We start from the raw sequence: 114,122 nt of genomic DNA on the forward strand, positions 1-114,122 counted from the left end.
CCGTGACCTCCTCGGCGGACGCGGAGGAGAGCAAGCCGGCACCGGACATCCTGGTCGCCGCCCTGGACCAGTCCGGCCTCGCCGCCGAGCGGGTGGTGTTCGTCGGCGACTCGGTCTGGGACGTCGCGGCGGCCGGCAAGCTCGACATCCCGTGCATCGGCCTGGCCTGCGGCGGCACCAGCCGGGCCGAGCTGGCCGGAGCCGGTGCGGTCGCGGTCTACGACGACCCGGCCGCGCTGCTCGACGGCCTCGGCGACAGCGCCATCGCCAAACTCACCTGAGCCGGGAAGGGTGCCCTGCTCACCTCCGGCCCGCCGCCGGCCGTCCGGAGATTTGGGGCAGCAGGCTTAGCCTGCCCGGGTTCGGGGCACTGCTGACCACTCCGCCCCACTTTCGACGGGGGCGGGAAGGGTGGTGCCGTGGAACCGGTGGATGTCGCGTTCGCCCTGCTGGGCGTCGGCGCGTTGTTGGCGGGGATCCTGCCACGCGTGCTGGAACGCCGGCCGCTGTCCATGCCGATCGCCTTCCTCGGGCTGGGCATGCTGGTCTTCCTGCTCCCCACCGGGCTGCCCTCGCCGGACCCGCTGCGTTGGCCCGAGCTGACCACCCACCTCACCGAGGTTGGTGTGATCGTGGCGCTGATGGGCGCCGGCCTGAAGATCGACCGGCCGCTCAGCTGGGCCCGCTGGTCGTCCACCTGGCGGCTGCTGGCCGTGGCCATGCCGGTGTGCATCGCGGCGGTGGCGCTGCTCGGCTGGTGGTGGGCCGGCCTGGTGCCGGCGGCGGCGCTGCTGCTGGGCGCCGCGCTCGCCCCGACCGACCCGGTGCTCGCCTCCGATGTGCAGGTGGGCGAGCCGACCGACGTGGAGGACTCCGAGGACGAGGTCCGCTTCGCCCTGACCTCGGAGGCGGGGCTCAACGACGGCCTGGCGTTCCCCTTCGTGTACGCGGCCATCGCGATCGCCACCACCAGCCTCGCGCCGCGGGACTGGCTGGCCCACTGGGTCACCGTCGACGTGGTCTGGAAGCTCGGCGTCGGGGTGGGCGGCGGCCTGCTGGTCGGCTGGCTGCTCGGCAAGCTCTTCTTCCGCGCGCCGAGCGAGCTGCGGCTGGCCCGGCACGCCGAGGGCTTCCTCGCGCTGGCCGCGACCTTCCTGGCGTACGGGCTGGTGGAGGTGGTCGGCGGGTACGGCTTCCTGGCCGTCTTCGTGGCCGCCCGGGCGATCCGCGCCGCGGAACGGACCCACGAGTTCCATTCGGTGCTGCACGACTTCGCCGAGCAGGTCGAGCGGCTGCTCACCGTGCTGTTGCTGCTGCTGCTCGGGGGCGCGGTGATCGGCGGGCTGCTCGCCCCGCTGACCTGGCCGGCGGCCCTGGTGGGGCTGGCCCTGGTCTTCGTGATCCGGCCGGTGTCCGGTTGGCTGTCGCTGCGCGGCGCCCCGGGCCGCCCGGCCGAGCACTGGGTGATCGCGCTGTTCGGCATCCGCGGCGTCGGCTCCTTCTACTACCTGGCGTACGCGACCAGCCGGACGGACTTCCCGCAGGCCGAGCTGCTCTGGGCAACCGTCGGCCTGGTGGTGGTCGTCTCCGTGGTGGTGCACGGCATCGCGGCCACCCCGGTCATGCAGCTGCTGGACCGGGCAGGCGAGCGGACCCGCGACGCCTCAGCGCGGGGCCGGACGGATGAACCCGCGCTCGGCGGCGTCCGGGGCTGACCGGGGCGCGGGCACCTGGCTGGCGGGCAGCTCCAGGCGTGCCCGCACGGTGGTCACCCCGTCGGCGACGCGCACGTCCACCAGGTCGCTGAGCCGGTGCACCAGCAGCAGGCCCCGGCCCCGGACGCTCGCCACCGCCGGGGGGATCCGGCCGGCGAGCGGGTCGTCGAGCTCCCCGGGCCCACTCACCTCGCAGACCACCTCGCCGGCGGCGGCCCAGCACCGGGCGGTGGCCGGGCCGGTGCCGTGGGTCAGCGCGTTGGACGCCAACTCGGTGACGCTGATCCGCAGGTCCTCGACCCGCTCTCCGCCGAGCCCGGCGGCCTGCGCCACCGCGGCCACCGCGGTCCGCAGCGCCGCGAGCCCGGCCGCGTCGACCGGCAGGGTCACCGCGTCGCCGGGGGGCGGGGGCAGCGGCCGGTCCAGCCGGGCCAGCACCGCCCGGGGTGGCCGGTAGCCGGCGCTGGGTCGCGGCACTCGCCCGCGCCACAGCCAGGGGTGGGTGTGTTCGGCGTCGGCGAGCGCCCCGGCGGGCAGCCGGGACCGGTCGAACAGGCAGCGCGCGGTGAGCGGCTCGTCGGCCAGCGCGAGGTTGACCATCGCCTCGTGTGCCACGCAGTGCGGGTACGCGGCCGGCCGCCGGCCGGGCCAGAGCCATTCCCCGACGACCCGGACCCGACGGCCGGGGAACCGCCGGACCAGGTCGCGGAGCACGGTCGGGATGATCGTCGCCGGGTTACGGCCGACGACCGCCGGGTCGGCGAGTTCCACCCCGTCGAGCGGGTCGAGCAGGGCCCGGAGCAGCGGGAGCCGGTGACCGGGCACGACGACCAGCACCGGCTCGCCGGCGGACCGGCCGGCGAGGACGAACCCGCGGACCGCGTCGACGTAGTCGCCGTCGTGGTCGTAGAAGAGCGCGTCGTGGCGCAGCCCCCCGCCCGGGAACGGCGACCCGGTGGCCCGGATCATGCCGCGCCCGGCCGACCGCCGGCGCCGTTCACCTCGCTACACCTCCGGCTCGAACCATACCCGTGGGTAACGGAGCGCCTGCGCCCAGTGGCGCCGATCAGCCACGGCCGGCGAGCAGCCGCGCGGCCACCGCCCGGCCCAGGTCCCGGCCGGAGCGCCAGGCGCTCTGCACCCGGGGCCGGCCGAACGCGTCCCCGGCCAGGCCGATGCCGTCGTCGTCCAGGTGATAGGTCCCGTTCCCGCCGGCGGTCGGCTTGGCGTACGTCCAGCGGTGCACGTGCGTCAGCTCGGCCGGCTCGCGCAGGCCGAGCAGGTCACGAACGGCCCGCTCGATCGCCGGACCGGCGGCGGCGGGTTGGCGCAGGTGGCCGGCGGCGAACTCCGGGGTGGTGTGCGCGACCAGCACCGGCGCCCCGTCGCCGCGCCGATCGCCGTCGTCGCAGACCAGGCCGAGCACCGGGTGCCCGTTGACGAAGGCGCCGCCGAAGTCCGGCCAGCGGCGGGCCGGGAAGCGCAGCACGCCGGCCAGCGCCGACGACCAGCGCTGCGCGGCCACCGCCCGGGTGGCCACCGCCAGCGCCGGGTCGAGCAGCAGGGCCGCCTGCGGGCCGGGCATCGCCAGCACCACCGCCTCGGCGGCCCGCCCGTCCACCCGGGGGCCCGGTTCGACCGTCATGACCAACCGGTTGTGCGCCACCGTGAGGCCGCCGGCCAGGTGCTCGACCAGGGAGCGCAGGCCCCGCGGGGCCGCCCAGCGGGTCGGGCCGGCGGTCTCGCGCCGCCCGTCCGGCCCGTACGCGACGAAGGTGTCGGTCCACTCCCGGACCAGTCCGGCGGCGCGCCAACCCTGGACCACGGTGGCGAAGCCGGGGTCGTCGACGGTGAAGTAGGCGGCCCCCAGGTCCGCCGGGCGGCCGTCGAAGCGCCTGCTGGCCATCCGTCCCCCGGTGACCCGGGCCCGTTCCCGGACCTCCACCGGGAGGCCGGCCCGGACCAGCTCGGTGGCGCATGCCACGCCGGCGATGCCCGCGCCGACCACCACCACACCCGACCGGTCCGCAGCCACCCGTTGATCGTATGGGTCGGCCGGCATGAAGGGCGCGCGGCCCGGGTAGTGGTACACCTGTTCGAGGAGAGGTGATCATCATGGCCGAGCAGAGCAACGGCAGGCGGGGCGACGTCAACCCGGACGCCGCGGTCAAGGACCCCGACGAGTGGGTCACCGGTGACGAGCCGCCGACCGCCGCCCAGGAGTCGTACCTGCACACCCTGGCCCGCGAGGCGGGCGAGGAGGTGCCCGAGGGCCTGACCAAGGCGGAGGCGTCCCGCCGGATCGACGAGCTCCAGGCGGAGACCGGGCGCGGCCGGTGAGTCAGCGCGGGGGCAGGCGGTGCAGCTCGACCCGGTCGAGCCGCCCCGCCGCCACCCGCGCGGTCAGGTAGGTCGCGTACGGCTGGGCCCGCCGGTCGGTGGGTGAGCCGGGGTTGAGCAGGCGCAGCCCGTTCGGGGCGACGCTGTCCCACGGGATGTGGGAGTGCCCGAAGACCAGCAGGTCAACGTCGGGGAACCGGGCCGCGCACCGGGCCTCCCGCCCGGTCTTCGGCCCGGTCTCGTGCACCACCGCCACCCGCAGCCCGGCCAGCTCGACCCGGGCCACCTCGGGCAGCCGGGCCCGCAGCTGTGGCCCGTCGTTGTTGCCGTACACCCCGACCAGCCGGCGGGCCCGGGCCGCCAGCGCGTCGAGCAGCGACACGTCCACCCAGTCGCCCGCGTGCAGCACCACGTCGGCGGCCTCGATCGCCGTCCAGAGCGGCGCGGGCAGGTCCCGTGCCCGCTTCGGCACGTGCGTGTCGGCGACGATGAGCAGCTCCATTCTCCGATCCTCCCCGCTGCGGCCGGGCCCCCACCGGGGACACCCCGGGCGGCGAGCCGGGGCGCTTAGGATCGTGCGGGTGGGGCAGGCGGTGCGGGAGCGCGGGCGGTCGGTCGGCGGCCTGCTGCGGGAGTGGCGGGAGCGGCGGCGGCTCAGCCAGCTCGCGCTCGCGCACGAGGCGGAGATCTCGCCCCGCCACCTGAGCTTCGTGGAGACCGGCCGCGCCCGGCCGAGTCGGGAGATGGTGCTGCGGCTCGCCGAGCACCTAAACGTGCCGCTGCGGGACCGCAACCACCTGCTGCTCGCGGCCGGGTACGCCCCGGCCTACCCGCAGGCGGCGCTGGACTCTCCCGAGCTGCGCCGGGTCCGTGCGGCCGTACGCCTGGTGCTGCGCGCCCACGAGCCGTGGCCGGCGGTGGCGGTGGACCGGCTCTGGCGCCTGGTGGACGCCAACGCCGCGGTGCCGGTGCTGACCGCCGGGGCGGCGCCGCACCTGCTCCGCCCGCCGGTGAACGCGCTGCGCCTGACCCTGCATCCGGAGGGCCTGGCGCCCCGGGTGGTGAACCTCGGCCAGTGGCGGACGCACGTGCTGGGTCGGCTGCGTCGGCAGGCCGCGCTCACCGCGGACGCCGACCTGGCCGCGCTCCACGACGAGCTGAGCGGCTATCCGGGCGGGACGCCCGGGCCGGCTCCGGCGGAGCCGGCGCCGGGTGACGTGGTGGTGCCGCTGCGGTTGCGCCATGGCGGCGGGGAGCTGCACCTGCTCAGCACGGTCTCCACCTTCGGCACCCCGCTGGACGTCACCGTGGCGGAGCTGTCCATCGAGACGTTCCTCCCCGCCGACGAGGCGACCGCCGAGGCGCTGCGCGGGGCGGTCGGCTGAGCCCGGTCAGGCACCCTGGCCCTGGTTCTGCATCAAACCGCCGTCCACGAAGTACGTCGATCCGGTCACGTAGTTGGCGTCGTCGCTGGCCAGGAAGACCGCCACCTTGGCGATCTCCTCCGGCTGCGCGGCCCGCTTCCAGGGGATGCTCTGCACCTGCTCCTCCAGGTACTTCGGGTCGTCGATGGCCCGCTGGTTGAACGGGGTGAGCACCATGCCCGGGCCGATGTTGTTGACGTTCATGTGCATGGGCGCGACCTCCAGGGCGAGGCTCTTGGCGAACTCCAACATCGCGCCCTTGCTGGTGTCGTAGTCCGCGCCGCCGGCTCGGGCCACCTCCTGGTGGATGGAGGTGATGTTGATGATCTTTCCGCCGCCGCCCTGGTCCCGGCGGTGCCGGACGAAGCGGCGGGAGCAGAAGAACGCCCCGTAGACGTTCGTGCGGATGCACCGGTCCCAGGTCTCGGTGTCCAGGTCCGCCACCGGGATGCCGGAGGCGTCGACCCCGGCGTCGTTCATCAGGATGTCCAGCCGGTCGAACTCGGCGAGCGCCTCGTCGAACATCGCCTCGACCTGGTGTTCCACGCTGATGTCGCCCTGCACCACCACGGCCCGCCGGCCGGCCTTCTCGATCTCGGCCTTCGTGTGGTTCGCCCCGGCGTGGTCGTGCAGGTAGTGCACCACCACGTCGGCGCCCTCCCGGCCGAACTCGATGGCGGTGGCCTGGCCGATGCCCGAGTCGGAGCCGGTGATGAGCGCGGTCCTGCCCGCCAGCCGTCCGGTCATGTGCGTGCTCCCTCCATGGTGGCCGTACCGGCCGGCACGGTCAGTCGGGTGGTGTCGGCGCCGAGCCGTTCGGCGGCCTCGGTGAGGTGACCGGCCGCGTTGATCAGGCCGATGTGCGAGAAGGCCTGCGGGAAGTTGCCGAGCTGCTCGCCGGTGTCCTGGTCGATCTGCTCGGCGTACAGGCCGAGGTCGTTGACCCGGGCGGCGAGCCGCTCGAAGAGCCGCCGCGCCCGGTCCAGCTCGTTGGCCTCGGCCAGGCAGCCCACCAGCCAGAACGAACAGATCACGAAGCCCGCCGGGTCGGTGTTCCACCGGCGCAGCAGCCCGTCGCGGGACAGCCCGCGCTCCACGGCGTCGACGGTGGACCGCATCCGGGGGTCGCCGGCCGGCAGGAACCCGACCAACGGCATGATCAGCACCGAGGCGTCCAGCTGGTCGGAGTCGAAGGCCCCGGTGTACGCCCCGAGCCGGTCGTTCCAGCCCCGGGTGAGCACCGCCTCACGCACCTCGTCCCGGGCCGCCGCCCAGCGGGTCACGTCCCCGGCGTCGCCGATCCGGGTCCCGAACCGGACGGCCCGGTCCAGCGCCGTCCAGCACTGGACCTTGGACGAGACGTAGTGCCGCTCGGCGTCGCGCGCCTCCCACATCCCGGCGTCCGGCCGGCGCCAGTCCAGCACCGCCTGGTCGGCCAGGCCGTGCAGCAGGTTTTGGACGTCGGGCGACATCGGGTCGAGGTAGTGCCGCATCAACCAGGCGGCGTCGAGGATCTCGCCGAGCACGTCGCTCTGCCGCTGCCGCCAGGCGTCGTTGCCGACGAAGACCGGCCGGCTCCGCGCGTACCCGGCGAGGTGGTCGAGGGGGTGTTCGGTGAGGTCCCGCTCGCCCTCCACGCCGTACATGATCGGCACCTGGTTGTCGTCGATCCGGCCCATCGCCCGGGCCACCCAGGCGAACTGCCGGTTCGCCTCGTCCGGGCAGGCGGCCCGCCAGAGCGCCTGGAGGGTGAGGCTGAAGTCGCGTACCCAGACGAAGCGGTAGTCGTAGTTGCGGTCGCCGCCCAGCTCCTCGGGGAGCGAGGTGGTGGGCGCGGCGACGACCGAACCACTCGGCCCGTAGGTCATCCCCTGAACCACCAGCGCGCTGCGCCGCACCTGCTCCCGGTAGAGCCCGCGGTACTCGTGCAGGCCGGCCCAGGACCGCCAGCCGGCCACCGCGTCGGCCACCACCCGGTCGGCGTCGGGCAGCCGCGGCCGGCCGCCGTCGTAGGTCGGCGCGAAGCCGAGGGTGAAGTGGTGGGTGCTGCCGGCGCGGGCCGTGAAGCGACCGGACGCCATCCCGTCACCGCAGCTCATCGGGACGTTGGCGCGCAGCTCCAGCCGGGTGGCGCCGGCGGTCGCGCCGATCACCCCGTCGGTCTCGCTGAGGTAGGCGCCCACTCGGCCGTACTCGAAGCGGGGCCGGTACTCGACCCGCATCGGCACCTCGCCGGAGAGCCCTTCGACCACCCGGGCGAGGACGCGCGGCGAGCGCAGGCCGATCTCGTGCCCGCGCGCCCCCGGCTCGAGCGCCAGGGCGTCGGTGACGGCCACCGCCCCGGTCGAGGTGGTGAAGACGGTACGCAGCACCAGCGTGTCGTCCAGGTAGCAGCGCTCGCTGGTGAAGTCGGACTCGGGCCGGACGCCCCAGTGCCCGGCGCCGTCGTCGAGCAGCCGCCCGAAGACCGACGGGCCGTCGAAGCGGGCCGGGCACCACCAGTTCACCGCGCCGGCGCGGTCCACCAGCGCGGCACTGCGTCCGTCCGCGAGGAACCCGTGTTCGCTGATCCGTCCCGCCGTCACGCCCGTGCCTACCCGGCCGGCCCGGGTGACATGCCACGCCGGGCGGCGCACATCCCCCGGCTCGGACGAGTTACCGGGGGGCGGCGGTGGGAACGCGGCGGTCTGACGAAGGAGGAATGCTCATGACCAGACCCTCGACTCCGTCCGCGGCCTGGCGACCCGGGATGCCGGGCGGCGACAACCTCCCGTCCGGTCCGGGCGGTCGTCCGGCCGCGCCGAGCGGGGACGGGCACGGGCCGCAGGCGGGCCCGCCGACCGTCACGATCGGCTCGTATCCGGACTATCCGTCCGCGCAGCGGGTGGTCGACTATCTGGCGGACAACCGGTTCCCGGTGGAACGAACCTCGATCGTCGGGACCAACCTCACCCTGGTGGAGACGGTCATGGGCCGGATGACCACCGGCCGGGCCGCCCTGGTGGGCGCGGGCACGGGCGCCTGGTTCGGGCTCTTCATCGGCCTGCTCTTCGGCATCTTCACCGCCGGGAGCTGGCTCGCGGTGATCCTGGCCGGATTGGTGATCGGCGCGATCTGGGGTGCCGTGTTCGGCGCGGTCGCCCACGCGATGACCGGGGGGCAGCGGGACTTCACCTCGGCCAGTTCGCTACGAGCCAGCCAGTACGCGGTGACCGTGGAGGCCGACGTGGCCGAACAGGCCCGGCAGCTGCTGGGTCGGATGCACCTCACCCCGACCGGCGCGACCGCCCGGTAGCCGACCGCAGCTATGAAAGAGGGCCCGCGCGGGCCCTCTTTTCCTGCTGCCGCCCCGGCATCGAGCCGTCAGCCCCGGTAGGCCAGCTCCCCCGCCTGGATCGGCACGTCGAGGCGGTTCTCGGGCGGGGCGAGCGGGCAGGCCCAGCGGTCGTCGTAGGCGCAGCTCGGGTTGTAGAGGTAGTTGGCATCGAGTCGCACCCGGCCGCCGGGCAGCATGGTCAGGCCGCGCCCGAAGGTCCCCTTCACCGTGTCGGTCAGGTAGCGCCCGCCGCCGTACGCCTCGACGCCGCAGGTGGCATCGCGCAGCGGCACGAACAGCCCGCCCCCGTACGCCTCGATCCACCACAGGGTGAGCGGCCCCCAGGCCGTGTCGGCGACCGCCACCCGGCGGTAGCGCACCACTCCGTCCGGGCCGCCGGTGTCGATGCTCTCGGTGCCCGAGGCGGGCCGCAGCGGCGCCTCCACCACGGCCTCCGGGTTCGGGGGGTGGTAGCGCAGGCCGGTGAATGCGGCCCGGTCGGCAGCGGGCAGCGGGCTCTGCGGGTGCCCGCGGAACATCTCGTCGCGGGCCGCCCGGAACCCGGCCAGGTCGAGGTCCGACAGGTACAGCCGGGTCGTCCGCTCGCGCCAGTCGAGCAGGTCGAGATCGTCCACGCCCCGACCCTAGCCGTGCGGCTGCTGTCGCTCGTCCCGCGGTCGGATGATCCCGTGCAGTAGCAGGCCGATGAGGCGGCTGGCGAGTTCCCGCTGCTGCTCCTCGCCGGCGATCATGGTGATACCGCCGAGGCCCATGAGCACCTCGTAGGGGTCGACGCCGGGACGCGTGGTGCCGGCGGTCGCGCCTGCGTCGAGCAGCGTCGCGATCGCGGCACGGAGCAGCGCGCGGGTCTGCATCCGGTCCTCGTCCGAGAGCAGGACCGGTCGCAGCACGTCCGCCATCCCGCGTTTGGCCGCCATGAAGTCGACGAACTCCTCCATCCAGGCGGACAGCGCCGCGTCGGGTGGCATCGTGTCGAGCAACCGCTTGGCGGCCGCGCAGAGCCGGGTGACCTCGCTGCGGTACACCGCCTCCACGAGGGTCTCGCGGGTGGGGAAGCGCCGGTACAGCGTGCCGATCCCGACGCCGGCCTGCTGGGCGATCGCCTTCAGTGACGCCTGGGTGCCCTCTCGCGCGAAGGCCTCCGCGGCAACCGCGAGCAGCCGCTCCTGGTTGTGCTGCGCGTCCGCCCGCAGGGCTCGCTCGGTCACGCCTCTCCTCGCTGCGTTGACATGTGATCCGGATCTCTGGCTAAGCGGAGCACGCTCCGCTTACCGTGATTACCGGAGCCGGGTCCGCTTGTGAGCGTAGCAACCGGCGAGCCCTTCCTGCCGTGAGAGGAAAGACCATGCGTGAATGAGTGACCACCCCCTTCGGGGCCACCTCGACCGCCGCCGAGGTCATTGCCGGCGTCGACCTGACGGGACGCCGTGCGGTGGTGACCGGCGGGTCGTCCGGCCTCGGTGTCGAGACCGCCCGGGCCCTGGCGGGTGCCGGTGCGGCGGTCACCCTGGCGGTGCGCGACGTGGCGGCCGGCGCACGGGTCGCCCGTCACGTGACCGCGACGACCGGCAACGAACAGGTGCGGGTTGCGCCGTTGGACCTGGCCGATCAAGGGTCCGTCGCGGCATTCGTCTCGGCCTGGTCCGGACCGCTGCACATGCTGGTCAACAACGCCGGGATCATGGCCACCCCACTGCTGCGCACGGCGCAGGGCTGGGAGATGCAGTTCGCGACCAACCACCTGGGCCACTTCGCCCTGGCCAACGGCATGCACCGGGCCCTGGCCGCAGCCGGTGGCGCGCGGATTGTCGCGGTCAGTTCCGTGGGGCACGTCAACGGCGACGTCGACGTCGACGACCTCAACTTCGAGCGCCGGCCGTACGATCCCTGGCTCGCGTACGGGCAGTCGAAGACGGCCAACATCCTGTTCGCGGTCGAGGCCGCAACGCGGTGGGCCGACGACGGCATCACGGCGAACGCGCTGAACCCCGGCCGGATCATCGGAACGAACCTGGGCCGCCACATCGGCGACATCGGCAACGCGCCGGCGTCCTTCGATCCCACCAGCACCGATGTGTCCTGGAAGACCATCGAACAGGGCGCTGCGACGTCCGTCCTGCTCGCCGGGTCGCCGTTGGCCGACGCCGTCACCGGACGCTACTTCGAGGACTGCCAGGAGGCCGGCCCGCACCGGCCCGGCGTACGACGCGGCGTCGCCGACTACGCGCTCGCCCCCGAGGCCGCAGCCCGGCTCTGGCAGGTCTCCGCCGATCTGATCGCTACCGCGCTCGGCTGAGCCCCCAAGGGTCACCACGGCGACGCCCAGGGCAGACCCCGCATCCCCAATTCGAGCGCACTGGGCACCTGCTGCCTGACCAGGTGTTATCAACAACTACGACCGCATCGCTGAGGTGGATAGTCGACCGGAGTCAGGAGGCAGACATGCCTGGCCGCCTGCAGGACACCGTCGCTCTGGTGACCGGCGCCAGTAGCGGCATCGGCGAGGCGACCGCCCGTAGCCTTGCCGCCGAGGGTGCCGCCGTCGTGGTGGTTGCTCGCCGCCGCGAACGGATCGAGGAGCTGGCCGGCAAGATTCGCACCGAGGGTGGCGCGGCGCTCGCGGTGGAAGCCGACATCACAGAGCAAGAGCAGGGGATCGCCGCCGTCGAGCGGGCGGTGTCCGAGCTGGGCCGCCTGGACATTCTGGTGAACAACGCCGGGTTGGGCCTCCTCGGACCGGTCCTCGGTACGCCGACCGAGGAGTGGGACCGCATGCTGGCAGTGAACCTCCAGGGGTTGCTCTACGTCACCCACGCAGCACTTCCGCACCTGCTCCGCGCCGCCGAGGATTCGCCCCGTCGGGTCGCGGACATGGTCAACATCAGCTCCACCGGCGGGCGCGTGGCCCGGCCCGGTCAGGCGGTGTACAGCCTGACGAAGTTCGGCGTCAACGCGTTCTCCGAATCGCTGCGCCAGGAGGTCCTGCGGAAGCGTCTACGCGTGAGTGTGATCGAACCCGGAACCGTCAGCACCGAGTTCGCCTCGCGCTCTCGCGACGAGGTCAGGGAGCAGATCGACCAGCAGATCGCTGGGCTGGAGCTGCTGCGCCCCGAAGACATCGCCGAGGCGATCACCTTCGTCGTCACCCGGGAGCGCCGGGTCTCCGTCAACGAGATCCTCGTCCGCGCCAGCGACCAGACCTGGTAGTTCCGACCGCGCAGGGTTCCCGGCAATCAGATCCGTGGGGCGGGAAGCTCGGGGGCGCGACCCCGGGCGCGCCAAGCGTCCGAGCCGGCGATTCCGGCCAGTACCGCTGCGGCGGCGCCACCGGCAGCCAGGGGTGGCGCGTGCCACGTGGCCGGGATCAGGAGGCCCAGGGCGAGGAGGCCGGTCAGCCTCGATCGGGAGATCCGGCCGAAGACCTGCAGCTCGAAGGGCGCCCGCCCGGCCAGGAACAGCGCGGGCCCGCCAAGGATGGCGACGAGCCACCGCGGATCCGGCCGGCCGGCCGGCTCGCTGATGTACAGCTCGAAGCCGACACCTGCCAGGACCACACCGGCGATCATGAGCAGGTGACTCCCGGCGACTCCCACGGACTGCCGGACCGGGTTCCTGGCGCGGGTGATGGCCGGCGCCAGGGTGAGCCCGGCCCGGTAGAGATAGATCCGCCAGAGCAGCACGGTGGCGACGAAGGCCAGACCGAACCCGGCTGCATGCGGGATGCCGAAGTCGCTGTTGCTCAGGGCTCTGCCGGACAGGAATATCGCGGCACCCAATGCGATCAACAAGAACTGCTCCAACCGCTCGGCCAGGTGCTCACCAGCGATCGCTACGCCGTATCGCAGCCAGCCGACCACCAGCCCGCCGTATTCGAGGGCCAGCGCGAGGGCCCAGAGCGCGGCGCGGAGATCGTCGTCGTCCACCAGCGCCCCCGCCATCCACGGCACTATGCTCACGACCCCGGAGAGCAGGGTCGGGGTGGCGATCCACCGCGGTCGGACGACCACAAGAAGCAGCTGGCGGCCCATATTGGCCGCTATGTAGGTGCTGGCGAAGACGAAAACCCGCTGCCCGAACCCCTGCACCGCGACGGCCATCACCACGGCGCCAGCCATCGATATGAACACCACGGTCTGGATCAGCAGTGAATCCGGGGGCCGAACGCTGGTGGTGGCGACCGTCGACACCCACATGAACCAGAGCGCCAGGAACAGCAGGACGGTCTCCACCGTCTCGCCGAGCCGGAGCGGGCGCCCAGTGTTGAGCTCGTTGATCAGCCGCATCCCGAGCTGATCGAGCGCGAACACGAAGACAAGATCGAAGAAAAGCTCCAGGAGACTTGCCCGCCGCCAGATGCTCTCCGTGCGCCGCCCGCTACCCGGCTCACCCATCCGCCATCAGCCCGGCGCAGGGTCCCCACATGGTCACGGCGTTCCCCGCGTAGCCCTGATCACGCCACGCGCACCACGGTCAGCGCGCCTCGTCACGCCTCACCGGCCGCACCCGGCCGGCGAGAACGCGACCTTTCAAATTCGAACCTCGTCTGCTTCGCGCCTGGATGTCGCGCCGATCACTCGAAGGCCGGGAGGCTTGTTTAAATTTTAAGTAGTGCTACTCTCGTACCCGTGACCGAGAGCCTGACCCCCGAGCGGATGGCCGCCTGGCGCGCGTACATCGAGGCGAGCCAGCGGCTGTTCACGCAGCTCGAGGACGACCTGCGCACGGCGAGCGAGCTGAGCTTCGCCGACTACCACGTGCTGGTGCTGCTCTCCGAGGCACCGGGGCAGCGGCTGCGGATGGGCGAGCTGGCCAGCCGACTGGTCTTCTCGCCGAGCCGGCTGACGTACCAGATCACCTCGATGCAGAAGCGCGGGCTGGTGGCCAAGGAGTCCTGCCCGGAGGACCGCCGCGGCAGCGAGGCGGTCCTCACCGCCGCCGGCCTGCTCACGCTGCGCGAGGCCGCGCCGCACCACCTGCGATCCGTGCGCACCCACCTGATGGACGACCTCGACGACGCCGAGATCGCCTGCCTCACCCGGGTCTTCGAGCGGCTCGGCCGGCGCCTGCGCGCCGACCGCGACGCGTCGTCCACCCCGGCCGACAAGTAAGGAGCCCGAGATGCCCGCCATCACCGTCGACGACGTCCTCGTCCTGCCCCGCCTGCCGGAGCTCGCCGAGTCCACCACCTTCCGCCCGGTCCGCCGGCTGACCACCGCGCCGAGCGGCTACGAGGGCGAGGGCTTCCCGGTCCGCCGGGCCTTCGCCGGGGTCCCGATGACCGAGCTGGACCCGTTCATCCACCTCGACCAGATGGGAGAGGTGGACTACGCGCCGGGCGAGCCGAAGGGCACCCCGTGGCACCCGCACCGGGGCTTCGAGACCGTGACCTACATGATCGACGGGATCATGGACCACCAGGACTCGCAGGGTGGCGGCGGCAGCATCACCGACGGCGACACCCAGTGGATGACGGCCGGACGTGGCCTGCTGCACATCGAGGCGCCGCCGGAGCACCTGGTGACGAGCGGCGGCCTGTTCCACGGCCTCCAGCTCTGGGTCAACCTGCCCAAGGTGGCGAAGATGAACCCGCCGCGGTACCAGGACATCCGCGGCCGGGAGTCGGCGCTGCTGACCACACCGGACGGCGGCGCGCTGATCCGGGTGATCGCCGGTGAGGTCGCCGGGCACCGCGGCCCGGGCTCGACGCACACCCCGATCACCATCGCCCACGTGACGCTGCAGCCCGGCGCCGAGCTGAGCCTGCCCTGGCGGCCGGACTTCAACGCGCTGGTCTACGTGCTGGCCGGGCGGGGCACCGTCGGCACCGACCGCCGGCCGATCCACCTCGGTCAGCTCGCGGTGCACGGCCCGGGCGACGCGCTGCGGGTCACCGCCGATCCTCAGCAGGACTCGAACACCCCGGCCCTGGAGCTGTACATCATGGGTGGGCAGCCGATCCGGGAGCCGGTGGCGCACTACGGCCCGTTCGTGATGAACACCCGGGCCGAGCTGATCCAGGCGGTCGAGGACTACCAGGCCGGCCGACTCGGCGTGATCCCGGCCGAGCGGCTGCCGCACACCGGTGGTGAGGGCGCCCGCGCCTGACCGCGTGCCGGACGGGCGTCCCGGGTCTCCCCGGGGCGCCCGCCGGCGGGTCAGGAGACGGCAAAGATGCCGGCAACGCCGAGGATCACCATCACCAAGACCGCCACCAGCGCACCCCGCTCCCCCTCGACCGCCTGGTCGCGGTACTCGGTCACGGTGTTCGTCGTCTCGGCGGGCATGGTGTTGCCTCCTCAGTGCTCGGGATCCAGGGGTGCGGTGGGGCCCTCGGGAGAGCCGGCCGACCAGGGGCGGTCGACGTGCGGGGCAGTCTCGGGGGTCCTACCGTGAGGACGTGGTCGACCTCGGGGAGGCTGGAACGTGGCGATGCGGGACTGGTTCCTCACCGCACAGGAACGCGCCAACCCGGGGTCTGATTTACCCGTCTGGGCGACGGGAAACCTCGCCGAGCCGTTGATTCACGGAGCGGCGTACTTCGACCGGCTGGTGCGCGAGGTGGAAGCGCTGCGGGCGGGCGACCACCTGTTCTTCACCGACTGGCGGGGCGACCCCGACCAGCGGATGCGCCCCGACGGCCCGACCGTGGTGCAACTCTTCGCCCAGGCTGCCCAGCGCGGCGTGATCGTCAAGGGCCTGATCTGGCGTTCCCACCTCGACGCGCTCTCCTACAGCGAGGCGGAGAACCGCGACCTCAGCGAGGCGCTCTGCGCGGCCGGCGCCGAGGTGCTGCTGGACCAGCGGGTCCGCCGCGGCGGCTCGCACCACCAGAAGCTGGTGTTGCTGCGCCACCCGGACGACCCGGCGCGCGACGTCGCGTTCGCCGGCGGGATCGACCTGTGCCACAGCCGCCGGGACGACGCCGCGCACCGGGGCGACCCCCAACCGGTGACCATGTCCCCGAAGTACGGGCCGCGTCCACCGTGGCACGACGTCCAGCTCGCGCTGCGCGGCCCGGTGGTCGGCGCGCTGGACACCACGTTCCGGGAGCGCTGGACCGACCCGACGCCGCTGGACTCGGAGAACCCGCTGGCCTACCTGCGGGACCGGCTGCGCGGCGCCGACCTGAGCCCGGACCCGCTGCCCGACCAGCCCGCCGATCCCCCGCCCTGCGGCACCCACCAGATCCAGGTGCTGCGCACCTATCCGGCGGTACGGCCGCGCTACCCGTTCGCCCCGAACGGGGAACGGACGGTGGCGCGCGGCTACACCAAGGCCGTCCGCCGGGCCCGCCGGCTGATCTACCTGGAGGACCAGTACCTCTGGTCGACGGAGGTGGCGAACCTGTTCGCGCAGGCACTGCGCGAACAGCCCGAGCTGCATCTCGTCGCGGTGGTGCCCCGCCACCCGGACGTGGACGGCCGGCTGGCGCTGCCACCGAACATGGTGGGCCGGGAACAAGCGCTTTCGCTCTGCCACCGGGCCGCCCCCGACCGGGTGCACGTCTTCGACCTGGAGAACCACGAGGGCACCCCGGTCTACGTGCACGCGAAGGTCTGCGTGGTGGACGACATGTGGGCCAGCGTCGGCAGCGACAACTTCAACCGCCGCTCCTGGACGCACGACAGCGAGCTGTCCTGCGCGGTGCTGGACGAGACCCGGGACGAGCGCAGCCCGACGGACCCGCCCGGCCTGGGCGACGGCGCCCGGGTGTTCGCCCGGGACCTGCGGCTGCGCCTGTGGCGGGAGCACCTGGACCGGGACCCGGACGGCGGGGACGATGGGGATCTGCTCGACCCCGTGGACGCGGTCGCCGCGATCGCGGCGGCGGCCGAGGCGCTGGAGCGCTGGCACGCGTCGGGGCGGCACGGGCCCCGGCCGCCGGGGCGGCTGCGACCGCACCGGCCGGAACGGCTGCCCTGGCTCACCCGGCTCTGGGCGCTGCCCGCGTACCGGCTCGTCTACGACCCGGACGGCAGGCCGCTGCGCGCCCGCCGGGCCGGCACCTGGTGAGCCTGCGCGGCCGGGACGTCGACCGGCATCGGCTCGTCGAACGGGTTCGGCCGGGCCGGGTACGCGAAGGACACCCGGGGCGAGTAGAAGCCCGAGCAGACGACCAGCGGGTTGGCCGGGCGTAGCGGGTAGACCGGGTGCTCCGGGGCGAGGAACTCCACCGACTCGATCTCGAACGGCGATACCGGCTCGGCCACGTACGGGTAGTCGACGATGAGCAGTTCACCGTCGCGCGCCGTGACGTACCGGTGGTGGCCGCTGTGCACCTCCGTGCCGGTGTGCCCGACGCGGGCCACGACGCGGATGACGACCCGCCCGTCCAGCCGGGTCTCCGCGGTGAGCCGCCCGCCCCGCAGGTCCAGGACGGTCTCGCCGGCCACCGCCGGGGCACCCCGGGCGGCCACGTACTGCCGGACCCGGGTGCTGGACGCGACGTAGTCGGTCCACCAGCCGCCGGGGCCGTCTCCGTCGGGCGGCTCCATGCCCTGCAGCGACACCCCGAGGAAGGTGCAGGAGTAGGCGCCGAACCCGGAGGTCTGGCTGTCGTCGTCGACCACGTACTGGCAGAGGAAGACCTGTCCGTCGGGGCGGGCGCGCAGGCCGGCCGGAACGAACGCCGCGACCGCGTCGGGTTCCGCCGGGAGCCAGCTGAACAGCAGGGTCCGGGCGTTGACGACGAGTTGCGGAGCGGCGGGATCGAGCACGATGCCTCCGAAGACGTGTACACCGGACGCTACGGGCGGTCCCGCACGCGGGACAACGACGGAAAGTCGACATTCTGAGCCGGTTGTCGGGTTTCATATTGACCGGTCGGCGGCGCCGGCTCACTGAGCGGATGGTACGGCCGGGCCCGTCCGGCCCATCGAATACGAGAGGTTTTGCGGCAGATTCGCGCTCTTGATGCCCTAACGCCGCTTAAGTACATCGTACTTTCGGCTAGATTTCTCGGGGCTGATCGGGTTAAGGTGGCTTCCGAACGGACTACCAGAAGCTAAACCGAAGCGTCACGTCTTTTTTCCGCGGACGAGGTGCAGGGAGGACCACCCATGACCGCGAAGACCACCGAGCGGGCGACCACGTCGCCGTCCACCTCCGCGAAGCTCGACCCCCGTGCGCTCACCGACAGCGCCACCGATCTGCTCCACGCGATGGCCGCGCTGCCCGCCGGCCACCCGTCGCGCGCCGCGCTGCGCGACCGGGCGATCGAGGCCTGGCTGCCGCTCGCCAACCACCTCGCCCACCGCTACAGCGGTCGCGGCGAGCCCACCGACGACCTGGCGCAGACCGCCGCGGTCGGCCTGATCAAGGCGATCGACAAGTTCGACCCCGCCCGGGGCGTCGACTTCGCCGGCTACGCCATCCCGACCATCATCGGCGAGCTCAAGCGGCACTTCCGCGACCGCACCTGGGACATCCGGGTGCCCCGCCGCCTCCAGGAGCTGCGGCTGGCCATCTCCGACGCCAACAGCACGCTGCTGCAGACCCTCGGCCGCTCGCCGACGGTCGCCGACATCGCCGGCCACCTCAACCTCACCGAGGAAGAGGTCCTGGAGGGCCTGGAGGGTGCCCGCGCGTACAACGCGGTGTCGCTGTCCACCCCGACCGGCGACGGCGACCGGGCCACCGAGCTGGGCGACATGCTCGGCGGCGAGGACGGCGAGTTCGAGCTGGCCGAGCTGCGGGTGGCCCTGGGCCCGGCCCTCGCCACGCTGGACGAGCGCGAGCAGAAGATCCTCACGCTGCGCTTCTACGGCAACCTGACCCAGTCGCAGATCGCCGAGCAGATCGGCGTGTCGCAGATGCACGTGTCCCGGCTGCTCGCCCGAGCGCTGACGAAGCTGCGGGGGCAGCTCGACGGAACGTACTAGGGGGGTGGGAACGGTGGCCGGGCCGGCGGGCCCGGCCACCGGCGCGTCCACTGCGGCCCGGTCGGCGGTTCGCCGGCCGGGCCGTTCCGCGTCAGCGGAGCACCAGCAGGTCCATCGTGTCGACCACCGGCGCGTGCGGCGTCCGCTCCGCGGCGGCCCGCATCCGGCGCAGCCCCCGGTCGTAGTCGGCGTCGTCGAGCAGCGCCAGCGGGGTGTGCGCCGCCCGCCGCAGCCCGTCCACGGCGGCCCGCAGTGAAAGGGCGCTGACCTGCGGCACCGGCGCCAGGGCGACCGGGGCGAAGCCGGCCGACTCGAACGCGGCGCAGACCTCGGCCACCGAGGGGTAGCCGTCCAGCACCCGCAGTGCCTCTGGGAACCACCGGAACAGCGTGACGCCGCCGGCGCGGCCGGCGAAGACCGACCGGATCAGCACCGGCGCGCCGGGCCGCAGCACGCGGCGCAGCTCGGCGGCGACCACCGGCAGGTCGGGCAGGTGGTGCACCACCGTGGAGAGCCAGGCCCCGTCGAGGTCGGCCGCGGCGAGCGGTAGCGCCTCGGCCCGCCCGGCCACCATGCCCGGGTACGCCGAGCGGGCCCGCATCTCCGCCGACGGCTCCACCGCCACCACGTCCACGCCGTACCAGGACCGGAAGGCGGTCGCCCAGGCGCCGGTGCCCGCCCCCAGGTCGAGCACCCGCACGCCCGGCCCAGCCGGCAGGTGCCGGGCCACCACGGCCCGCCAGCTCGCCAGCCCCTCGACGGGCACGTGCCGGGTCGCCGCGAAGGCGGCGGCAGAGACCGCGTCGTACGCCATCATCGCCATGACCGTCACCCAACGCCACCGAGCGGTGACGGTCAATGTGAGAAGCGGAACAGGGGCCCGGCTTCCACCCGCGGGCCCGGGTGCGAGAGTGGGAGCGTGCTCTCCGACGTACCGCTCGACCTGCCGGTCCGGCCGGTGCTGCCGGCCCTGGTCGGGGCGGTGCGCACGGCCGGCACGGGCGTCCTGGTGGCGCCGCCCGGCACCGGCAAGACCACCCTGGCGCCCCTCGCGGTGGCCGACGAGGTCCCCGGCCGGGTGGTGATCGCCCAGCCCCGCCGGGTCGCCGCCCGGGCCGCCGCCCACCGGATGGCCGCCCTGCTCGGCGAGCGGGTCGGCGGCCGGATCGGCTACGCCGTACGCGGCGAGCGCCGGGTCGGTCCGGCGACCCGCGTCGAGGTGGTGACCACCGGGCTGCTGGTCCGGCGGCTGCACCACGACCCCGAGCTGCCCGGGGTGGCCGCGGTGCTGCTCGACGAGTGCCACGAACGGCAGCTCGACGCCGACCTGGCGCTGGCCTTCGCCGTGGAGGCCCGGGGCGCGCTCCGGCCCGACCTGTGGCTTCTGGCGATGTCGGCCACCCCGCAGGCGGACCGGTTCGCCGCCCTGCTCGGCGGCGCGGACGGGCCGGCGCCCGTGGTGCGCGCGGAGGCGGCGCTGCACCCGGTGACCCGGATCTGGGCGCCGCCGCCCCGGCCGGTCGCCGCGCCGGGGGCGGGTCGGGTCGACCCGGCGTTGCTCGACCACGTGGCGGCCACGGTCCGGCGGGCGCTGCGCGAGCGGGACGGGGACGTCCTCGTCTTCCTGCCCGGAGCGGGCGAGATCGCCGCGGTCGCGGCCCGCCTGGCCGACCTGCGCGACACGGTCGCCGTGCTGCCGCTGCACGGCCGGCTGCCCGGGCCGGCCCAGGACGCGGTGCTGCTGCGACCGGCCCGGCCCGGCGCGCCCGACGCCGGGCCCGGCACCGGCGCGCTGCCGGACCGGCGCCGGGTGGTACTGGCCACCGCCGTGGCGGAGAGCAGCCTCACCGTGCCCGGGGTGCGCGTGGTGGTCGACGCCGGGCTGAGCCGGGTGCCCCGCACCGACCTGGCCCGCGGCCTGGGCGCGCTGGTCACCGTGCCCGTCTCCCGGGCGGCGGCCACCCAGCGGGCCGGCCGGGCCGGCCGGGAGGCGCCCGGGGCGGTCTACCGGTGCTGGTCCGAGGCGACGCACGCCCGGCTCGCCCCGCAGCCGGAACCGGAGATCGCCACCGCCGACCTGACCGGGTTCGCGCTGGAGCTGGCTGCCTGGGGTGACCCGGACGGCAGCGGGCTGGCGCTGCCCGATCCCCCGCCGCCGGCCGCCCTCTCCGTCGCCCGGGAGACGCTGACCACGCTCGGCGCGGTGGACACCGACGGGCGGATCACCGCCCGGGGCCGGGCCATCGCGGCCGCCGGGGCGCACCCCCGGCTGGCCCGGGCGCTGCTGGACGGGGCGGAGCGGGTCGGTGCGGACCGGGCCGCCGAGGTGGTCGCCCTGCTGGCCGAGGAGACGCTCGGCGGCGCCGGTGACGACCTCACCGCGCTCTGGCGTCGGCTGCGCGCCGGCGCCGACCCGGCCGCCACCGCCCGCTGGCGCGCCGAGGTACGCCGGCTGCGCGCCGCCGTGCCCACTGGCGCGTCGAGTGGACGCGATCTTGCAGATCCGGCCCCGGCGAACGGGGCGAAGGCCGCAGCAGGCGGGCACTCAGTGCAAGATCGCGGGACGCAGGCGGCGGACCGCCTTCCCGACGACCTGGCCGCGGGGCTGCTGGTCGGGTTGGCGTACCCGGAACGGCTGGCCCGGGCACGGCGGGCGGGCGGGTCCGCGTACCTGATGGCCGGCGGGACCGCCGCGGAGCTGGCGGCCGGGTCGGCGCTGGTCGGGTCGACGTGGCTGGCGGTCGCGGTGGCCGACCGCTCCCCCGGCGCGCCCACCGCCCGGGTGCGGCTGGCCACGCCGGTGGACGAGCCGACCGCGCGGGAGGCCGGCGGGCCGCTGCTGCGTACCGCGCGCGAGGTCGGCTGGTCGGGCGCGGACGTGGTGGCCCGGGAGGTGGTCCGGCTCGGCGCGATCGAGCTGGTCGACCGCCCGCTGGCCGCGCCGGACCCGGCGGAGGTCGCCGAGGCCGTGCTCACCGGCCTGCGGCAGGGCGGGCTGGGCCTGCTGACCTGGACGCCGGAGGCGACGGCGCTGCGCCTCCGGCTGGCCTTCTGCCGGCGGGCGTGCGGCGACGACTGGCCCGACGTCACCGACCCGGCGCTGCTCGCCGCCGCGCCCAGCTGGCTCGGCCCGGAGCTGACCCGCGCCCGGCGCCGGGCCGACCTGGCCCGGATCGACGTGGCGGCGGCGCTGCGTCGGCTGCTCGACTGGCGGCAGGCGGCCCGGCTGGACGAGCTGGCGCCGGAGCGGCTCCCCGTGCCCAGCGGCTCCCGGATCCGGGTGGACTACACCGACCCGGCCGCCCCGGTGCTGGCGGTGAAACTTCAGGAGACCTTCGGCTGGCGGGACGCGCCGCGGATCGCCGACGGCCGGGTGCCGGTGCTGCTGCACCTGCTCTCCCCCGCCGGCCGGCCGGTGGCGGTCACCGCCGACCTGGCCTCCTTCTGGCGGGTGGGCTACCCGCAGGTGCGGGCGGAGCTGCGCGGGCGCTATCCCCGGCATCCGTGGCCCGAGGACCCGACCACCGCCGAGCCCACCCGGCGCGCCGCCCCGCGCCGGCGCTGACCGCTACTCCTCGACCACGTCCGCGATCAGCACCGTGATGTTGTCCGGCCCGCCGGCCCGTAGCGCCAGGTCGATCAGCTTGCGGGCGCACTCCTCGCGGTCGGCGTAGCCGCCGAGCACCTCGGCGAGGGTGTCCGCACGGACCACGTTGGAGAGGCCGTCGCTGCAGAGCAGCCAGCGGTCGCCGGCCCAGGGCACCATCGTCGCGTACGTCGGGGAGACCTCGTCGCCCTGCAACGCCTGGGTCACCACGGCCCGGCGGGGGTGGCTGCTCGCCTGCTCGGGGGTGATCACGCCCTGGTCGACCAGCATCTGCACGAAGGTGTCGTCCCGGGTGACCTGCTTCAGCACGCCCTCGCGGAACAGGTAGGCGCGGGAGTCGCCGACGTGGGCCAGGGCCAGGCAACTACCGGTGCGGGCGAAGAGCAGCGCGGTGAGTGTGGTGCCCATGCCCTGACGTTCCGGGTCCTCCTCGACGGCCTGCCGGATCCGCGCGGTGGCCAGCTCGATGCCGCTCTGCAGGGCGGCGACCAGCGCGTCCTCGGGTGTCTCCAGGTCGAGCGGGGCGACCGCGTCGATGGCGATCCGGCTGGCCAGATCACCGGCCGCCATGCCGCCCATGCCGTCGGCGACGGCGACGAGCCAGCTGCCGGCGTGGAGCGCGTCCTGGTTCCCGCTGCGGATCAGCCCTCGGTCGCTCGCCCCGACGGAACGAAGCTTCAGGGTCATGGGTGGCAGCCTGCCAGGCGAAGGGCGCAGTTGTCTCTAGGAGATCAGGACGATGCTGCGTGGCGCGGCGAATCTCACTGCCGCGCGCGGCGGCGCGGCAACCGGCCCCGTCCCGGTACGGTCCCCGGATGGCGTACCTGTTCCTGCTGGGTGCGATCACCGCCGAGGTGATCGGGACCAGCCTGCTCAAGGCGACCGAGGGCTTCACCCGGCTCTGGCCGACGCTCGGCCTGGCGGTGGCGTACCTGTCGGCGTTCGGGCTGCTCGCCCTGGCGGTCAAGGAGATCCCGGTCGGCGTGGCGTACGCGATCTGGTCCGGACTCGGCACCGCGGCGATCATGGCGATCGGCGCGGCGTTCCTCGGCGAGCCGCTCAGCGTGGCCAAGGTGGTCGGCGCCGGCTTGGTCATCGCCGGGGTGGTGGTGCTCAACCTCGGCGGCGCCCACTGAGGCGAAACCCGCTGGACCCGGGCGCGGCGCGTACGCGAGGGTGGCGGCCGTGGACGAGGGCGGACTGTCCGGCGCGGAGCGCCGGGTGTGGGCGGCGCTGCCACCGGGGACGCGCGCCGCGCTGGCCGCCCTGCCGCCGGCGGACCTGCGGACGCTGCTGCTGACGGTGGCCCGGGACCGGGCCGCGGCCGTCCGCCCGCCGGACGTCGTGCGGCGCTGGCGCGCGGACCGCTTCGTCCGCGCGGCGGAGGTCGACCCCCGCACGCTGGCCCGGGTGGAGGCGCGGGTCTGGGAACTGCTGCCGGCCGACGTGGCGGGTATCGAGCTGTCCCCGGTCGCCCCGCTCGGCACCTGCGCCGCCGTCGCCCCGGTCAGCCAGCACCGGATCGTCACCACGATGCGCGGCACCGAGGTGGTGAGCGACCCGACGAACGCCCTGGCCGTCGAGGCGGCCGTGCGCCGCGGGCGACATGCCGAGGTGCACCTGGCGGCCGCGCACCGGGTGCTCCGGGCGCAGGACTTCGGGCCGGGCGCCTCGGCACACTTCCGGCTCTTCACCCTGGTCTCCACCGCCCGGGACGCGGGATCCGGCCGGACCGAGGCGCGCCTGCTCGTCCGGCACCTCGCGTTCTGGCGGACCGTGCTCGCGGAGCTGGCCGCCCCGGCCGCGCCCCGGCTGCATGTCACGGTCCTCGACGCGGTCGTTGGCGAACGGCTCGCCGACACGGTCCGGCCCGCCCTGACCGGCGACGGGGTCGCGCTGCGCGACGAGCCGGAGCGGAAGCGCGGGCGCGGCTACTACGTCGGGGCCGCGCTTCGCCTCACGCTCGGCGACGGGGCCCTGGAGGTCGGCGACGGCGGCTTCACCGACTGGACGGCCCGGCTGACCGGCGACGCCAAGGAACGCTGCCTGATCTCCTGCCTGGCCACCGAACGCCTGGTCACCGGGGTGCACAGGTGAGCGCGCTGGTCGTGCAGCGGATCCGGGTCCGCTGGACCAGCCGGGACGCCGCCGCGGCCACCGTCCGCGGCCGGCTCCCCCCCAGCGGTACGCGGTGATGGCCAGCCGATCGGCCGGCGCATGGCGATCCGCTCGGCCGGGTCAAGTCCCAGCGCCGCCTCGGCGGCCAGCAGCCCGGCCAGCCCCGGCGTGACCTCCGCCCCGGTCAGCTCCCGGAACCCGCAGCGCGCGTAGTACGGCCCGTTCCATGGCACGGCGCGGAACGTGGTCAGGGTCAGCGCCGGCAGTCCCCGGCCGGCCGCCCACCCGGCCACGTCGTCGAGCAGCCGCCGCCCGATCCCCCGCCGCGCGTACGCCGGGTCGACGCTGAGCTGCTGCACGTGCGCGCACCCGTCCACCAGCTCGACCACCACGAAGGCGACCGGCCGGTCCGCCGCGTCGACCGCGACCCGGACCCGCCCGGCGCGCTCGGCGGCGGCCAGCGCGTCCAGCGGCAGCGGTGGCAGGTCGGCGACGTCGGCCATGCCGATCTCCCGGAACGGCGCCCCGGAGGCCACCTCGATCCGCTGCACCTCGGTCAACTCGTCCGCCCGCGCGATCCTGCTGCGTTCCACGACCCGGACCCTGGCAGAGGCGGCGACGGGGCCGCCAGCGGATTTCCCGTACCCTGCACCGATGCTCCTGCCCCTGCCGCCCGGCGACTTCCGCGCGTACCTGTTCGACTGCGACGGCACCATCGTCGACTCGATGCCGCTGCACTACGCGGCCTGGCGGGCGGCGCTGGACGAGTGGGGCTGCGAGTTCCCCGAGGAGCTGTTCTACGCCTGGGGCGGCCGGCCGGTCGTCGACATCGTGGTCACCCTCAACGAGCGGCACGGGCTGGCCATGCCGGTCGAGGTGGTGGTGCGCCGCCAGGAGGCGTTCTACCAGCGCGGGCTGCCTGAGGTGAGCGCCGTGCCGGAGGTGCTGGCGCACATCGAGGAGGCCCACGGACGGGTCCCGTTCGCGGTGGTCTCGGGCGGCACCCGGGAGTCGGTCACCGCCTCGCTCGCCGCGCTGGGCCTGCTCGACCGGTTCGAGACGCTGGTCTGCGCCGGGGACTATGCGCGGGCCAAGCCGGACCCGGAAGCCTTCCTGCTCGCCGCCCGGCGGCTCGGCGTGGCGCCGGAACACTGCCTGGTCTTCGAGGACACCGCGCTCGGGGTGCGGGCCGCGACGGCGGCGGGGATGGCCGCGGTGCGCGTACCGCAGCCGTGGGAGCGGGCGGCGGCGTGACGCTGCCGGCGGAGCTGGACGCGTGCTTCACCCGGGAGGTACGCCCCCGTCCGATGTGACCGGCGTCGCGCCCCGCGGGACCACCGGTCCCGTCCGGCCCTGCCTAGGGTCGGCAGCATGACCGTCAACGCGGATGTCACCATCGACCAGGAGGCGGTGCGCGCCGCCGTCGCCCGGCAGGCCGAGCGGGTCACCGAGGTCTCCGCCGCCGTGCCGGTGCCGGCTCCGCGCTGATGGGCTGGGCCTCGCCGATCCCGCCGCCGGGCCGGCTGCGCACCCTCGCCCTGGCCACCCTGGCCAACACGGCCGGCTCGGGGCTCTGGCTGGCCGGCGCGGCGCTCTATCTGACCCGGGACGTCGGCCTCTCCCCTGCCGCCGTGGGCGCCGGCCTGACCGTCGCCGGGCTGATCGGGCTCACCGCGAGCGTGCCGCTGGGCGGTCTGGCCGACCGGCGCGACCCGCGTACCCTGCGCGCCCTGCTCCAGGTGTGCCAGGCGGTGGTGGCGGCAGCGTACCTGCTGGTCGACTCGTTCCCGGTGTTCCTCGCGGTGGCGGTGCTGGACGCGCTGCTCACCTCCGGCAACCTGGCGATCCGGGCCGCGCTGGTGTCGGCGGTCGCCGGTCCGCAGGGGCGGGTGCACGCCTTCGCCACCCTGCGCGCGGTGGCCAACCTGGGCATCGCGGTCGGCACCGCGCTGGCCGGGTTCGCGCTCGCGGCGGACACCCACGTGGCGTACCAGGTGCTGGTGGCCGGGAACGCGACCACCTACCTGCTGTCGGCGGCCCTGCTGCTGCGGCTGCCGGCGTACCCGCCGGGGACCGGCGGCGACCGCGGGGCGAGGCGGGGCGCGTCGCGGCGCGGCGGCCCGCTGCGGGACGGGCGGTTCCTCGCGGTCAGCGGCGCCTCGGCGGTGCTGGCCCTGCACCTGACGACGCTCACCCTCGTGGTGCCGCTGTGGACGGTGACCCGGGCCGACGCGCCACCGCCCGTGGTGTCGGCGGTGCTGTTGACCAACACGGTGCTCACCGTGCTGCTGGCGGTACGCCTCAGCCGGGGCGCGGCCAGCGCCGCTCCAGCGGCCCGGCAGCTGCGCCGGGCCGGTCTGGTGCTGGCGGCGGCCACGCCGCTCTACGCGGCCACCGCGGGCCTGCCCATCCTGCCGGCGGTCGCGCTGCTGCTGGTCGCCACGGCGGTCTGGACGCTCGGCGACCTGTGGCACGGCTCCGCCGCCGCGGGTCTCGCCTACGACCTGGCGCCACCCGACGCCATCGGCGCGTACCAGGGGGCGGACGGCCTGCTCGCCGGCCTGGCCCGGGCGGTCGGGCCGGCGCTGCTCACCCTGCTGGTGCTCGACGGCGGGGTGCCGGGCTGGCTGGCGCTCGGCGGGCTCTTCGCGGCCGTCGGCCTGGCCGCCCCGGCGCTGACCCGCTGGGCGCTGGCGAACCGGGGGACCGATGAGCGGACGGTGGCCGATGATCGACCCGCCGCGCCGGTGTAGCAGCATGGGCGCATGACCGACCAGCAGACCCTCACCATCCGCCCGGGCGGGCCGGAGGACGCCGCCACCGTGCTGCGGCTGCTCGACAGCGCCACCGCCTGGCTGGCGGCGCGCGGCCGGACCGGCCAGTGGGGCACCGAGCCGGCGTCGTCCGATCCGCGCCGGATCGCCCAGGCCGACGTGTGGACCACCGGCGGCGGGCTGTACCTGGCGATGCTCGGCGACGCCGTCGTGGGCGCGCTGGTGGTGGGCGCCGCCACCGACTACGTGCCGCCGGCCGTCGAGCCGGAGCTGTACGTGAACCTGCTGGTCACCGACCGGGCGTACGCGGGCCACGGGATCGGGGCGCGGCTGCTGGCGTACGCGGCGGAGCTGGCCCGCGGCCGTGGCCTGGGCCTGCTGCGCGTGGACTGCTACGGCGGCGACGACCGGGCGCTGGTCCGCTTCTACGAGGGCTGCGGGTTCACCGCCACCGAGCCGTTCACCGTCGAGCGGCCGGGGCGCCAGCCGTGGCCCGGCCAGGTGTTGGAGCGCCGGCTGGGCTGACGGGTCAGCCGATCTCCTCGTCGACGAAGCACCAGCGCCACGTCTCGCCGGGCTGGACCGACCGCATCACCGGATGCCCGGTCGACTCGAAGTGCTTCGTGGCGTGCTGGTAGGGCGAGGAGTCGCAGCAGCCGACGTGCCCGCAGGTCAGGCAGGCGCGCAGGTGCACCCAGTCGTCGTTGCCGATGGCGACGCAGTCCGGGCACTCGGTGGTGCTCTCCGGCGTGATGTCACCCGCCTCGGTCAGGTGCTGGCAGCTCATCGGTCGGCCTCCTGTCGCAGCAACGACTCCTCCAGGTCCAGGTCTCGGTAGGCGCGGACGAGCACCTCCTCCGGGATCTTCCCGGAGTCGCGGGCGGCCCGGAAGACCTCCCGCTCGGCGTCGATCATCTCCTGTCGCAGCCGACCGTACGCCTGGGAGGGGGTTTCCCGCTCGGTGCCGCCGAGCCGTTCCCAGGCCAGGTTGGTGCGGCTCTGCACCAGCCCGCGCAGCCGCTCGACGACCGCGGCCGGCGCCCCCTCGGCCAGTTCCTCGAGGCGTTCCCGGGCGGCCCGGCTGGCCTGCTGCTGCACGGCGGCGGCGGAGAGCGCGTCCCGCACCGGGTCGTCGGGGGGCAGCTTGAGCCGGCGGGCCACCGCGGGCAGCGTGGCGCCCTGCCCGACCAGCGTGACCACGATCACCGCGAAGGCCAGCCAGACGAAGAGCTGCCGCGGGTACGCGCGGTCGCCGGCCAGTGTGAGCGGCAGGGCGAGCGCGGCGGCCAGGGTGACCACGCCGCGCATCCCGGCCCAGCCGAGGACGATGGGCACCTGCACCGGCGGCGCCGGGTCGCGGCGGCGGACCCGGGGGACCAGCCGGGCCAGGTAGGTGGCCGGGAAGAGCCAGACGAACCGGGTCAGGACGACGGCGAGCAGCACCGCGACGGTGATCCAGACCAGCCGGCCGACCGGCTCGTCGAGGTCGCGGAGCACCTCGCGCAGTTGCAGGCCGACCAGCAGGAAGACCAGCCCCTCCAGCAGGAACGTGATCAGCCGCCAGAACGCGGCGACCTGCAGCCGGGACGCGGCCGACATCAGCAGCGGCAGCTTGTGCCCGATGCCGAGCCCGGTGACCACGACGGCGACCACCCCGGAGGCGTGGATCTCCTCGGCGGCGAACACCACCGCGAACGGCACGATCAGCGACAGCGCGTTGTCCAGCACCGCGTCGCTGATCCGTTTGTGCAGGTGGCCGAAGACCACCACGCCGAGCAGCCCGACGAGGATCCCGCCGCCGGTGGCGACCAGCACCTCGCGTCCCACGTCGAGGACGCCGACGCCGCTGGCCGTGGTGACGGAGACGATCGCCACCCGCAGCAGCACCAGCGCGGTGGCGTCGTTGACCAGGCTCTCCCCCTCCAGGATGGTCACGATCCGCCGGGGCAGGCCCACCCGCCGGGCCACCGCGGTGGCGGCGACCGCGTCCGGCGGGGCCACCACCGCGCCGAGGGCCAGGCAGATCCCGTACGGCACGCCGGGCAGGAGCAGGTGGACGACGGTGCCCACCACGAACGCGGTGAAGAGCACCAGCCCGACGGCGAGCAGCAGGATCGGCCGCAGGTTGAGCCGGAACGCCGGCACCGAGGTCTCCAGGGCCGCGACGTAGAGCAGCGGCGGCAGGATGCCGACCAGCACCAGGTTCGGATCCAGCCGCACCTGAGGGAAGAACGGCAGGAAGGACAGGGCGAGGCCGAGCACCACCAGCAGGATCGGCGCGAGCAGGCCGAGGCGGCGGGCCAGCGCCGCGCCGAACGTCGCGATCGCGAGGATGACCACGACCTCGAGCAGAGGTTCCATGGAGTACGAGCCTAGGCGGCCCGCGTTACCGGTGTGATCATGCCGCGGTACGCAACTTCGGCAGCACCTCCGTGCCGAACGCGTCGATGAAGGCCCGCTGCTCCTGCCCGACGTGGTGCAGGGCGATCTGGTCGAAGCCCAGCGCCAGGTAGTCCTCCAGCCAGCCGACGTGCCGACCCAGGTCGGCGGAGATGTTGACCACGGAGCTGACCTTCGCCAACGGCACGTCCTGGCTGACCGCGTCGAAGTGGTCGGTGAGTTCCAGGTCCCAGCAGACCGGCGGGGCGAAGACGTTGCTGCGCCACTGGTCGTGCGCGATCGCCTCGGCCTCGGCCTGCTCGGGCGCCCAGCTGACGTGCACCTGCAGGTGCAGCGGTCCGCGCCCACCGGCGTCCCGGTAGGCGTCGATCATCCGGCGCAGGTGGTCGACCGGGGCGTTGACGGTGATCAGGCCGTCGGCCCAGTCCGCGCACCAGCGGGCGGTCTCGACGCTGACCGCCGCGCCGATCAGGGCGGGCGGCTGCGCGGGGCGGGTCCACAGCCGGGCCCGGTCCACGGTGACGAGGCCGTCGTGGCTGACCTCCTCGCCGGCCAGCAGCGCCCGGATCACGTCGACGCACTCCCGCAACCGGGCGGCGCGGACGTCCTTGCGGGGCCAGCCGTCGCCGGTGATGTGCTCGTTGCTCGCCTCACCGGTGCCGAGCGCGGCCCAGAACCGGCCGGGGTACATGACGGCGAGGGTGCCGATGGCCTGCGCGACGATCGCCGGGTGGTAGCGCTGGCCGGGCGCGTTGACCACGCCGAATGGCAGGTTGGTGGCCTGGAGCGCGGCGCCCAGCCAGGACCAGGCGAAGCCGGAGTGGCCCTGCCGGGCGCTCCACGGCGAGAAGTGGTCCGAGCACATGGCGGCGCCGAAGCCGGCCCGTTCGGCGTGGACCACCGCCTCCAGCAACCGGCCCGGATGGATCTGCTCGTGGGAGGCGTGGAACCCGAACACCGTCATGGGCGCACCTCTACCCACGCCGGCCGAGATGTAAGCAGGGGGCCCCGCTTAACGCCTCCGGTAGAGGAAGGGGCCCCTGCTAACGCGCTACTCCGCGTGCGCGCCGGCGCCCGCGACGGCCGCGCCCTCGCCGACCCAGACGGTCTTGGTGTTGCAGAACTCCCGCATGCCCAGGGCGGACAGCTCGCGGCCGTAGCCGGAGTTCTTCACGCCGCCGAACGGCAGCTGCGGGTAGGACGTGGTCATGCCGTTGATGAAGACGTTGCCGGCGTCCAGGTCGGCGGCGAAGCGCTCCTGCTCGGCCGGGTCGGTGGTCCAGGCGTTGGAGCCGAGGCCGAAGTGGGTGCCGTTGGCGATCTCGATGGCCTCCTCGTAGGAGGACGCCCGGTAGAGGCCGGCGACCGGTCCGAAGACCTCCTCGGACCACATCCGCATCTCCGGCCGCAGGTCGGTGACCACGGTCGGCGGGTAGTACCAGCCGTCGCCGGCGGGCAGTTCACCGCCACAGAGGATCGTCGCGCCGTTGTCCACCGCGTCCTGCACCTGCTCGTGCACCTCGGCGCGGCCCCGCTCGGTGGCCAACGGGCCGACATCGGTGGCCCCCTCCATCGGGTCGCCGACGGTCAGGGCGGCCATCCGGGCGGCGAACTTCTCGGCGAAGGCGTCGAAGACGTCGGTGTGGACGATGAACCGCTTGGCCGCGATGCAGGACTGCCCGTTGTTCTGGCAGCGGGCGGTGGTGGCCACCTCGGCGGCCTTGTCCAGGTCCGCCGAGGGCATCACCACGAACGGGTCGCTGCCGCCGAGTTCCAGCACGGTCTTCTTCAGCTCCCGGCCGGCGCTCTGCGCGATCGAGCGGCCGGCGCCCTCGCTGCCGGTGAGGGTGGCGGCGCGCACCCGGGGGTCGCTCAGGATCCGGTCGACCGCGTCGGAGCCGACCAGCAGGGTGGTGAACGCGCCCTCGGGGAAACCGGCGCGGCGGAACAGGTCCTCCAGGTAGAGCGCGGTCTGCGGCACATTGGAGGCGTGCTTGAGCAGGCCGGTGTTGCCGGCCATCAGGGCCGGCGCGGCGAAGCGCATCACCTGCCAGAGCGGGAAGTTCCACGGCATCACCGCGAGCACCACGCCGAGCGGCTGGTAGCGGACGAACGCCCGCCGCGCCTTGACGGCGCCGGCGTCGGCGGGCTCGTCGGCGAGCATCCGCTCGGCGTTGGCGGCGTAGAAGCGGCACGCGGTGGCGCACTTGGTCACCTCGGCCTGGGCCGCCGCGTACGTCTTGCCCATCTCGGTGGTCATCAGCCGGGCGGTCTCGTCGCGCTCGGCGTCCAGCAGGTCGGCGGCGACGTTGAGCCACTGCCCGCGCTGGGCGATCGTGGTGTCGTGCAACTGCCGGAACGCCAGGTCGGCCCGCTCGATGGCGGCGTCGACCTGCTCGTCCGACATCGGGTCGTACGTCTTGAGCACCTGTCCGGTGGCGGGATTGGTGGTGGCGATGGGCATCTCGTACTCCTGTCACTCGAACAGTGAGTGCCGTACGCCCGGCTCCTCCTGGTGGCGGGCGGCGCGGCGGCGCTGGATGACGACCAGGTCGACCACGGCCACCACGGCGAGGACCGCGCACACGACGCCCAGCCAGGCGATCCCGGCCCAGAAGGCCAGCACCGCGAAGACGGTCATGGTGACCAGACCGAAGATGGCGAGCGTGAGCCGCAGGTTCAGCGCGCTGTAGGCGGCGTTGACCCGGCGGCGGGGCTGTGATCGGGTCATTCCTCCGGGCTACCCCGGCACGGGCGGGGCTAACCGGTCCCCGCCGGGGAGCGCGGCGCGGGCCGGTGATCCCGGACACGGAGCGGGTACTCGGGGGATGCGGCCGGGCGGGGGTTGCGTTAGACCGGTCTGCCGTGGCCGGTGCGGATCCCGGCGGCGGCGGAGAGGACTGAGGCATGACCACGACGCACGCGGTACCCGTGACCGTCGCCGTCTCGCGGCGCGCCGACCCGGCGCGGACCGACGAGATGGTGGCGTGGATCCGGGCCGGTACGGCGTTGGCCGAGAGCTTTCCCGGCTTCCTGGGCGCCGGGTTCGTCCGCAGCGCGCCGGGGTCGCCCGAGTGGCACGTGATGTACCGCTTCGCCGACCAGGCGAGGCTGCGCGACTGGGAGGAGTCGCCGCAGCGGCACTGGTGGCTGACCTCGGCGCAGGGCATCGTCGAGCACACCCGGATCGAGCGTCGCACCGGCATCGAGGGCTGGTTCGACCCGCCGGTGGACCACCTGGTCGAGCATTTCGCCGCCGGCGAGGCGGAGCCGGCCGGGCCGGCGAACCCGCCGCGCTGGAAGCAGGCGGTGACGATCTGGCTGGCCTTCTTCCCGCTGAGCCTCACCGCGACGCTGCTCACCGCCCGGTACGTCGCCGGCGTGCCGCTGGCGGTGCGGACGCTGCTCATGACGCTCTGCCTGACCCCGCTGATGACCTACCTGGTGCTGCCCCGGATCACCCGGGCCCTGCACTGGTGGCTGCACGGCCAGCCCGCCCCCTGGCGGCGCTAGGCGGCGGTCAGGGACGGCGCTGCTGGGGCAGGTTCCCCGGGCCGCCGCGGTAGAGGGCGTGGGCCCGGTCGGCGAGGTCTCTGGTCGCCGACGAGTTGGCCCAGGTGCCGAGGATGATCGCCGCGCCCGGGACCACCTTGGCGACGACCCGCTTGGCCGCGCGCACCCCGGCCATCTGGGCGAGGCGTACGCCGAGCTGGAGCATCACCCGGCCGAGGGGGCGGGAGCCGGCCATGCCGAAGAGCGCGCCGGCGCGTTCCCGCCCGGCGGCCACCCCGAGGGCGAGCCGGGCGCTCTCGGCGACCTTGTGCACCCGCTGCAGGACCAGCAGGTCGGTGGCCCGGTCGGGGTGGACCGGGTCGACGCCGTACGCGGCGGCCACGTGCAGCACCAGCCGGGCCTGGGTCCAGGCCAGCACGCCCACGTCGAGCACCGCGCCGGGCAGCCCGGCCGCGCCGGAGACCGCGCCGGAGAGCCGGGCGTGGTTGACGAACTTGCGGACCGCCTGGTCGGCCAGCTCCTCGGCGGGTACGTCGGGCCGCTGCGCCCGCTCCCGGGCGGCCCACTGCGCTGCCTCCGGTCCGAGCCGGCGCACCGCCTCCAGCGCCAGGTGCTCCGGCGCGTACTGCGGGTCGTCCCGCATCCGGTCCCAGAGGGTGGCCGGGGGCGCCTCGGGCGCGCCCACCGGCGCGGCCGGCTTCGAAGGGACGGTGTTCTCGCCGTCGACGGGGGCGGAGTCGGTCACGAGGGGCTCCCGGGGCTCGTACTGCGGGGCGGGGCGGTCAGCGCCGGCGGCTGGCCAGCCGGGCGGCGAGCTGCCGGAGCCTGCGCTGGTTCTCCGGCTTGGCCAGTTCCTGCCGGCCGCGTGCCACGAGCTGCTGACCGCGCGGCGACCGCAGGAAGGCGCTGATCCGTTGCATCAGTGACATGTCGTCCTCCTGTCCGCGGTCCCCGTTCATGTGTACCCGGGACCGGCAAACCGCTGGTACCCGGGCCGGCCACCGGGCAACCGCCCACAGTGGCCGACCGGGCACCGCGGTCAGCTCAGGATCGCGTCGACGACCTCGGTGGCCCGCCACTCGTGCTGGGCGTACGCCCAGGGCAGCGCGGAGACCTGGACGGCCTGGGCGGCGTCGGTGAGCGCCATGTCCTGCCAGCCGGGAATCTGCACCAGGACGTTGAGGAAGGCCTTGGTGGCGTAATCCGGGTCCATCAGCTCGCCGACCGTGCCCCAGCCGCTGCTCGGGCGCTGCTGGAACAGCCCGACCGAGTCGTGGTCCCAGCCGATGGCCTGGTGCGGGTAGTTCTCCGACTCGGGCAGCACGCCGCTGGCGTAGTTGTAGAGGTTGCTCTCCTGCATCGCGGTGGCCACCGCGATGACCAGGGCGCGGCGCGGCACGCCCATCTCCCGGCCGGCCTTGACGATGGCCTTGGCGTTGTCCATCTGGTCCTTGTCCAGCCCGGCCACCGGGGCGATCACGCGGGGCTTGGGCTTGGCCTTCGGCTTCGGCTTTGGCTTGCTGGTCGCGGTCGGGGTGGCGCTGGGGGTGGCGGAGGGGGTGACCGGGGCGGGGGTCTGGCGCTCCATGCTCCGGGACGCGGCGTCGACCGCCGACCGCTGGGCGAGCTCCTGCGCGGGCGCGGGGCCCGGCGAGCCGCCGATCGGGCCGGTCACCTGGCTGAAGCCGACCAGGCCGAGGCAGCAGACCGCGCCGGTGGCGACCGCCAGCTTGGTCCGGCCGGGCCGGGCCGCGAGCGGGTTAGCGAGGCCGCCGAGGCGGGTACGCAGGGAAGGTCGGGAGGCGGGCTCCACGGAGTCGGTTGGCCGGACGGTGGAGGGGGTATCGTCCGAACGGTCAGCCGAACCGCCGAGGCCGTACTGGTCGTCGAGGGTGCCGTCGTCACGCATTCGACGAGGCTAGGCAGGGCAAACCCTGATCACCCAGGGTGATCGAGTGGCCCTCGTCACAGTCTGCCCACTCCAAACCGGACGCGGCCCCGCAGCCTGCCCCGACCGCCACCGAACCTCGCGAAACGGTCGAACCTCCGGTCCACCCCGGAGCGCGCCGCCCGGGGCAGGAACCTCGCAGCCGTTCCCACCGCCACCCGTGATCGACTAACTCATACGTTCGGTGGATAGCGACCTCGACGCTCGGCCGAGCGTATCGGCAAGATCAACGTATTCGCCCCGATCCGTACCCCGACTTTTCCGGATCGTGATCATCCGCCGTCCCACGGGCCGGGCCGTAACGGAATGGACCAGGATGGCCGGTACGTTGGCCGAACGGGGGTGCCGTGCGCACACGGCCCACCGCACCCGCGTATCCAGGAGGTCCGAACCGGTGCTCGACCCACACGAGCTGTACGAACTCACCGACGATCTGCCCGAACTCGGTCAGCCCGTGCTGATCCAGGCGCTCACCGGCTTCGTCGACGCCGGCAGCGCCACCCGGCTGGCCCGGGAGCAACTGCTCAGCTCCCTGGACGCGCGGACGATCGCCCGGTTCGACATCGACCAGGTCTTCGACTACCGCTCCCGGCGGCCGGTGATGACCTTCGTCGAGGACCACTGGGCCGACTACGACGCCCCCGCCCTGGAACTGCACCTGCTGCACGACGACGACGAGACCCCGTTCCTGCTGCTCACCGGCCCGGAGCCGGACCTCCAGTGGGAACGCTTCGTGGCCGCGGTCGCCGGGCTCGCCGCCCGGCTCGACGTCCGGCTCACCGTGGGGCTCAACTCGATCCCGATGGCGGTGCCGCACACCCGGCCCAGCGGGGTCACCGCGCACGCCACCCGGCCGGAGCTGATCTCCGGCCACGAGCCCTGGCTGCAGCGGGTCCAGGTCCCCGCCAGCGTCGGCCACCTGCTCGAATACCGCCTCGGCCAGCAGGGCCGCGACGCCGTCGGCTTCGCCGCGCACGTCCCGCACTACGTCGCCCAGACCGAGTACCCGGCCGCCGCCGAGGCACTGCTCACCGCGGTGTCCCGCAGCACCGGCCTGCTGCTCCCCCACGACGACCTGCGCTCCGCCGCCGAGGTGGTCCGGGTGGAGATCGACCGCCAGGTCGCCCAGACCGAGGAGGCGGCCACCCTGGTCCAGGCCCTGGAGGAGCAGTACGACGCGTTCGCCCGCGGCCGCGGCGCGAAGAACCTGCTGGCCGCCGAGACCGGCCCGCTGCCCACCGCCGACGAGCTCGGTGCCGAGCTGGAACGCTTCCTCGCCGAACAGACCCGGCCCGGAGACACCCCCGAGCGCTGAGCCCTCGCCGAGCAGACCCGGCCGGCGCGACACCCGGCCGGGCTGACCCGGCGTGGCGGGCCGGGATGCGGCAGGCTGGAGACATGCGCCTGGCGACCTGGAACGTCAACTCGGTGAAGGCCCGCCTGCCCCGGCTGCTCGACTGGCTGGCCACCACGAAGCCCGACGTCGTCTGCCTGCAGGAGACCAAGTGCCCCGACGGGGCGTTCCCGGTCGCCGAGGTGGGCGAGCTGGGCTACGAGGCGGCCAGCCACAGCGATGGCCGGTGGAACGGGGTGGCCATCCTGTCCCGGGTCGGGCTGGCCGACGTGGCGGTCGGCTTCCCCGGCGAGCCGGGTTTCCCCGAACCGGAGGCGCGGGCCATCTCGGCCACCTGCGACGGGCTGCGGATCTGGTCGATCTACGTGCCCAACGGGCGGACGCCCGACGATCCGCACTACGCGTACAAGTTGGCCTGGTTCGCGGCACTGCGGGACGCCCTCGAACCGGAGCTGACCACTGGGATGCCGCTCGCGGTCTGCGGTGACTTCAACGTCGCCCCGACCGACGCCGACGTCTGGGACCCGGCGCTCTTCGTCGCCTCCACCCACGTCACCCCGGCCGAGCGGGCGGCCCTCGCCGCGCTGCGCGACCTCGGCCTCAGCGACGTGGTGCCCACCCCGATGAAGGGCCCGCACCCGTTTACCTACTGGGACTACCGGGCCGGGATGTTCCACCAGAACAAGGGCATGCGGATCGACCTGGTGTATGCCTCCGCGCCGTTCGCCCGGGCGGTCCGCTCGGCCTACGTGGACCGGGAGGCGCGCAAGGGCAAGGGCCCCTCCGACCACGCCCCGATCGTGGTCGACGCCGACCTGGTGCCGGCCGTCGAGGGTTTCTGAACCCGTAGGGTGGATCGCATGGCAGTCGTGAAGATCAACGCGATCGACGTCCCGCCCGGCGCTGGCGAGGAACTGGAGAAGCGGTTCGCCGCCCGGGCCGGCGCGGTGGAGAATTCGCCCGGCTTCCTCGGCTTCGAACTGCTCCGCCCGGTCGCCGGGGAGAGCCGCTACTTCGTCTACACCCGCTGGGAGTCCGAGGAGGCGTACCAGGCGTGGGCGCAGGGGCCGTCGCGGGCGGCGCACGCCGGCGGCGCGGGCGGCGAGGCGCGCAAGCCGGTCGCCACCGGGGCCACGCTGCTGGAGTTCGAGGTGGTCCAGCACGTGCCCGGCAAGGGCTGAACCGGTCAGCTGACGGTCAGGGCCTCGGATGCCGGCCACACGCCGCCCGGCGGCATGTCCAACCTCTCCCCGAGCGCTCGCCGCCAGTCGGGGGCGGTGAAAGGCTCGCCCCAGTAGTCGGTCACCCGGACCGCCTCGCCGTCGCGCAGCTCAGCTATCGAGACGTTGCGGTAGATCCGGCCGTCGCCGTAGTCGTTGCTCCACTCGACGACCAGCGTGTCTCCGTGGTTGTGCCGCCGCCCGACGGCGAGCCGCAGCCCGACGAAGTGCGACTCGACCTCCGCTATCCGGGCGCGACCCCGGATCAACTCACCGGACTGAGGCCACTGCCGCACCGCGTCCTCAGCGAGCGGTACACCGAGGATGCGCTCAAGTCGCGTGTTCGCGTCGCCACCCACCCCTGGGACCTTACTGACAAACTTCGCCAACCGGGCCAAGACCTCGCGGGGTGCGCGTCACGGGGTGCGGGTGTCGACCAGCGAGGCGAAGGTGATCACGTTGTCCTGGTAGCCGGTCCGGCCGCCGACCCAGTCGCCGCCGCAGGTGATCAGGCGCAGCTCCGGCGGTCCGGACTCGCCGTAGACCCGGTCGGCGGGGAGGTTGGCCTTGTCGAAGTACTCGACGGTGTCGACCTTGAAGGTCACCACGCTCCGGTCCGACCGGGTCACCTCGATCCGGTCCCCCGGCTTCAGGTCGTGCAGCCGGTAGAAGACCGCCGGCCCGCTCTTGGTGTCCACGTGCCCGACGATGACGGCCCGCCCCGGCTCGCCGGGCACGGCCCCGCGGTCGTACCAGCCGGTCTGGTTGTGCTCGGTCAACGGCGGGACGGCCACCGAGCCGTCCTTGGCCTGGCCGACCGGGGTGACCGGGGCGGTGACCTCGATGGCGGGCACGGCGAGCCGTACCGGAAGACTCGCCGGCTGCCGGGCCCGCGTCGGCTCGTCCGCGCGCCGGCCCGACCCCGTCGCCGTGTCGACCCAGTCGAGCGGCCCGACCGTGCGGCCCAGCCCGGCCCCGGTGGCGAAGACCCCCACCAGCACCAGCACCACCGCGAGCGGCGCCGACCAGGGACTACGACCCTGGGCCCGGGCCCTCCGGGAGGGCTGGGGAGCGGGGTGCGCGGCCATGGCGGGGCTCAGCGCCGGGCGGCGCCACGGAGGGTACGGGGCTGCCGGCGGGACGCGGCCACGCCGACCACCCCGCCGACCAGGGTCAGCGCCAGGCCGACCGGCACGAGCAGGCCACCCAGCCCGCTGCCGGCGGTGCCGCCGAACCCGGTCGCCGGACCCCGGCTCGGCTGGACCCGCTCGACCACCTGGAGCATCGTCGAGGCGGTCTGCCCGCTCGGGCACTCCAGCTTGACCCGGTAGTTGCCGGGCCGGGTGCGGTCCCGGACCATCGGCGAGGCGGTGAGCAGGCCGCGCTGCGGCTGCACCTGGATCCGGCCGAACGCGTCGGAGACCACGGTCGCCGGCACCGAGTTGTCCCGGCAGCTCGCCCGGATGCCGACCAGGAAGCCGGGTTCGACGGTGCTCGGGCTGACCTCCACGAAGATCACGTCAGCGGGCGGCGGCTGCTGGCTCGGGTCCGGCGGGCCGGCCAGCGCGGGGGCCGCCCCGACCAGCGGAGCGCAGGCCGCGGCCGCGATCAGCAACGCCGCCCGTCGCGTGACTGACACCATGACCCCTCCCGGCGCCAAAGGCAGTGTCGGGCGGCGGGCCACCCGTCCTGCCGTACGGGATGAATCCTCTCACCCCGGGCCGCACATCACATCCGATCGCGCCGACGGTCGCGTACGCTCGGGTCGCTGTGACCTCCACCGACCTGACCGCCGCCCCGCCGGTCCACTCCGCCCGCATCCGCACCTTCCACCCGCGCCGCGGCCGGATGAGCGACCGGCAGCGCCAGGCGCTGGCCCGGCTCTGGCCCGCGTACGGGCTGGAGATCGCCGCCCTCGACGGGCCGTTCGATCCGGCGGCGCTGTTCGGCCGGCGGGCGCCGCTGGTGCTGGAGATCGGCTCCGGCATGGGCGACGCCACCGCCGCGATGGCGGCGGCCGACCCGGACCGACACTATCTGGCGGTCGAGGTGCACACGCCCGGAATCGCCAACCTCCTCCATCTGGTGGAGCGGCACGGGCTGGGCAACGTCCGGGTGGCCGAGGGCGACGCGTTGGACCTGGTCAGGGCGATGCCGGAAGGCTCGCTGGACGCGGTGCACATCTTCTTTCCCGACCCCTGGCCGAAGGCCCGCCACCACAAGCGCCGGATCATCCAGCCCGCGCACGTGGCGCTGCTGCGCTCCCGGCTGGCCCCCGGCGGGACGCTGCACTGCGCCACCGACTGGGCCGAGTACGCCGGGTCGATGCGGGAGACGCTGACCGCCGACCCGGAGCTGGTCGACGTGCACGGTGGCTACGCGCCGCGCCCGGCGCACCGGCCGGTGACCAGGTTCGAGCGGCGCGCCCTGACGGCGGGGCGGGAGATCTTCGACCTGGTGCACCGCCGGCGCTGACCCGCCACTCAGCCCCGGTTGGCGCGGCGCCCCATGATCCAGGCACGATGGAAGCGCCATGACTCTCACCGCCGCGCTGCCGAAGAGCGCCGACCCCGACACCCTCTACGACGCGTTCGCCGGCTGGGCGTCCGAACGCGGCTTCGACCTCTACCCCCACCAGGAGGAGGCGGTCATCGAGATCGTCTCCGGCGCCAACGTGATCATGAACACGCCGACCGGCTCCGGCAAGAGCCTGGTGGCGATCGCGGCGCACTTCGCGGCCCTGGCCGACGACCGGACCACCTTCTACACCGCGCCGATCAAGGCACTGGTCTCGGAGAAGTTCTTCGCCCTCTGTGAGGTGTTCGGCGCGGAGAACGTCGGCATGCTCACCGGCGACGCCAGCGTCAACGCCGACGCCCCGATCATCTGCTGCACCGCGGAGATCCTGGCCAACCTGGCGCTGCGGGAGGGCACCCGGGCCGACGTCGGCCAGGTGATCATGGACGAGTTCCACTTCTACGCCGAGCCCGACCGCGGCTGGGCGTGGCAGGTGCCGCTGATCGAGCTGCCGCAGGCGCAGTTCGTGCTGATGTCCGCCACCCTCGGCGACACCACCCGCTTCGTGGACGACCTGACCCGGCGCACCGGGCGGCCGACCGCCGTCGTCCGCTCGGCCGAGCGGCCGGTCCCGCTCCTCTTCTCGTACGCGATGACGCCGCTGCACGAGACCCTGGAGGAGCTGCTGGAGACCAAGCAGGCCCCGGTCTACGTCGTGCACTTCACCCAGGCCGCCGCGCTGGAGCGGGCCCAGGCGCTGATGAGCGTGAACGTCTGCACCCGCGCCGAGAAGGACATGATCGCCCAGGCGATCGGCAACTTCCGGTTCACCTCGGGCTTCGGCAAGACGCTGTCCCGGCTGGTCCGGCACGGCATCGGCGTGCACCACGCGGGCATGCTGCCCAAGTACCGCCGCCTCGTGGAGACCCTCGCCCAGGCCGGGCTGCTCAAGGTCATCTGCGGCACCGACACCCTCGGCGTCGGCATCAACGTGCCGATCCGCACCGTGCTCTTCACCGGCCTGTCGAAGTACGACGGCACGCGGACCCGGCTGCTCAAGGCCCGCGAGTTCCACCAGATCGCCGGCCGGGCCGGCCGGGCCGGCTTCGACACGCTCGGCCGGGTCGTGGTGCAGGCCCCCGAGCACGTGATCGAGAACGAGAAGGCCCTCGCGAAGGCGGGCGACGACCCGAAGAAGCGGCGCAAGGTGGTCAAGAAGAAGCCCCCGGAGGGCTCGATCGGCTGGGGCGAACCGACCTTCCAGCGCCTGGTCGAGGCCGAGCCGGAGCCGCTGACCTCCAGCTTCCAGGTCAGCCACTCGATGCTGCTCAACGTCATCGGCCGCCCCGGCGACGCGTTCGCCTCGATGCGGCACCTGCTCACCGACAACCACGAGGACCGGGCCGCCCAGCGCCGGCACATCCGCCGGGCCATCGCCATCTACCGGGCGCTGCGGGCCGGCGGCGTGGTCGAGGAGCTGCCCGAGCCGGACGAGCAGGGTCGCCGGTTCCGGCTCACCGTCGATCTCCAGCTCGACTTCGCACTCAACCAGCCGCTGTCGCCGCTCGCCCTGGCGGCCATCGAGCTGCTCGACCGGGAGTCGCCGTCCTACGCCCTGGACGTGCTGAGCGTGATCGAGTCGATCCTGGACGACCCGCGCCAGGTGCTCTCCGCGCAGCAGTTCAAGGCCCGCGGCGAGGCGGTCGCCGCGATGAAGGCGGAGGGCATCGAGTACGAGGCGCGGTTGGAACTGCTCGACGAGGTGACCTGGCCCAAGCCCCTGGCCGAGCTGTTGGAGTCGGCGTACGAGATGTACCGGCAGGGCCACCCCTGGGTCGCCGACCACCAGCTCTCCCCCAAGTCCGTGGTCCGCGACATGTACGAGCGGGCCATGACCTTCCCCGAGTACGTGCAGTTCTACGGCCTGTCCCGCTCGGAGGGGCTGGTCCTGCGCTACCTCGCCGACGCGTACAAGACGCTGCGGCAGACCGTTCCCGAGGACGCCAAGACCGAGGAGCTGGTCGACCTCATCGAGTGGCTGGGCGAGCTGGTCCGCCAGGTCGACTCCAGCCTGATCGACGAGTGGGAGCGGCTGCGCAACCCGTCCGACGTGCAGGAGGTGGCCGCGTCGCTGGACGACCGGCCGCGGGCGGTCACCCGCAACGCCCGGGCGTTCCGGGTGCTGGTCCGCAACGCGCTGTTCCGCCGGGTCGAGCTGGCCGCCCTGCGGCGCTGGGATCTCCTCGGCGAACTGGACGCCGAGCAGGGGTGGCACGCGGACGCGTGGGCCGACGCGCTGGAGCCGTACTTCGACTCCTACGACTCGATCGGGGTCGGGCCGGACGCCCGGGGGCCGGCGCTGCTCATGATCGAGCAGGGCCGGGAGAAGTGGACCGCACGCCAGATCTTCGACGATCCGGAGGGCGACCACGACTGGGGCATCAGCGCCGAGATCGACCTCGCCGCCTCGGACGAGACCGGGGCCGCGGTCGTCCGGATCATCGACGTCGGACAGCTCTAGACACCGTACCGAAAAGGGCCGCCCGGGATGTCCGGGCGGCCCCTTTCGTACCCTGGGCGATGTCAGCCTCGTCGATTAGAATGTATGTACTAATCGAGTTCTTGACCTGGGAGGATGCTCGTGACCGCGCCCACCTCCGCCGCCCCGCTCACCCCCTACGCGACCCTCCTCGGGTTCACCCGCTACGTGGACCGCACCGGGCCCACCAAGGCCACCTTCGTCGGCGGCCTGCGCAAGCAGCGGGCGAGCCGGCACGGGTTCAACCCGCACGGCCAGTTCGTCAAGGCGCTCAAGGCCGACGTCGCCTTCCACACCGGCGGCACCCACCTGGCCCAGGTCGCCGACGTGGTCAAGCCGCGCTGGCGCCCGCTCTACGAGGCCCTCGTCCCCGGCGCGACCACCTGGCTGCACTCGCTCGGCGAGCCGGCCGGCGTCGACCTGGCCCAGACCCGCGACGCCCTGGCCATGCTGGGCGACCTCCCCGTCAAGATCAACCCGCACTTCGGCGTGCGCTACGCCGACGGTCGGGCCGAGGCGATCCGGCTGCACTTCGACGAGGCCCCGCCGAGCGAGGAGGCGGCCCTGGCGATGCTGCACCTGATGGCCCGGCACATGGACGCCGTCCTGCCGCACGCCGAGCCGGTGCTGGTCGACGTCCGGCGCGGCGAGTCCCACCGGATGCCGGCCGACGTCAAGCCCGAGCAGGTCGAGCAGTGGCTGGCCGGCGAGGCCGCCGCCTTCCGCGCCATCTGGTCCACCGCCGCCTAAGCCCTACACCCACCCCGCCCGGCAAGATCGCGCTCGATCCAGGAAGTAGTGGCCTCCGCCAACGTGGGAGGCCACTACTTCCACGTTCGAGCGCGATCTTGGGCGAGGTTGTCCACAGGGGGCAGTGCCGTGGCAAGGAATCCGGCAGCGTGACAGGCATGCCGAAGGCCCCTCGTCGGCCGCCGCAGCTGCGCGGCCGGATCTTTCGTGGTTCCGCTGCCGTTCGGTGCGGCCTGCTCACTCGGAACGACCTGCGGAGCACGGCGTGGCGCCCGCTCTTCCGGGACGTCTACGCCGACGCGAGCCTTCCGGTCTCCCATCGCACCCGCTGCGCGGCTGCCGTCCGGTGGCTGCTTCCCGCCGGCGCGGCCATCGCCGGCCGCTCCGCAGCCGCGCTCTACGGCGTAGGCCGGGTTGCCGCCGACGAACCGGTCGACGTGCTGATGCCGAAGGCGATGGTGGTCGCGCCGAAGGCAACCATTCCCGGCGAACCGACGAGCCGGGCGGAGCCGGCACCATCGGCTTCGGTCGCCGCTGCATCCACGGCCGAACCGCCAGTGGTGACCACTGCTCGGCGGGGTCCGGCCGCCGGCCTCCGGGTGCACCGGGCCGAGGTCGATCAGGGCGATATCGTGCACCGACTCGGCCTGCCGATCACCTCGCCGGCACGTACCTGCTGGGACCTGGCCCGGTGGCTCGACATCGTTGAGGCCGTGGTGCTGATCGACGCCCTGCTCGCCCGCAGGTTCACCGACCTCGCGACCCTCCGGGACTACGCCCTCGCCCGGGCCGGCCGGCGTGGCTGGCGGGCGCTGCTGCGCGCCGTCGACCTCGCCGACCCCGGTGCCGAGTCACCGCAGGAGTCCCGCACCCGGGTCCGCCTGGTGCTGGCTGGTCTGCCCCGACCGAAGACCCAGTGGGTGGTGTCCGCGCAGGGGCGCTTCGTCGCCCGGCTCGACCTGGCCTGGCCCGAGTTCAAAGTCGCGGTCGAGTACGACGGCCTGTGGCACGACGACCCGCAGCAGTTCCACCGGGACCGCCGACGACTCAACCAGCTCCTCGGCGCCGAATGGATCGTCCTGCACGTCACCGCGAACCGTCTCCGCGACGACTTCGATGGCATCCTCGCCGAGGTCCGCGCGGCGCTTCGCTCGCGCGATTGGCGCGCGCGGCCGACCTGATGATCGTGCTCGAACATGGAAGTAGTGGCCTCCATCCGCAGCGGAGGCCACTACTTCCTGGATCGAGCGCGATCTTGCCGATGAAGGTCAGGCGGCCAGGTACTTCTCCAGGTCGTCCAGGATCTTGTTGGCGGCGCCGACGCCGATGCCGGTCATCCAGACCTCGTCGGAGACCACGTGCGCCTTGCCCGCCTTGACCGCGGACAGGCCCTGCCAGAGGCTGCCGGCGGTGACCTTCACCTGCTCGGCGGCGGCCTTCTCGCCGTACGCGGTCACGAAGATGACGTCGCCGTCGACCTCGTTGACCCGCTCCGGGCTGACCACGTCGAAGCGCTTGTCCTCCTTGCCCGCCAGCAGCTGCCGCTCGGGGCGGCCCAGGCCGGTGTCACCGACCACGATGCCGGAGAACGAGTCCGGGCCGTAGACCCGGATGTTGCCCGGGATGAAGCGCACGATGGAGATCTTCCGCGACGACGCGTCGCCGAGCTTCGTGCCGAAGTCCTCGGCCCGCTTCTCGTAGGTGGCCAGCAGGTCCTTGGCCTGCTGCTCCTTGCCGAGCGCCTTGCCGTCGAGGAGGAAGTTCTCCTTCCAGGTGATGCCCACCTTCTCGGTGAAGACGGTCGGGGCGATGGCGGACAGCTCGTCGTAGAACTTCTCCTGGCGGAACTTGCTGCCGAGGATCAGGTCCGGCTTGAGCGCGGTGATCGCCTCCAGGTCGGGCTCGGTCAGCACGCCGACCTCCTTGATCCCGGCGAGCTTGTCCGCACCGAAGTAGGAGGGCCAGCTCTTCGCCTCACCGGCGGTGGCCGCGCCGACCGGGGTGACGCCCAGCGAGAGCGCGGTGTCGATCTTGTCGGTGTCGAGCACCACCACGCGCTTCGGCTCGGCGGGCACCTTGGTGGTGCCCATCGCGTGAGTGATCTCCCGGGTCTGGCCGGCGCCGGCGGTGGAGACGGGGTCGCTCTCCCCGCAGGCGGTGAGGCCGACGCCGAGGGCGAGGGCCGCGGTGAGAGCGACGGCGAGACGACGCATCAGGGTCCTTTCGTGCGGTACGGGTCGACGCGCGGTCAGGCGTCGCCGACGGTGGAACCGGCCTGGGCCGGCACGCCGGCCGGTGCGGCCGAGGTCTGGGTGAGCGCGGGCACGACGAGCGGGGCGCCGGTGACCGGGCAGGGCACGACCACGCAGTCGAGCCCGAAGACGTCCCGGACGAGGTCGGCGGTGAGGATCTCGCGCGGTGGCCCGGCGGCGACCACCGCGCCGGCCCGCATGGCGACCAGGTGGTCGGCGTACCGGGCGGCCTGGTTGAGGTCGTGCAGCACGGCGACCACCGTCCGGCCGCGTTCGGTCCGCAGCCGGTGCAGCAGATCCAGCACCTCCACCTGGTGGGCGAGGTCGAGGAAGGTGGTCGGCTCGTCCAGCAGCAGCGCCTCGGTGTCCTGGGCGAGGGTCATGGCGATCCAGACCCGCTGGCGCTGGCCGCCGGAGAGGGTGTCCACCGGCCGGTCGGCCAGTTCGGCCACGTCGGCCATGGTCATGGCCGTCTCGACGGCCCGGCCGTCCTCCGCCGACCACTGCCGCCACCACCGCTGGTAGGGCTGCCGGCCCCGGCCGACCAGGTCCGCGACGGTGATCCCCTCGGGCACCAGCGGGCTCTGCGGCAGCACGCCCAGGCGCCGGGCCACCTCGCGGGTGGGCAGTTCGCGGATCGCGCTGCCGTCCAGCAGCACGGTGCCGCGGCGCGGGGTGAGCAGCCGGGCCATGGTCCGCAGCAGGGTGGACTTGCCGCACGCGTTCGGCCCGACGATGACCGTGAACGCGTCGGCGGGCAGGTCGAGGTCGAGCCCGTCCACGACGGTCCGGCCCTCGTAGCCGACGACCAGGTCGCGGGTGGACAGCATCGGCGTCACGAGCGCCTCCCTCGGGTCCGGAGCAGCAGGAACATCAGGTACGGCCCGCCGATCGCGGCGGTCAGCACACCGGCCGGGAGCTGGGTGGGGGCGAGCAGGCGCCGGCCGGCGAGGTCGGCCAGCACCAGCAGCAGCGCGCCGAGCAGGGCCGCGCAGAGCAGCGGGGGCCGCTCGGCGCGGACCAGCCGGCGGGCCACCTGCGGGGCGACCAGGGCGACGAAGTCGACCGCGCCCACCTGGGCGGTGACCGTGGCGGCCACCACCACGCCGGTGCCGGCCAGCCCGATCCGCCGGGCCACCGGGCGCAGCCCGATGCCGCGTGCCGTGTCGTCGTCGAGCGCGGCGCTGTGCAGCGCCCAGCCGGCCCAGAGCAGCACCGGCAGCAGCACGGCGAGGGTGCCCGCGATCCAGGCGGCCTCGGTCCAGCCCTTGCCGGCCAGGGTGCCGATCAGCCAGACCTGGGCGCGCAGCCCGTCGATCGGGTCGGCGGCGAGCATGACCACCTCGGTCAGCGCCCGGAACGCGAAGGCCACCGCCACGCCGGCCAGGACGAACCGTTGCGCGGCCAGGCCGTGCCGGGCGCCGAGGGCGAACACCAGCACGGCTGCGAGCAGCCCGCCGAGCAGCGCGGCCGGCGCGACGAGGATCGCCGCCGCGCCGCCGGTGAGCGCCACCGTGGCGGCCAGCCCGGCGCCCTGGGTGACGCCGATGACGTCGGGGCTGGCGAGCGGGTTCCGCGCCACGCTCTGGATCAGGGTGCCGGCCACGCCGAACGCCGCGCCGGCCACGGCCGCGAGCACCGCACGCGGCAGCCGCAGGTTCAGCACCACGAGGTCGTACGGGGTGCCGGCCCCGGAGAGCGCGCGCAGCACGTCGACCGGGGCGACGTACGGGGTGCCGAGCGAGAGACTGAGCACCACCGCGCCGGCGAGCAGCAGGAACAGGACACCTGCGACCACCACCGGCCGCCGCCGCACCCGCACGGCCACCGGCCCCACCCGCAACACCGACCCCCCGGCCAGCACGACGCCCGGCGCGCTCACCACGCCCCCTCCCCTGCGCGATCTTGCACTTTCGGCCAGCCAGATGAGGCGTCTGCCCCCTTTGCCGGGGTGGCAAGTGCAAGATCGCGAGGGCCGGCGGCGGTCACGCGGTCACCACCCGGGCGCGGCGGACCAGGAGGGCGAGCAGCGGGGCGCCGAGCAGCGCGGTGACGATCCCGGCCGGGACCTCGCCGGGCGGGGCGACCAGCCGGCCCACGATGTCGGCGGCGAGCAGCAGGGCCGGGCCGAGCAGCGCGGCGACCAGCAGGGTCCACCGGTGGTCCGCGCCGACCAGGGCCCGGGCCAGGTGCGGCACGGCCAGCCCGACGAAGGCGATCGGCCCGGCGGCCGCGACGGCGGCGCCGGTGAGCAGGACGGCGCCACCCCCGGCGCCGAGGCGGACCAGGGCGGTGCGGTGGCCCAGGCCACGGGCGACGTCATCGCCGAGGGCGAGCGCGTCGAGGCCCCGGGCGACGAGGGCGGCCAGCACCACGCCGGCGAGGACGAACGGGAGCACCTGCCCGGCGACGCCGACGTCCCGGCCGGTGAGCCCGCCGACCACCCAGAAGCGGTACTCCTCGAAGGTGCGGGCGTCGATGCTGAGCAGCGCGTACACGACGGCGCCGAGGCTGGCGTCGAGGGCCGCGCCGACCAGCGCGAGGGTGACCGGGCTGGCGCCCTCGCGGGTGCGGTTGGCGACGGCGAAGACCAGCAGGCCGGCGAGGAGCGCGCCGGCGACGCCGAACCAGACGTACCCGGTAAGGGTGCTGACCCCGAAGACGGCGATGGCCAGCACCACGCCGAAGGACGCGCCGGCGCTGACGCCGAGGATGCGCGGCTCGGCGAGCGGATTGCGGGTGACGGCCTGGAACAGCACTCCGGCCACGGCGAGGGCGAGCCCGACGACCAGCCCCAGGGCGGTACGCGGCACCCGCAGCTCGCGGACGACGGTGGTGGCGTCGCCGCCGTCCGGGGCGACGAGGGCGTGCCACACCTGGTCGACGGGGAGCGGGCGGCTGCCGAGCGCCAGGCTGGCCAGCAGCACGACGATGAGCAGCAGCGCCGCCGCCAGGGCGACCGCGAGGCGGCGGCCGGGGCCTCGGCGGCTCGGCGTGCCGACCCGTTCGGGCCGGACGGCGACGGTGGTCAACGGGTCTCCCGTCCCTCTGTTTAGGTTCGCCTTACCTTAACCGAGCAGGTTAGGCATGCCTAACTCGGGCTCATCGATCTCCCGGGCGGCGGACTTGCGCCTCCCCCGGGTGGAGGCGCGAGGGTGACGGGCATGAACGGCGAGACGCGCTACTCGATCGGGGACGTCGCCCGGCGGACCGGGCTGACGGTCAAGACCATCCGGTTCTACGCCGACCACGGCATCGCGCCACCGACCGACCGCAGCCCGACCGGCCAGCGTCGCTACGGCATCGAGGCCGTGGCCCGCCTCGACCTGGTACGCACCTTGCGCGACCTGGGGCTGGACCTGGCCACCATCCGCAAGGTCGCGGACCGGGAGATCCCGCTCGCCGAGGTCGCCGCGGCGCACGCCGAGGCGCTGGCCACCCAGATCCGGGTGCTGCGCCTGCGCCACGCGGTACTCACCGCGGTCGCCCGACGCGGATCCACCCCCGAGGAGATGGACCTCCTGCACAAGCTGGCCAGACTCTCCGACGACGAGCGTCGGCGCCTGATCGACGAGTTCCTCGACGCGGCCTTCGCCGGCCTGCGGTCGGATCCCGGGTTCGCGGGCATCAGCCGCTCCCTGACCCCCGAACTGCCCGACGACCCGCAGCCAGAGCAGGTCGAGGCGTGGCTGGAGGTGGCCGAACTGTCCCGGGACCCGGATTTCCGGGCCAGCATGCGGCGCCTGGCGGAGCAGCACGCCGCGGACCAGGCCGGCGCCACCGGCGTACGTCGGGACGCGGTCGCGCTGGTCCGTGACGAGGCCGCCGCGGCCCTGGCCGCCGGCGTCGAGCCGGCCTCGCCCCGGGCCGATCCGGTCGTCGCCGCGGCCACCGCCCGGTACGCGCGGCTCTGCGGTCGCCCCGACGACCTCGGCCTGCGGCGGCGCCTGCTGGACCGGCTGGAGGCGGCGAACGACCCACGCCGCGAGCGCTACCTGCACCTGCTCTCCGTGATCAACGGCTGGCCGGCGACCGAGAGCCTCGCCCCGGTGCTCGACTGGGCCATCCGCGCCCTGCGCGCCCGGACCTCCGGGTAGCCCGGTTTCACCTGGTTCACCCCCCCTACGCTGGCACCATGCGATTCGACCAGCACACCGTGGTCCTCCTGGTCCGACCGGACGACCCGCCCGAGCTGCCCCGGGACGCGGCCGACCGGTTGCAGCACGCGCACCTGGCCCACCAGGCGGGGTTGGTGGAGCAGGGGGCGGTCCTGGCCGCCGGCCCGTTCCTCGGCGGCGACGACGAGCGGATCCGGGGCTTCGCCGTGCTCTCGGTGGATCCGCAGATGGCCCGCGAGCTCTACGCCAACGACCCCGCGGTGAGTTCCGGGCAACTGGTCGCCCGGGTGATGAGCTGGCTGGTGCCGGAGGGTGTGCTCCGCTTCGAGCAGGTCCCGGTGCCCACCTCCATGCTGGAGATGGCCGCCGGGGACTAGTCCCAACGCCGTTCAGTTAGGGCGGTGGTTGGTTGGTCAAGGTTCGTTGGTGATGACGTCGATGCTGGTGGTGGCCTTGTAGGTGCGGCGATCGATGTTCGGTCCGCGGGCCTGGTACTTGGAGTTCGAGCGTTTGATCATGCGGGTCTTGGTGCGGATGCGACGTTCGGGCAGCAGGTCGGCCAGGACACGTTCGCCGATGACACCGACCAGGTCGATGACGGTATCGGCGATGACGCCGGCGGCGTGGACGACCTGGTCGCGGGCGGCGTTGAGGGCGGTGGTGAAACTGGCCCGGTCCGGGTCGAGGCCGGGCCGGCTGTCGGTGGCGTCGACCATGGCGGTCCGCAGCACCTGGTAGACGATTAGCAGGGCGTGGATCTCCTGGTCGACGCCGTCGGGGGTGCGGGCACGCAGGACCCGGCCGCCGAGGATGGTGGACTTGAGTTCCAGGTAGGCGGTCTCGATCTCCCATCGCTGGTGGTAGAGGGCGACGAGGTCGGCGGCTGGGTAGCGACGCGGGTCGAGCAGAGTGGTGATGAGCCGGTAGTCGCCGGTGTGGTGGCCGGCGGTGGTGGTGATGCTGATCCGGGCCTCGATCACGCGGACGTGCTGGCCGCCGATGACCGACAGCCAGGAACCGTCGCGGTAGCGGCGGATCAGCGGGAGCCCGCGGCCGGTCTTGCAGCGGATCAGCAGGTCCGCTCCGGTCGCGGTGAATGTGGCGATCAGGTCGGCGGCGGCGTAGTTGCGGTCGGCCAGTAGCAGCATCCCGGCGCGTAGGCTGCGGGCGAGCTGCCGTGCCTGGACCGTCTCGCCGGTGGTGCTCGGGTCGAACACGGCGTCGATGACCGATCGGGTGCCGCAGGCCAACAGGGCGCTCAGCCGCAGTGTCGGGTAGCCGGAGCCGCCGTTGTTACACCGGTGTTTGACGTAGCGGCGCAGGTTGGCCGTCGAGTCCGCTACGGCGATCACGGTGCCGTCGATGACGACCGGCAGCAGGCCCCGCCACCACACGGTGGCGACGGCACCGGTGGCCGCTGGGCCTCGTAGCAGGTCGAACAAGGCCCGCAGTGGTGCTGAGCCGAGTCGTTGCCGGGCCTGGCGTAACGCGCTGCCGCTGGGGTCCGGTATCGGCAGCCCGCGCAGGCCGGCGACGAGTTTCGCCCACACCTGCCGGTAGCCGAGGTCGGCGAACAGACAGCCGGCCAGCAGCAGGTACACCACCACCCGGGCCGGCAACAGACGGACCCGTCGCTGCGTACGCCGGGTGGTGGCCAGCACCTCATCGACCATCTCGAACGGCACGAGGCGGGTCAACTCACCGAGATGACCCGCCGCGAACGGTCCGGCAGCTACCGTGACCGTCCGTGTTATGGCAATCTGATCCACCGAGCGGGGTTCCTGGTTCGGGTTGTCTTGGAGTGACAAACCTTGATACCGGAACCCCGCCTCTCACTTCCTGATCAACACACCCCTTGACCAGCCCCGCCCACGCCTAACTGAACGGCGTTGGGACTAGTCCTCCGCGGCCTGACGGCTGCCCGGCACCACCGGCATCGGCCACACCCCGGTGCGCGGCGCCGTGGGCAGTTCCACCTGGTGATCCGACCAGACGTAGGTCTCGGGCAGCAGATCCGTCACCGGGACCGCGCGCAGCCCGTCCGGCGGCCCGACGATCACCTTGATCGACGGGAAGTAGTCGAGGAGTACCTGCCGGCACCGGCCGCACGGCGGGATGACGCCCCGGCCCCGGTCGCCGACCGCGACGATGGTCTCCAGGTCGCCGGCGCCCTGGGTGGCGGCGGCGCCGATCGCCACCACCTCGGCGCACGGGCCCCCGGTGAAGTGGTAGACGTTCACGCCGGTGAAGACCCGGCCGTCGGTGGTTCGCGCGGCGGCGGCGACGGTGTGGTTCTCGCTGCGGCAGCGCAGCTTCGCGACAGCGGTGGCGGCCTGCACCAGCGCCCGGTCGGTGTCCCGCATGATCATCCCGTCCGTCGTCGACCCGGTCGGCGAAAACTCTAGTGCGGTGTCCACGAAGGTTCACCGGGTGTCCGGTGCAGGTTGTGGATCCTCGCCGTGGGCGAGCGACTCCCCACCGGGTGGTGGGGCGGGCCTCCGCGGGCCAACTGATCCTCGCGTCGCCTGGGTTGGGCGGCGGGGGTCACGTCGGGACTGGCCGGCACCGGGGAGGTGTCGTCCGGCTCGACGGTGCGTGACCACCTCCGGCACCACGACAGGTGGTGTGGGGGTGGTGGGTCCGCCGCCCGGGCTACGGGTGGCGATGATGGCCGCCGCGACCAGGTCGCGGTGCCCGGAAAAGGCGCAGTGCGGGCAGGACAGTGTCCGGCCGGGCGGTTTCGGTACCCGCCGCCGGCAGGCGGGGCAGGTGGAGGACGTGCCACGTTCGTCGACGAGGTGGACGGTGATGCCGGCCAGAACAGCCTTGTCGTTGAGGACCTGTAGGAGACGGCCGATCTGCCACTGCCGCAGCCGCAGGTTGTGCCGCCGCCCCGCATCGATGCCGAGCACCCCGCGCGGGTCCCCGACGTGCAGCACACCGACCCGCTGCGCCACCGCCCAGGAGACAACCTGGCGGGCGGCTTCGTGCTGGGCCTGCCGGACCCTGCGGCGGTGCCGGCCCTCCACCATGCGGGCTCGGCGGCGGTACTTGCGCCACCGCCGAGACCCCTGCTGCCCCGGCTTCGGCGCCCGCCCCGCCATCGCACGGCGGCGCGCCTTCGTGTCGGCCAGGTGCACGCGATGCTCCGCGCGGATCGCCCGCCCAGACACCAGCAGGCCTCCACCGCCCGGGCCGGCCACGGCGTACGGGTGAATGATCCCGAGATCAACTCCGGCCACCAGGTCCGGGGCCGGCTCCTCACCGGGCGGGTAGGACGCGACCGGGACTTCGGCGGTCACGTCCAGGAACAGCCGACCACCCTCGCACAGCAGGGTGATCGAGCGGACCTGTTCGACCGGATACGGCACCTCCCGCGCCAGACGCACCCACAACGGCGACGCACCCTTCGCCACCGGGATTCGGACCCGGCGCCCGTCGAGGCTGAACGTGCCGTGATACCAGCGCACCGGCATCAACCGACGCCGCCGGCGCGGGAACCTGGCCGACAGCTCGCCGTCCTTGCGGCGTTTCGCCGCGGCGAACCAGGCGTCGGAGAACCGCCGTAACACCGACCGAGCGCCCGTCGTGTCCAGCTCACCGAAGGTGCCCGGCCCGGATGCCGCCAGCTCCCGACACAACTCCTGATAGCTCACCAACGGCGCAGCCTGGCGGCGCCGCCGCCACGTGTTGATCTCCAGCAGGCACGCCCACACATCACCGGCCGAGCGCAGCAACCCGAAACACCGCCGCCGCTGCCCCATTGTCACCCGCAACGCCACCCGGGCAGTGCGATGCACCACCCGGGGCACGGCGGGATCGCGACGGCGAGGCACAATCCGACCCAACACCACCGGTACGACAAAACCGCACCAAGGCCAACCCGGCGGCGGTCGCCACCGCCGGCTTCCTGCCGAACCTGTTGCTGCCCCTGCTGGTCGGACACTGGCTGGAACACCGCCGCCGGCGGCGGATCCTGGTGGTCGCCGATCTGGTGCGCGCCGCCGTGCTGACCGCGGTGCCGGTCGCCCAGGTCGGCGGGGCTCTCTCCGTGCCGCTGCTGGTGGCGGTCGCCCTCACCATGGGCGCGGCCAGCTTGGTCTTCGAGATCGGGAGCTTCGCCTACGTGCCGTCGCTGGTCGCCGAGGCGGACCTCGGCGCGGCGAACCGGGCCACCCGGGGCTCCACGACGGCCGCGCAGGTGGGCGGGCCCGGGCTGGCCGGCGGGCTGGCACCAACTGCTCGGCCCGGCCACGGCCCTCGCCCTGGACGCCGTGAGCTACCTGGCCAGCGCCGCCGGGGTGGCCGGCGCCCGACGGCCCGAGCCCGTCCCGCCCCGAAGCGACGAGAAGACCTCGATCCTGGCCGGGCTCCGGGCCATCGCGGTCAACCCCTGGCTGCGGGCGCTGACCGCGCACGCCGCGATCTACAACGGCGCCGCCCAGATCCTCGTGGTCAACCTGGTCGTCTACGCCGTCACGGACCGGGGACTGGGCCCGGGCCTGTTCGGCCTGGCGCTGAGCGCGGCGGGCGCCGGGGCGTTCCTGGGCACCCTCGCCTCCCTCCAGCTCGCCGGCCGGCTCGGCTACGGCCGGACCTTCGGCGGTGCGCTGACGCTCTCCACCGGCACCCCGCTGCTGATCGCTCTCCTGCCCGGTACCGGATCGGCCCTGGCCGCCACCCTCGCGCTGGTCCAGCTGATCAGCGGCTTCGGGCTCGGCGTCGCCAACGTCCTGTCGGTGACGCTGCGGCAGGTCGTGATCCCCGCGGCAACCTCGCCCGCAGCAACGGCGGATACCGGCTGCTCACCTTCGGCGTGCTGCCGGTGGGCAGCGCGCTCGGCGGGGTGCTCGGGCAGACCCTCGGCAGCCGGGTCGGGGTGGCGGTCGGCGCAGCCGGCCTGGCGCTGTCGGCGCTCCCCATGTTCCACCGCCGGATCCGCTCGCTGCGCCGCCCCGACGAGGCGAAGCCGGCCCTCACCGACCGGCCGGTGCCACCCGCCGGCCGGCTGAGCCCGGCCGCTGGGCGGTAACCCGGGAGCGGCCGGGCCGTGGGCTGCCTATCCTTGGCGACGACATGCAGAATCCAGCCGTACCCGCCGCCCCCGAGACCGCCCGCGACCTGCACCGCCGCCTCTCTCCCCTGATGTTCCGCGACCAGCGCCGGCTGGAGCGGCGGCTGGACGGGGTCCGGAGGTTGCGCGACCCGCAACGGCGCGACGCGGCGCTGGCCGAGATCGCCACGGAGGTGGCCCGGGCCGAGGCGCGGCTGGCGAGCCGGCAGGCCGCCGTGCCGACGATCACGTACCCGGCGCAGCTGCCGGTCAGCGAGCGCAAGGACGACATCGCCGCCGCGATCCGCGACCACCAGGTGGTGATCGTGGCCGGCGAGACCGGCTCCGGCAAGACCACCCAGCTGCCCAAGATCTGCCTGGAGCTGGGCCGCGGGATCACCGGCCTGATCGGGCACACCCAGCCCCGGCGGCTCGCGGCGCGCACGGTGGCGGACCGGATCGCCGAGGAGCTCGGCACCGAGCTGGGCGACGTGGTCGGCTACAAGGTCCGCTTCACCGATCAGGTCGGCGAGAACAGCCTGGTCAAGCTGATGACCGACGGCATCCTGCTGGCCGAGTTGCAGACCGACCGGATGCTGCGCCAGTACGACACACTGATCATCGACGAGGCGCACGAGCGCAGCCTCAACATCGACTTCATCCTCGGCTACCTCAAGCAGCTCCTCCCCCGCCGTCCCGACCTCAAGGTGGTCATCACCTCGGCGACCATCGAGACCGACCGGTTCGCCCGGCACTTCGCCGACGCCGAGGGCAACCCGGCGCCGATCGTCGAGGTGTCCGGCCGGACCTATCCGGTGGAGGTGCGCTACCGGCCGCTGGTCGAGGTGATCGAGGCCGAGGAGGAGGACGACGGGGACGAGGAGAACGTCCGCGACCAGATCCAGGCCATCGGCGACGCGGTCGAGGAGCTGGCCGCCGAGGGGCCCGGCGACATCCTGGTCTTCCTCAGCGGCGAGCGGGAGATCCGGGACACCGCCGAGGCGCTCGGCAAGCTGGTGCAGAAGAAGCGCTCCCTGCTGGGCACCGAGATCCTCCCGCTGTACGCCCGGCTCTCCAGCGCCGAGCAGCACCGGGTCTTCGCCCCGCACAGCGGACGGCGGGTGGTGCTGGCCACCAACGTCGCGGAGACCTCGCTGACCGTCCCCGGCATCAAGTACGTGGTGGACCCGGGGACGGCCCGGATCTCCCGCTACTCCAGCCGGCTCAAGGTGCAGCGGCTGCCGATCGAGCCGGTCTCGCAGGCGTCGGCCAACCAGCGCAAGGGCCGCTGCGGCCGGACCTCGGACGGCATCTGCATCCGCCTCTACGACGAGCCGGACTTCGAGTCCCGGCCCGAGTTCACCGACCCGGAGATCCTGCGGACCAACCTCGCCTCGGTCATCCTCCAGATGACCTCGATCGGGCTCGGCGACATCGCCGCCTTCCCGTTCATCGACCCGCCGGACCGGCGCAACGTCACCGACGGCGTCAACCTGCTGCACGAGCTGGGCGCGCTGAACCCCGCCGAGAGCGACCCGGCGAAGCGGCTCACCCCGCTCGGCCGGCGGCTCGCCCAGCTCCCGGTCGACCCCCGGCTGGCCCGGATGGTCCTCGAGGGCGAGCGCAACGGCTGCGCCACCGAGGTGGTCGTGATCGCCGCCGCGCTCTCCATCCAGGACCCGCGCGAGCGGCCCGCCGACCGGCAGGCCCAGGCCGACCAGGCGCACGCCCGGTTCGCCGACCGGGAGTCGGACTTCGTCGCCTACCTCAACCTCTGGCGCTACCTGCGCGAACAGCAGCGGGCGCTGTCCTCCAGCGCCTTTCGCCGGATGTGCAAGGCGGAGTACCTCAACTACCTGCGGGTCCGCGAGTGGCAGGACATCGTCAGCCAGCTGCGCCAGGTGCTGCGAAGCTCGGACAAGGGTGACGGCCGACGTGGCGGCGGCGCGGACCTGCCGGAGGAGATCGACACCCCGAAGGTGCACCAGTCCCTGCTGCCCGGCCTGCTCTCGCACCTCGGGCTCAAGGACGCGCAGAAGCACGAGTACCTGGGGGCGCGTGGGGCGAAGTTCGGCATCTTCCCCGGGTCGGCGCTGTTCAAGAAGCCGCCGCGCTGGGTGATGGCCGCCGAGCTGGTGGAGACCTCCCGGCTCTGGGGCCGGGTGGCCGGCCGGGTCGAACCCGAGTGGGTGGAGCCGCTGGCGCAGCACCTGGTCAAGCGCAGCTACAGCGAGCCGCACTGGGAGAAGAAGCAGGCCGCCGTGATGGCCTACGAGAAGGTCACCCTGTACGGCATCCCGATCGTCACCTCCCGCAAGGTCAATTTCGGGCGGATCGACGCGGGCCTGAGCCGCGAGCTGTTCATCCGGCACGCCCTGGTGGAGGGCGACTGGCAGACCCACCACCAGTTCTGGCGGGACAACCAGCGGCTGCTGGCCGAGGTGGAGGAGCTGGAGAACCGGGCCCGGCGGCGCGACATCCTGGTCGACGACGAGACGATCTACCACTTCTACGACGAGCGGATCCCCGCCGACGTGGTCTCCGGCCGGCACTTCGACACCTGGTGGAAGAAGACCCGGCGGGAGCGGCCGGACCTGCTCACCTTCACCCGCGAGCTGCTGATCAACTCCGGTCGCGGCGGGGTGGACGAGGCCGACTACCCGGACGAGTGGCGGGCGGACGGGGTGGCCCTCCCGCTGACCTACACCTTCGACCCGGGGACCCCGACCGACGGCGTCACCGTGGACATCCCGCTGCCGCTGCTCAACCAGGTGCCGGCCGAGAGCTTCGACTGGCAGGTGCCGGGCCTGCGCGAGGAGCTGGTGATCGCGCTGATCCGGTCGCTGCCCAAGGCGATCCGGCGCAACTTCGTCCCGGTGCCCGACTTCGCCCGGGCGGCCCTCGCGGCGATCACGCCCGGGGAGGAGCCGCTGCTCGGCGCGCTCACCCGGCAGCTGCGCCGGATGACCGGGGTGACCGTCCCGCCGGAGGCCTGGGACCCGGCGAAGCTGCCGCCGCACCTGCGGGTCAGCTTCCGGGTGCTCGGTGAGGACGAGAAGCCGGTCGCCGAGGGCAAGGACCTGCCGGCCCTGCAACGCCAGCTCCGCCAGGAGGTACGCCAGGTGGTCGCGGCCGCCGCCCCGGACGTCGCCCGGACGGGCCTCCGTGAGTGGAGCATCGGCACCCTGCCGCGGACCATCGAGCAGGTCCGCGCCGGGTACGCGGTGACCGCGTACCCGGCCCTGGTCGATGAGGGCGCCACCGTCGGGGTGAAGGTGTTCGACTCCCCGGCCGAGCAGGAGGCCGCGCACTGGGCGGGCACCCGCCGGCTGCTCCGGCTGACCGTGCCGTCCCCGGCGAAGTTCCTCCAGGGGCGGCTGAGCAACGAGGCCAAGCTGGCGCTCAGCCGCAACCCGCACGGCGGGGTGCAGGCGCTGATCGAGGACGCGGCCGGCGCCGCGATCGACAAGCTGATGGCGGACGCGGGCGGCCCGGCCTGGGACGCCGAGGGGTTCGCCGCGCTGCGCGACAAGGTCCGCGCCGACCTGATCGACACCGTGGTCGAGGTGATGAACCGGGTCCGCCAGGTGCTGGCCGCCGGGTACGCGGTGGAGCAGCGGCTCGGCGCCACGAAGAACCTCGCGGTGGTGGCGGCCCTGGCCGACATCCGCAGCCAGCTCGACGGCCTGGTGCACAAGGGCTTCATCACCGAGGCCGGCCACGCCCGCCTGCCCGACCTGCTGCGCTATCTGACCGCGATCGAGCGGCGGCTGGACCGGCTGCCCGGCAACCCGCAGCGGGACAAGCAGCAGCAGGACCGGATCGCCGTGGTGCAGCGGGAGTACCAGGACATGCTGGCCGCGCTGCCTGAGGCGAAGCGGCAGTCGGCGGCGGTCCGGCAGGTCCGCTGGATGATCGAGGAGCTGCGGGTGAACGTCTTCGCCCAGGCGCTCGGCACCCCGTACCCGGTCTCCGAGCAGCGGATCTACCGGGCGATGGACGACGCCGAGGGCCGCTGACCCGGCCGTTCGCCGCGACATACCCGGCCGCCTGCCGGGTACCCGCACCCCACGAGCCTCCGACGAGCGGTGGGGTGGGTACGCATGGCGGCAGGGCCGACGTCCGAGGTCAGCTACGCGGCGCGGCGGCTCCGCGTCACCGCCGAGATGCCGTTCGACGAGTTCCGGCAACGGTACGAAGCGGCGGTGCCCGAGTACGACCCGAAGACGTTCGGCGCGCTCGTGCGGCGCGGGGCGGACTGGTCGGAGATGGTCGCCCTGATGGATCGTTCGGCGCCGCACGGCTTCCTGCGCTACTGGGGCAGCGACGTCGAACCGCTGATGAGCCTGGCCGGCGATCCCGGACCGTGTGCCGCGTACCTGATGGGCAACCACGTGATCATCGAGGAGATGTACCGGTACGACCCGGACGCGTTCCTGTACGCGCCGCTGCGTCCGGTCATCTCCAGCCGCTCCGGCGGCAGCACCCAGTTCAGCATCGACCAGCCCAGCCTGCTCTTCGCCTCCTTCGGCGACGACCGCATCACGAAGGTCGGCGTCGAGCTGGACCGGAAGGTCGCCGCCCTGCTCCGGCAGCTGGGCGCTCCGGTGCCCCCAGCCCTCGCCGGCTGACCTACAGCGGCTCCACGCCGGCCGGGAGCTGGTCGGCGGCGGTGGCGTCGTGCACGTACTCCAGGAGGATGCGGCGCAGCTCGCGGCCGGCGTGGGTCGGGACGACGTCCCGGCGGCGGGCCACCGCGATGGTCCGGCGTACGCCGGGCGGGGCGAGCCGGGTGACCCGGATGCCGGCCCGGCGGGCCACCGCGATGCCGGGCACCAGGGCCGCGCCGAGCCCGGCCTCGACGAAGCTGAGCACGGCGTCCAGCTCCCCGCCGTCCACCGACAGGGTCGGCTCGAAGCCGGCGTCGCGGCACGCCTGCAGGGTGGCGTCGCGCAGGTCGTAGCCCTGGCGGAACATCACCAGGGGCTGGTCGCGCAGGTCGGTGATGCGCACCTGGCCGGTGGCGGAGGCGGCCGGCAGCGGGTCCACCGAGGCGACCACCAGGCTCTCCCGCAGGATCGGGTCGGCGCGCAGGCCGGGGTCCGTCCCGGCCGACGGCATGATGATCAGCGCCAGGTCGAGGTCGCCGCGGAGCAGGTCGCGGACCAGGTCCTGGGAGCCGCCCTCCTCCACCCGCAGGTCGACGGTGGGGTGGGCGTCGCGGAACCGGCGCAGCACCGGAGGCGCGAGCGCGGTGGCCAGGCTGGGAGTGGCGCCGAGCCGGACCCGGCCCCGGCGCAGCCCGACCAGCTCCTGCACCTCGCGGGTGGCGGTTTCCACGTCGGCGAGGATCCGCTTGGCCAGCGGCAGCAGCACCTCGCCCGCCGCGGTGAGGGCGATGTTGCCCCTTACCCGCTCGAACAACGGGGCCCCCAGGTCGGTCTCCAGGGCGTGAATTTGCTTACTCAGGGAGGGCTGGGTGATGCCCACCAGATCGGCAGCTTGGGTGAAATGTCGTACTTCTGCGACCGCGACGAAGTACCGGAGCTGATGCAGCTGCATCTACATAGCTTATGGCTATCAAGACTGCGAAGTCGATGCATTGGACGCCTGATCGAACTGCTCCTAGCGTCGGGCGTGTGGTAATCACGAAAACTCGGTCGCCCATCCGCTCGAACATCGGTCTCAAGGCCGTCATGGCGGTGACGGGCATCATCCTGGTGCTGTTCCTGGTCGCGCACATGCTCGGCAACCTCAAGATCTTCACGGGCGAGACCTCGTTCGACCACTACGCGCACTGGCTGCGCGAGATCGGGACGCCGCTGCTGCCGTCGACCTGGTACCTGTGGATCCAGCGCACGGTCCTCACCGTCGCCGTGCTGGCGCACATCGCCTCGGCCACCGTCCTGGCCGTGCGCGCCCGGGCCGCTCGCCCGGTGCGGTACGCGCACCGCAAGAAGATCCACGTGAACTACGCGGCCCGCACGATGCGCTGGGGTGGGGTGATCATCCTGCTCTTCGTGATCTACCACATCCTGGACCTGACCACCGGTCACCTGAACCCGCAGGGCGACGCGAGCAACCCCTACGGCAACGTGGTGGCCGACTTCGCCCCGGAGCGGTGGTACGTCACCCTCTTCTACGTCCTGGCGATCGTCACGCTCGGCTTCCACCTGCGCCACGGCGCCTTCAGCGCGTTCCGCAGCCTCGGCCAGCAGACCCCGAAGGGCGAGCAGCGGGCCCGCACCGCCGCGCTGGTCTTCGCCGTCGTGCTCTGCGCCGGCTACCTGGTGGTCCCGTTCGCCGTACTCACCGGATTGGTGGCCTGACATGGATCTCTACACCGAAGGCGACCCGATCGCCGACACCAAGGCTCCGGATGGCCCCATCGAGACCCGGTGGGACCGCCACCGGTTCGAGATGAAGCTGGTCAACCCGGCCAACCGCCGGAAGCTGACCGTCATCGTGGTGGGCACCGGCCTGGCCGGCGGGTCGGCCGCGGCGACCCTCGCCGAGCAGGGCTACCACGTCAAGTCCTACTGCTACCAGGACAGCCCGCGCCGGGCGCACTCGATCGCCGCCCAGGGCGGCATCAACGCCGCCAAGAACTACCGCAACGACGGTGACTCGGTGCACCGGCTCTTCTACGACACCGTCAAGGGCGGGGACTTCCGCTCCCGCGAGTCGAACGTGCACCGGCTGGCCGAGGTCTCGGTCAACATCATCGACCAGTGCGTCGCCCAGGGCGTCCCGTTCGCCCGCGAGTACGGCGGCCTGCTCGACACCCGCTCCTTCGGCGGCGCGCAGGTACAGCGCACCTTCTACGCCCGGGGCCAGACGGGCCAGCAGCTGCTGCTCGGCGCGTACCAGGCGCTGGAGCGGCAGATCGGCCTGGGCAACGTGGAGATGAACGCCCGCCACGAGATGCTCGAGCTGGTCATCGTCGACGGCCGGGCCCGCGGCATCGTGGTGCGGGACCTGGTCACCGGTGAGATCAGCACCGAGATGGCCGACGCGGTGGTGCTCGCCTCCGGCGGCTACGGCAACGTCTTCTACCTCTCCACCAACGCCAAGGGCTGCAACGTCACCGCCTCCTGGCGGGCGCACCGCAAGGGCGCGTACTTCGCGAACCCCTGCTACACGCAGATCCACCCGACCTGCATCCCGGTCTCCGGCGACCACCAGTCGAAGCTGACCCTGATGAGCGAGTCGCTGCGCAACGACGGCCGGGTCTGGGTGCCCAAGGCCAAGGGCGACACCCGCGGCCCGAAGGACATCCCCGAGGACGAGCGGGACTACTACCTGGAGCGGATCTACCCCTCCTTCGGCAACCTGGTCCCCCGGGACATCGCCTCCCGCGCCGCGAAGAACGTCTGCGACGAGGGCCGCGGTGTCGGCCCGGGCGGGCTCGGCGTCTACCTCGACTTCGCCGACGCGATCAACCGGCTCGGCCGCAAGGCCATCGAGGCCAAGTACGGCAACCTCTTCGAGATGTACGAGCGGATCACCGGGGAGGACCCGTACCAGGTCCCGATGCGGATCTACCCCGCCGTGCACTACACGATGGGTGGCCTCTGGGTCGACTACGACCTCCAGTCGAGCATCCCGGGCCTGTTCGTGATCGGCGAGGCGAACTTCTCCGACCACGGCGCGAACCGCCTCGGCGCCTCGGCGCTGATGCAGGGCCTGGCCGACGGCTACTTCGTGCTGCCGAACACTCTGGCGAACTACCTGGCCTCCGGCCCGCTGGAGAAGGTCGACGCCAGCCACCCCGAGGCGGTGGCGGCGCGGACCGAGGTCGAGGAGCGGCTCCAGCGGCTGCTGGCGATCAACGGCGACCGCACGGTGGACTCGTTCCACCGGGAGCTGGGCCAGATCATGTGGGAGCACTGCGGCATGGAGCGCTCCGAGGCCGGGCTGCGCAAGGCGATCGACGAGATCCGCACCCTGCGCGACGAGTTCTGGCAGCGGGTCCGCGTCCCGGGCGACGGCGAGGGGCTCAACCAGTCGCTGGAGAAGGCCGGCCGGGTGGCCGACTTCTTCGAGCTGGCCGAGCTCATGTGCATCGACGCCCTGCACCGCGAAGAGTCCTGCGGCGGCCACTTCCGGGCCGAGCACCAGACCCCCGACGGTGAGGCGCAGCGCGACGACGACCGGTTCTCCTACGTAGCGGCCTGGGAGTACACCAGCGACGGCCAGCCCGTGCTGCACAAGGAAGACCTGACCTTCGAATACGTCCACCCCACGCAGCGGAGCTACAAGTGAACCTGACCCTGCGCATCTGGCGCCAGACGGGCCCCGAGGACAAGGGTCAGATGGTGACCTACCCGGTGCAGGACGTGTCCCCGGACATGTCCTTCCTGGAGATGCTCGACGTGCTCAACGAGCGGCTGATCCTCGACGGCGAGGAGCCGGTCGCGTTCGACCACGACTGCCGCGAGGGCATCTGCGGCATGTGCAGCCTCATGATCAACGGTGAGGCGCACGGCCCGCAGCGCGGCACCACCGCCTGCCAGCTGCACATGCGGCAGTTCTCCGACGGCGACACGATCGACATCGAGCCGTGGCGCGCCCGGGCCTTCCCGGTCGTCAAGGACCTGGTGGTCAACCGCAACGCCTTCGACCAGATCATCGCCGCCGGCGGGTACGTCACCGCGCCGACCGGCAGCGCCCCCGAGGCCCACTCCACGCCGGTGGCCAAGGCCGACGCGGACGCCGCCTTCGAGTCGGCCGCCTGCATCGGCTGCGGCGCCTGCGTGGCGGCCTGCCCGAACGGCTCCGGCATGCTGTTCACCGCCGCCAAGATCAACCAGCTCTCGCTGCTGCCGCAGGGCCAGCCCGAGCGCTACACCCGGGTGATCGGCATGGTGGACGCGCACGACGAGGCCGGCTTCGGCGGCTGCACCAACATCGGTGAGTGCGCCGCGGCCTGCCCGAAGGGCATCCCGCTGAACACCATCGGCCGGCTCAACCGGGACTACCTCAAGGCGACGGCCAAGCGCGCCGGCACCCCGGGCTCCTGAGCCCCGCGGCGGCTCCGCCCGCCATCGGCGTCACCTACCGCCGCGCCCCGCACCGGGGCGCGGCGGTCGGCGTTTCCAGGGGTACGCGGGGCGGGCCGGCGCACGCCCGGTTCAACCCCTCCCCCCGCGGGTAGCAGTCCGATGGACGGCACCGAAGAGGGGACATTCCGGCATGAAGGCACTGACCTGGCACGGCAAGCGTGACGTCCGCGTGGCGGAGGTGCCCGACCCCCGCATCGAGGAGCCGACCGACGCCGTCGTCCGGGTCACCTCGACCGCCATCTGCGGGTCCGACCTGCACCTGTACGAGGTGCTCGGGCCGTACCTGAAGCCGGGCGACGTGCTCGGGCACGAGCCGATGGGCATCGTCGAGGAGGTCGGCCCGGGGGTGACCCGGCTCAAGCCCGGCGACCGGGTGGTCGTCCCGTTCAACATCTCCTGCGGCTCCTGCTGGATGTGCGACCGGCAGCTCTACGCCCAGTGCGAGACCACCCAGGTCACCAGCGAGGGCAAGGGCGCGACCCTGTTCGGCTACACCTCGCTCTACGGCTCCGTCCCCGGCGGGCAGGCCGAATACCTGCGGGTCCCGCAGGCCCAGTTCGGCCCGATCAAGATCCCGGCGACCGGCCCCGACGAGCGCTGGCTCTACCTCTCCGACATCCTGCCCACCGCCTGGCAGGCGGTGAAGTACGCCGACACCCCACCCGGCGGCACCCTGGCCGTGTTCGGCCTCGGCCCGGTCGGGCAGTTCGCCGCCCGGATCGGGCGGCACCTCGGCGCGGGCCGGGTGATCGGGCTGGACCTGGTGCCGGAGCGGCTGGAGATGGCCCGCCGGCACGGCATCGAGGTGCTCGACGTCAACGAGCTGGACGACGTGCCCGGGGCGCTGGTCGACCTGGTCGACGGGCGCGGCCCGGACGCGGTGATCGACGCCGTCGGGATGGAGGCGCACGGCGCGCCGCTGGGCGCGTTCGCGCAGGCCGCCGCCGGGCTGCTCCCGGACAAGCTGGCCCAGGGCATGACCGACAGGGCGGGCGTGGATCGGCTCGTCGTGCTGCACGCCGCGCTCAAGGCGGTGCGGCGCGGCGGCACCGTGTCGATCTCGGGCGTGTACGGCGGCGAGCAGGACCCGATGCCGCTGATGGAGATGTTCGACCGGGGCCTCCAGCTGCGCATGGGGCAGTGCCACGTGAAGCGCTGGGTGGACGAGATCATGCCCCTGCTCTCCGCCGACGACGACCCGCTGGGCGTCGAGGACCTGCGTACCCACCGGCTGCCCCTGGACCGGGCGCCGCAGGCGTACGAGATGTTCCAGCAGAAGCGGGACGGCTGCGTCAAGGTCGTGCTCGCGCCGTGAGCCGGACGGTGGTGATCACCGGCGCGACCAGCGGAATCGGCCGGGCGGTGGCCCGGGAGTTGGCCGGCCGCGGGGATCGCCTGGTCCTCGCGGCCCGGTCCCCCGCCACCCTCGCCGAGGTCCGCGACGAGTGCCGCGCGGCCGGCGCGGCGGTGCTGGTCGTACCGGTGGACGTCACCGCGCCCGGCGCGGTGGCCGGCCTGGCCGACGCGGCCGAGGCGGAGTTCGGCGGCATCGACGTCTGGGTGCACACCGCCGCGGTGATGGCGTACGGCCGCTTCGACGAGGTGCCGGCCGAGGCCTTCGAGCAGGTGGTCCGCACCGACCTGCTGGCCGCGGCCGAGGCGGCCCGGGTGGCGCTGCGCCGGTTCCGGGCCGCCTCGGCCGGCACGCTGATCCTGGTCGGGTCGGTCCTCGGCCACATCACCGCGCCCTACATGAGCGGGTACGTGGCGGCCAAGTGGGGCCTGCAGGGCCTGGCCCGGGCGTTGCAGCAGGAGGCCCGGGAGACGCCGGGCGTCCGGATCTGCCTGGTCAACCCCGGCAGCGTCGACACGCCGGTCTACCGGCAGGCGGCCAACTACCTGGGCCGGATCGGCCGGCCGCCGCCCCCGATCACCACCCCCGAACGGGTGGCCCGGGCGATCGCCCACTGCGTCGACCGGCCCCGCCGGGAGGTGTCGGTGGGCCGGCTCAACCTGTTCATGCGGTTCGGCTTCACCGTGCTGCCCGGCATGTACGACGTGCTGGTCGGGCCGCTGATGCGGCTCGCCGGGCTGAGCCGACAGCCGGTCGGGCCGCACGAGGGCATCCTGTTCACCCCGAACCCGCTCGGCGAGGCGGCACGCGGCGGCTGGCTGCCCGACCTGCCGCGGGTGGTCCGTTCGGTGGGCGGAGCCACCGCCGCGGCCGGCTCGGCCGTGCTGCGCCGGCTCCGCTGAGCGCCTCCCGCGACTCCCGGTGCGGCGGCCGGATGGATACGGTGTAGGGCGGAAGACGGCGGAGGGACAGATCATGCGCGCACCAGCGGACCCGGAACGGGACCGGGCACAGGGCGGGCGGCTGTGGCGGATGGCCGGGCTGGCCGCGGTGAGCGGCCTGGCGTGGGCGGCCCGGGACGTGCCGCTCCAGCTCGGCGGCCGGCTCACCGGGGCCCGGGCGGAGCGGGCGGCCCGCTCCCCGCGCTTCCGGGACGGCACCTTCCACAACCCGGCGGGCACCCGCACCATGGCCGCCGACCCGGGCCGCAACCTGCTCAAGGAGCTGGTCTTCGGCAAGCAGAAGCGGCGGCCCGACAGCCCCGTCCCGCTGCTGCGCCCGACCGCCGACCCGGCGCCCGCGGACGCCGGGCGGGAGCTGGCCGTCGTCTGGTACGGCCATGCCTCCGCGCTGATCGAGATCGAGGGGCACCGGGTGCTGCTCGACCCGGTGTGGAGCGACCGCTGCTCCCCGTCGGCGCTGGTCGGCCCACGCCGGATCCACGAGCCGCCGGTACGCCTCGACGAGCTGCCCCGCCTCGACGCCATCCTGATCTCGCACGACCACTACGACCACCTGGACATGGCGACCGTACGCGGGCTGCTCGCCCACCAGTCCGCGCCGTTCCTGGTCCCCCTCGGCGTCGGCGCCCACCTGGAGCGGTGGGGCGTGCCGGAGGAGCGGATCGTCGAGCTGGACTGGTCGGAGAGCCACCGCATCGGCGGGCTGACCCTCACCGCCACCGCCGCCCAGCACTTCTCCGGCCGCGGGCTGCGCCGCGACGGGACCCTGTGGAGCTCCTGGGTGGTGGCCGGGGCGCAGCGGAAGGTCTTCTACACCGGCGACTCCGGCTACTTCGACGGCTACGCGGAGATCGGCGCGGAGCACGGGCCGTTCGACGTCACGCTCATGCAGATCGGCGCGTACGACCGCGCCTGGCCGAGCATCCACATGTTCCCGGAGGAGGCGGTCGCCGCCCACCTCGACCTGCGCGGCGGGCTGTTCCTCCCGGTGCACTGGGCCACCTTCAACCTGGCCCTGCACGACTGGTCGGAGCCGGTGGACCGGCTCTGGGCCGAGGCGAAGGCCCGGGACGTCCGGCTGGCGGTGCCCCGCCCCGGCGAACGGGTCGTCGTGGACGACCCGCCGCCCGTCGACGGCTGGTGGCAGGCGGTCGCCTGAGCGGAAAGGAAGGGCCCCCGGTTAACGCCTGGCGTTGTGCAGGGGCCCCCTCCTAACACCTCAGAGCACGAACGCGTCGGTCCAGAGCGCACCGGAGCGGCCGGAGAGCGCGTCCAGCATCGCCACCGCCTGGCCGTCGGTGAGCTGGGCGACGAAGTCGACGATCGCCCGGCCCCGGGCCCGGCCGATCCGGTCCGGCGTACGCGGGTGCAGCTCCGCCTCGGCCAGCTCCACCAGGTCGTGCAGCCGGCGCGGCAGCCGGGACTCCTCCTCCGGGTCGAGCAGCCACTCCCAGAGTGCCTCCACCAGCGTGCCGAGCAGCCGCGCCTGGCCCCGCTGGTGCAGCGCCAGGTCGGGGCGGGCCAGCACGAACCGGTGGTGGACGAACTTCAGCACCTGCACCTCGTGCCACTGCGCCCGGGTCAGCAGCACGTACCCGGAGCGGATGTCCGGTTCGGCGGTCACCGTGATGGCGTCGACGAACCGGGTCGACCAGCGGGCGGAGAAGCGGGCCACGTACTGCTCCGCCTCGATCGAGCCGTCGAAGGGCAGCGCCAGCAGCCCCTCCACCAGCTCCTCCCGGACGTGCTCCACCGCGGCGGCGAACGCCTCGTCGTCGGCGATCCAGGCGTCCTTGCGGTGCAGTTGCCGGCGCAGCCGCTCGATCGCCGCGCCGGGCCGCCGGCCGGCCGTGCCCAACGCCTGTTCGGTGATCGCCCGGAAGTGCCCGCTCTCCCGCTGCCAGGCCATCAGCTCGGCGGCGACGGCGCCCTGCTGGAGCACCCCGACCCGGTAGAAGTCCTCCACGTCGTGGATGGCGTACGCGATGTCGTCGGCGGTGTCCATGACCGACGCCTCGGGGGTCTGCTGCCAGTCCGGGATCCGCCCGACGAACGGCTCCCGGGCCTGCCGCAGGTCGTCCACCTCGGTCCGGTACGCGCCGAACTTCACCGACCCGCTCTCCGGGTCGTCCGGCGGGGCGGCCGCGCCACGCGGCGCCCGGTCGAGGTGCCGCGGGTGCGGGTCCGGGTGGTCCAGGCGGGTCCACGGGTACTTCAGCATCGCCGCCCGGACCGCCGCGGTCAGGTCCAGGCCGGTGGTGGCCGCGCCGCGGATCTCGGTGCTGGTGACGATCCGGTACGACTGGGCGTTGCCCTCGAAGCCGTCGGGCAGCCCGAGCCGCTGCCGGGCCAGCCGGTCCAGCACCCGCTCCCCCAGGTGCCCGAAGGGCGGGTGGCCGAGGTCGTGGGCGAGGGCGGCGGCCTCCACCACGTCCGGGTCGCAGCCGCCGAGCTTCTCCAGCAGGTCCCGGTGCGCCGGGTCGGCGGTCAGCCGCTCGGCGATCGCCCGGGCCACCTGGGCGACCTTGAGGCTGTGGGTGAGCCGGTTGTGCACCAGCAGGCCGGACCCGCCCGGGCTGATCACCTGGGTCACCCCGTTCAGCCGGGCGAAGAACGGGGACGCGACGATCCGGTCCCGGTCGGCCCGGAACGGGCTGGCGGCCAGGTCGCCGAGCGCCCGGGCACTGCCCCCGAAGAGCCGCCGGGCCCGCGGATCCGCAGGTACGTCCATGATCGCAACGCTAGCGCAGCCGCCCGCCGGGCAGCGACGGGTCGGCCGCCCGGCGCCCCGTAGCGGGGCGGCGCGGCCGGCCCGGCGGGTGCGGCGTGCGGCGTCGGGGGCGGGCGGCACAATGCAGGGCGGAACCCCACCGGAGAAGGCGGATCAAGATCGTGACCCAGTCTGTTCATCAGCGGATCGCCGAGGAGCTCGGCGTCGCCGAACGTCAGGTGCGGGCGGCCGTGGAGCTGCTCGACGGCGGCGCCACCGTGCCGTTCATCGCCCGCTACCGCAAGGAGGCCACCGGCCTGCTCGACGACGCGCAGCTGCGCACCCTGGAGGAGCGGCTGCGCTACCTGCGCGAGCTGGACGAGCGGCGCGCCGCGGTGCTGGAGTCCATCCGCAGCCAGGGCAAGCTCGACGAGGCCCTCGAGGCGCAGATCATGGCGGCCGACTCGAAGTCCCGGCTGGAGGACATCTACCTGCCGTACAAGCCGAAGCGGCGGACCCGGGCGCAGATCGCCCGCGAGGCCGGCCTCGAACCCCTCGCGGACACGCTGCTCGCCGACCCGGGGCAGGACCCGAAGGCGGTCGCCGCCGGCTACGTCGACGCGGACCAGGGCGTGGCCGACCCGGCCGCCGCGCTGGAGGGCGCCCGGGCCATCCTGATCGAGCGCTTCGCCGAGGACGCCGACCTCATCGGCACCCTGCGCGAGCAGATGTGGTCGCGGGGCCGGCTGGTCTCCCGGGTACGCGACGGCCAGGAGGCCGCCGGCGCCAAGTTCGCCGACTACTTCGACTTCGCCGAGCCGTACACCAGGCTCCCCTCGCACCGGATCCTCGCCATGTTCCGGGGCGAGAAGGAGGGCGTGCTCGACCTGACCATGGACCCGGAGGCCGAGGGCGACTCCGACGCCGTGGTCACCGGCCCGACCCGGTACGAGGCCGCGATCGCCGGCCGGTTCGGCGTCACCGACCAGGGGCGCCCCGCCGACCGGTGGTTGGCGGACACGGTGCGCTGGGCCTGGCGTACCCGGATCCTCATCCACCTCGGGGCCGACCTGCGGATGCGGCTCTGGCAGGCGGCCGAGGAGGAGGCCGTCCGGGTCTTCGCCACCAACCTGCGCGACCTGCTGCTCGCGGCGCCCGCCGGTGCCCGCCCGACCATGGGCCTGGACCCGGGCCTGCGCACCGGGGTGAAGGTGGCCGTGGTCGACGCCACCGGCAAGGTGGTCGCCACGCACACGATCTACCCGCACGAGCCGCGCCGGCAGTGGGACGCCGCCATCGACATCCTGGCGAAGCTGGCCGGGACGCACGGCGTGGAGCTGGTCGCCATCGGCAACGGCACGGCCAGCCGGGAGACCGACAAGCTGGCCGGCGACCTGATCAAGCGGCACCCGGAGCTGAAGCTCACCAAGGTGGTGGTCTCCGAGGCGGGCGCCTCGGTCTACTCCGCCTCCGCCTACGCGTCGCAGGAGCTGCCCGGGCTGGACGTGTCGCTGCGCGGCGCGGTCTCGATCGCCCGCCGCCTCCAGGACCCGCTCGCCGAGCTGGTCAAGATCGACCCGCGCTCGATCGGGGTCGGGCAGTACCAGCACGACCTGTCCGAGGTGAAGCTGTCCCGCTCCCTCGACGCCGTGGTCGAGGACTGCGTGAACGCGGTCGGCGTGGACGTCAACACCGCGTCCGCGCCGCTGCTCACCCGGGTCTCCGGCATCGGCGCCGGGCTGGCGGAGAACATCGTGCTGCACCGGGACGCCAACGGGCCGTTCCGCACCCGGGCCGAGCTGAAGAAGGTGGCCCGGCTCGGGCCGAAGGCGTTCGAGCAGTGCGCCGGCTTCCTGCGCATCCCCGGTGGCGACGACCCGCTCGACTCGTCCAGCGTGCACCCCGAGGCCTACCCGGTGGTGCGCCGGATCCTCGCCCACACCGGGCAGGACCTGCGCGCGCTGATCGGCAGGTCGGCCCTGCTGCGCGGGCTCAGGGCGACCGAGTTCGTCGACGACACCTTCGGCCTGCCCACCGTGACCGACATCCTGGCCGAGCTGGAGAAGCCCGGTCGCGACCCGCGCCCGGAGTTCCGGACGGCGACGTTCGTCGAGGGCGTCGAGAAGATCAGTGACCTGGTCCCCGGCATGCTGCTGGAGGGCGTGGTGACCAACGTGGCGGCGTTCGGCGCGTTCGTCGATGTGGGGGTGCACCAGGACGGGCTGGTGCACGTGTCGGCCATGTCGAACACGTTCGTGAAGGACCCGCGGGACGTGGTGAAGTCCGGCGACGTGGTCCGGGTCAAGGTGCTCGACGTGGACGTGCCGCGCAAGCGGATCTCGTTGACCCTGCGGTTGGACGACGAGTCGCCCGCCGGCGGTGGCCGCCGCCCGCAGGGCGACGGCGCCCGCCGTGAACGCGGCGGCGGGGACCGGGGCGGTCCGGGCGGCGGGGCGCGCGGGGACCAGGGCGGCCGCGCCGGTCAGGGCGGCGGGTCCCGCGGCGACCGGGGCGGCTCGCGCGGCGGGCCGCAGCAGCGCCAGGGCCGCGGCGAGTCGGCCCCGGCCAACGGTGCGATGGCCGAGGCGCTGCGCCGCGCCGGACTGGCCTGACGGGTCGCCACGACACCGGGCGAGGGTGGGTGGTGGCGGCCCACGCAGTCCCGGCTCGCCTGATCTACCGGGCAGGGCCCCGGGCGCACCGTCAAGGTGCGTCCGGGGCCAGCCTTGTCCGGGCTCGCTTAGTTCGGCACGTTGCGGGCGTCGGGGTGCTCCGCCAGCCACTCGTCCATGGTGTCGTTCTTGACCGCCGTGAAGAGCTTGGTCGACGCTGCAGGGTCGGGGAAGATCACGCTCTGGTCGCCGACCATGCCCGTGCCCGTGGTCGGGCTGGTCAACATGGTCAGGTTTTCGGCGCTGATCTCACGCAGGGCCCAGATCGTGTCGAAGACCTGCAGGTCCTGATCCACCTGCACGGCGCCGGCGGTCGTCCGGAGGAAGTCGTTGAGCTGCCCGGGGTTCGTCAGGACTCCCGTACGGCTCGCCTTCTGCATCACCGCGCTGATGATGGCCTGTTGGTGGCGCATCCGGCTGTAGTCCCCGTCGGCGAACTGCTTGCGCTCCCGCGCGTAGAAGAGGGCGAGTGCACTGTCCATGTGCTGGACGCCCGGCTGATAGGCCCGTCCGTCATAGGTGAAGGCACGGTCGACCTTGACATCCGCCCCGCCCAGCACGTCGATGACCCTTCCGAAGCCGGCGAAGTCCACCAGGACGACGTGATCGACCCGCACTCCGGTGAATCCCTCTATGGTCCGGACCAGCAGCGGCGTCCCACCCCAGGCGTACGCGGCATTGATCTTGGCCTTCCGCGGACCTCCGCCGTCCTCGGGCAGGGACGCCGGGATGGTGGTCCAGGTGTCCCGCGGAATCGAGATGACCTGCGCCTGGTTCCGGCTGTGCGGCACGTGGACCAGCATGATGGTGTCGGTACGGGAGACCATGTCGCCCGGCTCGGACTGGTCTTTGCCGACCACCAGGAAGTTGAGCGCGGAATCCGCGGCCCGTACAGGTCGCTGCCCCTCCTGCAGCCCGGTGAAGGCGTCCACCTTCTGGACCTGCTTCTCCAGTGACCGCACATAGAGCCATCCGCCGACCCCACCGCCGCCGGTCAACAACGCCAGCACGACGACGACGAACATCGTTACCCGGGCCCACCGGCTCCGCGGTAACCACCGCCGCGGCCGCCGACCGGTGTCGTCGCCCCTCGGGTTCCACGGTGGTCGGGGCGATCGCCCGATCTCGCCGGAATGCACCTGGTCAACCATGAATCCAGACATTAGTCCATAAAGGCGCAGCAATCAGTCGAGTCAGTAAATGTCCGCGACGGCTCCGCGAGAGACGGGGCGGGAGCGCGTCGCGTACCGTCCAGACGTGGTGGACGACGGCCCGACCTGGCACGAGCAGCGGCAGCGGGCCGTGCGGGCACACGCAGCCGCCGAGAAGCGACGGCGCGCGGCCGAACAGGCCGAGGCTGCGGCACTCGTCGCCCGATTCGCGGCCGAAGCGACCCGGCGCGGCCTGCGCACCGTGCCCCTGGCCGCCCATCCCTACCACGGCCCCGGCCGCTACCGGACCCGGCTGACCGGCTGGTACATCGACCGGGCCAGGTCCCGAGCCGTCGGTGCCGACGGGCGGTTCTACCTGCTGATCGTCCCCGCCAGCCTGCGTGCCCGGCTGTTCGGCGCCGACCCGCAACCCCAACCACCGCCGCTGGTCATCGGCGCGGGCGGTCGGGACGGCGAGTCCGTTCCCCTGCGGACGCTGCTTGATCGTCGGCTGGCAGCCGGGGACGCCTGGGAGTGATCGACCCGGTGGTCCGGCGTGCCACGTTCCACCACCACAGCTGCTGCACGGCCAGCGTCACCAGGCCGGCGAGGACGATCGCGCAGAGGTTGATGACCAACTGGAGCGCGGACCCGGCCGCCTCGCGCCAGACCCCGTACGCCGCTGCGACGGCGACGTTCGCGGCGGCCGGCACGGTGGTGACCGAGATCAGCACGCCGACCAGGGAGCCGGACTTCTTCGAGGTGAGGGAGAGCATGCCGGCGACCCCGGCCAGCAGACCGACCACCCAGGAGAGCGCGTCCGGCCGCCAGATGAAATCGGTCAGGGGCCGCTCGGCGAGCAGCATCTGCCGGCTGACGAGACCAGCGGCGGTGAGCGCCCAGGTGCTCAGCACCGTGGCGAGCATGGCGACCAGGAACCCGACCACGAGGGCTTGCACCGACCGGAGGGTGATCTTCGCCTTGCGCCGCAGCAGCGCGACGCAGAGCGCGGCGAGCGGACCGAACTCGGGGCCGACCACCATCGCACCGACGATGAGGATGGGCTGGTCGAGCAGCACGCCGATCCCGGCGATCATGGTGGCGACCACGATCAGGACCAGGTAGGTCCCGGAGAGCTCCGTCTGCTCACCGGTCTTCGCGGCGATCTCGTCCCACACCAGCGCATCCGCGCCGCTGCCCGGAGCCTCGCGGGCGGCGCGGTCGGCGGCGGCCGACAGGGTCAACTCCACATCGTCGGCGGCGATCCCACCGGCGGCCTCGACCCCCAACTGCCGGAGTCCGTGCAACACGCCGTCCGCACTCTCCCGCACCACGTCGCAGAGGATCAGGTCGCCCGCGGGCTGGCGGCCGGCACCGTTGAGCACGGCCAGGTGGGTGACCCCGGGATCCGCTGCCAGCAGGTCGGCCACCATCGCCGACTGGTCGGCGGGCGCGATGATCCTCAGGTGCAGCATGCCTCCCCCATCCGCCGGTCGGCGACATCGTGGTCGGCCCACTCTACGGGGCAGTTTTCCTGGGCATCGAACATCGACTCGGCCACCCCCAGCCAGCGCCCACCGTGGACGGTCGCCGCGCCAGGGAAGTCTCCCTTATCCCACCAAAGCCTGCGATACCGCCACGGATCGACGCGCCCCTCGTTAGCCTCAACAGAACATTTCGGCGGATCGGACGCGCAGGCCCGAACCGCACACTGAGTGCCGGATGCCCTCGATCCCCTACCCGCCGGTTGCGCGGGCGACCGGCGTTCGCACCCACCAAGGAGTCTGTCCCGTGACCGATCCGGTGCTCCTGTCGCCGCCCGATGTCGGCCCGCTGGAGGAGTCGTACGTCCTGGACGCGCTCCGATCCGGATGGGTGGCGCCGGTGGGGCCGCACGTGGCGGCGTTCGAACGCGAGGTCGCCCAACGGGTCGGCTGCGGGCACGCGGTTGCGCTGGCCTCGGGCACCGCCGGTCTGCACCTGGCCCTGCTCGCGCTCGGCGCCGGGCCCGGGGATGTCGTCGTGGTGCCCACGCTGACCTTCGTGGCGACGGCCAACGCCGTGCGGTACACGGGCGCGGAACCGGTCTTCGTCGACTGCGAGCCGACGACGGGCAACCTCGATCCCGCGCTGCTGCACGACCTGCTCCGTGACCTCCGCCGGCAGGGACGCCGGGTGGCGGCCGTGATGCCGGTGGACATGTTCGGAGCGTGCGCGGACTACGCCCGGATCCTGCCGGTGTGCGCCGAGGCAGAGGTGGCGGTCGTGGAGGATGCCGCCGAGGCGCTGGGGTCCGTTCGGGACGGCCGCGCCGCCGGCTCGTTCGGCCGCGCCGGGGTGCTCTCCTTCAACGGCAACAAGATCATGACGACCTCCGGCGGCGGCATGCTGTTGTCCGACGACGCCGAGCTGACCGCCCGCTGCCGCTACCTGTCGACCCAGGCTCGCCAGCCGGTTCCGTACTACGAACACACCGAGGTGGGCTTCAACTACCGGCTGAGCAACGTGCTCGCCGCACTGGGCCGGGCCCAGCTGCGCCGGTTGGACGACATGGTGACGAGGCGGCGACAGTTGCGGGAGCGCTACGCGAAGCTCTTCGCCGCCGTCCCCGGCGTCCGGCTGCTCGCCGACCAGGACCCGGGCGCCAACTGCTGGCTCACCACCATCATCGTCGACCCGGTTGTCGCCGGGTGGCGGGCCGGGGAACTCGCCGCACACCTCGGCGCCCACCGAATCGAAACCCGTCCGGTGTGGAAGCCGATGCACCTGCAGCCGGTCTTCGCCGGCGCCGGTGCACGGCTGACCGGGGCGGCCGAACGGCTCTTCGCCGACGGCCTCAACCTGCCCAGCGGCTCCGCGATGAGCGAGGGCCAGGTTGTCCACGTCCTTGACCGGATCGAAGACTTCCTGTCGGCCCGCTCCGAGCGACTCCCTCTCCTGATAGAACCAGAACGATTTGCCCAGGCGCCGGAGAAGCACTAGCTGACCCACGGGGGTGAGGGTGCGGCCGGAGGAAGGACGGTTGCTACGATGCGAATTTCGCTATGGGATGCGCGGGATCCAGAAACAGCTTCCGAGTGGCGCTCGCGTTGTGCGAGTTGGCCCGCCCGCGAGGTCTTCGCCGATCCGGCTTACGTGCGGCTCTTCGCCACCGAGCGGGACCAACCGCTTGCCGCCTTCGCAGAGACCGATTCGGGATTCATTCTCTACCCGTTCGTCCTCCGGCCGATCGACGCGCCGCATCTGTGCGGACAGTCGCGTCCGAGCTTCGACATCACCAGCGCGTACGGTTACGCCGGCGCGTTTACCAGCGGTGCCACCGATGTCGACGCCAAGAGCTTCTGGAGCTCCTTCGATGAGGTCTGCCGGGAACGCCACGTGACCGCGGAGTTCACCAGGCTGTCCCTGTTCGAGTCGGAGCGCCTCGCCCCGCCGGCGCCCGTGACCCAGAAACTGACCAACGTGGTTGTGGACCTCCGCATGCCGGAGGATCAACTGTGGCGCGAATTCGAGTCAAAGGTGCGGCGGAACGTCAACAAGGCGACGCGTAGCGGGGTGCAGATCGAGGTCGACGAGGACGGGCGCCGGCTGACAGACTTCGTCCGCATCTACACCGACACGATGCGCCGGCGACAGGCGGCGGAGAACTACTACTTCCCGCGGTCGTTCTTCGAGGCGATCGTGCGCGATCTGCCCGGGCAGTTCACCTTCTTTCATGCCCTGCACGGCGGGCGCGTCATCTCGACAGAACTGGTGCTGGTGTCCGGCCGGAGCCTCTATTTCTATCTCGGCGGCACGGACGAGGCCTTTTTCGACCTCCGACCCAACGAACTCTTGAAGTTCGAGGTGATGCGGTGGGGCCGGGCACGCGGGAAAGAGCGCTACGTGCTCGGCGGCGGGTACGCCCCTGACGACGGGATCTTCCGGTACAAGAAGGCCTTCGCCCCGCGGGGACTGCTTCCCTATCACGTCGCCTCGCGCGTGCTCGATGCAGAGCGGTACGAGTCACTGGTGCGGGCGCACCTGGCCGAAGGGCGGCGGCGGGACGAGGCATGGCAACCGGACGACAGTTTCTTCCCCACGTACCGGCGGCCCTTGCCCTCGATCGGGCCCGACGGCGATTGATCACCGGGTAGGGGGCACCGCGCATCGCGGATCGTGCCTGGTAAGCGGGCCTTAGCCCCCCATGGCCTGGTCCCTTACCGGGTCGGCACGAGGGCGTTGGACGAGCCGACGTGCCGACGACTGGTCGACGCGCACCAGATGTCGGCGCGAGCCCGGTACGAAGCGCGAAATCCCGATCCGGGCTTCGTCCCGGCGTACCGGCAGGCGTTGCCGGCGGCGAGGCTCGCTCCATGAGCGACGGCGACGAGGGATTCCGGTCGACCGCGGTGAGCGGGACCTCGGACTTCTCCCGACAGGCGCCTGACGCTCCTTCCCACCGCGACGTTGCGCGGCCGCCGCATCGAGAACGCCGGCCCTGTTGCCCCTCACCGGCTCGACCGTTTCACAGACAACTACGCCCCGTGGCAGTAACCTCACCTTAAGTGACATTTGTGAGTTTTGGGGCATATGGTGAATGCGAGCAAGGCCGTTCTCCCCGGTACGCGAGGAAATCGAAGGACGCCGTCGGCCGCCCGGGCGGCCAAACGGATCATGGACGTCACGGTGGCCAGCATCCTGCTGGTGCTGCTCAGCCCGCTCATCGTCGCGACCGCCATGAGCATCCTGCTGACCTCGGGACGACCGGTCCTCTTCCGGCAACTCCGTCCCGGTCTGCAGGGCAGACCGTTTCTGCTCTGCAAGTTCCGGACCATGCGCGCACCGCTGCCTGGGGAGCAACTCCTGACCACCGACGACGTCCGGTCCACTCGGATCGGTCGGTTTCTGCGGCGCACCAGTCTGGACGAGCTGCCCGAGCTGGTCCACGTGGTCACCGGACGAATGAGCCTGGTAGGTCCCCGGCCGCTGCTGATGGATTACCTGCCCCGCTACAGCGCCCGCCACGCACGGCGACACGAGATGAAGCCGGGCATCACCGGCCTGGCCCAGGTGAGCGGACGGCGGTCGCTCACGCTCGGACAGCGGCTCGACCTGGACGTCGAGTACATCGAACGCTGGTCGCTGCGACTGGATCTGCAGATCCTCGTCCGCACCCTCGGCGAACCGTTCCGCCCCGGCGAGATTCGCGGCCAGTCGCTGGAGGAGGTCGACGACGTCGGCCTGATCGTGCCGGTGCTCGAGCGGAGCAAGTGAGCGCGTAGCCGCACCGAAACCACCGGCGACCGGCCGGCGGTACTGACCGGGTCGCGACAGCAGCGACCCGAAGGGAGAGACATGTTGAAAGGGAGACTCGTCGAGCTCCGACCGATGGCCGTGGAAGACCTGGACTTCCTGGCCACGCTGGCCAACACCACGTCGGTGCGCGCGAACGTGGCGGGGTGGGACTGGCCGGTCGCACCCGAGCAGCAGCGGGACTGGCTGGAGAAGGCGATTCGCGACCCCAGGAACCACCGGCTGACGGTGAGCGATCTCGCCACCGGGAAGCCGGTCGGGCTGGCCGGCCTGTGGGACTTCGACTGGCACAACCGGACGGCCATGGCCCCGATCAAGATGATGCCGGGGGCAACACCGAAGGGAGCCGGCACCGACACGATCATGCTGATCATGGCATGGGCCTTCTACGAGGTGGGCCTGCGCCGGGTGCACGGCACCATCCTGGACTTCAACGCGGCCAGCTACGGTCTGTACATCCGCCGCTGTGGCTGGCGAGTCGAGGGCCGGGAGCGGGAGTCCATCTTCCGTCGCGGCGCATGGCACGACCTGTTCCGGGTCGCGGCGCTCCGGTCCGACTTCGATGCCCTGCCCGACGCGCAGGAGTACGTGGAACGGGTCTGCGGCGTGCAGTCGGAACCCTCCCCTGCCCTGCTGGTCAACCAGTGGCAGGCCCCGGAGGCGGTGGCTGCCCGTACGTAACCGGCCCGGACGGACGGCGACGGGGCGGCCGAACCTGAAAAGGTACGGCCGCCCCGCTTTCTGTCCCGGCACTGTGCGAGCCGGCGGATCACCCGGGGCCCAGGCCCAACAGGTCCGCCAACCGGAGCGCCCCCGCCGGCTGCGCGAAGCCGCGAGCACCGGCGAGATCCGACCAGCGCAGCAAGCAGGCTCCGACGGACATGCCGCCGCCGAAGGCGGTGAGCAGCACGAGGTCTCCGGCGTGCAACGTGCCGGATCGATTGGCTTCGTCGAGCGTGACGGCGACCGATGCGCATCCGGTGTTGCCATACCGCTCGAGGGTGCGGTGCACGACCGCCTCGGTAAGGCCCGCGTGCTTCACCAGTTCGTCGAGCATGACGCCGTTGGCCTGATGCGGCACGAAGTGCTCGACCATGCTCGGCAGCACGTCGTTGCGGGCGAGCAGAGCGGCGATCGCGGGCGGGACCTGCGCGGCGACGAACTCCCGGACCGCGCGGCCCTGCATGCGAAAGAAGTGGTGACCCGCGGCGATCGTCTGCGGCGATGCGGGCCGACGCGAGCCGCCGGCCTCAATGCGAATGAGCTGGTTGGCGTCGCCCCGGCTGGTCAGCTCGAAGTCGATGAGTCCGTACCCGTCGGGGGCGGGTCCCACCACTGCCGCGCCGGCGCCATCGCCGAAGAGCACCGCCGTCGCCCGGTCCTGGAAGTCGAGGGTCCGGGAGTAGACGTCCACACCGACGACGAGCGCGTGCGCGCCGGGACGCGTCGCCACCAGGGCCCGGGCCACGTCCAGTGCATACACGAATCCGGCGCAGACCACGTTCAGGTCGAGGCAGGCGGCGTTCCATGCGCCGAGGAGGTGTTGCACGAGGTGGGCGGTGGGTGGTTGCGGCGAATCACCGGTAGATGTGGCGACGATGAGATAGTCCATCCGGCTCGCCTCGAGGCCCGCGTCGCACAGGGCGCGGACTGCCGCCGCCGCGGCCAGGTCCGACGCTGCCTGGCTCGGCGCGGCGAACCTCCGTTCCTGGATGTGCGTCTTTCGCTCGATCCAGTCCGGCGTGACGCCGACGAGTTGGGCGATCTGTTCGTTCGGCACCGCGCGTTCGGGGAGGTATGAGCCCGTCCCGATGATGCCGATCTGCCGCTCGGCAGTCATGAAGTGCTTCCTCCTCCTCGCGTTCCCTCCACCGCTGACTAAGGCTGGATGTGTCGCCGGTACCAGTCGAAGGTCCGCCGCACGCCCTCATCGAGGGACACGACCGGCTCGAACCCGGTCAAGCGGCGCAGTTTGCCCAGGTCGGGGCAGCGTCGCTGGACTGATCCCGGCGGCGCGGCCATCGGCTGCAGGTGCGGAGCGGTGTCCGCCAGCCGGAGCACCAGCTTGGCCAGGTCGGTGATGTTCGTCTGCTCGCTGTCGTTCCCGATGTGGACGATCTCGCCGACCGCGCCGGGACTGCCCATCAGCCGGAGGACTGCCTCGACCGCGTCGTCGACGTAGCAGAAGGCGCGATACTGGTCGGCGCCCCACAGCCTGAAGGGATCTTCCCGGCGCAGCGCGCGCAGGACCATCTCCGGGATGACGTGGTCGGTACCCATCCGGGGGCCGTAGACATTGTGGAAGCGGCCGATCACCGGCGCGCAGCGCTTGGCGCGGGCGGCGTGCACGAAGGCGGCCTCCCCGAGCAGCTTGCTGATCCCGTACGCGAAGCGAGGCGAGGTCACGTCGGCGACCATGACGGGTACGTCCTCCGCGGTCGGCACCGGCACGATGCCGGCATCCACCCCGCCGGCGTACACCTCGCTGGTCGAGCTGAAGAACACCCTTTGGCCCGGTGTCACCCAGTCCAGCAGATGCATCGCCGTCAGGGTGTTGACCCGCACTACCCGGGCGGGGTCAGCCTCGACGTTTCTGACGCCCACCACTGCCGCCAGCAGATAGATCTGTTCGCTGTCGCGCGGCAGCGCTGTCCAGGCGGCAGCCGACGTCAGGTCCGCGGAAATGACATCGACCGCGGGTCGGGCCCGCAGGGCCGCCAGCCGATCGTCGTCGCGCCCCCTGGAGAAGTCATCGACAATGGTGACACGGTGCCCGTCGGCGACCAGGCGATCGGCGAGATGCAGCCCGATGAAGCCCGCACCTCCCAGCACGAGGGCTCGCATCAGGCGTTCACCTCCGGCCGAGCCGTCGTCGGGCGCTCGGCGGGGCTCGGCTCGGGAAGGTAACCGATGCTCGCGTACCGGACGCCGGCAGATCGGAGCACCTGTTCGTCGAAGATCCGCCACGAGTCGAAGACCAGCTTGGGGCCGCGTTCGCCGAGCAGCGAGCCGGCATCGATCGCCCGGTAGTCGGGGTGGTCGTTGATGACGAGCACCGCGTCACTGTCGCTGAACGCCTTGTCCAGGCTGGTTGGCTCGCCACCGTTTTCTCGGATGACATCCTCGGTGACCATCGGATCGTGGCCAAGCACCGCGAGCCCGGCCTCCTGGAAGACCGGCATCATCGCGGCGATGGGCGTGCCGCGCATGTCGTCGGTCGGCGGCCAACCCTTGTAGGCCCAGCCCAGGACCGCCAACCGCGCCCCCCGCGTCCGTCCGCACTCCTGTCTGACGAGTTCCACGACCCTGGCGGCGACGTGCACGGGCAGGTACTCGTTGAGCCGCCGGGCGGCGCCGACGAGGAATGGACCGGGTCCCTCGGCACCGCTCATCATGAGATACGGGTCCTTGGAGAGGCAGCCACCACCGACGTAGCCCGGCCTGCTCAGGTCCGGCCGCGGGTAGTGAAGATTCGCCGCGCGGATGACCTCCAGCGGGTCCAGACCGTGCTGCTCGGCGATCAACGCCACTTCGTTTCCGAAGGAATAGATCAGGTCGGTGTGGCAGTTGTTCGACAGCTTGACGAGCTCAGCCGCCTCCAGGCTGGACATCGGAACCACCTCGGTGGACAGGCCGCCGAACATTTCGACACCCGCTGCCAGGCTCGCCTCGTCCAGGCCACCCACCACCTGCGGCAGCTCCACCAGCTCCCGCAGCGCCTGCCCCTGGATCGTCCGTTCCGGCGCCATCACCAGTCGCACGTCTCCCCAGGCGCGCTGCAGCGGAGGCAGGACGACGCGTCGGCTGGTCCCGACCGGTACGGTACTGCGCACCACGACGAGGGTGTCCCGCCCGCACCAACGCGCCACCTGTGCGGCGGCCGCCGCCAGGTTGCTCAGGTCAGGCTGGCGAGTCTGTTCGTCGACGGGAGTGGAGACGCACAGGACGACCGCGTCGACGGCCTCCGGCAGGTCCGGGCCGACACGGAGAGAATGACCGAGGTGCTCTGCGAACACCTCCTCAAGACCCGGCTCGTAGATGTGCGTGCGCCCGCTGCGCAGCGACTTCAGCACCGTGGGGCTCGAGTCGACGCCATACACCTGGTATCCCCGCCGCACCAGGGCGGCAGCAAGGGTGAGACCGACGTAGCCGAGACCCACAACACCTATTCTCTGGAACACCTTTCGCCTTTCGTTCAAGTTGGCTGGAGCTGACCGGGCAGCGTCCATGGGACAGCTGCGCGGAACGACAGGCGCACTCTGTGCGCCGGCATCGGGTGGGGTGCTCAGACGGGCTCTGGGATGCGTGCTGGAAGCAGGATCGGCTTGAGGCTCTCGAACCGGCGATTTGCCTCGTCGTAGTCCTCGGGACGGCCGATGTCGAGCCAGTAGCCGTCGAAGTCGTAAGTGGCCGGCAGGTCTCCCCTGGCGAGCAGGTCGAGGACCAACTGGTCGAACCCGAATGGGAGCCCTTGCGGATACGACGCGATGGCGCGCCGGGAAAAACCGTAGATGCCCATGCTGACGCGGTAGTCAATCTTCGGCTTCTCCCGGAACTGCACGACCTTGCCGCTCGACACCTCAAGGACACCGAAATCGATCTTGACGGTCCGTTGATAGGTGGCGACGGTCAGGGCGGCGCCGGAGGAGGCATGGGAGTGCAGCAGATCGGCGTAGTCGAGGTCGGTCAGGACATCCCCGTTCATGACCAGGAAGTACTCGGGCAACTGGTTTCTGATGCCGAAGAGTGGGCCGATGGTCGACAGCGGCACGGATTCCTCGATGTACCGCACGCGGAGCCCGAAGCGGGAGCCGTCCCCGACGAACGCCCGGATCAACGACCCCATGTGGTTGATGGCCAGGGTGACGTCCGTGAATCCGTGCGACGCCAACTGATGCAGCACGATCTCGAGGATGGCGTGATCCTCGCCGATGGGCATGAGCGGCTTCGGCAGCGCCGTCGTGTACGGCTTGAGGCGCGTTCCCTTACCGCCAGCCATGATCACCACATGCATGTCACAGTCCGATCTGAGCAGCTCCACTTGGGGCGGAAGTCTTGGGCCGGCAACGCCCGACGGGCTATACGGGGCCCTGACTGCACCCTACGGAACGAATCCGCAAAAAGGATGGGAATACATAAAGACGGCATATCGGTTGGAAACGGAGCCCGCCGGAGGGCGTTCGATCATTGCAGGATCTTGCTGGCCGCGTGGATCACGCGCTCCACCTGGTCGTCGGTCATCGCGGAGAACAAGGGCAGGCTGACGACGCGATTGGATGCGGCACTGGCGACCGGGAACATCTCGTCGGTGAGCGCGTACCGCTGCCGCCAGTACGAGTGTTGGTGCAGGGGGATGAAGTGGACGCTGCACGCCACCCCGAGCCGGGACATCCCGGCGATGAATTCGTCCCGGTCCAGGAACGAATCCGGCCCCATTCGCACGACGAACAGGTGCCACGCGTGGACATCACCAGCCGCGGGGGAAGCTGGCAGTTCGATCGGCAACCCGGCGAAGGCCCGCCGGTAACGCTCGACGATCTCCTCGCGCCGTACGCGCATCGACTCCGCCCGTTTGAGCTGGACGAGTCCCATGGCGGCCGCGGGCTGGGTGAGGTTGTACTTGAAACCGGCTGCGACGACGTCGTAACGCCACGCCGGGCGGTCGCTGCGACGCTGGTCGAAGCCCTCCCGGTCGAGACCGTGCAGCCGCATCGTGCGAACCCGCGCGGCGAGATCGAGGTCGCGGGTGACGAGCATGCCGCCCTCACCGGTGGTGATCGTCTTTGTGGTGTGGAAGCTGAACACCGTTGCCGCGCTGTCGCCCGCCCCGACGGGCGCACCCTCACCGACAGCCGGGAACGCGTGGGCGGCATCCTCCACCACCGCAAGTCCGTGGGCACGGGCGAACGCCTGGAGTTCGGACCGGGGCACCGGCCGGCCGGCGAAGTGCACGGGGATGACGGCCGCGGTCCGGGAGGTGACCTTGCGAGCGGCGTCAACGAGGTCGATGTTGAGCGTGACGGGATCGACGTCCACGAGGACCGGGTCGGCGCCGAGGTAGACGACGACCTCTGCGGAGGCCGTGAAGGTCCAGCTCGGGACCAGCACCTCCATGCCCGGCCCGATGCCGAGCGCCTCGAGTGCCAGGTGCAGGCCGGCGGTCGCCGAGTTCAGGGCGATCGCCGTGACACCTGGGCCACACCGTTCGGCGAAGCGGGCCTCGAACTCTTCCACTATCGGACCGTTCGACAACCATCTGGACCGCAACGCCGCCGTCACCGCGGCGATCTCCTCCTCAGTGATGTCGGGCAGTGCGAACGGAAGCCGATCATCCATCCCAGTCCTCCTGGTGGGCATTTTCATCCTATTTGTTCCGCGGGAGGGGTGAGGCTCCCACCTTGCTTCTGCCCGGCCGTCGCGCTCCGCCGGCTCGCTCGACGATGTCGGCCATGACCGCCGCTGCCTGGCCCCTGTCGAATGACCGCACCGCGTGCTCGCGAGCGCGCCCACTCCGGGTGGTCAGTTGGCCGCTCTCGAATTCCCGGTACGCGGCATCCAGGGCGGACGTCAGCGCACCGACATCGCCCCGCGGAAATATCCAGCCGACCGAGTCGTCGACGGCCTCGGGAAGGCCCCCCGCGTCGCTGACGATGCTCGGTACGCCCATGGCCAACGCCTCACGCACCACGCCGTTGCTCCCCTCGGACAGCGAGGGGACGACGCCGACATCGGCGGCCGTGAAGTAGGGGCGGAGATCGGGCTGGAAACCCAACCAGGTGATGCTCGGATCCTGCTCGACGCCGAACCGGTCGATCAACTCCTGCCGGTACGCCTTGCCGGCCGCGGTGAAGCCCTCCCCCACCAGGACCAGCTGCGACCGCGGGTGCTTGGCGTGGAAGGACGACCAGGCGGTCAGCAGGGTGTCGTGACCCTTGATGCCGCGCCCGCGGTGCGCCAGGCGTTTCGGCGGATACACGAGCCCGACCATCACGACGACGAAGCCGGCCGGGTCCACCCCGATCTCCGCTCGCGCCTTTTCCCGGGCGCCCGTTCGGGAATCGGGCTCTTCGGTGCCGTCGGATGCGAGGTACGGCGGGGCGAAGTAGTCGAGATCAATGCCGAACTGGACAACCGGCCGGCGTTCGGCGGGGCAGCCGATCTGGCCGTAGAGCTCCGAGATGTGCTGCGTGCAGCAGATCGTCACGTCGTCCAACCGCCGCATGAGCCGCTCGATCGGGCGGATCAGCGGAGATTCGAGGTACAGCGGTCCGCAGACGACGTGTACGCGGCGCAGCGGAAGCTGCAGCGTGGCGAGGCGGGCGGCGAGCGCCGAGGCGTACAGGTGGTACTTGAGGACGTCCGGCCGGAGCTGTCGAATGAGACGCCGCAGTCGCCACAGCCCCCGCAACGTGGCGACGGTCGGCCGAAATCTGAAGTCGAACGGAGCGTCGACGACCGGAATGCCTCGCGTCTGCAGTTCGGTCCGCAACCGCCCTGGGCCGGGCGGGATGACGACCGTGACGTGATGGTCGCGACGACGAAGCTCTTCTATCTGAGGGATCGTCCACATGCCCCCGTTGTTCGTCTTCAGTAGGACCAGTACCCGACGTCCCGCCATGTGACGTGAACCTTCCTTCACCTTGGTCGCTTGGTGGATGGCCCCCGGCCAGCGACGCTCGGCCATCGCCTTCAGCTCGGAGAAGAACGCGATCCTCGCCGCCACAGGGGCGCAGAGCGGGGGCGTTCCATGGTCGACGAGTCGCCGAGCCGGCCCGGGCGGTAGCTAGCGACCACTCCGACGAGAACCCGCTTCGCCCCGTATTAACCCTTCGCACCGTACATCCGTTACGCGCTTTTTGTCGCGATACGGCGTCCGTCCGGTGGGGGGAAAAGGGCGAATATGCCTCGTGTCACCCGTTTTGCGGACGTATGAACCTTAGGCGGTTACCGTGCTGCCATGTCTTATGTGTCTGAATCGTGGCGCGCGGTGACCCTGGGAAAGCTGGTCGTCGTGGGCCAGGGATATGTCGGCCTCCCGCTGGCGATGCGGGGGGTGGAGGCGGGGTTCGACGTGACCGGCGTCGACCTCGACGAGAGCCGGGCCAAACGGCTCGCCGCCGGGGACTCCTTCATCGAGGACATCCCCGCCGGCCGCCTCGGGCGGGCCCTGGGCAGCGGCCGGTACCACCCGACCACCGACTACGCCGACGCCGCCGGCTTTGACGTCTGCGTCATCACGGTTCCGACCCCGCTGCGTGACGGCGCCCCCGACCTCAGCCACATCGAGCAGGCCGGCGTCGCTCTCGCCCCGTACGTGCGGGCGGGCTGCACGGTGATTCTCGAATCCACCACCTACCCCGGCACCACGGACGAACTGCTCCGTCGCCTGCTGGAGACGGGAAGCGGCCTGCAGAGCCCCGGCGACTTCCACCTCGGCTACAGCCCGGAGCGGATCGACCCGGGCAATCCCCGCTGGCGACTGGAGAACACCCCGAAGGTCGTGTCCGGTATGGACGGTGCTGCCCTACGCCGCGTCGAGGCGTTCTACCAGCGCATCGTCGAGCAGACCGTGCCCGTGGCTTCGACCCGGGTGGCCGAGCTCACCAAACTGATCGAGAACACCTTCCGGCAGGTCAACATCGCCCTGATCAACGAGCTGACGATGCTGTCGCACGAACTCGACGTCGACGTCTGGCAGGCGATCGACGCGGCGGCCACCAAGCCGTTCGGTTTCATGTCCTTCCGGCCCGGTCCCGGAGTGGGTGGCCACTGCCTGCCCATCGACCCGTGCTACCTGTCCTGGCAGGTGAAGCGCACGCTCGGCCGACAGTTCCGCTTCGTCGAGCTGGCCAACGAGATCAACCACCAGATGCCCGAGCACGTCGTGCAGCGGATCACGGCGGGTCTGAATCGACAGGGGCGGCCGGTGAACGGGTCCCGCCTGCTGCTGCTCGGCCTGGCGTACAAGAAGAACACCGGCGACATGCGCGACTCACCCGCCGTAGACATCACCCGACGCCTCCAGGCACTCGGCGCCGAGGTCCGCGCGGTGGAGCCGCACGCGGCGGCGGACCACATCCCTCCCGGCGTGGTCATCGTGGGGCTGACCGAGCACGAGCTGCGCGCGGCGGACGCGGTGGTGGTGGTCACCGACCACGACGCGCTCGACTACGACCTCGTCGCGCGTACGGCGAGCTACGTCTTCGACGCCCGTAGTCGCTGCCACGGAGACAACGTCGAACGGCTCTGACCGCAGTCGCAGCAACACACCGCCACCCTCCCGCACCGTACGGACGTGACCAGCCGCTGGCGGGCGGCACCAGAAAGGAATCCGAATGCGGATCGACGGCCCGCTACTCTCCGCCGACGGCAACCGGGCAAGCGACCGAACACCGGGTCCGGAGCCGGGCAGCCTCGTCGCCGATTACGTCGTCTCCGCCGTCGTGCTGACGTCGGCCAGCGCGACACTCATCCTCATCGACCCGAGGCTCCGCCACTGGTTCCTCGTTCCCGTCACGATTGCCGGCGCCCTCATCGCTGTCGACGTGGTCCGGTGGCTACGGCGAGCCCTCGACACGTTCCACCCGCAAGGGATCCTGGCGCTGCTGGGGGTTCACTTCTTCTACCTGGCGCCGATCCTGCACGTCATGCTCGATCGCTGGCCGACTCTCGAGCCGGGAACGTCGGACTGGCGGTCGGCGCTGGGTGCCATGGCCCTGGTGAATGTCGTCGGGCTGTTCCTCTACCGCTTCGTCCTGTCCTTCCGGGACCGGTCTCCCGATCCGCGCCGACCCGTTCGCCAGCTGGATACGCGGAACTTCTACCCGCTTGGACTCCTGGCCGTCGCGCTGAGCATGGCAGCGTTCGCCGTCCTCTGCGCACGCTTCGGGGGCATCTCCGCCTATCTCACGCTGGTGGCCGAGGACGTCGAACGGGACCAACTGGCCGGACTCGGCTGGCTGCTGCTCCTCGCGGAGGCCTTTCCGATGCTGGCCTTCGCACTGGCCGCCGTTCGCTGGCGAGCCGCGCTGGCGAAGCGACCCGGTGCGCTCGTGATGCTGGTCGTCCTCCTCGCGATCGTCCAGTTCACCGTCGGCGGACTGCGGGGCAGCCGGAGCAACACCGTCTATCCGATCCTGATGAGCCTGGTCCTCGTTCATCTGCTCATCGTCCGGATCTCCCGGAGATCCCTCCTGGTCATCTCCCTGGCCACCGGCGCCTTCCTGTACGCGTACGGGATCTACAAGGACGCCGGCACCGAGGTGCTCGACGTCGCCCGCGGAAGCCGCAGCGTTCAGGAGCTTTCCGCCGACACGGGCCGAGACCTGCCCACCCTGCTGCTCGGTGACTTCGGCCGGGCGGACATCCAGGCGCTGATTCTCGACCGCCAGCTTCATGGCCAGGGAGAGCCTGCGCTCGGGATCACCTACCTCGGGGACGTGTCCATTCTTGTTCCCAACGCGCTCCTGCCTCACCCGCCCAGGGACAAGGTCGCGGTCGGCACCGATGTGATGTACGGCCCCGGCCGATTCGAGTCCGGCAACCCCTCGAGCCGGGTCTACGGCCTCGCGGGGGAAGCCGTGCTGAACTTCGGTCCGCTGGGGGGCGTGGCGTCCTTCGCCGTCCTCGGGCTGGTCATCCGCCTGCTCCGGCGGCTGTATCGACGGGCGGCGGCCGAGCCGGCACTGCCCGCCAAGCTGCTCGTGCCACTCCTGTCGGTGCCGGCGTTCCTGGCCAACGACCTTGACAACAACACGTGGTTCCTGGTCAAGTACGCGGCCCCCCTCGCGATCGTGACGTGGCTGTCGCTCCAGAAGCGCCGGTCAGAACCAGCGTGGGCGCGCGAGCCGCGACCCCGTTACCCGGTGGCGGCCCGAGGCAGCGTGGTGTCCGCCGCCGTACCCGGCTACAGCTCGACCTGAGGGACGAAGAGAACCGGGTCGCTCCACTCAATTGGGTGTATTTCTGTAGCTCTGGCGCGGACGGCACCTCAACCAATCAAGCTCTCGTTTGTGGACATTTCTGTCCGATTCGCGCGGTCTGTCAATCACCGCGCCGCTTCCTACCTCGTATGCAGCCGGAGGTCGCATGCCGCCCATCGCCACCACACACCAGCCCGTCCCCGCGGCTCCCGCTCAGAGGATCGCCCGGCGCCGGTCAACGGCTCCGCTGGTCGCCCTGGACTGCGCGGCCTGGACGGTCGGCCTGTCCACGGCGACGTGGGCGCGGTACGAATTCCATGTCACCGCCGCTGACCTGGCCCGGGCCGCAACTGTCGGTCTGGCGGCCAGCGTTCTTCACCTCGGCATCTCGTGGGTCCAGCGCAGGCGCTGGGGCCGCTTTCCGGTGGGGAGCATGCAGGAAGCACGGGCTCTGGCCGCCACGACCGCCTGCACCGCCCTGGCTGTCCTGCTCACCATCGTCGCGCTCGCGGAACGACCCGTGCCCGCCAGCTCGCCCCTGGTCGGGGCCGCGATCGCCCTGCTCTGCATGCTCACCATCCGTTCCGCGTACCGGGCCCGACGCGACCGGGCATTGCGCCCGGACGCGCGCTCCGCGACCCCGGTGCTGCTGTTCGGCCTCGGCTCGGCCGGACAGGCGTTGCTCCGGGCGCTGCTCAGCGAGCCGCGAGGCCGCTACCTCCCGGTGGGGCTGCTCGACGACGACCCGGCGAAGCTGCACCTTCGGATCAGCGGCGTGCCGGTCCTCGGCGGCCGACGCGAGATCGCCAGCACCATCCAGCGGACCGGCGCCCGGACGCTGGTCTTCTCCGTGGCCAACGCGGACGCGGAACTGATCCGCGAGATCCGCCGGCTCACGCTCGCGGCCGGAGCGGAGTTCAAGGTGCTCCCACCGGTCGGCGAGCTCGTGGACCACCGGATCCGGGTCAGCGACATGCGTAGCCCGAACGTCGCCGACCTGCTCGGGCGGCGGCAGGTGGTGAGCGACCCGGTGACCAACGAGAGCGGGCTCGCCGGACGGCGAATCCTGGTGACCGGAGCCGGCGGGTCGATCGGCTCGGAGCTGTGCCGGCAGATCATGCGGGCCGGCCCGGGCGAGCTGATGATGCTCGACCGCGACGAGTCGGCGCTGCACAGCCTGCAGCTCGCCCTCACCGGACAGGCCCTGCTGGACGACCCACGGCTGATCCTCGCCGACCTCCGCGACCACGAGGGCATTCGGCGGATCATCGAACGGCGGCGACCGGACATCATCTTCCACGCCGCCGCGCTCAAGCACCTTCCGCTGCTGCAGCAACACCCCGGTGAGGCGGTCAAGACCAACGTCTGGGGCACCCAGGCGGTCCTCGACGCCTGCCGGGACGTGGCGAAGTTCGTCAACATCTCCACGGACAAGGCCGCCGATCCGGTGAGCGTGCTCGGCTACTCCAAGCGGATAACCGAGCGGCTGACCGCGCACGCCGCGCAGACCTACCCCGGCACCTTCCTCAGCGTCCGCTTCGGCAACGTGCTGAGCAGCCGCGGCTCGGTGGTGACCGCGTTCCGGGCGCAGATCGAGGCGGGGCTGCCCATCACCGTGACCCACCCCGAGGTGACCCGCTACCTGATGACGGTCCAGGAGGCGGTTCACCTCGTCCTGCAAGCCGCGGCCATCGGGCGGGCCGGCGAGGCGTTGGTCCTGGACATGGGCGAACCGGTACGCATCAACGACCTCGCCCGACAGCTCGCCGACCAGGCCCCCGGCCCCACTCGCATCGTCTACACCGGCCTCCGTCCCGGCGAGAAGCTGCACGAGGACCTCTTCGGTGCGGATGAGCCGGACCTGCGCCCGCTGCATCCGCTCATCTCGCACGTGCCGGTGCCACCGCTCAGCCCCGCCGAGGTCACCGCGCTCGACCCGTTCGACGACCCGGAGAAGGTTGTCGAGCGCCTCTCCTGGCTCTGCCAACAGCCGGCGCAGCCCTGGTGACAACGGGTACCGGCCGATGATCGGCGGCGGCCTGCGTCGCATTATCCGGATTGGAGACACCATGGCCATCCACCGTCCTTCCGCCCGCCCCTCGCGGCTGCCGCCTGACCCCTCGGAGAGCCTTGGCGGCTGCGCCGAGCTGGCTGAGCGACGCGCCAGGGAGCGCGCCACCCGGGCGACCGACGTCGTCGAGGGGTCGGTGGGTCACCGATGAGGGTGGTGGTGAGCACCGAGGCCCGGTTCTCCCGTACGCCGGACGGCGCGGTCTGGACTGTCGGCAGCAGCGCCAGCCACCGGTTCTGGACGCGCTACCTGACAACCTTCGAGCAGGTCCGCGTGGTGGCCCGAACGTTGGACGTCCCGGCGCCCGCAGACGGCGCGGTACGGGTCGACGGGAGCCAGGTCGAGGTGTGGCCGGTGCCGCACTACGTCGGGCCGCAGGAGTACCTGCGGTTCCGGCGGAGGGTCGGTGCGGCGGTACGCGCCGCGGCGGATCACGCCGACGCGGTGATCCTGCGGGTCCCCTCGCCCATCGGCGGGCTGCTGGCGAGCGACCGTCGCCGGCGAGGGCTGCCGTACGGGCTGGAGGTGGTGGGCGACCCGTACGACGTGTTGGCGCCGGGGGTGGTGAGCCATCCGCTGCGACCGCTCCTGCGGCAGTGGTCGGTCCGGACGCTGCGTCGTCAGTGTGCGTCCGCCAGGGCGGTCTCCTACGTGACGGAGCGGTGCCTGCAGGCCCGGTATCCCGCCCGTCGCGACGCCGTCGTCGCGGCCTACTCGAGCGTCGACCTGCCGCCGGCGGCGTACGTCCCGCAACCGAGGCGGCGCGCTGGATCGCCGGAGACCTGGACCCTGGTGTCGGTGGGGTCACTGGACCAGCTCTACAAGGGCATCGACACCCTGATCGAGGCGGTCGCCCGGTTGACGTCCGCCGGCACCCGCCTGCGCCTGGTCCACGTCGGCGGCGGCGCGTACCAGTCCCGGCTCGAACAGCTCGCGGCCCGGCTCGGCGTGGCCGACCGGGTGGTCCTGCTCGGTGCGGTGCCCGCCGGCGAGCCGGTACGGCAGCGGCTCGACGCGGCCGACCTGTTCGTCCTGCCGTCACGGACGGAGGGGCTTCCCCGGGCGCTCATCGAAGCGATGGCACGAGGGTTGCCGGCGATCGGGGCCAGCGTCGGTGGAGTGCCGGAGCTGTTGACCGACGAGGACCTCGTGGCGCCGGACGACCCGACCGGGTTGGCGGACGCGATCGCCCGTATGCTGGCCGACCCGGCCCGGATGGCGGCGGCCTCCGCCCGGAACCTCGCGCACTCCGGACGTTACTCCGCGGAAGCCCTGGCGGAGCGGCGGGAGGCGTTCTACCGCCGACTGCGGGCGCTCACCCAGCAACCTGCTCCGGCGACCAGCAACGCGTGACACGGCCGGCCCGCTCATGCGGGCCGGCCGGGACATCAGGACGGGGAGGTCACCGCAACGGTTGAGCCCAGCGCCTCCGCGTGGCCGGCGCGCTCCCGTGGCGCCGGGGCCGGCAGCCATCCTCGGAACCACTCCACCGTGGCCCGGAGTCCGTCCTCGACCGGCGTCGGGGCGACGTCGGGGAAGAGTTGACGCAGGGTGCCGGTGTCGGCCTGGGAGTGCCGGACGTCGCCGGGCCGGGGGGCGAGCATGGTGCGCTCGATCGGCCGCCCGATGATCTGCTCCAGCTGGGTCAGGACCGTCTGAAGCTCGATCCGGTTGCCGAACGCCAGGTTCACCGGCTGTGCGTGCTGCACCCGGCGCGTCACCGCGTCGAGCAGCACCCGGCACACGGTCTCCACGTAGGTGAAGTCGCGGGACTGCCGGCCGTCGCCGTGGACGACCACCGGCTCTCCCCGCAGCGCGGCGTGCACGAACCGGGGAATCACGGCCGCGTACGCGTGGTCGTGGCGCTGGCCGGGGCCGAAGATGTTGAAGAACCGGAAGGCGAGGGTGGGCAGCCCGAAGCATGCCTGGTAGGCAAGGGCGTACGCCTCGGTCGACAACTTGCTCACCGCGTACGGGCTCATCGGCCTGGTCCAGGCCAGCTCATCCTTGGGCAGGACGGGGTTCGCGCCGTAGACCGAGGACGACGACGCCACGACGACGTGGGGCACGTCGGCCCGGCGGGCCGCCTCCAGCACGCAGAGCGTTCCGGTGGCGTTGGCGGCGTGTGTCGAGACCGGGTCGGCGATCGAGCGGGGCACGCTCGGCAGCGCGGCGAGGTGCACGACCGCGTCACGGCCGAGCATCGCTCGGCTCAGCGCCTCGCCGTCCAGGATGGATCCGCGGATCACCTCCGCCTCGATCCCGGCGAGATTGCGCTCCACGCCGGTGGAGAAGTCATCGATCACTCGCACGTCGGCGTAGCCCCCGTGCCGCAGGGCGGCGCGGACCAGGTTGCTGCCGACAAAGCCGGCCCCGCCGGTGACCAGTAGCCGCATCGTATTCACACGCCCCGCTTTCCGAATCGCGTCCATGTTGGTGGCGGCTCGACAGCGGGCCGACGACACGCTTCTGACCCGGGATGCTTCCTCGGCCGAGCCGGGATTGAGAGTAGTCAGGTTCACGCACTCTTTGCTCCGAAAGACGGTTTTCGCCGTTATTCGACCGATAGTGGGGTTCGAGGGCATCAAGAGCTGATACAACGGGATTGACCTTTTAGCCCGTCTGGGTGACGGCCGGCAAGCAGCCCGAGGAGTCCCATGTCCGTCGAAGAGGTGGATCTTGCGGCGTCCGCCGCCGCCGAGCGCGACCGTCCGCCGCCGATCCGGGTGATCCGGGTGCTCGGATCCCTGGACACCGGCGGCGCCGAGCAGCGTGCCATCGAGCTGATACCCAGGCTGGTCGCGGCCGGGGTGATCCCGCACTTCGTCACCCTCAGCGGCCGGAAGGGGTCGATGGCCCCGGTGGCCGAACAGTTCGGCGCCCACGTGCATCCGCTTCCGATCGATGCGCGCTTTCCGCTGCGCTTCCTCCGGCTGATCCGGCAGCTCCGGCCACGCGCCGTGCACTCGGAGGTGGCAACCTTCTCCGGCGTTCCCCTGCTCCTGGCCGCGCTGGCCGGCCGTCCGGTGCGGATAGCGCACTTCCACAATGACGGAGACGGCCACCCCGACACCCTCCGCCGGCGGTGGCAACGAGCGGTGATGCGGAAACTGATCTCGACGTTCGCCACCGACATCATCGGGGTGGCGCCCGGCACCCTCACCCATCTCTACCGACGGTCGTGGGAGTCGGATGCCCGCTGTCGGGTGCTCGCCAACGGTCATGACCTGGACCGGCTACGGCAGCCGTCCGCCGTCAACCTCCGCGCCACTGTCGCTGCCACCCCCGGGGAGTTGCTCTGCCTCTGCGTCTGCCGGCCGGCTCCGGTCAAACGACGGCCCATGGTTCCGGCGATCATCGCGGCGCTGGGGGCTCGGGGAATCGCTGCCCGGGCGGTACTGGTGGGGCCGAGGGATCGCGTCGACGATCGCGAGGTGCTCGCCGCGGCCCGGGCCCACGGGGTCGCGGACCGGGTGCACCTGCTCGGCCCGCGCGACGACGTCGGTGGGCTCCTCCGCCAGGCGGACCTGCTGCTTCACCCCGCCGAGCGGGAAGGGCTACCGGGTACGGTGCTGGAGGCCCTGGCGCTCGGCACGCCGGTCGTGGCCGCTGACCTCCCCGGTATCCGATTCATCCGCGACCACCTCCCTGGCCTGACGACGCTGGACGTCACCGCACCAGCCCAGGACTGGGCGGAGGCGGTTCAGACGCTGGGACTCCGACCCGGCCAGGGGCACGACGTCGAGGAGGCGGTGCGGCGGTTCGAGGCAAGCGTCTTCTCGCTAACGACCGCGGCGGAGCAGCACCTGGCCATGTACACCCGGTCCGGATAGCGGCGGAGCCGGTGACACGTCGCGAGAGCAGGCCGCCCGCCCGGGCCGGCCGTGGCGCTCCGCGGACCCGACCAGCAGCGACCAGGAGGTAGCGCGGTGGCTCGGAACCGCACCCGGGCCGTCGCGATGCTGACCGGGGCCAGCGCGCTGACGGCTGCGGCCAACAGCGCCGGCGCCATGGCAGCCACCGTCGCCTTGGGCGCCGATGAGCGGGGCGCGATGGTGCTCGTCCTGACGATCAGCGGAGTCGTCGCCATGATCGCACCGCTCGGGACCGGCATCGCGCTACGCGCGCAACTCCCCCGGGTCGACGACGAGGCGGCCCGGGGATCGTTGCTCGGCTCCTACCTGTGGCTCACCCTCGGCCTGGCCGCCCTCGGGGCCGCTCTGGCCGTCGTCGCTGTCCGGGTGTCCGCCCCCGCCATCGACGCTGGCCTCGCCGACCCGCGCCTGCTCGTGGCGGTCGCCGTCTCGACGCTCGCCCAGGTCCTGCTGTGGCAGTCCAACGAACTGTTCTACGCCGTCGCAGAGTTCCGGCAGGGCGCCACCTGGAACCTGGCGTCGGTGGTGGCCGGTCTCGCCGGGCTGCTGGTCGCCATCGCGATCTCCGCCCAGGCCTGGCTGCTCCTGCTGCTGCAGGGCACGGGAGTGCTCGCGGCCATGGTGGCGCGCTTGCGGCCGCTGCGCCGGCGGGGCCTGATCCGCCCGGTGGCCCCGTCGGGGCAGGTGCTGCGCGCCCTGTTCCGCCAGGGCGTCCCGTCGCTCGGGCTCAACATCGGCATCGTCCTGGCGCAGCGCGCAGACCGGTACATCCTCGGTGTCGTGGCCGGCACCACCGCGGTCGGGATCTACTCGCTGGGGGCCACGATGAGCGGGATGGCCGGGCTGATTCCGCTCGCCATCGGGCAGGTTTCCCTGAATGATGCCGCCACCGCTGGCGCCCGATTCTGGCCCGGCCGGCACATCGTCTGGGCTCTCGGCGGCGCCACGTTGAGCAGCATCGCCATCGCGCTCGGCGGCTGGCTCCTCCTGGTCCCGGTCTTCGGCGAGGACTTCGCGCCCGCTCGCCACCTGCTCTTCCCGCTGCTCGTCGCGGAGATCTGCCTCGCCCCGTACTGGGTGGCCGGCCGGGCGCTGCTCGGCGGCGGATGGAGCCGGACCGCTGCGGTCATCGGCGCAGCCAGCGCGGTCGGCGCCGCGGCGCTCTACGGGTTTGCCATTCCGATCTGGGGGATGACGGGCGCCGCGCTGGCGTCCATCGCCCTGTACGCCGGCCTGTCGCTGATGTCCATGGCGCTGCTGGCCCGCCGGGTCGGCGGCCCACGCGGCCGGATTCCGGCCACCGCCGCGCGTCATGCGCCGGTGGAACGCGTCCGCATCCACAGTTGACCCGCCGGTGACCGCACCCGTCGGGAGTGTGGCCCAGCCGGCACCTCCCCTGCGGCCGGCGCAGCTTCCGCGACGTCCGGCGCGTCCGCCGCCGATGTGGTGAGCTGTATAGGTGGCGGGGCTGGGTCTGATGCTGCACCCCACTCGGGACGTCTCCGAGGTGGTCGGGATCATCGAGCGGTGGGCGGCGCGCCACCGCAAGACGCTGATGGTGCGCGCGGAGGACGCGCACCGGGTGCCGCACAGCGTCGAGCCGGTCCCGGCGAGCGAGGTGGCCGTCCGCGCGGACGCGCTGATCAGCATCGGCGGGGACGGCACCATGCTGGGTGCGCTGCGCTCGGCCGTCCGCAACCCGAAGCCGGTGCTGGGGGTGCACCTGGGCCGGCTCGGGTTCCTCGTGGAGGTCGAGCCGCCGGACCTGCCGGCAGCGCTCGACCGGCTCGTCGCACACGATTTCACCGTCGAGTCGCACGCCTGCCTCGCCTGCGACGTGTGCGGCGACGACGTGGTGGCCTTCAACGACGTCGCGCTGGTCCGTCAGCCCGGCTCCGGCTTCGTCACCGCCACCCTCGCCGTGGACGGCCGGCGATACGGGTACTACCGCTGCGACGCCCTGGTGATCAGCACGCCGACCGGCTCGACGGCGTACAGCTACGCGGCGGGCGGCCCGCTGGTCTCCCCGGCGGTGGACGCGGTGGTGGTGACCCCGTCGGCGCCGATGGCCGGCATCTCCCGGTCGGTGGTGCTCGCGCCGGAGGAGAGCATCCGGCTGGAGCTTCAGCCCAATTCGGCGGCGGTCGCCGTCGAGATGGACGGGCTGGTGATCCGGGACGCGGCGACCGAGGGGGCCGTGGACATCAGCTACCGCCGGGACGCCGGCCTGGTGGTCCGCTTCGACCCAGGTCGCTACCGGGAGCGCAACCAGCTCAAGCTGAGCCTGCTCGACCTGCCGTTCCTGCCCGACCAGCTCCGCGAGCTGCTCCCCGACGAGGTTCGACAGCAGCGCGAGCTGCAGCCGCCCTGCTGACCGGGAAGCCGCCCGGAAGACCCGGCGCCGCCACCTGTTCAGGCTTTCGCCAGCACCGCGTCGACCAGGGCCTTCGCCTCCTCCTGGATCCGGGAGAGGTGCTCGGGCCCGTGGAACGACTCCGCGTAGATCTTGTAGACGTCCTCCGTGCCGGACGGCCGGGCGGCGAACCAGCCCGACGCCGTGGTCACCTTCAGCCCACCGATCGACGCGCCGTTGCCGGGGGCGGTGGTGAGGATGGCGGTGATCGGCTCGCCGGCCAGCTCCGCCGCGGTCACCTGATCGGGTGACAGCTTGGCCAGCACCGCCTTCTGCTCGCGGCTGGCCGGGGCGTCGATCCGGGCGTACGCGGGTGCGCCGAAGCGCTCGGCCAGCTCGGCCCAGTGCTGGCTCGGGGTCTTCCCAGTGGTGGCGATGATCTCCGAGGCGAGCAGGCAGAGCAGGATGCCGTCCTTGTCGGTGGTCCAGGTGCCGCCGTCGCGGCGCAGGAAGGACGCGCCGGCGCTCTCCTCGCCGCCGAAGCCGACCGCCCCGTCGAGCAGGCCGGGCACGAACCACTTGAAGCCGACCGGCACCTCCAGCAGCGGCCGCCCCAGGTCCTCGGCGACCCGGTCGATCATTGAGGAGGAGACCAGCGTCTTGCCGACCGCCGCCGCCGGCCCCCACTGCTCCCGGGTCCGGAAGAGGTGGCCGATGGCCACGGCCAGGTAGTGGTTGGGGTTCATCAGGCCACCGTCCGGCGTGACGATGCCGTGCCGGTCGGCGTCGGCGTCGTTGCCGGTGGAGACCGCGAACCGGTCGCGGGCCGCGATCAGCGAGGCCATCGCGTTCGGTGAGGAGCAGTCCATCCGGATCTTGCCGTCCCCGTCCAGGGTCATGAACCGCCAGGTCGGGTCGACGTTCGGGTTGATCACGGTGAGGTCGAGCCGGTGCCGTTCGGCGATCTCCCCCCAGTACGCCACGCTCGCCCCGCCCATCGGGTCGGCGCCGATGCGCACCCCGGCGTCGCGGATCGCGGCGATGTCCAGCACCGCGGGCAGGTCGTCGACGTACCGGGCGAGGAAGTCGTACTCCCCGGTGGTGTCGGCGGCGCGCGCCCGCGCGTACGGGATGCGCTTCACCTCCTTGAGCCCGGCGGCGAGGATGCTGTTCGCGCGGTCCTGGATCCACTTCGTGACGTCGCTGTCGGCGGGCCCGCCGTGGGTGGGGTTGTACTTGAAGCCGCCGTCGTCCGGCGGGTTGTGCGACGGGGTGATCACGATGCCGTCGGCGAGCCCGGCGGTCCGCCCCCGGTTGTGGGTGAGGATGGCGTGCGACAGCGCCGGGGTGGGGGTGTAGCCGTTGCGGCTGTCCCGCAGCACGGTGACGTCGTTGGCGGCGAGCACCTCCAACGCGCTGACCTCCGCCGGGGCGGAGAGCGCGTGGGTGTCCCGGGCGAGGAAGAGCGGGCCGTCCAGGCCCTGCTCCCGCCGGTAGTCGCAGAGCGCCTGGGTGACGGCGAGGATGTGGTCCTCGTTGAAGGCGTTCTTCAGGCTGGACCCGCGGTGCCCGGAGGTGCCGAAGGAGACCTGCTGCGCCGGGTCGGCCGGATCCGGGTGCTCGGCGTAGTAGGCGGTGACCAGCCGGGGCACGTCGACCAGGTCGGCGGGCTCGGCGGGCTGGCCGGCACGGGGGTGGGCCACTGCGGGATCCTCCTCGAAAGCACGGGCGGTCAGGGCTCGACGCGCTGACCCTTGCCGATGACGACGATGCCGTTGTCGGAGACGGTGTAGCGCTGCCGGTCCTTCTCCAGGTCGACGCCGATCTCGGCGCCCTCCGGAACGTAGACGTTCTTGTCCAGGATGGCCCGCCGGACGACCGCGTGCCGGCCGATCTCGACACCCTCCATGAGCACCGAGCCGTCCACGTGCGCCCAGGAGTGGACCTTCACCTTCGGCGAGACGATCGAGTTCTCCACCAGCGAGCCCGAGATCACCGACCCGGGCGAGACCATCGAGCTGACCGCCCGGCCGATCCGCTCGCCCCAGGCGTGAACGAACTTCGCGGGCGGGTACGGCGGCTGGTTGCTGTAGATCGGCCAGTCGAAGTTGTAGAGGTTGAACACCGGGTGGACGTTGATCAGGTCCATGTGGGCGTCGTAGAAGGAGTCGAGCGTCCCCACGTCCCGCCAGTAGCCGCGGTCCCGGTCGGTGCTGCCGGGGACCTCGTTGTCCTTGAAGTCGTAGACGTTGGCCTCGCCCCGCTCGACCAGCATCGGGATGATGCTGCCGCCCATGTCGTGCTTGCTGGTCTTGTCCTCGGCGTCGCGCTCGACCGCCTCGCAGAGCGCCTTCGTGGTGAAGACGTAGTTGCCCATCGAGGCGTAGATCTGGTCCGGCGCGTCGGGCAGCCCCACCGCGTCGGTGGGCTTTTCGCGGAACGCCCGGATGCGGCGGCCGTCCTGGCCGACCTCGATCACGCCGAACTGGTCGGCCATCGACAGCGGCTGCCGGATGCCGGCCACGGTGACCGCGGCGCCGGAGGCGATGTGGTCCTCCACCATCTGCCGCGGGTCCATCCGGTAGATGTGATCGGCGCCGAAGACGATCACATGCTCCGGCTGCTCATCGTTGATCAGGTTGAAGCTCTGGTAGATCGCGTCGGCCGAGCCGGCGAACCACCACGGGCCACGGCGCTGCTGCGCGGGCACCGGGGTGACGTAGTTGCCGAGCATCGTCGACATCCGCCACGTCTGGGAGATGTGGCGGTCCAACGAATGGGACTTGTACTGGGTCAGCACGACGATCTTGAGATAGCCGGCGTTGGCCAGGTTCGAGAGGACGAAGTCGACCATGCGGTACATCCCGCCGAAGGGGACGGCCGGCTTCGCCCGGTCGGTGGTGAGGGGCATCAGGCGCTTGCCCTCCCCGCCGGCCAGGACGATCGCGAGCACCTTGGCAGCCATGCTCAGACGCTAACCATCCAGCCCCAACTTCACCACTCGTACGCGCACAGTTCCGCACCGGGTGCGGGGTCGGAATCTGCACTAGGGTGCCGGGCATGACCGATTCCGCACGGCTGCGCGTCGACCTGCTCACCCGGGAGTACCCGCCGGAGGTCTACGGCGGCGCCGGGGTGCACGTCGAGTACCTGGCGCGCGAGCTGCGGCGCCTCGCCGACGTACGGGTGCACTGCTTCGGCGCGCCGCGCGACGAGCCGGGGGTCACCGCGTACCCGGAGCCGGCCGGGCTGGCCGGGGCGAACGCCGCGCTGCGCACCATGGGTGTCGACCTGGAGATGGCCGCCGGCGCTGCCGGCACCGACGTGGTGCACAGCCACACCTGGTACGCCAACCTGGCCGGGCACACCGCGAAGCTGCTGCACGGGGTGCCGCACGTGGTCACCGCGCACAGCCTGGAGCCGCTGCGCCCGTGGAAGGCCGAGCAGCTCGGCGGCGGGTACGCGCTCTCCTCCTGGTGCGAGCGGACCGCGTTCGAGGCGGCCGACGCGGTGATCGCGGTCAGCGAGGGGATGCGCCAGGACGTGCTGCTGGCCTACCCGGCGGTGAACCCGGACCGGGTGCGGGTGGTGCACAACGGCATCGACACCGCGCAGTACGCCCCGGACCCGGGCACCGACGTGCTGGACCGGCTCGGCATCGACCCGGCCCTGCCCAGCGTGGTGTACGTCGGCCGGATCACCCGGCAGAAGGGCCTGCCGTACCTGCTGCGGGCGGCCCGGGAGCTGCCGGCGGACACCCAGCTCGTGCTGCTCGCCGGCGCGCCGGACACCCCGGAGATCGCCGCCGAGGTGGAGGGGCTGGTCGCGGAGCTGCGGGCCAACCGGTCGGGGGTGATCTGGGTGGCCGCGATGCTCCCGAAGCACGAGGTGATCCAGGTGCTCACCCACGCCACGATCTTCGTCTGCCCGTCCGTCTACGAGCCGATGGGCATCGTGAACCTGGAGGCGATGGCCTGCGAGACGGCCGTGGTGGCCACCGCCACCGGCGGCATCCCGGAGGTGGTGGTGGACGGCGGGACCGGGCTGCTGGTGCCGATCGAACAGGCCACCGACGGCAGCGGCCGGCCGCTTGACCCGGGGCGGTTCGTGGCCGACCTGGCGGGGCGGATCAACGAGCTGCTGGCCGACCCGGAACGGATCGTCGAGTTCGGCCGGGCGGGCCGTCGCCGGGCCGTCGAGCACTTCTCCTGGGACGCCATCGCGCAGCGGACGCTGGAGGTGTACCGGTCGGCTGGCGCCGCCGGCTGACCCGAGCGCGAAGCGATCTCGCGCAGTAGGTTGAACCGGTGACAGGACGGTTCCCGATCGAAGACGTCTCCCCCGTCGTCTCCTGCGGTCGCTACCCGGCCAAGGCGGTGGTCGGCGAGCTCGTGCCGGTGTCGGCCCGCGCCTACCGCGAGGGGCACGACGCGCTCGGCTGCAACGTGGTCTGGCTCGGCCCGGACGGCGCGGCCCGCCCGTTCACCCGGATGCGCCCCGGCGAACCGGGCCAGGACCGCTGGCACGCCACCATCCGACCGGACGCCGTCGGCACCTGGCGGTTCACCGTCGAGGCGTTCCACGACCCCTACCTGACCTGGCAGAACGCCGTCACCAAGAAGCTCGCCGCCGGCCAGGGCCCGGCCGACCTGGCCAACGACCTGGCCGAGGGGGCCCGGGTGCTGGAAGCGGCGCTGGAGCTCGTCCCGGACGCCGACCGCGGGCGGGTCCGGGCCGCAGCCGTTGCGCTGCGCGACGAGGACCTCGACCTGCCCCGCCGGGTCGGCCCGGCGCTGGACCTGGCGGCGCTGCTCTGGGACCACCCGGTCCGCGAGTTGGTCACCACCGGGGACGAGCACCGGCTCTGGGTGGACCGGCCCCGGGCCCTCTTCTCCGCGTGGTACGAGTTCTTCCCCCGCTCCGAGGGCGCGGTCCCGGCCGCCGTCGACGCGCCCGCGCAGTCGGGCACCTTCGCCACCGCGACGGAACGCCTGCCGGGCGTCGCGGCGATGGGCTTCGACGTGCTCTACCTGCCGCCGATCCACCCGATCGGCCGGATCAACCGCAAGGGCCGCAACAACGCGCTCACCGCCGGGCCCGACGACGTGGGCTCACCGTGGGCGATCGGCGCCGCCGAGGGCGGCCACGACGCCATCCACCCCGACCTGGGTACGCCCGAGGACTTCCGCGCGTTCATCGCCGCCGCGGCCGAGCAGGGCCTGGAGGTGGCGATGGACCTGGCGTTGCAGTGCGCCCCGGACCACCCGTGGGTGACCGCGCACCCGGAGTGGTTCACCACCCGGGCCGACGGCAGCATCGCGTACGCGGAGAACCCGCCGAAGAAGTACCAGGACATCTACCCGCTGAACTTCGACAACGACCCGGCGGGCATCCGGGCGGAGATCCTGCGCGTGGTGCTGCACTGGGTGGGCGAGGGCATCCGGATCTTCCGAGTGGACAACCCGCACACCAAGCCGTTCGACTTCTGGCACTGGTTGATCCGGGAGGTCAAGAAGGTCGACCCGGACGTGCTCTTCCTCGCCGAGGCGTTCACCCGCCCGGCGATCATGCACGGGCTGGGCAAGATCGGCTTCACCCAGTCGTACACCTACTTCACCTGGCGCACGACGGCGGCCGAGATGCGGGCGTACTGCGAGGAGCTGGTCGCGGCGGCCGACTACATGCGACCCAACTTCTGGCCCAACACCCCGGACATCCTCCACGAGTCGCTCCAGCACGGCGGCCCGCCGATGTTCAAGATCCGGGCGGTGCTGGCCGCGCTGCTCTCCCCCTCCTGGGGAATGTACGCCGGCTACGAGCTCTTCGAGCACGTCCCGCGCCCCGGCGCCGAGGAGTATCTGGACAACGAGAAGTACGAGCTGCGCCCGCGGGACTGGACCGGGGCGCAGGAGCAGGGCCGCTCGCTCGCCCCGTTCATCGCCACCCTCAACCGGGTACGCCGCGCGAATCCGGCCCTGCACCGGCTGCGCAACCTGCGCTTCCACGACATCGACAACCCGGCGCTGCTCTGCTGGTCCAAGCACGACCCGGACACCGGCAACACGGTCATCGTGGTCTGCTCGTTCGACTCGCGCACGGTGCAGTGGGGCAACACCACGCTCGACATGCCGGCCCTCGGCTTCGACTGGCACGAACGGTTCACCGTGCACGACGAGCTGAGCGGGGTCAGCTACGACTGGGGGCAGCACAACGCGGTGCGGCTGGACCCGTACCTGCAACCCGCACACGTGTTCACCGTGCGCCGGCCCGTACCGCCGGCCGAGCCCGAACCGCCGGCCCCGGCGGTGCCCGACCTGACCGTCGCAGACGTACCCGCCGACCTCTCCGGCGGCACCGCCCCGACCGCACCGGCCGCGAAGGACGACGCACGATGGACCAGCTGATCGCCGGCGAGGCGTACGACCCGCACGCCGTGCTCGGCGCGCACCCCGCCGACGGGCGCACCACCATCCGCACCATGCGCCGCGGCGCCACCGACGTGACCTTGCTCGTCGGTGACGACCGGCATCCGATGAAGCGGGTGCACGACGTGGGCGTCTTCGAGGCGGCGGTGCCCGGGGAGGTGCTCGACTACCGGGTCGAGGTGGACGGCACGGTGCACGACGACCCCTACCGCTACCCGCCCACCGTCGGCGAGCTGGACCTGCACCTGATCGGCGAGGGGCGGCACGAGCGGCTCTGGGAGGCGCTCGGCGCCCGGGTCTTCGACGAGGGCGTGGCGTTCTCCGTCTGGGCGCCCAACGCCCGCGGGGTGCGGGTGGTCGGCGACTTCACCGGCTGGGGCCCGGACGACGGCTGGCCGATGCGCTCGCTCGGGTCGAGCGGCGTGTGGGAGGTCTTCGTGCCGGAGGCCGCCGCCGGCGCCCGCTACAAGTACCGGATCCTCGGCGCCGACGGGCACTGGCGGGACAAGGCGGACCCCCTCGCGGCCCGCACCGAGGTCCCGCCGGCCACCGCGTCGGTGGTGCACCACTCGGCGTACGAGTGGGGTGACGGCGACTGGCTCGCGCGGCGGGCGAAGCGGCAGCCGCACCAGGAGCCGATGAGCGTCTACGAGGTGCACCTCGGCTCGTGGCGGCCCGGCCTCGGCTACCGGGAGCTGGCCGAGCAGCTCACCGCGTACGTCACCGAACTCGGCTTCACCCACGTGGAGTTCCTGCCGGTGATGGAGCACCCGTTCGGCGGCTCCTGGGGCTACCAGGTCACCGGCTACTACGCCCCCACCGCCCGATTCGGCGACCCGGACGAGTTCCGCCACCTGGTGGACCGGCTGCACCAGGCCGGCATCGGGGTGCTCCTCGACTGGGTGCCGGCGCACTTCCCCAAGGACGAGTGGGCCCTCGCGCGCTTCGACGGCACCCCGCTCTACGAGCACCCCGACCCGCGGCGCGGCGAACACCCCGACTGGGGGACCTACGTCTTCGACTTCGGCCGCCGTGAGGTGCGCAACTTCCTGGTCGCCAACGCGCTCTTCTGGCTGGACCAGTTCCACGTCGACGGGCTGCGGGTCGACGCGGTCGCCTCGATGCTCTACCTGGACTACTCCCGCCAGGAGGGGCAGTGGGCCCCCAACGTGCACGGCGGCCGGGAGAACCTGGAGGCCATCGCGTTCCTCCAGGAGGTCAACGCCAGCGTCTACAAGCACCACGCCGGGGCGGTGATGATTGCCGAGGAGTCCACCGCCTGGCCCGGGGTGACCCGGCCGACCAACGAGGGCGGGCTCGGCTTCGGCTTCAAGTGGAACATGGGCTGGATGCACGACACCCTTCTCTACACCTCGAAGGACCCGATCTACCGGCAGCACCACCACCATCAGCTCACCTTCTCCCTGGCGTACGCCTGGAGCGAGAACTACGTGCTGCCGATCAGCCACGACGAGGTGGTGCACGGCAAGGGCTCCCTGGTGGGCAAGATGCCCGGCGACACCTGGCAGCGGCTGGCCAACGTGCGGGCGCTCCTGGCGTACATGTGGGCGCACCCGGGCAAGCAGCTGCTCTTCATGGGCTGCGAGCTCGCCGACGACCGGGAGTGGAGCGAGGAGCGCGGCCTCGACTGGTACCTGACGCACGACCCGGCCCGGGCCGGGGTGCAGCGCCTGGTCGGCGACCTGAACCGGATCTACCGGGCCACCCCGGCGCTCTGGGCGCAGGACACCGAGCCGGCCGGGTTCCGCTGGATCGCCGGCGACGACGTCGCCAACAACACCGTCTCGTTCATCCGGATCGCCCCGGACGGCGCGACCCTGGTCTGCGTGGCGAACTTCTCCGCCCGGCCGCTGGAGGGCTACCGGGTCGGCCTGCCCGCCGCCGGGACCTGGACCGAGGTGCTCAACACCGACGCCCACCACTATGGCGGGTCCGGGGTGGGCAACCTCGGCGCGGTGCAGGCCGAGAACGTGCCGTGGCACGGGATGGTGGCGTCGGCGTCGTTGCGCGTGCCGCCGCTCGGCGTCCTCTGGCTCCGCCGCGACTGAACCCGCGCCGAAAGGGTCTTGTCGCGCATCCTCCCCCGTCGATAACCTGCACGCCGCACACGGGGGAGGAACATCAGATGAAGACCACGCTGCGCGCCGCACTGTCCGTCGCGCTGCTCATCGGCTTCTACGTGCTGGCCGTCGGGCTGGTCGTGGCGGTCGGCGCGTTCGGCCTGGGCTACGGCACCGACTGGGACGGCTCCGGCGCCCCCACCAGCCTCCGGCCGTTCGTGGTCGGGGCCGCGATCGCCCTGCTTCTCGCGCTGATCTTCGCCTTCGGACGGGTGCTGGCCCTCCGCCCGTCCCCACCGGCCGGTGTCCGGCTCACCCAGGAACGGGCACCGGAGCTGTGGGCGCTGGTGCGGGACCTCGCCGACCGGGCCGGCACCCGCGAGCCGGACGAGATCCGGCTGGTCGGCGGGGCCAACGCCGCCGTGACCGAGGAGTCGAAGCTGCTCGGCCTGATCCCCGGCTGGCGTACCGTGCTCGTCGGGCTGCCGCTGCTGCGCGCGTACACGGTCGACCAGCTCCGGGCGGTCCTCGCGCACGAGATGGGGCACTTCTCCGGCCGGCACACGGCCACGGTGCGCCTCGCCCACCGTGGCCGGATGGTCATCGTCGAGACGGTCCGTGGCACCACCGTCGGGGTGCTGCGCGCCGTTCTCACCGGCTACGCCCACCTGTACGTCGCCGTCGAGCAGTCCGTCAGCCGGGAGCTGGAGTACGAGGCCGACCGCACCGCCGTGGCCGCCGGCGGGAAGACGGCGATGGTCAGCGCGCTGCGCGAGATCCGGGTGGTGGCCACCGGCTGGGACGAGTACCTGGAGCACCACGTGCTGCCGGCGTACGACCGCGGCCACCTGCCGGAGGACCTGTTCGGCGGGTTCGCCGCGTACCTGACCGCGTGCCGCGAGGAGATCCGCGAACGCAGCGTCGAGGTGGCGCCGGCCGAGCCGGGTTGGTGGGACAGCCACCCGCCGATCGGAGCCCGGATCGCCGCGCTCCGGTTCGTACCGGACGTACCGGTGGCCGCCGACGGTCGCCCCGCCACCGCGTTGCTGCCCGACCTCGACGCGGCCGGCCGGCAGCTCCAGGCGGGCCTCTTCGAACGGCCCGGCGTCCGGCTGCTGCCCTGGGACCGGCTCACCCCGACCTTGGCGTACCAGTCCGCCCGAGGGCTGGCCCACCCGCTGTTCCAGGCGGCCACCCGGCTGACCGGGCGGGCCGACGCCGACCTCGACCAACTGCTCGATCTCTTCGCCGCCGACCGGTACGCCGACCTCGCCCGGGAACTCAGCCTGGACACCGACGCCGAGTCGGGCCTGGAGGCGTTGACCGCGGCGTTCGAAGGCGCGGTCGAGGCGGCGGCGGTCGACTCCGGCGCCGCCGCCTGGCAGCACTCCTGGACCGGGCCGCCGGAGCTGCTCACCACCACCGGCGAGCCGCTGCCCCTCGGCGAACTGGTGGAGCTGGCGGGGGATCCCGCCACGGTGCCCGCCGCCCGGGACCGCCTCGCCGCGCTCGGCATCCGGACCTCGGTCGCCGCGCCCACCGGGGCCGCCACCGCCTGAGCCGCTCCCCGCTCCCCGCGCACCGCGCACCGCTCCGTCGGCGTGGCGTCGGACTGGCGGAGACACCACCTCTTACCGATATGCCGCTGAGTCATATTTATTTATGCCTCAGCGGCATATCGCTCTCACCTCTCACGCGGAGCGACGGACACTACCCCGTGTAGCAATCCGTGCCGCGCTTCATCCTTCGCGGTGGCCACCGGGACGGGGCGGCCCGGGTCGCAGCTACGCCGACGCGGCCCGCCCCCGCAGTCCGGGATCGACGGTGCGGATCAGCGGCACTGGTAGACCCGCCTACCGGCTGGAGTCGACCGCCCGGACCGTGCGCAGCAGGAAGCCGGGCAGCGACAGCTCCTGGCCGCCGGTCTCCGCGGCCACGTCGATCTCCTCGATCTCCGTGTCGACCCAGACCGGCTCGGCGAAACGCGCCCTCAACCACTCCTCGGTCACGCCCCAGCCCTGGTCCGCCGCCAGCGCCACCGCCAGTACGAAGACGGTCGCGCCCGGCGCGGCGAGGCCCGGCAGCACCGCGAGGTATCCGTCCACCTCGCCACCGCCGCGCCGGTCGAGGCTGTGCAGCAGACCGGAGTCGAACACCGAGTCGAACGGCGCCGACGGCAACGACAGTCGCGTGGCGTCCTGGACCTCGAAGTCCACCGTCAGGCCCTCGGCGGCCGCCTTGGCCCGGGCCATGTCGATCGCCACGCGCGAGATGTCGATCGCCGTCACCTGGTAGCCGTGGCGGGCCAGGGCGAGCGCGAGATCACCCGCGCCGCAGCCGACGTCGAGCACCTTCGGGCCCGGCACTACGTGGTCGAGCACCTCCGCGAGTGCCGGCTGCGGGCCGCCGATGTCCCAGGGCGGCCCGCCCGAGTCGGCAGTGTCGCGGTAGACCTCGTCGTAGTCGATGTCATAGGGCCGGTCAACCTCGGCGTCGCGTGCGCCCACCGTCAACCCCCTGGGCAACTCGCTTGCCGGCAGGACCGTGCAGGAGGCGATCCTACGTCGCGCGGGTGACGCCGGCCGCCTCCTCGTGCCGGGATCCGGGCGGTCGCCGTACTCAGACGAGGCCCGCCTCCCGCAGCAGCTTCCACAGCCCGGCGCCGTCCGGGGCGGAGAGCCACTTCTGGCCCACCGGGCCGGCGGACGGGCGACCCGCCGGGGCGGGCAGGCTGCCGGCGAGCACCGACTGGGTGGGCGAGAGCCGGCGGATCGCCACGCCGGCCACGTTGTCCGGGTGCGCGGCGGCGAACTCGCGGTAGATCTCCTGGTCGTGCTGGCCGTCGTCGCCGATCAACAGCCACCGGACCTCCGGGAACTCCCGGGCCAACCGGGCCAGGGTGGCCCGCTTGTGCTCCCGGCCGCTGCGGAACCAGCGGTCGGCGGTCGGCCCCCAGTCGGTGAGCAGCAGCGGGCCGGCCGGATAGAGGTGCCGGGAGAGGAACCGGGTCAGCGTCGGCGCGACGTTCCAGGCGCCGGTGGAGAGGTAGAAGACCGGCGCGCCCGGGTGGGCGGTGGCCAGCCGCTCGTAGAGCACCGCCATGCCGGGGACGGCGGCCCGGGCGTGCTCGTCGAGGACGAAGGTGTTCCACGCGGCGAGCAGCGGCCGGGGCAACGCGGTGACCATGACCGTGTCGTCGATGTCGGACAGGATGCCGAACCGGACGTCCGGGTCGAGGACGCGGACCAGGGCCTCGACCGGCTCGGCGTCGGGGACGCTGAGGCGTACGCAGCCCCAGCCGGGGGTGAAGTCCGCCTTGACGATCGTGTCGACGAAGCCGCTGCGGTCCGCGGTCGCCTCCTGGCGTACGCCGCCGGCCTCGATGGTGACCCTGGCGTACTTGGCCGGCAGGGTGGCGAAGCTGCGCCAGCCCCGCACCTTCTCCAGCCGGCCCCGCTGCCGGGTGTCCGGGCGGCCGAGCAGCACCCGGCAGAGCACCCGCGCCCAGCCCGGGGCGCCGTACCCGGCGTACGCGATGATGTTGACCTGCCATCCGGTGCGCCGCAGCCGGCGTTCGACCAGGCCGTGCAGGGCGTCCTCGATCCGCGCGGCCCGATGCAGCTGCGGTACCGCCAGTTGGTCCGGTGGTGTCGGTGGCACGCTGCCACCCTGCCACAGCCGGCGGACACCGGCCACGCGAGTCGGCTGCGCCGATCCAGCCCCGGGGCCGGGTGCCACCGTGACAGACTGCGGTCGCAGGCGACGACGGGGGCGTTGGTCGTGTCGACACCAGTGCGTGACCCGGGGCGGTGGCGTCCGGCGCTGGACCGGCCGGCGCTGGTCGCGCTGCTGCTCGGGGCGGCCGGGGTCGGCTACCGGCTGGTCCTGACGCTGCTGACCCTGCCCACGTCGAACAGCGACGAGGCGACCTTCGGGCTGGCCGCCCTGCACATCGCCACCGGCCACGAACGGCCGGTCTTCCTGTACGGCCAGCGCTACATGGGCATGCTGGAGTCCTACCTGGCGGCGCCGCTGGTCGCCTGGGCCGGGCCGAGCTGGCCGGTGCTGCGGCTGCCGCTGCTGGTGCTCTACGCGGCCTTCCTGTGGCTGGCGTACCGGCTGACCCGCCGCCTCTTCTCCCCCTGGCTGGCCGCCTTCGTGGTCGGCCTGCTGGCCCTCGGCTCGGAGCGGGTGGTCCGGGACCAACTCACCGCGGTGGGTGGGCGGCCGGAGGTGAAGCCGGCGGTGCTGGCGATGCTGCTGATCGCGGTGGCCCTCGGCGAGCGTCGGGTGCGGCACCGCTGGCTGGCCACCGGCGTGTTCGGGCTGCTCGCCGGGGTGGCGCTCTGGTCGGACTGGTTGATCGTGCCGTACCTGGCGGTGGCCGGGCTGGTGCTGGTGTGGGCGGCGCCCCGGGACCTGGTCGGCTGGCCGGGGGTGCTGCTGGTCGCCGGGTTCCTGGTCGGCGTCGCCCCGATGATCAAGGACAACATCATCGCCCCGGAGGGGCAGGACTCGTTGTCGGTGTTCCGCGAGATCAGCACCAAGGACGGGGCGGCCCCGTCCTGGTCGGAGCGGCTGCACGGCGGGCTGCTGGAGGGGGTGCCGCTGGCCTCCGGGCTCTGCCCGATGGACGGCTGTGCCCGGTGGGTGGAGTGGTTCGGCCTGCTCTACCCGCTGCTCCTGGTGGCCGCCGCCGGGCTCGGGCTGGTCGCGTACCGGCGGGCCGCCGACCCGGCCGCGCGGGTCCGGGCGGTCGCGCGGCTCGCCCTGGTCGTCGGCGCGGCGCTGACCCTGCTCGGGTACGTCCGCAGCGCGCTCGCCGCCACGGATCCGGTGGGCAACGCCCGCTACCTGTCGGTGCTGCAGATCTCACTGCCGGCGGTGCTCTGGCCGCTCTGGCTGGCCGCCGCCCATGCGGGGCGCGGTACGGCGGGCGCGGCGGCCCGGACCGGCGGGGCGGTGGCCGGGCTGGTGCTGGCGGCGCTCACCGCGACCGCGCTCGCGGCCACCGCGGCGTTCGTCGCCGACGCGCCGCCGCTGCGGGCCGAGGAACGACGGGCCCGGGAGCTGGCCGACGCGGTCCGCCGGACCGGCCTGCACGACGTGTACGGGGACTACTGGACGTGCAACCGGCTGATCTTCAACACCGGCGAGGCGGTGACCTGCGGGGTGCTGGACGGCGACCTGACTCCCGGGCAGAACCGCTACCCGGCGTACTGGAAGCGGGTGGGGCGGGCGGCCCGGCCCGGGTACGTGCTGGCCGTCGGGTCGCCGGCGGAGCGGACGCTGCGCCGGCTGGTCGGCGACCGGGCCGACGCGGCCGTGGTGGCCGAGGTGGGCGGCTATCGCGTGTACCACCCGGAGACCGCCGTGCGGCCGTGGCGCTGAACCGGGTCGTACGCTGACCCGATGCTCATCCTGCTGCCCCCGTCCGAGGGGAAGGCCGAGGCCGGCACGGGCCGGCGGCTCGACCTGTCCCGGCTCTCCCTGCCGGAGCTGACCCCGGCCCGCGAGGCGGTGCTGGACGCGCTCGTCGCGCTCTGCGCCGGGCCGGACGAGGCGGCGGCCCGGGCGGCACTCGGGCTCAGCGAGGGGCAGCGCGGCGAGCTGCGGCGCAACGCCCGGCTGCGGGTCGCGGCCACCGCACCGGCCGGGCGGATCTACACCGGGGTGCTCTACGAGGCGCTTGACCTGGCCACACTGCCGCCGACGGCGGAACGGCTGGCCCGCCGGTCGGTGCTGATCAGCTCCGGCCTCTGGGGCGCGGTACGCCTCACCGACCGGATCCCGCCCTACCGCTGCCCGGTCGGGGCGAAGCTGCCCGGCGTCGGCGCGCTGTCGGCGTACTGGCGGGCTGCCCTCGGCCCGGCGATGGCGGCGGCCGCCGGCAGCGGGCCGGTGCTGGACCTGCGCTCCGGGGCGTACGCGGCCACCTGGGCGCCGCGCGGGCCGGTCGCCGAGCGGACCGTCACGGTCCGGGTGCTGCACGAACGCGACGTCGACGGGGTGCCAACCCGCTCGGTGGTGAGCCACTTCAACAAGGCCACCAAGGGGCGGCTGGTCCGCGACCTGCTCACCGCCGGCGCCCGACCGCGCACCCCGGACGCCCTGATCGGAGCGCTGCGCGACCTCAAGTACACGGTCGAGGAGCAGCCCGCGGCGGCCGGCCGGCCACGCCAGCTCGACATCGTGGTCACCGACCTGTAGCCGCAAATTTTGCTCAAGGCTCGGGCGCAGCCGTTTCGCCGTGCCGGCGACGGGGTCACGGTAAGGGAACCCCGACGCCGACAAGGAGCTCCCCCGATGGCCCCCGAGCCCACCACACTGCTCGACCGGCCCCGGCCGTCGTCGACACCGCCACCGCTGGACTGGCTGACCCTGGCCGACGCGTTCGAGGTCGCCTGCCTGCTGCGCTGCACCCCGCCCCCGGCCGCCGACGGCCGCCGCACCGGCGTCGCGACGTACCGGGGCGGGGTCGCCGAGTTCAACCGGGAGGACGCGGCGCGCCGGATGCGGCAGCTTCTCGGCCGCCTCGCCGTGCCGGTCGAGCACGAGCTGGCCACCGGGGGGCTGCGCCGCCGCTACGAGCTGCACCGGCTGCACGTGCCGCGGGAGCACCGGTCGACGTACGCGAACCTGCTGGAGGCGGGCTGGCGCCAGGGCCGCCGGGAGCTGCTCGGCGGCCCGGTCCCCGGCGCCTCCCCGGCCCGGCGGATGTGGCGGCCCCGGCTGGCCGCCGCCGCCTGGCGCGCGGCGCTGCTGGCCGGCGGGCGGCACGTCCGACGGCACAGCCTGGGCATCCGGCTGGCCGACCGGGACCTGGCCGCGGTGCTCGTGCGCGGCGCGGCGCTGCTGGAGGTCCCGGTGATGCTCCGGCCGGGGGCCGGCTGTTTCGTGGTGAGCGTCCCCAACGGCGCGCACCGCACCCGGATCGTGGACAGCGCCGCCCTGGTGCCCCGCGCGCCGGCCTGAACCGCACACCCGGCGGCCGTCCGCAACCGCGCCGCCGGGTGCCCCCTGCTTCGGGGGAGCGGGGCCTCCACCGGGACCGAGGCCCCGCTCCCCCGGGATCCCGCCGACCGCCGCTGCGGGTTGCGCGGCGGGCGGTGCACGGCGCAGAGTGCAGCGCGTGAGCCGACACTGGTCCGTGCCCGGGCGACGCCGGGTCGCCGCGCCGGTCGCGCTGCTGATGCTGCTGCTGCCCGCCCTCGGCGGGCTCGCCGCCTGCCGGGACGAGCCGACCGAGCCGGTCCGGATCAGGATCGCCACGGGCAGCCCGACCGCCGTCTACCACGCCTTCGGCCAGTCGCTGGCCGCCCTCCTCAACCGGGAGGTGCCCGGGGTACGGGCCAGCGTGGTGGTCACCGCCGCCTCGGCGCAGAACGTCCGGCTGGTCGGCTCGGGTGCGGCGGAGCTGGGCTTCACCCAGGCCGACGTGCTGCCCACCCGCGCCGTCGAGCACCCGACGGTGCTCGCCGTGGCCCGCGTCTACGACGACCTGCTGCACCTGGTCACCACGGCCGGTGGCCCGGTGCGGACCCTCGCCGACCTGCGCGACCGGCGGGTGTCGGTGGGCGCCGACGGTTCGGGCACCGAGGTCACCGCGATGCGGCTGCTGGAGGTGGCCCAGCTCGGCGGCGACCGGGTACGTCGGGAACACCTGGGCCTGGACGACTCGGTGGCGGCGCTGCGCGCCGGCCGGATCGACGCGTTCTTCTTCTCCGGCGGCCTGCCGGTGCGCGGGGTGGCGGAGCTGGCCGGCAGCACCGCGGTCCGGATGGTCGACCTGGGCGAGTGGACCGAGCCGCTGCGCCGGTCCTACGGGCAGGTCTACGTGACCCGGGACATCCCCCGCTCGGTGTACGGGACCGAACCGGTCAGCACGGTGGCGAACCCGAACTACCTGATCGTCCGCGCCGACCTGCCGGAGGCGCTGGTGCGGGAGGTGACCCGGCTGCTGATGGAGCGCCGGGCGGAGCTGGCCGCCGCGCACCCGGCGGCCGGCCGGATGAGTCCCCGGTCGGCGATCGTCACCACTCCCCTGCCGCTGCACCCCGGTGCCGCCGACTGGTACCGGTCCAGCAAGCCCTGACCCCGGGGACGCCGGGACGGGGCGGGTGCCGGGTCAGGCCCGGACCGGGGCGGAGTCGGCCGGCTGGTCGGCGCCGGCCGGCGCGTCGGCGGCCTGCTCCGGGGCGGGGAACCAGAGCTCGGCGACCAGCCCGCGGGGCTCGCCCTGGCGCATCGTCAGCCGGCCGTCGGAGGCGTCCACCAGCACCGCCACGATGGTCAGCCCCAGCCCGGCGCCGTCCACGTTCTGCAC

General features: G+C 72.8%; 103 protein-coding genes and 1 pseudogene (2 of these 104 cut by a window edge). 57 read left to right on the forward strand and 47 right to left on the reverse strand.

The genetic code is table 11. From position 1 onward, the window contains the following. Nucleotides 1-281: the final stretch of an HAD family hydrolase gene (locus Q2K19_RS00305; protein WP_302766585.1), read on the forward strand. 397 nt of this gene lie to the left of the window's left edge; 281 of the gene's 678 nt are visible here — the last part of the coding sequence; the start codon falls outside the window, past its left edge; its stop codon occupies nt 279-281. 138 nt (nt 282-419) lie between these two features. After that, entirely contained in the window at nt 420-1,715 is a 1,296-nt protein-coding gene (locus tag Q2K19_RS00310; RefSeq protein WP_302766586.1) for a cation:proton antiporter domain-containing protein, read from the forward strand. On the opposite strand, the gene Q2K19_RS00315 is transcribed toward Q2K19_RS00310, so the two are convergent. Both Q2K19_RS00315 and Q2K19_RS00320 read right to left on the reverse strand, forming a co-directional pair. Then, nucleotides 1,665-2,684, reverse strand: coding sequence for a sensor histidine kinase (locus tag Q2K19_RS00315; RefSeq protein WP_302766588.1), 1,020 nt, complete (start codon nt 2,682-2,684; stop codon nt 1,665-1,667). The two genes, Q2K19_RS00310 and Q2K19_RS00315, sit on opposite strands and share 51 nt — an antisense overlap. A gap of 97 nt (nt 2,685-2,781) precedes the next feature. Then, nucleotides 2,782-3,729, reverse strand: a complete 948-nt coding sequence (locus Q2K19_RS00320; RefSeq protein WP_302772897.1) for an NAD(P)/FAD-dependent oxidoreductase — start codon at nt 3,727-3,729, stop codon at nt 2,782-2,784. Between the two features lie 101 nt (nt 3,730-3,830). On the opposite strand from Q2K19_RS00320, the gene Q2K19_RS00325 reads away from it, so the two are divergent. Continuing rightward, the gene (locus tag Q2K19_RS00325; protein WP_302766589.1) at nt 3,831-4,055 is read left to right on the forward strand and encodes a DUF3072 domain-containing protein; all 225 of its coding nucleotides are present in this window, start codon (nt 3,831-3,833) and stop codon (nt 4,053-4,055) included. A 1-nt stretch (nt 4,056) separates the two neighbouring features. On the opposite strand, the gene Q2K19_RS00330 is transcribed toward Q2K19_RS00325, so the two are convergent. Beyond that, complete coding sequence (locus Q2K19_RS00330; RefSeq protein WP_302766590.1) at nt 4,057-4,557, reverse strand: metallophosphoesterase family protein; 501 nt, start codon at nt 4,555-4,557, stop codon at nt 4,057-4,059. A 79-nt stretch (nt 4,558-4,636) separates the two neighbouring features. On the opposite strand from Q2K19_RS00330, the gene Q2K19_RS00335 reads away from it, so the two are divergent. Further along, entirely contained in the window at nt 4,637-5,440 is an 804-nt protein-coding gene (locus tag Q2K19_RS00335) for a helix-turn-helix transcriptional regulator (protein ID WP_302766591.1), read from the forward strand. A 6-nt stretch (nt 5,441-5,446) separates the two neighbouring features. Here the strand turns inward: Q2K19_RS00335 and Q2K19_RS00340 are convergent, their stop codons facing one another. Continuing rightward, nucleotides 5,447-6,226 carry a glucose 1-dehydrogenase gene (locus Q2K19_RS00340; RefSeq protein ID WP_302766592.1) on the reverse strand — a complete coding sequence of 260 codons (780 nt, stop codon included), beginning with the start codon at nt 6,224-6,226 and terminating at the stop codon, nt 5,447-5,449. Next, the gene (locus Q2K19_RS00345; protein ID WP_302766594.1) at nt 6,223-8,064 is read right to left on the reverse strand and encodes a glycoside hydrolase family 15 protein; all 1,842 of its coding nucleotides are present in this window, start codon (nt 8,062-8,064) and stop codon (nt 6,223-6,225) included. Before Q2K19_RS00345 ends, Q2K19_RS00340 begins: the two co-directional genes overlap by 4 nt. Before the next feature lie 122 nt (nt 8,065-8,186). On the opposite strand from Q2K19_RS00345, the gene Q2K19_RS00350 reads away from it, so the two are divergent. Next, nucleotides 8,187-8,774, forward strand: a complete 588-nt coding sequence (locus Q2K19_RS00350) for a general stress protein (protein WP_302766595.1) — start codon at nt 8,187-8,189, stop codon at nt 8,772-8,774. A gap of 68 nt (nt 8,775-8,842) precedes the next feature. Here the strand turns inward: Q2K19_RS00350 and Q2K19_RS00355 are convergent, their stop codons facing one another. Beyond that, complete coding sequence (locus Q2K19_RS00355; RefSeq protein WP_302766596.1) at nt 8,843-9,430, reverse strand: DUF1684 domain-containing protein; 588 nt, start codon at nt 9,428-9,430, stop codon at nt 8,843-8,845. Between the two features lie 9 nt (nt 9,431-9,439). Then, nucleotides 9,440-10,024 carry a TetR/AcrR family transcriptional regulator gene (locus Q2K19_RS00360; RefSeq protein WP_302766597.1) on the reverse strand — a complete coding sequence of 195 codons (585 nt, stop codon included), beginning with the start codon at nt 10,022-10,024 and terminating at the stop codon, nt 9,440-9,442. A 149-nt stretch (nt 10,025-10,173) separates the two neighbouring features. Here Q2K19_RS00360 and Q2K19_RS00365 point away from each other — a divergent pair, with 149 nt between their 5' ends. Both Q2K19_RS00365 and Q2K19_RS00370 read left to right on the forward strand, forming a co-directional pair. Continuing rightward, on the forward strand, nt 10,174-11,112 hold the full coding sequence (locus Q2K19_RS00365) for an SDR family NAD(P)-dependent oxidoreductase (RefSeq protein WP_302766599.1): 939 nt from the start codon (nt 10,174-10,176) through the stop codon (nt 11,110-11,112). Nucleotides 11,113-11,258: 146 nt separating this feature from the next. Next, nucleotides 11,259-12,023: an SDR family NAD(P)-dependent oxidoreductase gene (locus Q2K19_RS00370; protein WP_302766601.1), complete on the forward strand. Its 765-nt coding sequence runs from the start codon at nt 11,259-11,261 to the stop codon at nt 12,021-12,023. A 26-nt stretch (nt 12,024-12,049) separates the two neighbouring features. Here Q2K19_RS00370 and Q2K19_RS00375 read toward each other — a convergent pair whose 3' ends face one another. Then, complete coding sequence (locus Q2K19_RS00375) at nt 12,050-13,207, reverse strand: low temperature requirement protein A (protein ID WP_302766603.1); 1,158 nt, start codon at nt 13,205-13,207, stop codon at nt 12,050-12,052. A gap of 234 nt (nt 13,208-13,441) precedes the next feature. On the opposite strand from Q2K19_RS00375, the gene Q2K19_RS00380 reads away from it, so the two are divergent. Continuing rightward, the gene (locus tag Q2K19_RS00380; protein WP_302766604.1) at nt 13,442-13,924 is read left to right on the forward strand and encodes a MarR family winged helix-turn-helix transcriptional regulator; all 483 of its coding nucleotides are present in this window, start codon (nt 13,442-13,444) and stop codon (nt 13,922-13,924) included. Between the two features lie 10 nt (nt 13,925-13,934). Further along, entirely contained in the window at nt 13,935-14,921 is a 987-nt protein-coding gene (locus tag Q2K19_RS00385; protein ID WP_302766605.1) for a pirin family protein, read from the forward strand. A gap of 50 nt (nt 14,922-14,971) precedes the next feature. On the opposite strand, the gene Q2K19_RS00390 is transcribed toward Q2K19_RS00385, so the two are convergent. Then, on the reverse strand, nt 14,972-15,100 hold the full coding sequence (locus Q2K19_RS00390; protein WP_302766607.1) for a hypothetical protein: 129 nt from the start codon (nt 15,098-15,100) through the stop codon (nt 14,972-14,974). A 139-nt stretch (nt 15,101-15,239) separates the two neighbouring features. On the opposite strand from Q2K19_RS00390, the gene Q2K19_RS00395 reads away from it, so the two are divergent. Next, nucleotides 15,240-16,829, forward strand: coding sequence for a phospholipase D family protein (locus Q2K19_RS00395; protein WP_302766608.1), 1,590 nt, complete (start codon nt 15,240-15,242; stop codon nt 16,827-16,829). Here the strand turns inward: Q2K19_RS00395 and Q2K19_RS00400 are convergent. Next, the gene (locus Q2K19_RS00400) at nt 16,778-17,533 is read right to left on the reverse strand and encodes a hypothetical protein (RefSeq protein ID WP_302766609.1); all 756 of its coding nucleotides are present in this window, start codon (nt 17,531-17,533) and stop codon (nt 16,778-16,780) included. The genes Q2K19_RS00395 and Q2K19_RS00400 overlap by 52 nt on opposite strands. A gap of 342 nt (nt 17,534-17,875) precedes the next feature. Between Q2K19_RS00400 and Q2K19_RS00405 the strand changes: the two genes are divergently transcribed. After that, nucleotides 17,876-18,697: a SigB/SigF/SigG family RNA polymerase sigma factor gene (locus tag Q2K19_RS00405; protein ID WP_302766611.1), complete on the forward strand. Its 822-nt coding sequence runs from the start codon at nt 17,876-17,878 to the stop codon at nt 18,695-18,697. A 91-nt stretch (nt 18,698-18,788) separates the two neighbouring features. Here the strand turns inward: Q2K19_RS00405 and Q2K19_RS00410 are convergent, their stop codons facing one another. Then, complete coding sequence (locus Q2K19_RS00410; RefSeq protein WP_302766613.1) at nt 18,789-19,520, reverse strand: class I SAM-dependent methyltransferase; 732 nt, start codon at nt 19,518-19,520, stop codon at nt 18,789-18,791. A gap of 96 nt (nt 19,521-19,616) precedes the next feature. On the opposite strand from Q2K19_RS00410, the gene hrpB reads away from it, so the two are divergent. Next, nucleotides 19,617-22,262 carry an ATP-dependent helicase HrpB gene (gene hrpB, locus Q2K19_RS00415; protein ID WP_302766614.1) on the forward strand — a complete coding sequence of 882 codons (2,646 nt, stop codon included), beginning with the start codon at nt 19,617-19,619 and terminating at the stop codon, nt 22,260-22,262. Nucleotides 22,263-22,265: 3 nt separating this feature from the next. On the opposite strand, the gene Q2K19_RS00420 is transcribed toward hrpB, so the two are convergent. Continuing rightward, nucleotides 22,266-22,991 (reverse strand): PP2C family protein-serine/threonine phosphatase, encoded by a 726-nt coding sequence (locus Q2K19_RS00420; RefSeq protein WP_302766616.1) that lies wholly within the window; start codon nt 22,989-22,991, stop codon nt 22,266-22,268. 128 nt (nt 22,992-23,119) lie between these two features. Here Q2K19_RS00420 and Q2K19_RS00425 point away from each other — a divergent pair, with 128 nt between their 5' ends. After that, entirely contained in the window at nt 23,120-23,440 is a 321-nt protein-coding gene (locus tag Q2K19_RS00425; protein ID WP_302766618.1) for a DMT family transporter, read from the forward strand. Between the two features lie 49 nt (nt 23,441-23,489). Then, on the forward strand, nt 23,490-24,401 hold the full coding sequence (locus Q2K19_RS00430; protein WP_302766619.1) for a hypothetical protein: 912 nt from the start codon (nt 23,490-23,492) through the stop codon (nt 24,399-24,401). Nucleotides 24,402-24,607: 206 nt separating this feature from the next. On the opposite strand, the pseudogene Q2K19_RS33285 reads toward Q2K19_RS00430, so the two are convergent. Next, nucleotides 24,608-25,138: pseudogene (locus tag Q2K19_RS33285) on the reverse strand (GNAT family N-acetyltransferase); the annotation flags it as partial. Between Q2K19_RS33285 and Q2K19_RS00440 the strand changes: the two are divergent. The 3 genes from Q2K19_RS00440 to Q2K19_RS00450 all read left to right on the forward strand — a co-directional run bounded on the left by Q2K19_RS00440 (nt 25,077) and on the right by Q2K19_RS00450 (nt 27,721). Continuing rightward, a complete protein-coding gene (locus Q2K19_RS00440) occupies nt 25,077-25,676 on the forward strand; it encodes an HAD family hydrolase (protein ID WP_302766620.1) in 600 nt (199 codons plus the stop codon). The pseudogene Q2K19_RS33285 and the gene Q2K19_RS00440 sit on opposite strands and share 62 nt — an antisense overlap. 233 nt (nt 25,677-25,909) lie before the next feature. After that, nucleotides 25,910-27,175 carry an MFS transporter gene (locus tag Q2K19_RS00445; protein ID WP_302766622.1) on the forward strand — a complete coding sequence of 422 codons (1,266 nt, stop codon included), beginning with the start codon at nt 25,910-25,912 and terminating at the stop codon, nt 27,173-27,175. 12 nt (nt 27,176-27,187) lie between these two features. Then, the gene (locus tag Q2K19_RS00450) at nt 27,188-27,721 is read left to right on the forward strand and encodes a GNAT family N-acetyltransferase (protein WP_302766623.1); all 534 of its coding nucleotides are present in this window, start codon (nt 27,188-27,190) and stop codon (nt 27,719-27,721) included. Between the two features lie 4 nt (nt 27,722-27,725). Here the strand turns inward: Q2K19_RS00450 and Q2K19_RS00455 are convergent, their stop codons facing one another. From Q2K19_RS00455 to Q2K19_RS00475, 5 genes are all read right to left on the reverse strand, one after another. Continuing rightward, nucleotides 27,726-27,983, reverse strand: a complete 258-nt coding sequence (locus tag Q2K19_RS00455; RefSeq protein ID WP_302766624.1) for a UBP-type zinc finger domain-containing protein — start codon at nt 27,981-27,983, stop codon at nt 27,726-27,728. Beyond that, nucleotides 27,980-29,557 (reverse strand): Na+/H+ antiporter, encoded by a 1,578-nt coding sequence (locus tag Q2K19_RS00460; protein WP_302766625.1) that lies wholly within the window; start codon nt 29,555-29,557, stop codon nt 27,980-27,982. Before Q2K19_RS00460 ends, Q2K19_RS00455 begins: the two co-directional genes overlap by 4 nt. A gap of 37 nt (nt 29,558-29,594) precedes the next feature. Continuing rightward, on the reverse strand, nt 29,595-30,560 hold the full coding sequence (locus Q2K19_RS00465) for a TIGR03885 family FMN-dependent LLM class oxidoreductase (protein ID WP_302766627.1): 966 nt from the start codon (nt 30,558-30,560) through the stop codon (nt 29,595-29,597). 87 nt (nt 30,561-30,647) lie between these two features. After that, nucleotides 30,648-32,060 carry an NADP-dependent succinic semialdehyde dehydrogenase gene (locus tag Q2K19_RS00470; protein WP_302766628.1) on the reverse strand — a complete coding sequence of 471 codons (1,413 nt, stop codon included), beginning with the start codon at nt 32,058-32,060 and terminating at the stop codon, nt 30,648-30,650. A 12-nt stretch (nt 32,061-32,072) separates the two neighbouring features. Continuing rightward, entirely contained in the window at nt 32,073-32,327 is a 255-nt protein-coding gene (locus Q2K19_RS00475; protein ID WP_302766629.1) for a DUF6343 family protein, read from the reverse strand. Between the two features lie 176 nt (nt 32,328-32,503). Between Q2K19_RS00475 and Q2K19_RS00480 the strand changes: the two genes are divergently transcribed. Then, on the forward strand, nt 32,504-33,109 hold the full coding sequence (locus Q2K19_RS00480) for an antibiotic biosynthesis monooxygenase (protein WP_302766630.1): 606 nt from the start codon (nt 32,504-32,506) through the stop codon (nt 33,107-33,109). Between the two features lie 7 nt (nt 33,110-33,116). Here the strand turns inward: Q2K19_RS00480 and Q2K19_RS00485 are convergent, their stop codons facing one another. From Q2K19_RS00485 to Q2K19_RS00495, 3 genes are all read right to left on the reverse strand, one after another. Beyond that, on the reverse strand, nt 33,117-33,854 hold the full coding sequence (locus Q2K19_RS00485) for an EcsC family protein (RefSeq protein WP_302766631.1): 738 nt from the start codon (nt 33,852-33,854) through the stop codon (nt 33,117-33,119). 37 nt (nt 33,855-33,891) lie between these two features. Continuing rightward, the gene (locus tag Q2K19_RS00490; protein WP_302766632.1) at nt 33,892-34,038 is read right to left on the reverse strand and encodes a hypothetical protein; all 147 of its coding nucleotides are present in this window, start codon (nt 34,036-34,038) and stop codon (nt 33,892-33,894) included. A 110-nt stretch (nt 34,039-34,148) separates the two neighbouring features. Then, a complete protein-coding gene (locus Q2K19_RS00495; protein WP_302766634.1) occupies nt 34,149-35,018 on the reverse strand; it encodes a peptidase M23 in 870 nt (289 codons plus the stop codon). A gap of 433 nt (nt 35,019-35,451) precedes the next feature. Here Q2K19_RS00495 and Q2K19_RS00500 point away from each other — a divergent pair, with 433 nt between their 5' ends. The 3 genes from Q2K19_RS00500 (at nt 35,452) to Q2K19_RS00510 (ending at nt 37,592) form a co-directional block, all read left to right on the forward strand. Then, nucleotides 35,452-36,372, forward strand: coding sequence for a proteasome assembly chaperone family protein (locus tag Q2K19_RS00500; RefSeq protein ID WP_302766636.1), 921 nt, complete (start codon nt 35,452-35,454; stop codon nt 36,370-36,372). Nucleotides 36,373-36,455: 83 nt separating this feature from the next. Continuing rightward, on the forward strand, nt 36,456-37,253 hold the full coding sequence (locus Q2K19_RS00505; protein ID WP_302766637.1) for an exodeoxyribonuclease III: 798 nt from the start codon (nt 36,456-36,458) through the stop codon (nt 37,251-37,253). 18 nt (nt 37,254-37,271) lie between these two features. Further along, nucleotides 37,272-37,592 (forward strand): antibiotic biosynthesis monooxygenase family protein, encoded by a 321-nt coding sequence (locus Q2K19_RS00510; RefSeq protein WP_302766640.1) that lies wholly within the window; start codon nt 37,272-37,274, stop codon nt 37,590-37,592. Between the two features lie 5 nt (nt 37,593-37,597). Here the strand turns inward: Q2K19_RS00510 and Q2K19_RS00515 are convergent, their stop codons facing one another. From Q2K19_RS00515 to Q2K19_RS00525, 3 genes are all read right to left on the reverse strand, one after another. Further along, nucleotides 37,598-37,927 (reverse strand): nuclear transport factor 2-like protein, encoded by a 330-nt coding sequence (locus tag Q2K19_RS00515; RefSeq protein WP_302766641.1) that lies wholly within the window; start codon nt 37,925-37,927, stop codon nt 37,598-37,600. Nucleotides 37,928-38,047: 120 nt separating this feature from the next. Continuing rightward, on the reverse strand, nt 38,048-38,719 hold the full coding sequence (locus Q2K19_RS00520) for a class F sortase (RefSeq protein WP_446839717.1): 672 nt from the start codon (nt 38,717-38,719) through the stop codon (nt 38,048-38,050). An 8-nt stretch (nt 38,720-38,727) separates the two neighbouring features. Further along, a complete protein-coding gene (locus tag Q2K19_RS00525) occupies nt 38,728-39,273 on the reverse strand; it encodes a hypothetical protein (protein ID WP_302766643.1) in 546 nt (181 codons plus the stop codon). A 206-nt stretch (nt 39,274-39,479) separates the two neighbouring features. Between Q2K19_RS00525 and trmB the strand changes: the two genes are divergently transcribed. From trmB to Q2K19_RS00545, 4 genes are all read left to right on the forward strand, one after another. Further along, complete coding sequence (gene trmB / locus Q2K19_RS00530; RefSeq protein WP_302772902.1) at nt 39,480-40,106, forward strand: tRNA (guanosine(46)-N7)-methyltransferase TrmB; 627 nt, start codon at nt 39,480-39,482, stop codon at nt 40,104-40,106. A gap of 58 nt (nt 40,107-40,164) precedes the next feature. Further along, nucleotides 40,165-42,669 (forward strand): DEAD/DEAH box helicase, encoded by a 2,505-nt coding sequence (locus Q2K19_RS00535; RefSeq protein ID WP_302766645.1) that lies wholly within the window; start codon nt 40,165-40,167, stop codon nt 42,667-42,669. A 120-nt stretch (nt 42,670-42,789) separates the two neighbouring features. Next, on the forward strand, nt 42,790-43,437 hold the full coding sequence (locus Q2K19_RS00540) for a hypothetical protein (RefSeq protein WP_302766646.1): 648 nt from the start codon (nt 42,790-42,792) through the stop codon (nt 43,435-43,437). A gap of 158 nt (nt 43,438-43,595) precedes the next feature. Beyond that, a complete protein-coding gene (locus tag Q2K19_RS00545) occupies nt 43,596-44,618 on the forward strand; it encodes an endonuclease domain-containing protein (protein ID WP_302766648.1) in 1,023 nt (340 codons plus the stop codon). Nucleotides 44,619-44,705: 87 nt separating this feature from the next. On the opposite strand, the gene Q2K19_RS00550 is transcribed toward Q2K19_RS00545, so the two are convergent. From Q2K19_RS00550 to Q2K19_RS00565, 4 genes are all read right to left on the reverse strand, one after another. Continuing rightward, entirely contained in the window at nt 44,706-45,650 is a 945-nt protein-coding gene (locus tag Q2K19_RS00550; RefSeq protein WP_302766649.1) for an ABC transporter substrate-binding protein, read from the reverse strand. A 35-nt stretch (nt 45,651-45,685) separates the two neighbouring features. Further along, nucleotides 45,686-46,519 carry an ABC transporter ATP-binding protein gene (locus tag Q2K19_RS00555; RefSeq protein ID WP_302772905.1) on the reverse strand — a complete coding sequence of 278 codons (834 nt, stop codon included), beginning with the start codon at nt 46,517-46,519 and terminating at the stop codon, nt 45,686-45,688. A gap of 5 nt (nt 46,520-46,524) precedes the next feature. After that, on the reverse strand, nt 46,525-47,574 hold the full coding sequence (locus Q2K19_RS00560) for a FecCD family ABC transporter permease (RefSeq protein WP_302766651.1): 1,050 nt from the start codon (nt 47,572-47,574) through the stop codon (nt 46,525-46,527). Nucleotides 47,575-47,674: 100 nt separating this feature from the next. Beyond that, nucleotides 47,675-48,721 (reverse strand): FecCD family ABC transporter permease, encoded by a 1,047-nt coding sequence (locus tag Q2K19_RS00565; RefSeq protein ID WP_302766653.1) that lies wholly within the window; start codon nt 48,719-48,721, stop codon nt 47,675-47,677. 132 nt (nt 48,722-48,853) lie between these two features. Here Q2K19_RS00565 and Q2K19_RS00570 point away from each other — a divergent pair, with 132 nt between their 5' ends. Both Q2K19_RS00570 and Q2K19_RS00575 read left to right on the forward strand, forming a co-directional pair. After that, entirely contained in the window at nt 48,854-49,786 is a 933-nt protein-coding gene (locus tag Q2K19_RS00570) for a MerR family transcriptional regulator (protein ID WP_302766655.1), read from the forward strand. 38 nt (nt 49,787-49,824) lie between these two features. After that, entirely contained in the window at nt 49,825-50,184 is a 360-nt protein-coding gene (locus Q2K19_RS00575) for a YciI family protein (protein ID WP_302766657.1), read from the forward strand. Between the two features lie 36 nt (nt 50,185-50,220). Here Q2K19_RS00575 and Q2K19_RS00580 read toward each other — a convergent pair whose 3' ends face one another. The 3 genes from Q2K19_RS00580 to Q2K19_RS00590 form a co-directional block, all read right to left on the reverse strand. Next, nucleotides 50,221-51,504, reverse strand: a complete 1,284-nt coding sequence (locus tag Q2K19_RS00580; RefSeq protein ID WP_302765883.1) for an IS4 family transposase — start codon at nt 51,502-51,504, stop codon at nt 50,221-50,223. 198 nt (nt 51,505-51,702) lie between these two features. Then, entirely contained in the window at nt 51,703-52,224 is a 522-nt protein-coding gene (locus Q2K19_RS00585; RefSeq protein WP_302766660.1) for a cytidine deaminase family protein, read from the reverse strand. A 6-nt stretch (nt 52,225-52,230) separates the two neighbouring features. After that, the gene (locus Q2K19_RS00590) at nt 52,231-53,610 is read right to left on the reverse strand and encodes an RNA-guided endonuclease InsQ/TnpB family protein (RefSeq protein WP_302766662.1); all 1,380 of its coding nucleotides are present in this window, start codon (nt 53,608-53,610) and stop codon (nt 52,231-52,233) included. A gap of 471 nt (nt 53,611-54,081) precedes the next feature. Between Q2K19_RS00590 and Q2K19_RS00595 the strand changes: the two genes are divergently transcribed. The 3 genes from Q2K19_RS00595 (at nt 54,082) to Q2K19_RS00605 (ending at nt 59,491) form a co-directional block, all read left to right on the forward strand. Next, the gene (locus tag Q2K19_RS00595; protein ID WP_302766664.1) at nt 54,082-54,819 is read left to right on the forward strand and encodes an MFS transporter; all 738 of its coding nucleotides are present in this window, start codon (nt 54,082-54,084) and stop codon (nt 54,817-54,819) included. A gap of 64 nt (nt 54,820-54,883) precedes the next feature. Next, nucleotides 54,884-58,879 (forward strand): ATP-dependent RNA helicase HrpA, encoded by a 3,996-nt coding sequence (gene hrpA, locus Q2K19_RS00600; RefSeq protein ID WP_302766665.1) that lies wholly within the window; start codon nt 54,884-54,886, stop codon nt 58,877-58,879. A gap of 84 nt (nt 58,880-58,963) precedes the next feature. Continuing rightward, complete coding sequence (locus tag Q2K19_RS00605; protein WP_302766667.1) at nt 58,964-59,491, forward strand: hypothetical protein; 528 nt, start codon at nt 58,964-58,966, stop codon at nt 59,489-59,491. Between the two features lies 1 nt (nt 59,492). Here Q2K19_RS00605 and Q2K19_RS00610 read toward each other — a convergent pair whose 3' ends face one another. Continuing rightward, nucleotides 59,493-60,422, reverse strand: coding sequence for a LysR family transcriptional regulator (locus Q2K19_RS00610; protein WP_302766670.1), 930 nt, complete (start codon nt 60,420-60,422; stop codon nt 59,493-59,495). A gap of 134 nt (nt 60,423-60,556) precedes the next feature. On the opposite strand from Q2K19_RS00610, the gene Q2K19_RS00615 reads away from it, so the two are divergent. From Q2K19_RS00615 to Q2K19_RS00640, 6 genes are all read left to right on the forward strand, one after another. Further along, on the forward strand, nt 60,557-61,189 hold the full coding sequence (locus tag Q2K19_RS00615; protein ID WP_302766671.1) for a succinate dehydrogenase cytochrome b subunit: 633 nt from the start codon (nt 60,557-60,559) through the stop codon (nt 61,187-61,189). 1 nt (nt 61,190) lies between these two features. Continuing rightward, nucleotides 61,191-63,125, forward strand: a complete 1,935-nt coding sequence (locus tag Q2K19_RS00620) for a fumarate reductase/succinate dehydrogenase flavoprotein subunit (RefSeq protein ID WP_302766672.1) — start codon at nt 61,191-61,193, stop codon at nt 63,123-63,125. Further along, entirely contained in the window at nt 63,122-63,883 is a 762-nt protein-coding gene (locus Q2K19_RS00625) for a succinate dehydrogenase/fumarate reductase iron-sulfur subunit (RefSeq protein WP_302766673.1), read from the forward strand. The genes Q2K19_RS00620 and Q2K19_RS00625 overlap by 4 nt, the downstream gene beginning before the upstream one ends. Before the next feature lie 172 nt (nt 63,884-64,055). After that, the gene (locus Q2K19_RS00630) at nt 64,056-65,240 is read left to right on the forward strand and encodes a zinc-dependent alcohol dehydrogenase (RefSeq protein ID WP_302766676.1); all 1,185 of its coding nucleotides are present in this window, start codon (nt 64,056-64,058) and stop codon (nt 65,238-65,240) included. Continuing rightward, complete coding sequence (locus Q2K19_RS00635) at nt 65,237-66,181, forward strand: SDR family NAD(P)-dependent oxidoreductase (protein ID WP_302766677.1); 945 nt, start codon at nt 65,237-65,239, stop codon at nt 66,179-66,181. The genes Q2K19_RS00630 and Q2K19_RS00635 overlap by 4 nt, the downstream gene beginning before the upstream one ends. A 73-nt stretch (nt 66,182-66,254) precedes the next feature. Continuing rightward, nucleotides 66,255-67,400, forward strand: a complete 1,146-nt coding sequence (locus Q2K19_RS00640; RefSeq protein WP_302766680.1) for an MBL fold metallo-hydrolase — start codon at nt 66,255-66,257, stop codon at nt 67,398-67,400. Nucleotides 67,401-67,460: 60 nt separating this feature from the next. On the opposite strand, the gene Q2K19_RS00645 is transcribed toward Q2K19_RS00640, so the two are convergent. Beyond that, complete coding sequence (locus Q2K19_RS00645; protein ID WP_302766682.1) at nt 67,461-68,972, reverse strand: deoxyguanosinetriphosphate triphosphohydrolase family protein; 1,512 nt, start codon at nt 68,970-68,972, stop codon at nt 67,461-67,463. Nucleotides 68,973-69,133: 161 nt separating this feature from the next. On the opposite strand from Q2K19_RS00645, the gene Q2K19_RS00650 reads away from it, so the two are divergent. Then, the gene (locus Q2K19_RS00650) at nt 69,134-71,563 is read left to right on the forward strand and encodes a Tex family protein (RefSeq protein ID WP_302766684.1); all 2,430 of its coding nucleotides are present in this window, start codon (nt 69,134-69,136) and stop codon (nt 71,561-71,563) included. A 128-nt stretch (nt 71,564-71,691) separates the two neighbouring features. On the opposite strand, the gene Q2K19_RS00655 is transcribed toward Q2K19_RS00650, so the two are convergent. After that, nucleotides 71,692-72,648 carry an LCP family protein gene (locus Q2K19_RS00655; protein WP_302766686.1) on the reverse strand — a complete coding sequence of 319 codons (957 nt, stop codon included), beginning with the start codon at nt 72,646-72,648 and terminating at the stop codon, nt 71,692-71,694. Nucleotides 72,649-72,880: 232 nt separating this feature from the next. Here Q2K19_RS00655 and Q2K19_RS00660 point away from each other — a divergent pair, with 232 nt between their 5' ends. Continuing rightward, nucleotides 72,881-73,312 carry a hypothetical protein gene (locus Q2K19_RS00660; protein WP_302766688.1) on the forward strand — a complete coding sequence of 144 codons (432 nt, stop codon included), beginning with the start codon at nt 72,881-72,883 and terminating at the stop codon, nt 73,310-73,312. Here the strand turns inward: Q2K19_RS00660 and Q2K19_RS00665 are convergent. Continuing rightward, complete coding sequence (locus Q2K19_RS00665) at nt 73,224-74,249, reverse strand: DUF389 domain-containing protein (RefSeq protein WP_302766691.1); 1,026 nt, start codon at nt 74,247-74,249, stop codon at nt 73,224-73,226. The two genes, Q2K19_RS00660 and Q2K19_RS00665, sit on opposite strands and share 89 nt — an antisense overlap. A 316-nt stretch (nt 74,250-74,565) precedes the next feature. Between Q2K19_RS00665 and Q2K19_RS00670 the strand changes: the two genes are divergently transcribed. The 4 genes from Q2K19_RS00670 to Q2K19_RS00685 all read left to right on the forward strand — a co-directional run bounded on the left by Q2K19_RS00670 (nt 74,566) and on the right by Q2K19_RS00685 (nt 78,750). After that, entirely contained in the window at nt 74,566-75,756 is a 1,191-nt protein-coding gene (locus Q2K19_RS00670; protein ID WP_302766693.1) for an aminotransferase class I/II-fold pyridoxal phosphate-dependent enzyme, read from the forward strand. 48 nt (nt 75,757-75,804) lie between these two features. Then, the gene (locus Q2K19_RS00675; RefSeq protein WP_302766696.1) at nt 75,805-76,899 is read left to right on the forward strand and encodes a lipid II:glycine glycyltransferase FemX; all 1,095 of its coding nucleotides are present in this window, start codon (nt 75,805-75,807) and stop codon (nt 76,897-76,899) included. A gap of 543 nt (nt 76,900-77,442) precedes the next feature. Next, nucleotides 77,443-78,030: a sugar transferase gene (locus tag Q2K19_RS00680; protein WP_302766698.1), complete on the forward strand. Its 588-nt coding sequence runs from the start codon at nt 77,443-77,445 to the stop codon at nt 78,028-78,030. A 114-nt stretch (nt 78,031-78,144) separates the two neighbouring features. Then, on the forward strand, nt 78,145-78,750 hold the full coding sequence (locus tag Q2K19_RS00685; protein WP_302766699.1) for a GNAT family N-acetyltransferase: 606 nt from the start codon (nt 78,145-78,147) through the stop codon (nt 78,748-78,750). Nucleotides 78,751-78,838: 88 nt separating this feature from the next. On the opposite strand, the gene Q2K19_RS00690 is transcribed toward Q2K19_RS00685, so the two are convergent. The 6 genes from Q2K19_RS00690 to Q2K19_RS00715 all read right to left on the reverse strand — a co-directional run bounded on the left by Q2K19_RS00690 (nt 78,839) and on the right by Q2K19_RS00715 (nt 85,792). Continuing rightward, the gene (locus tag Q2K19_RS00690; RefSeq protein ID WP_302766701.1) at nt 78,839-79,909 is read right to left on the reverse strand and encodes a 3-oxoacyl-ACP synthase III family protein; all 1,071 of its coding nucleotides are present in this window, start codon (nt 79,907-79,909) and stop codon (nt 78,839-78,841) included. A 38-nt stretch (nt 79,910-79,947) separates the two neighbouring features. After that, on the reverse strand, nt 79,948-80,913 hold the full coding sequence (locus Q2K19_RS00695; protein WP_302766703.1) for an NAD-dependent epimerase/dehydratase family protein: 966 nt from the start codon (nt 80,911-80,913) through the stop codon (nt 79,948-79,950). Beyond that, entirely contained in the window at nt 80,913-82,229 is a 1,317-nt protein-coding gene (locus Q2K19_RS00700; protein WP_302766705.1) for a nucleotide sugar dehydrogenase, read from the reverse strand. The genes Q2K19_RS00695 and Q2K19_RS00700 overlap by 1 nt, the downstream gene beginning before the upstream one ends. Before the next feature lie 125 nt (nt 82,230-82,354). Next, nucleotides 82,355-83,083: a nucleotidyltransferase family protein gene (locus Q2K19_RS00705; protein WP_302766707.1), complete on the reverse strand. Its 729-nt coding sequence runs from the start codon at nt 83,081-83,083 to the stop codon at nt 82,355-82,357. A 170-nt stretch (nt 83,084-83,253) separates the two neighbouring features. Then, on the reverse strand, nt 83,254-84,405 hold the full coding sequence (locus Q2K19_RS00710) for a DegT/DnrJ/EryC1/StrS family aminotransferase (protein WP_302766710.1): 1,152 nt from the start codon (nt 84,403-84,405) through the stop codon (nt 83,254-83,256). Between the two features lie 28 nt (nt 84,406-84,433). Beyond that, entirely contained in the window at nt 84,434-85,792 is a 1,359-nt protein-coding gene (locus Q2K19_RS00715) for a glycosyltransferase (protein ID WP_302766712.1), read from the reverse strand. Nucleotides 85,793-86,026: 234 nt separating this feature from the next. Between Q2K19_RS00715 and Q2K19_RS00720 the strand changes: the two genes are divergently transcribed. The 4 genes from Q2K19_RS00720 (at nt 86,027) to Q2K19_RS00735 (ending at nt 92,415) form a co-directional block, all read left to right on the forward strand. Then, a complete protein-coding gene (locus Q2K19_RS00720; protein WP_302766713.1) occupies nt 86,027-87,319 on the forward strand; it encodes a nucleotide sugar dehydrogenase in 1,293 nt (430 codons plus the stop codon). An 85-nt stretch (nt 87,320-87,404) separates the two neighbouring features. Next, complete coding sequence (locus tag Q2K19_RS00725; RefSeq protein ID WP_302766715.1) at nt 87,405-88,991, forward strand: hypothetical protein; 1,587 nt, start codon at nt 87,405-87,407, stop codon at nt 88,989-88,991. Between the two features lie 166 nt (nt 88,992-89,157). Continuing rightward, nucleotides 89,158-90,999: a polysaccharide biosynthesis protein gene (locus Q2K19_RS00730; RefSeq protein ID WP_446839716.1), complete on the forward strand. Its 1,842-nt coding sequence runs from the start codon at nt 89,158-89,160 to the stop codon at nt 90,997-90,999. Nucleotides 91,000-91,209: 210 nt separating this feature from the next. Continuing rightward, nucleotides 91,210-92,415 (forward strand): glycosyltransferase family 4 protein, encoded by a 1,206-nt coding sequence (locus tag Q2K19_RS00735; RefSeq protein WP_302766717.1) that lies wholly within the window; start codon nt 91,210-91,212, stop codon nt 92,413-92,415. 35 nt (nt 92,416-92,450) lie between these two features. Here Q2K19_RS00735 and Q2K19_RS00740 read toward each other — a convergent pair whose 3' ends face one another. Then, nucleotides 92,451-93,458: an NAD-dependent epimerase/dehydratase family protein gene (locus Q2K19_RS00740; protein WP_302772906.1), complete on the reverse strand. Its 1,008-nt coding sequence runs from the start codon at nt 93,456-93,458 to the stop codon at nt 92,451-92,453. 261 nt (nt 93,459-93,719) lie between these two features. Here Q2K19_RS00740 and Q2K19_RS00745 point away from each other — a divergent pair, with 261 nt between their 5' ends. The 3 genes from Q2K19_RS00745 to Q2K19_RS00755 all read left to right on the forward strand — a co-directional run bounded on the left by Q2K19_RS00745 (nt 93,720) and on the right by Q2K19_RS00755 (nt 97,311). Next, nucleotides 93,720-94,895, forward strand: coding sequence for a glycosyltransferase (locus Q2K19_RS00745; RefSeq protein ID WP_302766718.1), 1,176 nt, complete (start codon nt 93,720-93,722; stop codon nt 94,893-94,895). A gap of 96 nt (nt 94,896-94,991) precedes the next feature. Then, complete coding sequence (locus tag Q2K19_RS00750; RefSeq protein WP_302766720.1) at nt 94,992-96,284, forward strand: lipopolysaccharide biosynthesis protein; 1,293 nt, start codon at nt 94,992-94,994, stop codon at nt 96,282-96,284. A gap of 130 nt (nt 96,285-96,414) precedes the next feature. Beyond that, nucleotides 96,415-97,311 carry an NAD(+)/NADH kinase gene (locus Q2K19_RS00755; RefSeq protein ID WP_302766721.1) on the forward strand — a complete coding sequence of 299 codons (897 nt, stop codon included), beginning with the start codon at nt 96,415-96,417 and terminating at the stop codon, nt 97,309-97,311. Between the two features lie 38 nt (nt 97,312-97,349). Here the strand turns inward: Q2K19_RS00755 and pgm are convergent, their stop codons facing one another. Further along, nucleotides 97,350-98,993 carry a phosphoglucomutase (alpha-D-glucose-1,6-bisphosphate-dependent) gene (gene pgm, locus Q2K19_RS00760; RefSeq protein ID WP_302766723.1) on the reverse strand — a complete coding sequence of 548 codons (1,644 nt, stop codon included), beginning with the start codon at nt 98,991-98,993 and terminating at the stop codon, nt 97,350-97,352. 29 nt (nt 98,994-99,022) lie between these two features. Then, on the reverse strand, nt 99,023-100,255 hold the full coding sequence (gene glgC, locus Q2K19_RS00765; RefSeq protein ID WP_302766724.1) for a glucose-1-phosphate adenylyltransferase: 1,233 nt from the start codon (nt 100,253-100,255) through the stop codon (nt 99,023-99,025). A gap of 95 nt (nt 100,256-100,350) precedes the next feature. Here glgC and glgA point away from each other — a divergent pair, with 95 nt between their 5' ends. The 4 genes from glgA to Q2K19_RS00785 all read left to right on the forward strand — a co-directional run bounded on the left by glgA (nt 100,351) and on the right by Q2K19_RS00785 (nt 107,355). Then, nucleotides 100,351-101,559: a glycogen synthase gene (gene glgA, locus Q2K19_RS00770; protein ID WP_302766725.1), complete on the forward strand. Its 1,209-nt coding sequence runs from the start codon at nt 100,351-100,353 to the stop codon at nt 101,557-101,559. A gap of 38 nt (nt 101,560-101,597) precedes the next feature. Then, nucleotides 101,598-103,694, forward strand: coding sequence for an alpha-1,4-glucan--maltose-1-phosphate maltosyltransferase (locus Q2K19_RS00775; RefSeq protein WP_302766727.1), 2,097 nt, complete (start codon nt 101,598-101,600; stop codon nt 103,692-103,694). Then, nucleotides 103,682-105,784 (forward strand): 1,4-alpha-glucan branching protein GlgB, encoded by a 2,103-nt coding sequence (gene glgB / locus Q2K19_RS00780; RefSeq protein ID WP_302766729.1) that lies wholly within the window; start codon nt 103,682-103,684, stop codon nt 105,782-105,784. Before Q2K19_RS00775 ends, glgB begins: the two co-directional genes overlap by 13 nt. A 77-nt stretch (nt 105,785-105,861) precedes the next feature. Further along, nucleotides 105,862-107,355, forward strand: coding sequence for a M48 family metallopeptidase (locus tag Q2K19_RS00785; protein WP_302766730.1), 1,494 nt, complete (start codon nt 105,862-105,864; stop codon nt 107,353-107,355). Nucleotides 107,356-107,649: 294 nt separating this feature from the next. On the opposite strand, the gene Q2K19_RS00790 is transcribed toward Q2K19_RS00785, so the two are convergent. Together Q2K19_RS00790 and Q2K19_RS00795 are read right to left on the reverse strand one after the other, a co-directional pair. Next, nucleotides 107,650-108,303 carry a class I SAM-dependent methyltransferase gene (locus tag Q2K19_RS00790; RefSeq protein WP_302766731.1) on the reverse strand — a complete coding sequence of 218 codons (654 nt, stop codon included), beginning with the start codon at nt 108,301-108,303 and terminating at the stop codon, nt 107,650-107,652. Between the two features lie 112 nt (nt 108,304-108,415). Beyond that, complete coding sequence (locus tag Q2K19_RS00795; RefSeq protein ID WP_302766732.1) at nt 108,416-109,456, reverse strand: App1 family protein; 1,041 nt, start codon at nt 109,454-109,456, stop codon at nt 108,416-108,418. 120 nt (nt 109,457-109,576) lie between these two features. Between Q2K19_RS00795 and Q2K19_RS00800 the strand changes: the two genes are divergently transcribed. The 4 genes from Q2K19_RS00800 to Q2K19_RS00815 all read left to right on the forward strand — a co-directional run bounded on the left by Q2K19_RS00800 (nt 109,577) and on the right by Q2K19_RS00815 (nt 113,891). Continuing rightward, nucleotides 109,577-111,187 (forward strand): hypothetical protein, encoded by a 1,611-nt coding sequence (locus tag Q2K19_RS00800; RefSeq protein WP_302766733.1) that lies wholly within the window; start codon nt 109,577-109,579, stop codon nt 111,185-111,187. A gap of 21 nt (nt 111,188-111,208) precedes the next feature. Continuing rightward, nucleotides 111,209-112,006, forward strand: a complete 798-nt coding sequence (yaaA, locus tag Q2K19_RS00805; RefSeq protein ID WP_302766735.1) for a peroxide stress protein YaaA — start codon at nt 111,209-111,211, stop codon at nt 112,004-112,006. A 96-nt stretch (nt 112,007-112,102) separates the two neighbouring features. Then, complete coding sequence (locus tag Q2K19_RS00810; protein WP_302766736.1) at nt 112,103-112,771, forward strand: hypothetical protein; 669 nt, start codon at nt 112,103-112,105, stop codon at nt 112,769-112,771. 157 nt (nt 112,772-112,928) lie between these two features. Further along, nucleotides 112,929-113,891 carry a TAXI family TRAP transporter solute-binding subunit gene (locus Q2K19_RS00815; RefSeq protein ID WP_446839715.1) on the forward strand — a complete coding sequence of 321 codons (963 nt, stop codon included), beginning with the start codon at nt 112,929-112,931 and terminating at the stop codon, nt 113,889-113,891. A gap of 33 nt (nt 113,892-113,924) precedes the next feature. Here Q2K19_RS00815 and Q2K19_RS00820 read toward each other — a convergent pair whose 3' ends face one another. Then, on the reverse strand, nt 113,925-114,122 hold the 3' portion of the coding sequence (locus Q2K19_RS00820; RefSeq protein WP_302766739.1) for a sensor histidine kinase. 1,233 nt of this gene lie beyond the right edge of the window; only the last 198 of its 1,431 coding nucleotides appear in the window; the start codon falls outside the window, past its right edge — the gene reads right to left on this strand; its stop codon occupies nt 113,925-113,927.

The sequence above is a fragment of the Micromonospora sp. NBRC 110009 genome (genome assembly GCF_030518795.1).
Taxonomy (GTDB): domain Bacteria; phylum Actinomycetota; class Actinomycetes; order Mycobacteriales; family Micromonosporaceae; genus Micromonospora.

Coding starts and splice junctions, on each gene's coding strand:
- Q2K19_RS00570 (WP_302766655.1), top strand. CDS start 48,854: ATGAACGGCGAGACGCGCTACTCGATCGGGGACGTCGCCCGGCGGACC.
- Q2K19_RS00630 (WP_302766676.1), top strand. CDS start 64,056: ATGAAGGCACTGACCTGGCACGGCAAGCGTGACGTCCGCGTGGCGGAG.
- Q2K19_RS00480 (WP_302766630.1), top strand. CDS start 32,504: ATGACCACGACGCACGCGGTACCCGTGACCGTCGCCGTCTCGCGGCGC.
- Q2K19_RS00730 (WP_446839716.1), top strand. CDS start 89,158: ATGCCGCCCATCGCCACCACACACCAGCCCGTCCCCGCGGCTCCCGCT.
- Q2K19_RS00410 (WP_302766613.1), bottom strand. CDS start 19,520: ATGGCGATGATGGCGTACGACGCGGTCTCTGCCGCCGCCTTCGCGGCG.
- Q2K19_RS00545 (WP_302766648.1), top strand. CDS start 43,596: ATGCCGAAGGCCCCTCGTCGGCCGCCGCAGCTGCGCGGCCGGATCTTT.
- Q2K19_RS00505 (WP_302766637.1), top strand. CDS start 36,456: ATGCGCCTGGCGACCTGGAACGTCAACTCGGTGAAGGCCCGCCTGCCC.
- Q2K19_RS00605 (WP_302766667.1), top strand. CDS start 58,964: ATGGCGGCAGGGCCGACGTCCGAGGTCAGCTACGCGGCGCGGCGGCTC.
- Q2K19_RS00810 (WP_302766736.1), top strand. CDS start 112,103: ATGGCCCCCGAGCCCACCACACTGCTCGACCGGCCCCGGCCGTCGTCG.
- Q2K19_RS00695 (WP_302766703.1), bottom strand. CDS start 80,913: ATGCGAGCCCTCGTGCTGGGAGGTGCGGGCTTCATCGGGCTGCATCTC.
- Q2K19_RS00440 (WP_302766620.1), top strand. CDS start 25,077: ATGCTCCTGCCCCTGCCGCCCGGCGACTTCCGCGCGTACCTGTTCGAC.
- glgC (WP_302766724.1), bottom strand. CDS start 100,255: ATGGCTGCCAAGGTGCTCGCGATCGTCCTGGCCGGCGGGGAGGGCAAG.
- Q2K19_RS00655 (WP_302766686.1), bottom strand. CDS start 72,648: ATGTTCGTCGTCGTCGTGCTGGCGTTGTTGACCGGCGGCGGTGGGGTC.
- Q2K19_RS00685 (WP_302766699.1), top strand. CDS start 78,145: ATGGCCGTGGAAGACCTGGACTTCCTGGCCACGCTGGCCAACACCACG.
- Q2K19_RS00615 (WP_302766671.1), top strand. CDS start 60,557: ATGGCGGTGACGGGCATCATCCTGGTGCTGTTCCTGGTCGCGCACATG.
- Q2K19_RS00390 (WP_302766607.1), bottom strand. CDS start 15,100: ATGCCCGCCGAGACGACGAACACCGTGACCGAGTACCGCGACCAGGCG.
- Q2K19_RS00525 (WP_302766643.1), bottom strand. CDS start 39,273: ATGGTGTCAGTCACGCGACGGGCGGCGTTGCTGATCGCGGCCGCGGCC.
- Q2K19_RS00535 (WP_302766645.1), top strand. CDS start 40,165: ATGACTCTCACCGCCGCGCTGCCGAAGAGCGCCGACCCCGACACCCTC.
- Q2K19_RS00640 (WP_302766680.1), top strand. CDS start 66,255: ATGCGCGCACCAGCGGACCCGGAACGGGACCGGGCACAGGGCGGGCGG.
- Q2K19_RS00315 (WP_302766588.1), bottom strand. CDS start 2,684: ATGATCCGGGCCACCGGGTCGCCGTTCCCGGGCGGGGGGCTGCGCCAC.
- Q2K19_RS00450 (WP_302766623.1), top strand. CDS start 27,188: ATGACCGACCAGCAGACCCTCACCATCCGCCCGGGCGGGCCGGAGGAC.
- Q2K19_RS00735 (WP_302766717.1), top strand. CDS start 91,210: ATGAGGGTGGTGGTGAGCACCGAGGCCCGGTTCTCCCGTACGCCGGAC.
- Q2K19_RS00495 (WP_302766634.1), bottom strand. CDS start 35,018: ATGCGTGACGACGGCACCCTCGACGACCAGTACGGCCTCGGCGGTTCG.
- Q2K19_RS00455 (WP_302766624.1), bottom strand. CDS start 27,983: ATGAGCTGCCAGCACCTGACCGAGGCGGGTGACATCACGCCGGAGAGC.
- Q2K19_RS00690 (WP_302766701.1), bottom strand. CDS start 79,909: ATGACTGCCGAGCGGCAGATCGGCATCATCGGGACGGGCTCATACCTC.
- Q2K19_RS00785 (WP_302766730.1), top strand. CDS start 105,862: ATGAAGACCACGCTGCGCGCCGCACTGTCCGTCGCGCTGCTCATCGGC.
- Q2K19_RS00510 (WP_302766640.1), top strand. CDS start 37,272: ATGGCAGTCGTGAAGATCAACGCGATCGACGTCCCGCCCGGCGCTGGC.
- Q2K19_RS00755 (WP_302766721.1), top strand. CDS start 96,415: ATGCTGCACCCCACTCGGGACGTCTCCGAGGTGGTCGGGATCATCGAG.
- Q2K19_RS00340 (WP_302766592.1), bottom strand. CDS start 6,226: ATGACCGGACGGCTGGCGGGCAGGACCGCGCTCATCACCGGCTCCGAC.
- Q2K19_RS00720 (WP_302766713.1), top strand. CDS start 86,027: ATGTCTTATGTGTCTGAATCGTGGCGCGCGGTGACCCTGGGAAAGCTG.
- Q2K19_RS00460 (WP_302766625.1), bottom strand. CDS start 29,557: ATGGAACCTCTGCTCGAGGTCGTGGTCATCCTCGCGATCGCGACGTTC.
- Q2K19_RS00550 (WP_302766649.1), bottom strand. CDS start 45,650: ATGCGTCGTCTCGCCGTCGCTCTCACCGCGGCCCTCGCCCTCGGCGTC.
- trmB (WP_302772902.1), top strand. CDS start 39,480: ATGAGCGACCGGCAGCGCCAGGCGCTGGCCCGGCTCTGGCCCGCGTAC.
- Q2K19_RS00470 (WP_302766628.1), bottom strand. CDS start 32,060: ATGCCCATCGCCACCACCAATCCCGCCACCGGACAGGTGCTCAAGACG.
- hrpA (WP_302766665.1), top strand. CDS start 54,884: ATGCAGAATCCAGCCGTACCCGCCGCCCCCGAGACCGCCCGCGACCTG.
- Q2K19_RS00475 (WP_302766629.1), bottom strand. CDS start 32,327: ATGACCCGATCACAGCCCCGCCGCCGGGTCAACGCCGCCTACAGCGCG.
- Q2K19_RS00330 (WP_302766590.1), bottom strand. CDS start 4,557: ATGGAGCTGCTCATCGTCGCCGACACGCACGTGCCGAAGCGGGCACGG.
- Q2K19_RS00725 (WP_302766715.1), top strand. CDS start 87,405: ATGCGGATCGACGGCCCGCTACTCTCCGCCGACGGCAACCGGGCAAGC.
- Q2K19_RS00575 (WP_302766657.1), top strand. CDS start 49,825: ATGCGATTCGACCAGCACACCGTGGTCCTCCTGGTCCGACCGGACGAC.
- Q2K19_RS00645 (WP_302766682.1), bottom strand. CDS start 68,972: ATGGACGTACCTGCGGATCCGCGGGCCCGGCGGCTCTTCGGGGGCAGT.
- Q2K19_RS00710 (WP_302766710.1), bottom strand. CDS start 84,405: ATGGATGATCGGCTTCCGTTCGCACTGCCCGACATCACTGAGGAGGAG.
- Q2K19_RS00325 (WP_302766589.1), top strand. CDS start 3,831: ATGGCCGAGCAGAGCAACGGCAGGCGGGGCGACGTCAACCCGGACGCC.
- Q2K19_RS00425 (WP_302766618.1), top strand. CDS start 23,120: ATGGCGTACCTGTTCCTGCTGGGTGCGATCACCGCCGAGGTGATCGGG.
- Q2K19_RS00405 (WP_302766611.1), top strand. CDS start 17,876: ATGACCGCGAAGACCACCGAGCGGGCGACCACGTCGCCGTCCACCTCC.
- Q2K19_RS00370 (WP_302766601.1), top strand. CDS start 11,259: ATGCCTGGCCGCCTGCAGGACACCGTCGCTCTGGTGACCGGCGCCAGT.
- Q2K19_RS00745 (WP_302766718.1), top strand. CDS start 93,720: ATGTCCGTCGAAGAGGTGGATCTTGCGGCGTCCGCCGCCGCCGAGCGC.
- Q2K19_RS00385 (WP_302766605.1), top strand. CDS start 13,935: ATGCCCGCCATCACCGTCGACGACGTCCTCGTCCTGCCCCGCCTGCCG.
- glgB (WP_302766729.1), top strand. CDS start 103,682: ATGGACCAGCTGATCGCCGGCGAGGCGTACGACCCGCACGCCGTGCTC.
- Q2K19_RS00445 (WP_302766622.1), top strand. CDS start 25,910: ATGGGCTGGGCCTCGCCGATCCCGCCGCCGGGCCGGCTGCGCACCCTC.
- Q2K19_RS00740 (WP_302772906.1), bottom strand. CDS start 93,458: ATGCGGCTACTGGTCACCGGCGGGGCCGGCTTTGTCGGCAGCAACCTG.
- Q2K19_RS00490 (WP_302766632.1), bottom strand. CDS start 34,038: ATGTCACTGATGCAACGGATCAGCGCCTTCCTGCGGTCGCCGCGCGGT.
- Q2K19_RS00420 (WP_302766616.1), bottom strand. CDS start 22,991: ATGACCCTGAAGCTTCGTTCCGTCGGGGCGAGCGACCGAGGGCTGATC.
- Q2K19_RS00350 (WP_302766595.1), top strand. CDS start 8,187: ATGACCAGACCCTCGACTCCGTCCGCGGCCTGGCGACCCGGGATGCCG.
- Q2K19_RS00520 (WP_446839717.1), bottom strand. CDS start 38,719: ATGGCCGCGCACCCCGCTCCCCAGCCCTCCCGGAGGGCCCGGGCCCAG.
- yaaA (WP_302766735.1), top strand. CDS start 111,209: ATGCTCATCCTGCTGCCCCCGTCCGAGGGGAAGGCCGAGGCCGGCACG.
- Q2K19_RS00610 (WP_302766670.1), bottom strand. CDS start 60,422: ATGCAGCTGCATCAGCTCCGGTACTTCGTCGCGGTCGCAGAAGTACGA.
- Q2K19_RS00665 (WP_302766691.1), bottom strand. CDS start 74,249: ATGCTGCACCTGAGGATCATCGCGCCCGCCGACCAGTCGGCGATGGTG.
- Q2K19_RS00620 (WP_302766672.1), top strand. CDS start 61,191: ATGGATCTCTACACCGAAGGCGACCCGATCGCCGACACCAAGGCTCCG.
- Q2K19_RS00465 (WP_302766627.1), bottom strand. CDS start 30,560: ATGACGGTGTTCGGGTTCCACGCCTCCCACGAGCAGATCCATCCGGGC.
- glgA (WP_302766725.1), top strand. CDS start 100,351: ATGACCGATTCCGCACGGCTGCGCGTCGACCTGCTCACCCGGGAGTAC.
- Q2K19_RS00375 (WP_302766603.1), bottom strand. CDS start 13,207: ATGGGTGAGCCGGGTAGCGGGCGGCGCACGGAGAGCATCTGGCGGCGG.
- Q2K19_RS00675 (WP_302766696.1), top strand. CDS start 75,805: ATGCGAATTTCGCTATGGGATGCGCGGGATCCAGAAACAGCTTCCGAG.
- Q2K19_RS00705 (WP_302766707.1), bottom strand. CDS start 83,083: ATGCATGTGGTGATCATGGCTGGCGGTAAGGGAACGCGCCTCAAGCCG.
- Q2K19_RS00555 (WP_302772905.1), bottom strand. CDS start 46,519: ATGCTGTCCACCCGCGACCTGGTCGTCGGCTACGAGGGCCGGACCGTC.